Genomic DNA, 115,033 nt, shown 5'->3' with positions numbered 1-115,033 from the left:
TCAAACCCCATCTCCGATATCTGATCCCACTTGGCATTGAATGTCTCGTACCAGCGTCGCAGGGTCAGATCGTAGCTTTTGCCAAACTCTTTTGAGCGTACAACGGTCAACCCCGCCTGATCGATCTGATCTCTAAGGATTGACGGTGCGGGCAGCATCCCACCGGGAAAGATGTATTTCTGAATGAAATCAACGCCGTTCTTGTAAATGTCCCAGCGATGATCCGCGACCGTGATGATCTGCAAAGTGGCATGGGCGCCAGGCTTCAACCGATCACGGACCGTGTTGAAATATGCGGGCCAGTATTTCTGACCGACTGCCTCGAACATCTCGATCGAGGCAATTCCATCATATTGACCCTGCTCATCGCGGTAGTCCTGTAGCTTGAACTCCACGAGATCAGAAAGTCCCGCTTTTTCAATTCGCTCTCTAGCAAACTTCAACTGCTCTTGGCTAATGGTCAGCCCGGTGACGCGCAGCCCACGCTCTTTCGCGGCATATTCGGCGAACCCACCCCAGCCGCACCCGATCTCTAGGATATGATCCCCCGGTTTGGCCCCCATTTCATCCACCAGGCTGGCATATTTCGCAGTTTGCGCCTTTTCGAGGCTTTCCTGACCCGTTTCAAATATGGCGCTGGAATAGGTCATCGTGTCATCCAGCCACAGGCCATAGAAGTCATTGCCGAGATCATAGTGATACGAGATGTTCTTTTTCGCCTGTGACCGATTGTTACGATGCAACCAGAACCGCAGTCTTTCATAGGCTCGCACAAGAAACTGTCCGGTAAAATCATCGTAAACCGTCTCAGTTCCCAGATGCACGAGGTCCATGAAACTGCGTAGGTCCGGTGTGCTCCAATCGCCTTCAAGGTAGCCGTCCGAGAAGCCCAGCTCTCCCTCGCGCACCAGCCGGGAAAAGACGTCCGGGTCGTGGATGTCCACATGTGCCACGGGGCCTGGTTGTGGCGCATCCGCGCGGAAAATGCGTCCGTCGGGCAGCGCGATGTCAAGTCGGCCGCGCTCCATCCTCTTCAGCATCTTGAAGACTTGTGTAAAATATCTCGGCAGGTTTTCCTGCCCTTCGGTGCTCGTCAGGAACATCCGCTCTCCCCTCTGCGGTTGCGGGTCAAAGCTAGGACGGGATTCGGTTTCTGGCAAGTTTTCAGTTCCTTACTGGTCTTTTCCGGCATTATACGCGCCCAACGCACGGGCGCGGCCTTCCTTCAGCCCCACCACCGGTGCGGGATACATCTGGTCAGGAGAAAGCCCCCATGATCGCGGCACGGCATCAAAATAGGCTAGCGCGTTCGATGGCGGCTCGGATTGGCCCTCGGCAATCCAGCGACGCACAAAACCTGAGTTTGGATCAAACCGCTCGCGCTGTGTGTCGGGATTGAAGATACGGAAATACGGTGCGGCATCAGGGCCGCAACCGGCCACCCATTGCCATCCCATCGCATTTGCAGCTGGGTCCCAGTCGATCAGGCAATCCCCGAACCAGTCTGCGCCGATTTTCCAATGCGTCATCAGATGCTTTGTCAGATAACTCGCGACAATCATCCGAGCCCGATTGTGCATGCGTCCGGTGACATACATTTGTCTTAGACCGGCATCGACAAGCGGAATTCCGGTTCTTGCCTGACGCCACGCGCGCACTTCGGGCGTGTCGGGATCTGTATTCCAAGGGAATGCGTCCCATTCAGGCTTCCAATTGGCACTCAGAAGATGCGGCCAGTGGTACATTAAGTGATATGCGAACTCACGCCACACAAGCTGACGCAGATAGCCTTCACCACCATGCGCCCCGGTTTGGTCGGCGATTTGCACCCGATGCCAGATTGTACGCGGCCCGATCTCGCCCAGTGCAAGGTATTCTGAAAGATCAGAGGTTCCAGATTGATCCAGTTGATCCCGCTGTTCGCGATACTGATCAATACGTTCTAGAAACACATCCAACTGGTCCAGCGCCGCATTTTCGCCCGGGTGGACAAACGGGCGGACCACTGCGGCCCCGCGCTGCATATCCCGATCCAGTCGCCAATCAGACAATTGATCGGACGCAGGCCAGGTTTTCGGCGTCATAAGCCGCGTGGGCGCGGGCTCGGGCAAAGAGACTTCGCGCCCCTGCACTGATCGCCACATCGGAGTGAAGACCCGAAACGGCTGGCCGGTTTTGGTGGCGATCGTCCAAGGCTCAAACAAAAGCAGGCCAGCAAAAGACTGTGCCTGGATACCCTGTTCGGTCAAAGCAGCCTTGATCTGGGTATCCCTGTTGATCGCCTCTGGATCATAAGCCCGCGTCCAGAATACGGAGCCTGCCCCAGTTTCTCTGACCAGTTCACAAAGAACATCCAGTGCTTGACCCTGGCGCAGTATCAACTTGCTGCCAAGCTGCTCAAGCCTGCCGGCAAAAGCGTCAAGGCCCAGACCAAGGCGCCATTTCGGCGCGGCACCCAAAGTCTGAACCTGATGATCTAGAACAAATACGGGCACGATGGGTCGACCTGATTGCACCGCCGCGCTCAGCGCCGGATGATCTCCTAACCGAAGATCGCGCCTGAACCACAAAATGATCGGAGAATGATCAAAATCCATGTCCGCCCCATGTTTTCTTCGAACTACGAAGCGCCGCAGAAACTGGATCACAAAACGCGGTCAAGCGCCTCCAAAAGCTGATCAATTTCCTGTCGACTGGTGTAGTGTGTAAAGCTAAGGCGCAAGACCCCTTGTTCTGCGTCAACGCCCATCGCTTGCAACGGGCGATGTGCGTAGAAATCACCGCCACCCGTCATGATACCGTGTTTGGAAAGCTCGGCAGCAACAGGCTCGGCCTTCTTATTCAGACTTAACGCTACCGTCGGTGCGCGCCGACTGGCATCAGACGGTCCGATCAGGCGCAGAGCGTTCCGGTCTTTGACCGCGTCCAGTAGAGGTTGCAATAAAGCGACCTCGTGTTCCCGCATCAGATCATGCACAAAGGACCCCCTTGCCGAAGCTCCTGTTTCCGGTCCTCCATGATGGGCACAAAGCAGGTCCACATAGTCCGCCATGCCTGCGCTGGCCGCGATCTGAGCATGGTCAGGCCCGGCTGGTGTGAACCGCTTGAAAAGAGTGTCGCCGTTAAAATAATGCGCTTGGTTGGGCAGCAATTCACCCAAAGCTCGTCGAATAACCATGCAACCCTGATGCGGGCCATAGGTTTTGTAGGCGGAAAACAGATAGATATCTGGGCCCAGATCACCGACATTGGGGAGCCCGTGCGGTGCGTAAGAAACCCCGTCGACACAGGCAAAAGCACCCGCAGCATGGGCGATCGCGGTGATTTCGGTGACCGGGTTGATTTCCCCAACGACATTCGAGCAATGCGGAAAGCACACCAGCCGCACTTTCTCGTCCAGCAAATTCTCCAAATCTTGCGGGTTCAAAGACCCACTCTCCGGATCAATCTTCCATTCCCGAATTTCGATCCCCTCATCGGCCAATCGCCGCCAGGGCCCCGAGTTTGCTTCGTGGTCCTGATTGGTCACGACAATCGCTTCGCCCGGCTGCATCCACTGCCGGAATGCCTGAGCCAGTACATAGGTGTTCTGCGTCGTCGAAGGGCCAAAGCTCAGCTCATCTGTTTCCACCCCCAATATCGCGGCAAGTCGCGCTCGTGCTTCGTCCATTTCCGCGCCACCCGCACGGCTCGCCTCATAGGGCGCGTAGGGCTGAACCTTTCGCTGGGTGTAGAACCGGCTCAACCGATCAAGCACAGGTTTGCAGGTATAGGATCCACCTGCATTCTCAAAAAAGGCCTGTCCCTGAAGGCTGGGTTCCGAAAAGGCCGGGAACTGTGCCCGAACGAATTCAATATCAAGAGCGCCCATCGCATCTCTCTCCCTTATCATGCACTACAGTCCGGGTCGTTGCCCGCGCAAAGTCCGGACATCCCCGAAAACAAGGCAGGTCTTCCAGCCCAGCCGCAGGTCCTTGGAACGGGTAAGGATCGACGGCAGCCCCCATGATGGCCCCATCACCACCAGCAGACCCGGCCAGATAGCCAGAGGTAGAAGGTTGGGTCAAGTGATTGCGTTAATGGTATTTTTTGCCGCCACGCAATGCGTGCACTGACGAAGTCATTGGCCCACGCGGGGCTTAGTTTCTTTTAGGTAGGAAAATGCCGGGCAGAGATGCCCGGCTCAGTGTTGCTCAAATCAGCATTAGCCCTGAACTTTGGTATAAGTCCCCTCACCCGCCAGGATGCCGCGGAACCCGCCGGGTTCATCCAGACCGAAAACGATCAGTGGCAGATTGTTGTCGCGCGCCAATGCAATGGCCGATGCGTCCATCACGCGCAGCCGCTTGGCCAAAACATCGTCATAGGAAACCTGATCATAGCGCACTGCATCCGAGTGTACCTTGGGGTCTTTGTCATAAACGCCATCCACACCGTTCTTGCCCATAAAGATCGCCTGACACGCCATTTCGTTAGCGCGCAGAGTCGCAGCGGTATCGGTGGTGAAATAGGGGTTCCCGGTTCCTGCGGCAAAGATGCAAACCCGCTTTTTCTCAAGGTGACGAACAGCACGGCGGCGAATGTAGGGCTCGCACACCTCATCCATCCGAATGGCCGAAATTACACGTGTAAAGACCCCTACCCCCTCCAGAGCGGATTGCATCGCCAGCGCGTTCATGACAGTCGCCAGCATACCCATGTAGTCGGCTGTCGTACGCTCCATCCCCTGCGCAGATCCAGACAGACCACGGAAGATATTGCCACCCCCGATGACCATGCAAATCTCAACACCAAGATCATGAACCGATTTGACCTCTTGCGCGATGCGCTGAACGGTGGGCGGATGCAGTCCGAATCCCTGATCTCCCATCAGCGCCTCGCCGGAAATCTTCAACATGACACGGTCATATGTTGTTTTTGGGGTCTCGGTGGTCTCGACGGAAGGGGAAAGGCTCATGTTGCGCTCCGGGCTGGCACGGGGTTATTTTCCGGCGCAAAATGAAGCAAAACCTCCGCAGGTTCAATGCGGATAGTCAGGAACGGGGCAACCAGTCATGGCCGACAACTCTGAGAACCGGCTTTTGGCGCAATTGCCGTCGATTCCCGATGACAAACCTGTATTGATCGCCGGGCCCACTGCCTCGGGTAAATCGGCGCTGGCGCTGTTGATCGCCGAGCGTTTCGGAGGCGTGATTGTCAACGCCGATGCCAGTCAAATCTATGACTGCTGGCGTATTATCTCGGCCCGACCCTCGCCCGAGGATGAGGCCCGCGCACAGCACCGTTTGTATGGGCATGTTGCCTATGACCAGACCTATTCGACTGGTCATTGGCTGCGAGAGGTCACGCCGATGCTGTCGCAACGCCCTCGTCCGATAATCGTCGGAGGGACCGGTCTGTATTTCACAGCTCTGACCGAGGGGATGGCCGATATCCCTGCAACCCCGCCGGAAATCCGGGAACACGCGGATAAGTTGCCGTTGCAAGAACTGATCGCGGGTTTGGACGGTCTGACCCTGCAGAGGATCGACACCCAAAATCGCGCGCGTGTTCAGCGCGCCTGGGAGGTTCAGAACGCAACCGGGCGATCCCTTTCGGATTGGCAGGCTGACACACCCGCCCCGATACTGGATATTCAAAACACGGTACCGATTGTTTTCGACGCCAGAAAAGACTGGCTTCTGGATCGCATCAACCGGCGGTTCGACCTGATGTTGGACCAAGGAGCTATAGAGGAAGTGGAGGCCATGCGCGATCGCTATGACCCCTCTTTTCCCTCCTGTAAAGCGATCGGCGTTCCGGAGCTAATGGGCTACCTGGACGGCCGCATGACACTGGATGAGGCGCGCGAAAAAGCGACGATCGCGACACGGCAGTTTGCCAAGCGCCAACGCACATGGTTCCGTGCGCGCATGAAGTTCTGGCATCACCTTGACGCTGCGTGTTGAAGGCTGCAGTCGCCGGAGACGATAAAGCCTAATATAACAACGCCTTAATCAGCACCATGGTGAGAGATAGATATATATCCATCTATCCGTCACAACGTGTCTCGTTTCCTTTCACATTGAAACTTTCCGAACCTCACTTTCTGCTCGGATGTCGTTTTTGTACCATCTATGACGATTTCCAACATTGACGCAGGGAAAAAACTGGTGCCGAATGCGGCTATGGGGATGTTGATAAATCGTAAATCCAAGCCCGTGGCCCTACCAACCGAGACCAAACGGTCCCTGTAGTGCCCGGCTCTATCAATCAGAAACACGAAATCTAAAAAAATTATGTGTCACAGGGAGACATCTATGGAAAACCAGACAATCAACGGAAAGCCGATGCATTGGGCGGCAGAGATGCACGCCAAGGAATATCGTGAGGGCAATCTGAGCCGTCGTGAATTTCTGGCCCGTGTAACCGCGCTGGGCGTTGCCGTACCGACGGCATATGGCATGATTGGCCTGCAGTCACCGGCAGCCGCTGCCGAACCTCAGCGTGGCGGCACCATCCGCTATCAAATGGAAGTGCGCGCACTGAAAGACCCGCGCACATATGACTGGACGCAGATCGCAACCTTCACGGCTGGCTGGCTGGAATATCTTGTCGAATACAATAATGACGGCTCGTTCAAACCCATGCTGCTGGAAAGCTGGGAAGCCAATGATGACGCCACTGAATACACGCTGAACGTCCGCAAAGGTGTGAAGTGGAACAATGGTGACGATTTCACTGCCGAAGACGTAGCTCGCAATATCGAAGGTTGGTGCGACGGGTCTCTGGAAGGGAACTCGATGGCCTCGCGCATGGCCTCACTGATGGATGAGAGCACTCAGAAAGCCGCAGATGGCGCCATCACCGTTGTCGACTCGCATACAGTCAAGCTGAAGTGCAACGCGCCGGATATCACGATCATCCCCGGCATGGCAGATTATCCGGGTGCAATCGTACACAGCAGCTTTGATGCAAATGATATGCTGTCCAACCCAGTTGGTACGGGTTTCATGATGCCCGAAAGCCATGAGGTCGGCGTGAAGGGCGTTCTGGTCCGCAACGAAGGCTTTGACTGGTGGGGCTACGAAGCTGGTAAAGGCGGCTATATCGACCGGATCGAATTCATCGATTATGGCACTGACCCTGCTGCTTTCTTGGCCGCCTATGAGGCCGAAGAGATCGATATGAACTGGGAATCGGTTGGTGAGTTTGTCGACATCTTTGACAGTATTGGCCTTGTCCGCTCGGAAATCCCATCGGGCTTTACCATTGTCATTCGCCCCAACCAGCTGGCTGAAGACGCCGATGGCAACAAAATCTATGGCGACAAGAGGGTCCGTCAGGCCCTTGCCATGGCAGTTGACAACGCCGTCTGCCTTGAACTTGGCATGTCCGGCTACGGCATCACTGCCGACAACTGTCATGTCGGCCCGATGCACCCCGAGTACGACTCGGCTGTGACGCGTATCCCTTACGATCCGGCAGGCGCAAAGGCGCTGATGGACGAAGCGGGTATGGGCGATTTCGAACACGAAGTGCAGTCGATCGACGATGACTGGCGTCGCAATACCACGGCTGCGGTAGTGGCTCAGTTGAACGATGCGGGCATCAAGGCAAAGCACACGGTTCTGCCTGGTTCGACATTCTGGAACGACTGGACCAAGTACCCGTATTCCTCGACCAACTGGAACCACCGCCCGCTGGGCACGCAGGTTCTGGCACTGGCGTATAAGTCGGGTGTCGCTTGGAATGAATCTGGTTTTGCCAACGAAGAGTTCGACAAGCTGCTGGCCGAGGCGAACTCGATCGCGGATGTCGATATGCGCCGCGAGGTGATGGCGAAACTGCAGGCGATCATGATCGACGAAGGCGTGGTCATCCAGCCGTATTGGCGGACCGCGATGCGTCACCACCGCGACAATATGGTCGGTGTCGAAAAGCACATTGCGGACCTGCCGCAGCTTTATAAGTTCGGCCTGACTTCCTAAGCCGAAACCTACAAGGGCCGCGCCAATCTGGCGCGGCCCTTCGTCCTCAATACGGCGACCAGAATAATAGCAATGCGTGGGGCGAAATGCCTGTCACGCCAGCCGATCAACAGGGGCTAACATGGGACTTTTTATTCTAAGGCGTGTGGGTATTATGCTGCTGACAGCATTGTGCCTGACATTCCTGGTCTTCTTCCTTACCAATCTCTACCCGAACCTGGAAAAGCTTGCGAAGACGCAGGGCAATTTCAGGATGTCTGATGAACAGGTCGAAAGCTATCTGGAGAAAAACGGCTACCTCCAGTCCACGCCGATCAAATACGGTGAATGGCTCGGTGTCCTGCCCTCGTTCCGACACACAAATGAGGACGGAACCGTTCAGGGTAGATGTATCCTGCCAGGCAAAACTGCCGAGGAATCTCCGAATTTCTGCGGTATCCTGCAGGGGTACTGGGGATATTCAACTGTCTTCAAGGAAGAGGTCTCTACCGTTGTTGGCAACCGGCTGGCACTGACCGGACGGCTGATGTTCTGGGTGATGCTGCTGATGGTCCCTTCGGCACTCATTCTGGGCATCCTGGCCGGGATGAAGGAAGGTTCGGCCACTGACCGGACGCTTTCAACCTTTGCCATCACGACGACGGCGACCCCAGAATACGTCTCGGGCGTTATCTTCATAGCGATCTTCACATCCTCCGCCGTCGGGTTGAAATGGTTCAAAGGCACCGCCACTCAGGCGATGGAGAACCCGACATTTGAGAATTTCTTCCTACCAGTGTTGACCATCGCGCTTTACGGGATGGGCTATATCGCCCGGATGACCCGCGCCTCAATGACCGAGGTGATGACGGCGCAATACATCAGGACGGCGCGTCTGAAAGGCGTGTCATTCCCGAATATCGTCATGAAACACGCGCTGCGCAACGCGCTTATCGCGCCCTTTACAGTCATTATGTTGCAGTTCCCATGGCTGCTGAATGGTGTCGTGATCGTCGAGACCCTGTTTAACTACAAGGGCTTTGGCTGGGCGCTTGTACAGGCAGCGGGCAACAATGACATCCAGCTGCTGCTGGCGATCTCGGTCGTGTCGGTCTTTGTGGTGCTGGTGACGCAGCTGATCTCGGATATCGGCTATGTCTACCTCAACCCGCGCATCCGCATTTCGTAAGGAGGGATAGATCATGGAACCACTTACCTGGACCGGCTCTATCGCCTTCCTGAACCCGCTGTTGATGCTTGCGTTGGGACTGATGCTTTTGTCCATCGTTGTCTGGATGCTGGCAAGTATCGTGCTGCCCGAAGATCAGATGATTGTGAATGCCGATGGGACGCTCAGTTCGAGCTCTGGCCTGAGAATCCTGATACAATCGGCGCTGCGCTATAGCTTTTTGGCAAGTGTGGGAATCGCGGTGGCGTACATTGTCCTTGGCATCCTGATGGGGACCAGTGCTGGCATCATCGGCGCTATCTCTCAGCAGTTTCTGCCCGTCTGGCTGTCGCTGATCATCCTTTATGCGATGTCGATTGCGTTCAAGCGCAAGCTGGGCCTATATGGCAAGCTGTTCGACAGCCCCATTGGTATGATCGGCTTTGGCCTTGTGATGTTCTGGGTGTTCACCGGCATATTTGGCGCACTCGATCTGATCGTAACCCACGATCCCCTGTCGCAGATCTCGGGTATGAAGAACAAAGTGCCGGGCACCCCGCTTCCCAATCTGGAGGACGGTCAATACGCTTGGTATTTGCTGGGTGGAGATAACCTCGCGCGCGACGTCTTTAGCCGTATGGTTAAAGGTGCCTGGATCGTCGTGCAGATCGCGCCGCTGGCGACGATGTTTGCCTTCATGGTCGGTATCACTCTGGGTTTACCCGCAGGCTACTATGGCGGGCGTCTGGATACGCTCCTGTCATTCCTCGCGAACCTGATCCTGGCCTTTCCCGTGATCTTGCTGTTCTACCTTTTGGTCACGCCCGAGATCGTAGCGACCGGCGTGCCGAACTATATGGCCGCGATCCTGTTCGTGTTCCCGATCATCTTCCTCGGCGTTCTACTGAATTCGCGTTTCTATACGCGTCCCAGTTTTCGAACGCCTTTGTTGATCGGGGTTCTGGGTGTTGCGCTCTGGCTCTACCTGTCGCTGATTTCGACCGGTGGCTACATCATCAACACCGACAGCTACCGCATCTGGGGTCTGCCGACCTACCTTGATCTGTTCGATATTCCAGGCGGTATTCTGGTGGTGTTCGTCTCGGTGGTCTTCGTGAACTCTCCGACCGTGTTCCGCATCGTACGCGGACTGGCGCTGGACATCAAAACTCGCGACTATGTGGCTGCGGCCCAAACGCGCGGCGAAGGTCCATGGTACATCATGCTGTGGGAAATCCTGCCCAACGCGCGTGGCCCGCTGATCGTCGATTTCTGCCTGCGCATCGGCTACACGACCATCCTACTTGGAACCTTGGGTTTCTTCGGGCTGGGGTTGCCACCGGAAAGCCCGGACTGGGGCTCGACGATCAACGAGGGGCGCAAGCTTCTGTCGATCTATCTACATCCCGCACTGCCGCCCGCGCTGGCATTGCTGTCGCTGGTTCTTGGCTTGAACCTGCTGGCGGATGGTCTGCGCGAAGAAAGTCTGAAGGACTGATTGTGATCGAGGCCGGGGGCTCTGCCCCCGGACCCCCGAGATATTTTTAGCCAGATGAAGGGGAACCCCCGGACTCTCGCGAGGAGTAATAAGATGAACAAACTGGCGGATTATGACGGGCCAATCCTGGAGATCGACAAGCTTTCGATTTCCTTCTTTACCCGCCTTCGTGAGATCCCTGCCGTGATGGATTTCTCGGTCAGTGTGCAACCCGGCGAAGCCGTCGGTCTGGTGGGTGAATCAGGTTGTGGGAAATCTACCGTGGCGTTGGGTGTCATGCAGGATTTGGGCAAGAATGGCCGCATCGTCGGTGGCTCGATCAAGTTCAAGGGGCGTGATCTGGGTGAAATGACCACTGAGGAGCTGCGCGACATTCGTGGCAATGAAATCGCGATGATCTATCAGGAGCCGATGGCCTCGCTGAACCCGGCGATGAAGATCGGCAAACAGCTGATGGAAGTGCCAATGATTCATGAGGGCGTTGGTGCCGAAGAGGCCTATGCTCGTGCGTTGGAAGTGGTCACCGATGTACGCCTGCCCGACCCTGAGCGGATGCTGAACTCGTTCCCGCATCAGCTGTCAGGCGGTCAGCAGCAGCGGATCGTGATTGCGATGGCGCTGATGTCGAAACCTGCCTTGTTGATCTTGGATGAGCCAACAACCGCTCTGGACGTGACGGTCGAGGCCGCCGTGGTCGAGTTGGTCAAGGATCTGGGCAAGAAATACGGCACCTCGATGCTGTTCATCTCGCACAATCTGGGTCTGGTGCTGGAAACCTGCGACCGGCTTTGCGTGATGTATTCAGGTGAGGCCGTCGAGCGTGGCTCGATCAAGGATGTATTCGACGAAATGCAGCACCCGTATACGCAAGCGCTGTTCCGCTCGATCCCGCTGCCGGGCGCCGACAAGAACTCGCGCCCGCTGGTGGCCATACCTGGGAACTTTCCCCTGCCCCATGAGCGGCCTCCGGGCTGTAACTTTGGTCCGCGCTGCGACTATTTCGAAGAAGGTCGCTGTGACGCCAAGGATATCCTGATGGAGGCGGTACCGGGCAACGACCGACACCACACGCGATGCTTGAAATTCCAGGAAATCGACTGGAACGCGCCAATCACCGTTGGTGAGCAGAAAGAGAAAGGCGAGATTGGCCGGACTGTTCTGAAAATGGATAACCTCAAGAAATACTATGAGGTGGCTGCGAATGCATTGTTCGGCGGTGGTGAGACCAAAGTGGTCAAGGCCAATGAGACGCTAAGCTTTGAAGCGCATGAATCCGAGACGCTTGCCATTGTCGGCGAATCCGGTTGCGGCAAATCCACTTTTGCGAAGGTCTTGATGGGGCTGGAAACGGCCACCGACGGGCAGATCCTGCTGGACAATCGCAATATCGAGGACGTGCCCATCGAAGAACGCGACGCCAAGACCGTTGGCGAAGTGCAGATGGTGTTTCAGAACCCGTTCGACACGCTGAACCCGTCGATGACCGTAGGCCGTCAAATTATCCGGGCGCTGGAAATCTTTGGTGTCGGTGACTCCGAGGCGGATCGCAAGAAGCGGATGCTGGAACTGCTGGATCTCGTGAAATTGCCCCGCGCCTTCGCGGACAGGATGCCACGCCAACTTTCAGGCGGTCAGAAGCAGCGCGTCGGTATCGCCCGCGCATTTGCCGGTGATGCACGGATCGTGGTTGCGGATGAACCGGTTTCGGCGCTGGACGTATCCGTACAAGCTGCCGTTACGGACCTGTTGATGGAGATTCAGCGCGAGCACAAAACCACGCTGCTGTTCATCAGTCACGACCTTTCAATCGTGCGCTATCTCAGTGACCGTGTAATGGTGATGTATCTGGGGCATGTGGTTGAACTGGGCACCACCGATCAGGTCTTTAGCCCACCCTATCATCCCTACACTGAGGCATTGCTAAGTGCGGTTCCAATCGCGGACACATCGATCGAAAAGCAGCACATCGTGCTTGAGGGCGATATCCCCTCGGCCATGAACCCGCCGCCGGGTTGCCCGTTCCAAACACGCTGTCGTTGGAAATCAGAAGTGCCGGATGGGCGATGCGAATCCCATGTGCCTCCGGTGCAAACACTTGCGGATGGTCATCAGGTGAAATGTCACCTTGCCGAAGACATTCTGGCCAAAATGGAGCCGGTTATCAAAATTGCGGCCGAATAAATCCGCGCAAACGAAAGAAAAGGGCCGGTCAAAGACCGGCCCTTTCAATTTGCGTCACGTTTAGTGGGGAGACAGGCGACGCAGGTCGTGGGTGAGTGGCAGTTTCTGATCGTAATCAGCCCGTCATCACGTTGTTGCCGAAGTGCATGAACTCCTGGTTCATACCCGCCACATCTCCGGCTTCCAGTTTGAGACTGGCGCTGTCGAGCATCTTGTAACTCTGCTGGCTTTTGACCCAATCGTCTGCGGCCTGCAGCGTCGTAAGCGTGTATGACGTAACCTCATTGAGGTAGTGCGTCGGGATGATGATCTTGGGCTTGAGCTTGGCGACAATATCGTTGCCCTGATCGAAGCTAAGGATGTGTTCCGATCCGTCGACGGGCAAAGTCAGCACGTCTACCTGTCCTATAGCATCCCAGAACTCCTGAGGCGGATTGTGGCGGTTGTCGCCCCAGATCAAGGTGCGAATGCCTCCGGTTTCGACAAGGTAGACCACCATATCCATATGTCCGACGTTGTTGGGCGGACAAGCTTCCGCGCCAAACTCGGCCAAGGCGTTGGTCCATTCGTACCAACCCGGCGCAACGCAGGCATGTTTGTCAGCAAAACCTGTGATCTTAAGATCAGCAAATTCAAAATTGCCCGCCATCCTGTCTAAAACCATTGTGGAACTTGGTCGCTCGATAGCGTCATGGTCAAAATGAGCATGAGTGGACATGGTGATATCAACTGGGATCTGCGGGAACTCGTTGCGGAACCACAGGCCCCATGCGCCGGAGGGATCATCGCGCCAAGGATCAAACAACACGGTCGCTCCGTTTGGAGAGGTGATTTTAATCGCGCAGTGACCGTAATAATCGATTCCAACCGCTCCCGTGCTTGCCTGACCAGTCGAGCCCTGTAGATCGATTACGTGGTTATTATTGCCAGGCTGCAGCCAGGCCTGCGATTGCGCCTCGGCCGGTTTGCTACCCAACAGTGAGGCCCCTGCACCGACGCCGGCGGCCCCGGCAGCCATAAAGAACGATCGACGCGACAGACCACTTGCCAATGTGTCGCGTTCTCCGTTTAGAATTGTGGGTTTCAGATCTTTGCGATCCATTTTTTATCCTCCCGAGTTGAAAAGGCACGGCTTGGTCCGCACCCTTGCGACCAGCCTAGCGCGCGTGGCACAGGTTGCTCAGATCAGAAAAATCGGGGGGGAATATGGGGGAAATCCCCATATTCAGAAATCACGAAATCGACAAAAGATGGCTTCGCAAGTTCTGATCACGGCCTTCGAGGCCAAGTTTTCGACGAATATTGTTACGATGAAAATCAATTGTAGAAGTTTCGCGCGACATCGCCCGGGCGATATCTTTCGTGGTTTTGCCCGACATGACCAGCTGAGCAATTTCGATCTCGGTCGGCGTCATGACCGAAAACGCATCCGAAAGCTTGTCGGAAATCATTGAAGTAATCTCTTGCAGATTACGCTCGGCCAGTTCCAGATAAACTTGCGAGGCGTCGCCTTCGGTCAATAGCCCGCGCAACTTGTCCAGATATGGCAACACCATCGTGCGAACCTGATCTACGATATCCTGATCCCGGTCTTTCCGATCGTCGTCCAAACTGGTCAACAGCACCCGTAGCGCCGTGTTTGTTTCCTGCAGCTCCCGCGTCCTCGCCGCAACGCGGTGCTCCAGTTGCGCCAGAGTTTCATTCAACTTCACTTCCAGCGCTCGGCGCAGGTAAACCTCTTGGATCAAAGCCAAATCCGATTCAACCATGCGCGCAAACTGTGCCAAACCTTCACGAAACAACAAGGCTCGGCGATTGCGGTGACGGTCCAAGACGCAGATTGTTCCGAATACCGAACCATCCGGCCACTTCAGCGGAAAACCGATATAGAAGGACATTCCATGCTCCATGTCCTCATTGTCGCTCCAAGCCGGGTCACAGGTTGCGTCCTCGACAACAAATTCGCCGTCGCGTTCCAGAACGCCCTGACAATAGAGCTTCGGGTTCAGTCGAAAATTCATGCCGACCGGGTATGGGTTTTCTGGATGATCCGATGTGATCAGAACCGCATGATCCGGCGCTTCGGTCTTCATGATCAAAGTGGCGGGCACATCGGCCAGCTGCGAAACAAGGTCGACCAAACGCTGCCAGTTCGCCATTGTCTCGGGCGGTATGTTGGGTCGATCTTTGATCATCGCAATTCGCACCAGTCCGAAAAGTTATCCAATCAGACTAGGACAGCGTTTGGCGGTAGATCAAGAAACAGACACGCTGCGGCGCAGCTAGCCCCCCCAGATCACTTTTACGTAGTTCTGGGTTTCCTTGTAGGGTGGAATTCCGCCGTGCTTTTCAACTGCTTTGGGCCCTGCATTGTAAGCTGCCAGTGCAAGGCGCCAGGACTTGAACTTGCGGTATTGCCAGGAAAGATAACGCGCACCACCCTCCAGATTCTGGATCGGATCGTGCGGATTGACACCCAGCAGCCGCGCTGTCTGAGGCATCAGTTGCGCAAGACCCAAGGCCCCTTTGTGGGATTTGGCATTCGGGTTCCACCCGCTTTCTTGTTGAACAAGTCGCAGGAAAAGTTCTTCCGGCACATTATGTTGCCGCGCTGCTTTTCTGGCATGATCGAGATACTGGCCCCGATAGTTACCAGTGTAACGCTTGACGAATTTCCCACGCTCGGTCTTGGGTTTAAGCCGTTCAGAGCCGCGATATTGCGTAGCGGCCCGATTATCCAAAACCTTGGATTGCTTGAGGAATATCGCCTTACGATTCTTGGTGGACAGCGTTTCTGCCTGCGTCGCAAACGACGTCAGACAAAGACCCAATACCGAGATACCGCCGACCAGAAAACGCATTAATGCCAATCCTGCACCCTCAACAACCAATCAGATTATAGTTAAATCAGCCGGAAATGAAAGCTTGGTTAAGACAGTCCTAATGTTTTCCTGCTCAGCGTTGCACGATCAATCATGTTTCAACCAAGTCGTAGCCCGTATAGGGTCAGCACCAGAATACAGCGCCAGATTCGGGCGCCATCCAGTCAGAGTAAAACGAGGGAATATATGGCGGGTTCAGTCAACAAGGTCATTCTGATCGGCAATCTCGGTGCCGACCCCGAGGTGCGGTCGTTCCAGAACGGTGGTAAGGTGTGCAACCTGCGCATCGCAACGTCAGAGACATGGAAAGACCGCAACACTGGTGAGCGTCGGGATCGAACCCAATGGCACACAGTCGCCATCTTCTCGGAACCTCTGGTTCGCGTTGCCGAGCAGTATTTGCGTAAAGGCAGCAAAGTCTATGTCGAGGGCCAGTTAGAGACCCGCAAGTGGCAGGATCAGTCGGGGCAGGATCGCTATTCGACTGAGGTTGTCCTGCGCCCTTACCGCAGCGAGCTGACTATGCTGGATGCCCGCGGTGAAGGCGGTGGCGGCGGTGGTGGCTATGGCGGTGGTCAGGCCGGAGGAGGCTATGGTGATCCCTATGGCGGTCAGTCCAGCGCCCCTGCCCCTGCATCCGGCGGCATCGATGACGACGAGATTCCGTTCTAAACCAAACGGAGAAACAACATGGCATGGTCCTTCTCACTTGGCCGATTGCTCGGCTCGGAACTGAGGGTCCATGTCACCTTCTTCCTGCTGCTCGCCTGGGTTGGTTTTGCAGCGTATTCCAGCGGCGGTTGGCCCGCTGCGCTCAACAACATCCTGTTCGTTCTGGCTTTGTTTGCCTGTGTCGTCGCGCATGAATTCGGTCACGCGCTCATGGCAAAGCGATACGGGATTCGCACCCCTGATATCACTTTGCTGCCAATCGGTGGACTGGCACGTCTTGAGCGGATGCCAGAAAAACCGATGCAGGAGGTTTGGGTCGCCTTAGCAGGCCCGGCCGTAAACGTCGTCATCTGGGCCATCCTCGTGGTTTTAGGCGCGGGGATACAACTTGGATCGCTGGCCCAGATCGACTCGGCAGGCACGAACCTATTGAGCCGTCTGGCCTATGTGAATCTGCTGCTGGCGGCCTTCAACATGATCCCGGCATTTCCGATGGACGGCGGGCGTGTATTCCGCGCTTTGCTATGTATGAAGATGGAACGTGCCAAGGCCACGCGGATCGCCGCCCTTGGCGGTCAGATCGTAGCGGTCGGGCTTGGTTTTCTGGGGCTGACCTCTGGCAACCCGATACTGGTTCTGATCGCCGTCTTTGTCTTCATTGCCGCGAATTCCGAAAACCAGGACGTTGCGCTACGTTCGGTTGCGCGGCGTGTTAAGGCCCGGGATGCGATGATCACCGAGTTCAAGGCGTTGTCGCCCGATGATACGTTGGCGACGGCGGCTCAAGCGGTCATTCATACGACCCAGCACGAGTTTCCGGTCTTGGCCGAGGATGGCAGCCTTTTGGGTTTTGTCACCCGTGACCGACTGTTCGCAGCGTTAGCAAGCGACCATCCCCGATCCGAGCCTGCAGCGTCGATTATGGATAAGAACATACCACAAGTCGCGCTCACCAGCGGTTTGGACCAAGTTCTGAATGGCCTGCATAAAGGTGCACCCGCAATTGCTGTATGCACCAAATCGGGACACATGGTTGGCTATATCACCCGCGAAAACATCGGCGAGCTGATGGTAATCCAGGGGCGCTGAATTTCAGCAGGCGGCCAGCGCATCATCAAGCACCGAGACCACTGTCTCGCGCGGCACTTCTGAAGTGACGAATGCCTGCCCGATGCCTCGTGCCATAATGAAACGCAACTGGCCATCCACGACCTTTTTGTCCTGCGCCATCAGATCGACCAGTGTTTCTGCATCCGGCAGTTCACCCGGAATATCGGCCAGATCAGTCTTCATGCCCATGGCGCGCAAATGCGCCCTGACACGGCTTGGATCTTCTTGCGGGCAAAGCCCCAACCGAGAAGAAGTTTCAAACGCCAGCGCACAGCCGATGGCGACACCTTCACCGTGCAGCAATCGATCAGAATAATCGGTTGCTGCCTCAAGCGCGTGGCAGAAAGTATGACCCAGATTGAGCAGCGCCCGGTCGCCCTGCTCGGTCTCGTCGCGTGCCACGATATCGGCCTTCATCTGAACCGAGCGTGTGACGGCCTGCACGCGCGCCGCCATGTCGCCGGATGCTAACAGAGGCCCGTTGTCTTCAAGCCACTCAAAGAACTGGGCATCGCCCAACAGTCCATATTTGACGACCTCGCCGTATCCGGCGAGAAAGTCCCGCGCCTGTAACGTGCCCAGCACGTCCGTGTCGGCCAACACCAGTGACGGCTGGTGAAACGCTCCAATCAGGTTCTTGCCCTGTGGCGCATTGATCCCGGTCTTGCCGCCAACCGAGCTGTCGACCTGTGCTAGCAGCGAGGTCGGTATCTGAACAAAGCGCACCCCGCGCCGCATCACTGCTGCAGCAAATCCCGCCAGATCACCGATCACACCCCCACCTAGCGCAACGACGATGTCGTTCCGTTCGACCTTCTCCGCCAGCAACCATTCTACCGCGCGCTCAAAATGCGGCCAGCTTTTGGTGGCCTCACCCGCTGGCAATGCCAGAGCATTCATCTCGATCCCGGCTGAGGCCAGGCCTTCACGCAGTGCATCCAGATGCAGGCCCGCGACAGTCTCATCCGTCAGAACCGCGACACGCTTACGCTTTATCAGTGGAGCAATCCGTTCCCCAGATTGCGCCAAAAGGCCGGGGCCGATCTCTACATCATAAGAACGCTCGGCCAGATCAACATGTACGGTTTGATGCATTAAATTCGTTCCAAAATATCAGGGCGCGTCACCAATGCAGCGATCACCCGATCCACCATATCTTCGATTGCGGTTTCGCCATCTGAGTCAGCCACCAGATCGGCCTGCTCATAGATCGGCACGCGCGCCTCGTACAAACCGCGCAACGTTGCATACGGGTCTGCCGTACGCAGCAACGGGCGCGTGTCTTTATGTTTGACGCGATTCCACAACACGTTCAGATCGGCCCGCAACCACACAGATGCACCGCGATCTGAGATCATTTTTCGATTGCCGTCTGCCAGAAACGCGCCGCCTCCAGTCGACAGGATGCCTTTTTCCTCGTCCAGAAGCCGCCCGATGATCTGACTTTCCTTGCTGCGAAAGAACGCCTCACCATCGCGGGCAAAGATCTCGGGGATGGTCATGTTGGCCGCCGATTCGATCTCGGAATCGCTATCGAGAAAGGGAACGCCGAGCCGAGCCGCCAGAGCCCGGCCCACCGCAGTCTTTCCAGCCCCCATCATTCCGACCAAAACGACGGTTTTGTGCAGTTGAAACTGCGCCGCTGTGTCGGAACGCACCGTGTTATGCTTAATTTCGCTCATTTCGTCGTGAATGACGTGATCTTAAGAAAAATGCTAGTTATAACTTGGGCAAAAGCAAAAATTGAGGCAGCGTTCACCCATGGGCCGTTTGATCAAGTTCCTGATTTACCTCATCTGCCTGTGCTTCATCGGGCTGGTTGGGTATGCCTATGTCGGGCCGTATTTTGGTGCGGACTTTTCCGCTCCTCAAAGTGAAGTCCGCGAACCGGTCATCTTGAATGCCGACTAAGACTTCTCTTCTGGCGCTTTTTCTGGCCGGAACTGCGCAGGCACAATCGACTGAGCCCTTGTCGATCATCGACTGGCTGACCGACCCGCCTGAGAATCTGCCGGGCACAGTGCTATTAGAGCCACCTGTCACCCAGACAGGGTTACAGCCGGACGTGCAGGTCACCCCGCTTGAGGCGCTGTCGCCTCCGTTGGGTTTGGTGGCCTCTTCCGTCACGGGTCTGCCGGTCAACTTGTGGCAGAACAGCGATGCGGATCGTCTGGCGGAACTGATCGGGCAGGTGCGGGTCAAGTCCAACCCCGCAATGCAACGGCTGCTGTTCACCCTGCTCCTTTCCGAGGCACGTCCCCCAAGCGGAGGACAGGCAGAAGACAAATTGCTTATGGCGCGACTGGACCGCCTTATGCAATTGGGCGCATCCGATCCGGTACAGTCTCTGGTTCAACTGGCCGGTCCGACCGATACGCAAGCTCGTTTCAAACGCTGGTTCGATGCGACGTTGCTGACGGGTGACGAAGACCGGAGTTGTACGGCGCTGATCGCGCAGCCGAATTTGTCTCGGGATTACGCAGCGCAAATATTCTGCAAGGCCCGTCGTGGAGATTGGGCGTCAGCTGCTCTGACACTCGAAGCCGCTCATGCGCTGCAGGTGCTGCCCGAAGACCAGCTTGCGTTGCTCGATCGCTTTCTCAGCCCGGAATTGTTCGAAGGGGCTGAGTATCTTCCTCAGCCCGACGACCCGAATCCGCTTACGTTCCGTCTGTTCGAAGCCATTGGTGAACGTTTGCCCACGGCTTCACTGCCACGGGCGTTCGCCAATGCCGATCTGCGCGATGTGGCGGGCTGGAAAGCCCAGGTCGAAGCTGCTGAACGATTGACGCGGATTGGGGCGCTGACACCCAATCAGTTGCTTGGCCTATATACCGAACGTTCGCCGGCTGCTTCGGGCGCCGTGTGGGATCGCGTGGCCGCCATCCAACGGTTCGAAACCGCATTGGAAACTGGAAATCCCGAGGCGGTTTCCAAAACTCTTGTTGAGGTCTGGGCTCAGATGAAAACCGTCGGGCTTGAGGTTCCGTTTGCCGAACTTTTTGCCCCGCGTCTGGCAGCAATGAAACTATCTGGTTCGGCCGCCGAGAATCTGCGGTGGCGTATTCTGCTGTTGTCCGAGCTTTATGAAGACGCGGCGCAAGATGTGCCCGAAGGTTCCGATGCGAATATGTTTCTGGCCGCCCTGGCACAGGGTGATCCGCAACGCGCGCCGTCGCCAACCCCTCTGGCGGATGCCATTTCGCAGGGCTTTGCCTGGTCCGCGCCCATCCCTTCGGATATCGACGGGCTGCTGAGTAACGATCAATTGGGCGAAGCGATTCTGGAAACGATGCAATTGTTCGCCCATGGCGCGCGCGGCAATCTGGTCGACCTGACCGCTGCAATCGCTGCGTTCCGCCGCGTGGGTCTTGAAGACACCGCACGTCGGGCCGCCTTGCAGTTGATGATCTTGAACGGGGCTTGAGCATGACCGCGCCCGCGTCTCAGGAGCTGTGGATTTCCACCTTCCTCGAAGCGCAAGCTGCTGAGCTTGGCGCCGCCACCAACACCCTGCTCGCCTATGGCCGGGATCTGAAAGATTTCTCTGATTGGTTGACGCGTCGGAAATCGGGCTTTTCCGAAGCGGATCGCGATCGGATCGAAGGTTACCTGATCGATTGCGATGCGCAGGGCCTGTCGCGCTCGACAAGGGCACGGCGGTTGTCGGCGATCAAACAATTGTATCGATTTGCTTTCGAAGAAGGCTGGCGCGAAAGCAACCCGGCCATCCAGATCAAGGGACCAGGGCGCCCCAAGCGATTGCCTAAGACACTGGACGTGCCCGAAGTTGACCGCCTGCTTGCAGCAGCGCGGCGCACGGGTCGTTCCGACGCAGACAAAATTCGCAACACGTGCCTGATGGAACTGCTCTATGCGACGGGGATGCGGGTGACAGAACTGGTATCGCTGCCGGTCAGTTCGGCCAGAGGTGATCCCCGCATGCTGCTGGTCCTCGGCAAAGGCGGGAAAGAGCGGATGGTTCCGCTGTCCCCCCCTGCCCGCGAGGCGTTGGCAGACTGGCTGCAAGCCCGCGATGCGGCCGAGGAAAAAGCCGTTTCCAAGGGAGGACAAGCGTCGCGTTTCCTGTTCCCGTCGCGCGGGAAATCCGGGCACCTGACGCGGCATCGCTTCTTTCTGCTGGTCAAGGAACTGGCCGTCGAAGGCGGTGTTTCGCCTGAAAAAGTCACACCTCACACGCTGCGTCATGCGTTTGCGACGCACCTGCTGGCCAATGGCGCGGATCTGCGCTCGATCCAGACGCTGTTGGGCCATGCAGATGTGGCGACGACCGAGATCTATACGCATGTTCTGGATGAACGCCTGTCGGAACTGGTGTTGGAACACCACCCGCTGGCCAAAGATGACACCACAGATCAGGGCTAACCCCTTGATTGGCCGGGCCCGCACCCCCATAACGAATGCAGCAACACGAACAACCTAGGACCAATGGAACCCACTCCTTCTCTGCTTGATGGCGCATTCTGGATCACGACAGGATCCATTCTTCTTCTCCTTGTCCTATCGGGCTTTTTCTCGGGCTCCGAAACTGCGCTGACCGCATCATCGCGTGGCAAGCTGAGAGCGCAGGCTGACAAAGGCTCGCGCGGGGCGAAAAAAGCGCTGGAAATCACCGATGATAACGAACGTCTGATCGGCTCGGTCCTTCTCGGCAACAACCTTGTCAACATCCTTGCCGCTTCGTTGGCAACCGCCCTGTTTACTCGCCTGTTCGGCGAAAGCGGTGTGGCGCTGGCGACGCTCGTGATGACCCTTCTGGTGCTGATCTTTGCCGAGGTGCTGCCCAAGACCTACGCGATTACCAACGCCGAAAAAGCCGCCGCCTTGGTGGCACCCGTTATCAGCGTCGTCGTAACGGTGTTCTCGCCGGTGGTGGCTGCCGTCCGACTGCTGGTGCGCGGTGTATTGCGCCTGTTCGGCGTACAGATCGACCCCGATAGCAACATCCTTGCGGTCCGTGAAGAAATCGCTGGCGCATTGCAACTGGGCCATTCCGAAGGTGTGGTCGAAAAAGAAGATCGCGACCGTATTCTGGGCGCGCTCGATCTTGGCGACCGCGCAGTGGAAGAGATCATGCTTCACCGCTCGAATATTGAGATGATCGATGCGGATGACGAACCCGAAGCGATCTTGAAACAATGTCTGGAAAGCCCGCACACCCGCCTGCCTGTGTTCCGTGAGGAACAGGAAAACATCGTGGGTGTGGTGCACGCCAAAGACCTGTTTCGCGCAATGTATGCGCAGGTAGGTGGCGCGGATGGTGACCCAGAGCGGCTTAAGAATTTCGACATCGCGAAGGTGGCCAACGATCCTTATTTCGTGCCCGAAACCACCACCCTGGACGACCAGATGCGTGAGTTTCTTAGGATGCACAGCCATTTTGCCTTGGTTGTCGACGAATACGGATCGCTGCGCGGACTGATCACGCTGGAAGATATTCTGGAAGAGATCGTGGGCGAGATCGCAGACGAGTTCGACATCGACGAAGATGTCCCCGTTACCCGATCTGACGACGGCCAGTATCTGGTCGAAGGCGCGATGACCATCCGCGACGCAAACCGCGCGCTTGACTGGTCGCTGCCGGATGAAGAAGCCAACACGCTGGCCGGTTTGGTGATCCACGAGGCTCAGATGATCCCCATTGTGGGCCAAGTATTCTCGTTCCACGGTTTCCGATTTGAGGTCACGGCCCGCGAAGGCAACAGGATCACCGCCCTCAAGGTTCGTCCTCTCTAAGCCCTACAGCGCGCGTATTCAGCAAACGACGCGCGGTGTCGCGAACGGAACAGTAATACGCCAGAGCCCTCGGCAGGCTCGGCCAAAAGCCGAGGGAGAAACATCGTGAAAACCACCACCCGTGTCGCAGTTATCGGAGGCGGCGTTGTCGGATGCTCGGTCCTCTATCACCTGACCAAGCTCGGTTGGTCGGATGTGATGCTGCTGGAACGGTCTGAGCTAACCAGCGGTTCGACCTGGCATGCGGCGGGCGGGTTTCACACCCTGAACGGTGACACAAACATGGCCGCCCTGCAGGGCTATACCATCCGGCTGTACAAAGAGCTGGAAGAGATCACGGGCATGTCGTGTGGACTGCACCACGTCGGCGGCGTCACGCTGGCCGACAATCAAGACCGGTTCGACATGTTGCTTGCCGAACGCGCCAAGCACCGATTCATGGGTCTTGAGACCGAGATCGTCGGGCCTGAGGAGATCAAAAAAATTGCTCCGATCACCAACACCGATGGCATCCTTGGTGCGCTGTATGATCCGCTGGACGGGCATCTTGATCCGTCGGGAACAACACACGCATACGCCAAGGCCGCGCGTATGGGCGGGGCTACGATCGAAACACATTGCATGGTGCGCGAGACCAACCAGCGCCCGGACGGAACTTGGGACGTGGTGACCGACAAGGGTACAATTCACGCCGAACATATCGTCAATGCGGGCGGATTGTGGGCGCGCGAGGTCGGTGCGATGGCCGGGATCTATTTCCCGTTGCATCCGATGGAGCATCAATATCTGGTCACCGATAACATACCCGAGATCGAGGCCATCATCGACGCAGGTGGCGAGCACCCGCATGTGATGGACCCCGCTGGCGAAAGCTATCTGCGGCAGGAAGGGCGTGGACTGTGCATCGGCTTCTACGAACAGCCCTGCAAGCCTTGGGCGGTCGACGGCACCCCGTGGGAGTTTGGCCATGAATTACTGCCCGATGACTTCGACAAGATCACCGATAGCATCGAATTCGCCTACAAACGTTTCCCTGTTCTCGCTGAGGCGGGTGTAAAATCCGTCATCCATGGGCCGTTTACCTTTGCCCCGGATGGCAACCCTCTGGTCGGTCCGGTGCCTGGCGTGCGGAACTACTGGTCAGCCTGCGGTGTCATGGCCGGTTTCAGCCAAGGCGGTGGTGTTGGCTTGACCCTTGCTCAATGGATGATCGAAGGCGAACCCGAACGCGATGTGTTTGCCATGGATGTGGCGCGGTTTGGCGATTGGATCAGCCCCGGCTATACGCGCCCCAAGGTGATCGAGAATTATCAAAAGCGGTTCAGCGTCGCTTATCCGAACGAGGAACTGCCTGCAGCGCGTCCCAACCGAACCACACCAATGTACGACATCTTCAGCGATCTCGGTGCCGTTTGGGGGCAGCAATACGGGCTGGAAGTACCAAACTACTTTGCCCAAGGCGATGAACCGGATTTCGAGACACCCTCGTTCCGCCGTTCCAACGCCTTTGAGGCCACCGGCCGCGAAGTTCGTGCCGTGCGTGGAGGTGTTGGGATCAACGAAGTCCACAATTTCGGAAAATACCGCATCACTGGCGCCGGTGCCCGTGCATGGCTGGATCGCATCATGGCGGGGCGCATACCCAAACCGGGGCGCGTCTCACTGACGCCAATGCTCTCGCACAAAGGTAAGCTGATCGGGGATTTCACCGTCTCCTGCTTGGGCGACGACCTTTTTCACCTGACCGCCTCATACGGCAGTCAGGCATTTCATATGCGTTGGTTCCTGAAAAACCAGGACCATGGCGTGGGCATCGAGAACATCAGCGACCGGTTGAATGGGTTTCAGATCGCAGGCCCCAAGGCCACCGAGGTTTTGTCTGCCTGCACCCGAGAAGCAGTCAACTCGCTCAGGTTCCTCGACGTGCGCGAGATGACAATTGGCATGACCGACTGCATCGTTCAGCGTGTCAGCTATACCGGCGATCTGGGTTATGAGATTTATTGCGACCAAATGGCCCAACGGCAACTATGGTGGAACCTGTGGCAAGCGGGTCAAGCCCATGACATGACCCCATTTGGCATGCGCGCAATGATGAGTCTGCGTCTGGACAAGTTCTTTGGCTCGTGGATGCGAGAATTTTCACCCGACTATACAGCGGCAGAAACCGGGTTGGATCGGTTCATCTCATTCTCCAAGAACAGTGATTTCATCGGCCGAGCAGCGGCCGAGGCCGAGCGCGCATCTGGCGTTGATCGCTGCTTGGTGGCTTTTGAGGTCGACGCGGCAGATGCGGATGTAAACGCGTACGAACCGATCTGGTTAGACGGCGCTGTTGTCGGCTTCTGTACATCTGGTGGGTATTCGCACTTTGCGGGCAAGTCGATTGCCATGGGGTTCCTCCCGACTGAACAGGCCACCGAGGGACGTGCGGTTGAAATTGAAATTCTAGGTCAGATGCACAAAGCGCGTGTCATCACGACCCCACTTTTCGATCCCGATGGCGCAAGAATGCGGGGATGACTTATTAATCCACCGACGGCATGCTTGCGAAATGACCCAGATTCCCATCATCCTGCTCGCTGCCGGGCAATCCAGCCGCATGGGTGGTGCTGATAAGTTAATGCAACCGATTGAAGGCGTGCCGCTTCTGCGCCGAGTGGCTCAGCGGGCGCTTGCCGCAGGTCACGTTATCATCGCCCTGCCCCCGGCCCCACATCCCCGATATACGGTGCTGGAGGGCCTCGGTGTTCAACTGGTCGAAATCCCAAATGCGCAAGAAGGCATGAATGCCAGTTTGAGAGGCGCAATGGCCTCCGTTCCAGCAAATGCACCTGCGGTCATGATCCTGTTATCGGACCTTCCGGACCTCACAACCCAAGACCTGAACAGTGTTCTCCGATCAGTCAAAACCCACCCTGACAATCTGATATGGCGTGGGGCTACTGACGAAGGCGCTCCCGGCCATCCTGTCGTGTTTGATCGTTCTCTATTTTCAGAGCTTTCGGAACTGAACGGTGACAGCGGCGCGCAGATTGTCGTGCAACGCTACAAGGGCAAGGTTCATCTGCATCGCCTGCCCGCCCAGAATGCGCTGCTTGATTTGGATACACCCGCCGATTGGACCCGTTGGAGTGCGGGCCGACCGCAAAAGCAGCCCCTCAAATAAACGCGACCCGGTCAATAATGACCGGGTCGCATGCCCAAAAACAGGACTACCACTTTCACCAATCTCTAAAGCGCGGTCAGATCGCCAATCAGGCTTCCCGACGTTGTGCTGCTGAACCTAAACAAGACCCCCTCGTTAACATGCCGCTCAGCGCTATGGAGACTGAGATGCGCCTTTGACACCCCCTAGTGCCTAAGGCCCCCCTCACTTGGGCAACTCCAATGTCGCTGATCCGATGCGTTCAAACAATGTAAAATTGGATGAAATGGTAAATTTCAGCGCAGGCGCACTGGCTTTTGAGCAACAATGCAACACTCTGGATTCTACCAATGGTTGCATCGACTTATACTTTTTCCAGAAGTTTCCGTCAGTTGCGCACTTAGAATACGGCTAACTTACCTATTTCAAAGGCATCGACGGGCGTGTTCGAAATCTGAACACTCCATCTCACGCAACTTTTAGGAGAAGTATTTTTGAGACCGCAAAAGCGTCGTTTCTTTGTTAACAAAAATGAATCAATTCAATGCTTTTTCGAAATTATTGACTTTATCGGCAACAATCCACCGATTCGCCACATAGCACCCAAGCTGATTCTTGCTACCCGAGCACGTTGAACGGAGTCATTAAAGCGGCGAAACGTGGCGAAATTAAGGTTTCTTAATATTTCTCTCAGGATATCCCAAGGTTGCCAGTGCATCTCCTCTCTCAATGCGCGGGATCAACCGCCGAAATAGACAGGAGTCAAAATGAGCATCCGTAAATCCTCACTGCTTATTCCACGCACATCCAGCTGGATGGGAGCTACCGCACTGGGCGCGGCCATGATGGCCACCACCGCCCTGCCCGCAATGGCAGACGAGGCTCTGGCCGATCTGGTCGAAACCGTCTCGCCTTCGGTGGTCACGATCACCGCCAGGCAAGATGCCAAACCACGCCCCACACAAGGTCAGGAGTTCGACCTCGAAAACCATCCCTTTGGCGAGTTCTTTAAACGGTTCGGCGGTCCTGAAGGATTTGACATGCCGCAGCGAGGCCCCAGCCAGGGTTTGGGATCAGGCTTTGTGCTGGATAAGGCAGGATACATCGTCACCAACCACCACGTTGTCGACAACGCCAGCGAAGTGACCGTACGTCTGAGCGATAACCGCACATTCGAAGCTGAAATCGTTGGTACAGATCCGCTTACGGACATCGCCGTGCTTAAAATCGACGCAGGAGAAGACCTGCAAGCCGTTCAAATGGGTGACAGCGATGTCATTCGCGTGGGCGAAGACGTCGTCGCCATCGGCAACCCGTTTGGCCTGAATGCAACCGTTACGACCGGTATTGTTTCCGCGAAGGGGCGCAATATTTCGGAAGGTCCCTACGCCGAATTCATCCAGACCGACGCTGCTATCAACAAAGGCAACTCGGGTGGTCCGCTATTCAACATGGATGGTGAGGTGATCGGTGTGAACTCGGCGATCTATTCGCCCAGCGGCGGCTCAGTCGGACTCGGCTTTGCGGTGACTTCGAATATTGTAGATCACATCACGGCTGATCTGCGCGATGACGGCGAGGTCAGCCGCGGTTGGTTGGGAGTGTCGATCCAGAATGTCAGCCCCGAACTGGCTGCTGCGATGGGTATCGATACGGCAACAGGTGCGCTGGTATCGGATGTTGTACCTGACAGCCCGGCCGATGGCGTACTGCAGCAAGGTGACGTGATCCTGACCTTCAATGACGAAGCCGTTGATTCCAGTAGCGATCTTCCGATCCTGGTTGGCACGACCAAGGTAGGTACTGATAGCACGCTGACTGTTCTTCGAAATGGCAAAGAAGAACAGATCGAACTGACAATCGGTCAGCATCAGTCAGCCTCGGCGGCTACCGATAGCGTGGTTGAAGACAAGTTCGAAGGTACGTCGCTGGGCGTAACCGTGGCACCGCTGACCGAAACCGCCCGCGCCGAGATTGGCGTGGCCGAGAACGTCGATGGTGTTGTTGTCACCGATCTGGAGCCCGAAAGCGCTGCGGCCAAGGCCGGATTGCAGCGTGGTGATGTGATCGTTCGACTGGGCAATCTGGATACAGTTACGCCAGACGCTTTGAAAGAAGCGCTGGAGAACGAAAAGACGGATCCAGCTCTGGTTTTGATCAATCGCGGTGGCAACCAGATCTTCGTCGCGGTCGAAATCGCCTAACCCTACACCTAAGCGCGCCACATGATGGGGAAATCTGGAGCGCTTATTCTGGCAGGCACGGATTGTCCACGTGCCGCCGGAACAGCCGGGTGCACCTTTGCACCCGGCATGTTTTTTTCAAAGAGTATGTGTGTTTAAATCCCATTGGGAAGGAGCCCTGACCATGAGCAGACGCTTGTTGATCGTTGAAGATGACCAAGACACACGGGACTTCATTGCCAAGGGATTTGGTGAAGAAGGCTATGTTGTCGAAGTCGCATCAGATGGCCGCGAAGGCCTGTACCACGCAACTGACGGCGGATTTGATGCGGTCGTACTGGACCGAATGCTTCCCGGGCTGGACGGGTTATCACTGATTAAGTCAATGCGTGCGGCTGGGTTGAAAACACCTGTTCTGATGTTAACCGCCATGAGTGCAGTGGACGAGCGAGTCAAAGGCCTCCGCGCGGGCGCAGACGATTATCTGGTCAAACCATTTTCATTCCAGGAACTTCATGCCCGGATCGAAGCCCTGTTGCGTCGACCGCAAGAAGCCGAAGAAACGCCGACCCTTGCCTGCCGCGATCTCGAAATGGATCTGTTGACCCGCAAGGTCACGCGCAACGGTCGTGAAATCACCCTGACCCCGCGCGAATTTCAAATTCTGGAGTTCTTTCTGCGCCGAAAAAACCGCGTCGTCTCGCGCACGATGTTGCTTGAAGGTGTGTGGGATTACCACTTTGACCCGAACACCAACGTGGTCGACGTCCATATTTCGAAACTGCGCCGCCAGCTTGATGAAGACGGAGCCGACCCGGTGATTGAAACAGTCCGAGGCGCCGGATACATGGTTTCGGATGGATAACCTGCGCCTGTCGCTGAAAAACTCTCGTACTCGCTTGGTTCTGGCCAGCATGGTGCTTAGCACTTTGCTGACGGCGACCGTTCTGACGATGGTGTATTTTACGGCCAATCGCACGATTTCAGGCGAGACGCGTTCGGTCGTTCAGGCCGAGCTTACGGGCCTGGCAGATGAATATGAACGGCGTGGCATGATCGGGTTGATCTCGGCCATCGACCGCCGCTTGCCGACAGCGGCTGAGCGGGATGCCTTGTACTTGCTGACAGGTCGGCAAGGCACGAAACTGGCGGGCAACCTGACGCATTGGCCGGAAGGGATAACTCCGGGTAGCGGCTGGGTCGACCTTCAGCTTCGCAAAGAAGATACGGATCAATATGTCCCGATCTCTGCCGCTTCGGTCCGGCTGCCGGGTGGCGAAAGGCTGCTTGTCGGGCGTGATTCATTGGCCAGACAGCAATTCGACCGGGTTCTGTTCCGGTCTGTTGCACTGGCACTTGCCACTGCATTGGCGCTGAGTTTGTTGACCGGCTGGCTGCTGACCCGGCTGGTGTTTTCACGACTGAAAGACATCGCCAATACAGCCGACAATATCGTTTCCGGCGATTTAGCTCTGCGCATGCCTCTACGTGGCACGGGCGATGAATTCGATCAGGTCGCAGGCACACTGAACAACATGCTGGATCGTATTGAAGAACTGATCAGCAACCTGCGCACAACCTCCAATTCGATTGCTCATGACCTGCGCTCTCCCTTGTCGCGGCTGCGGCAAAGGGTCGAATCCCTGGCTGAGCCCGGCAAAAGCGATCAAGATCGCGAGATCGACATGGCGCGCGCGACCGGAGAGATTGACCACCTGCTGCGCGTTCTCAGCCAACTGACCGAGATTTCGCGCGCCGAGGCCGGTCTGGGCCGCGAACAATTTGAACCGGTAAAGCTTTTGCAACTGGTCGGTGATGTGGTTGAGTTATACGAACCTGTCGCGTCTGATCAGAACATCCGACTCGAGGTCGTTGGAAACGCGAAACCCATCCAAGGCCACCGCCCTTTGCTGTCTCAAGCGCTGTCGAACCTTCTTGAAAACGCCATGCGCTACGCCCCGCCCGGCACAGCGATCACCATCGAAATTCAAGACGACGGCGACTATGCTTTACTCAGCGTTCGCGACCGGGGCCCTGGCGTACCAGAAAGCGATCTGCCTCGATTGCAGATGCCGTTTGTCACGCTTGATCCTGCAAGGACCGGGCGCAATGCCGGTCTTGGACTGGCGCTTGTGGCGGCAATTTCGCATATGCACGGCGGCACATTTCTTGCGCGTAACCGGAAGCCAGGGCTTGAGACAACTCTGAAGTTGTCACGCAATTCGTAATTACATGAAGAACATCTACTATAGCCTTGATAAAATTACATAACTGCAGGCAAGGAAGCGTATCCGTGAAAGCGAATGCGACCACCCTGCACCCGTTTTCCTTGAATCTGGTAATCGGGAAAACGATTCAACAACCGGCCCAATGCAACACGACCTTCAAGACGCGCCAAAGTCAGGCCAACGCAGACATGCGGCCCGCCTGCGAAAGCTAGGTGCCTGTTCGGCTTGCGTGTGATGTCAAACCGGGTCGGGTCGGTGAACACCTCGGGATCACGGTTCGCTGCCCCGATACATAGATGCAGGTTCGTTCCTTTGGCGATCTGATGTCCTCGGATTTCAACGTCCGACGTAGTTTCCCGGTTGCCAAATTGGTTGGGCGACCGAAAGCGCAAGACCTCTTCAACCGCCGGAGCAATCAATTCGCCATCTTCCAACAGTCTTTGGCGTTGTTCTGGATAGTCATGAAGCAGCGCCAGCCCATTGCCGATCAGATTGGTGGTCGTTTCGTGGCCCGCGTTCAGTATGAAGATGCAGTTTTGCAGAAGCTCAATCTCGCTCAGCATCTCATCCGCGCCTTCGCCACGGATCAGACGTGTCAGAACATCTGTTTCCGGATCTCCCGGTTTTGCGCGACGACGGGCGACGAGATCCCGAAGGTAAGTTTTGAAGTCGCGAACAGCAGTGTGACCCTTTTCCAGCTGAGCTTCCGTCAAAGCGGGTTCCAAAGCACCAAGGATAGCCAGAGACCAATCGCGCAGAGGCGCGCGTTCATCCATCGGTACATCCAGCAGATTGCCGATGATTTGGATTGGAATGGTCGAGGCAAAATCCGCAATCAGATCAACCCGTCCCCTGCCCGCCATATCATCCAGCAGCGTATCAACGGTTTCGATCAGACCCGGCTCCATCCGCGCGATTGCCCGGGGCGTCAGGGCTGAGGTCATGATCTTGCGCACCCGCGTGTGCAGCGGTGGATCGGAGAACACCAGTGAAGTTGTATGATGTTCGAATAACGGCGAGCCAACACCGAATTTAGGGCCGAACGCAGCCTCCTTATCCGAGGAATAAAGCGTCGTGTTGCGATAAATGGCATCCAGATCCGCATGGCGCGACAACAACATGGAACCGTCCGGCTGCCGCAATACAGGCGCATGCTTAAGCAGTGCATCATAAAAGGGGAACGGGTCGTCGACAAACCCCTCGGGCGGGTTCATCAGGTCCAAATTTTGCGCGACATTCTCTAGGCTTAGATCGTTCATGCTTGACCCCTCCAACGCTTGGGTAGCGGAAAGGGAAGCTGCAAACAACCTTGAGCGGGTGACAGGCCGTATCGGGCGGGATAAGACAAGGCATGTCTGATCCGATATCCTCCATCCGCAATCTTGGCCCGGCATTCGAGCAAGCCTGCGCGCGTGCGGGCATTATGACAGCTCAGGAATTGCGAGCGTTGGGAGCAGACGAGGCTTATACGCGCCTGCTACAGGCCGGAACGCGCCCTCATTTCATCGGCTATTATGTGCTGGTCATGGGCTTGCAAGGCCGTCCCTGGAATGACTGCAAGGGCGAGGAAAAGAAGGCCTTGCGCGAACGGTTCGATGCGATCAAAGCCGGAGTCAGCATAACGCCAAAGCATCAGATGATTGCCGATCTTGATGCTTTGGGCGTGCGAATATCAGCCAAGGATTTGTCGGCAGACTAGGCTTCGAGAGCCTCGATCATGTCGACCCGCATTGCGTGGCGACCACCTTCGAATTCGGATGTCAGGAAAGCAGCCGTGATTTCCAGTGCTTGCTTTTCATCGAGAATCCGCGCCCCCAGCGAGAGCATGTTTGCGTCATTGTGCTGACGGATCATCTGGGCCGAAAAGACATCACTGCAAACGCCACATCTGACGCCGTTGATTTTGTTCGCCGCCATCATGATACCCTGACCGGTGCCACACAAGATGATACCAAAGCGACAATCACCCGAAGCCACAAGGCGCGCTGCGGCAGCTCCGTGTTCGGGATAATGAGTGCTTTCCGATGTGGTCGGGCCGATATCTACGGCCTCCCAACCTTCGGCTTCAACGTAAGCAGAGATAGCCTGCCTGAGGTCGATTGCAGCGTGATCACTGGAAAGAACAATGCGTTTGTTTGTGCTCATGACGGCATTTCGCTCCTGTCGACTAAAGCAATGCGGACAAACACTCTTGAGCCCTGCCCTCATAAGAAAGGCCGCACCCGATATGGGGTACGGCCTAAAGCTGTGATCTGACGGCCGATTAGCCGACCAGTTCGATGCCCGAGAAGAAGTAGGCGATCTCAACCGCGGCAGTTTCCGGTGCGTCCGAACCGTGGACCGAGTTTTCACCGACCGATTCAGCGAACTCGGCGCGGATGGTGCCAGGTGCTGCGTCTGCAGGGTTGGTTGCGCCCATGACTTCGCGGTTCTTTGCAATGGCGCCTTCGCCTTCGAGAACCTGAACAACAACGGGGGCCGACGACATGAATTCGCACAGTTCGTCATAGAACGGACGCTCGGCGTGCACGTCATAGAACTTGCCAGCTTGAGCTTTGGTCATGTGAATGCGCTTTTGCGCGACGATGCGTAGGCCAGCTTCTTCGAACTTGGCATTGATCTTGCCAGTCAGGTTGCGGCGGGTTGCATCGGGTTTGATGATCGAGAATGTGCGTTCCAGTGCCATATTGGCCTCTCCTTGACTTAAGGGCGCGATACCCGCGCCGAAATCCATCGCGCGCCGCCTAACATGGTATTTGTCTCATGAAAAGCGTTATGATCGTTTATCACTCAGATCGCATCAGGCAGCGGGTCGGTACGATCCAACCGGCGGACATAGAGCACTGCCAAAAGACCCGCAAAGCTGCTGCCGCACATCATGCTCAGCACCAGATATGGCCCGTTTTCAGGGCTTACAAACGTCCCGGTCATCATGGTCAAGACAGCCCCCAGTGCCACGATCAAGGCGCCTGATAATCCAGCCGCACTGCCGGCCAGTTTCGGACGTACCGACATCAGCCCAGCCGAGGCATTTGCATTGGTCAAACCATTTCCGAAACCAACGCAGATGGCGGATCCAAAAAACACCCAGACCGAGCCCATATTGCCGATGAACAGCAGCAGCCCGCAAAATGGCCCAACCGAGGCCACGACCCGACCGAACAAGATCATTGTCGTCAGCTGGGTACGCTTTGCGATGCGCCCGGTAACAAAGTTGCCGACCAAAAACCCGCCCGTGATGATACCGATGCCCAGACCCAGCATTGCTGGGCTCAGGTCGAACCAGGCTGCGGCGACCAGAGGCGCGCCGGTGATAAAACTAAAAAAACCGCCGATGGAGAACGCGGCGCATAAGGCGTAACCCCAGAACCTACGCGCGCGGAACAAATGCGGGTATTCCCGCATCTGCGCCGCGAAAGTCGACGAGCGGTTGGTGTTGGTTTCACCCATGTCAGCCCAAAGCAGCAACAGCACCCCTGCCCCAAGCAGCGAATACAGCACGAACCCGGCCCGCCAACCAAAAAGCATATCCAGCGCGCCACCTAGCATTGGCCCAAGCATTGGTGCCAGTGCCATGGCCATTGCGACATAGCCCAGCTTGCTGGCGGCCTCGTTTGGTGGATATCGGTCGCGGATCGAAGCACTCGACAGCACCGGCCCGGCCACCACCGCCGCCTGAATCATCCGAAACGTCAAGAAAGCCCAGATCGACTCGGCCAACACGCAACCGATTGATGCGGCGACAAATATGACCATCGCGATCAACAAGACAGGTCTTCGCCCGTAGCGATCCGACAGCGGCCCGACGATCAACTGCAAGACCGCCGAGACAAATAGGTACCCTGCGACGGCCACGTTCATCAGGCCATAATCCACGTCGAAATCTTCGCTCATATGCGCCAGCGACGGCAGGAACATGTTCAGTGTCAGAACCGAGAGCGCCGTTGCAAAGATCAGCGTTATCAGGGTCGGAGGAGATTGAGCCGCACGCATATTGAAACCGTTTGGAAAACGAACCGGAACAGCGCTAACACATTGCTTCTGGCTTGAACATGGTGACCTCTGGCGGCGTCTTGGATGCTCTGATAAGAGCGCCTCATGCTACGGATCGAGAACATCACATACGCCGTTGAAGGCCGTCCTCTGTTCGACGAGGCCAGCGCGACCATTCCCGATGGCCACAAGGTCGGCCTTGTCGGGCGCAATGGTACCGGAAAGACGACGCTCTTTCGGTTGATCCGGGGCGAGCTGTCGCTGGAATCAGGCAATATATCCCTGCCCAAACGTGCGCGGATCGGGGGCGTGGCGCAGGAAGTGCCATCCTCGGATGTCTCGCTAATCAACACGGTTCTGGCCGCGGATGTGGAACGCAGCACATTGATGGCCGAAGCAGACAGCGCGACAGATCCGGACCGGATTGCTGAAATCCAGACACGGCTGGCTGATATTGATGCTTGGTCGGCTGAGGCTCGGGCAGCCTCGATCCTCAAAGGACTGGGCTTTGACGATGAGGATCAGCTGAAACCCTGTTCGGATTTCTCGGGCGGATGGCGCATGAGGGTAGCGCTGGCGGCCGTACTGTTTTCGCAGCCTGACCTGTTGCTGTTGGACGAACCGACCAATTATCTGGACCTTGAAGGTGCGTTGTGGCTTGAAAGCTATCTGACCAAATACCCTCACACCGTCATCATCATCAGCCACGACCGGGGGTTGTTGAACCGCGCCGTGGGATCAATTCTGCATCTCGAAGATCGCAAGCTGACTTATTACGCGGTTCCCTACGACAAATTTGCCGAACGTCGCGCTGAACGTCTGGCACAAGCAGAGTCGGAAAACGCCAAGGCCAAGGCCCGCATCGCACATCTGCAAAGTTTCGTGGATCGTTTCCGCTATAAGGCGTCAAAGGCCGTACAGGCCCAGTCTCGTTTGAAGATGATCGAGCGCATCCAACTGGTTTCAACTCCACAAGAGGCGGCTTTGCGCGCCTTTTCATTCCCCGAGCCAGAAGAGCTGTCGCCACCGATCATTGAGCTTGAAGGAGGCGTGACCGGTTATGGTGATACCGAGGTTCTGCGACGACTGAACCTGCGTATTGATCAGGATGATCGCATCGCTCTGCTGGGCAAGAATGGTCAGGGCAAGTCAACCCTTTCAAAACTGCTATCTGACCGCCTACCCCTGATGGCAGGTAAAATGACCCGAAGCTCCAAGCTGCGCATCGGCTATTTCGCGCAGCATCAGGTGGATGAGCTGCATGTTGACGAAACACCATTGGATCACCTGCGCCGCCTACGCCCCAATGAGGCGCCCGGCAAGTGGCGTTCGCGTCTGGCGGGGTTCGGATTGAACGCGGATCAGGCAGAAACGCTGGTCGGTCGCCTGTCGGGCGGACAAAAGGCGCGCTTGTCGCTACTGATCGCCACCATCGACGCGCCGCATATGCTGATCCTAGACGAGCCGACGAACCATCTGGACATCGAAAGCCGCGAAGCGCTGGTCGAGGCGCTGACTGCCTATTCCGGCGCGGTCATCTTGGTCAGCCACGACATGCATCTACTGTCGCTTGTCGCTGATTGGCTATGGCTGGTCTCGGATGGCACCGTGAAGCCATTCGATGGCGATCTTGAGGCCTATCGCGCTCTTTTGCTGGCCCGCGAGAAACCGGTCAAAGATAAACTACAGGCGCCCAAACCCAAACGTGCGTCACGCGAGACCGTATTGGCGCTGCGTGCGGATCTGCGCAAATGCGAAGACCGGGTCGAGAAACTGACCGATATGCACGACAAGCTTTCTGCCAAGCTGGCGGATCCGGCGCTTTATGAAGATGACCGGATCAACGATCTGGAAACCTGGAACCGCAAATTCGCCGAGGTGGTCGAAGCCATGCAAAAGGCTGAAGCCCTATGGGTCGCCGCCGCAGAACGGTTGGAACAGGCAGAGAGTGCAGCATGATCGACATGGCCTTTTTCATAACGGCTTTCACCACGATGTTCGTGGTGATCGACCCTTTCGGCACCACGCCAATTTTCGTTGCCTTGACGCAGGACATGGATGCGGCCACACGCCGTAAGATTGCTATTCGCAGCTGCCTGACCGCAGTTTTCATCCTGATCGCCTTTGCCGCTTTTGGTGAAGCGGTTCTTGGATTCGTCGGCATCTCGATGGAAGCCTTCCGCGTTGCAGGTGGCGCGCTTTTGTTTCTGACTGCGCTGGACATGCTGTTCGACCGCCGTACCAAACGCCGCGAGGACCGCGCCGAGGAAGAAGATCATTCTGACCCTTCGGTTTTCCCCCTGGCAATACCCCTGATCGCGGGCCCTGGATCGATCGCAACAATCATTCTTTTGGCCGGACAAAACCCGGGCGTCCCTGGGATCGCAGCGGCCTGCGCTGTTATGCTTGCCGTCATGTTGGTTGTATTTGTGTTCTTTCTGGCCGGAGGCATGATCGCCCGTATTCTAGGTAAGACCGGGCTGAACGTGCTGACACGGCTGCTGGGTATGCTGCTGGCTGCACTGTCGGTTCAGTTCATTCTTGATGGCCTCAAAGCCTTTGGTTTCGCCTCGTGAAACACCATATTGGTATGAGACAACTGATTTCGGGTGATTGAATGGACGGCTACGATATTGGGCGCTTGACCTATCTGGTTCTGCTGGGTGCGGCCCTGTTGATGTGGTTTATCACTCAGAACCGTCAGTCTTTGGGCAAAACCATGCAGCAGGTCGCGGCTTGGGTGTTTATCTTTATCGGTGTCATTGCCGTTGTCGGATTGTGGGATGACATCCGTTCAACCGTCAGCCCGACCCCGCAACTGACCGTGACCGATCAGCGGATTGAAGTGCCCCGCTCTTATGATGGACACTACTATTTACCAATGCTGGTGAATGGCACAGCGGTGACCTTTCTGGTCGATACCGGGGCCAGCAATATCGTCATCAGCCCGAAAGATGCCGAACGAATTGGAATCGATACGGATCAATTGAACTATCTCGGCCGCGCCTCGACGGCCAATGGCATTGTGCGTACAGCGCCGGTTCGGCTGGACAGCCTGTCTTTGGGCCCCATCACCGATCGCGATATCCTGGCCTCAGTCAATGAAGGCGATCTGGGTCAATCCTTGCTAGGGATGGCGTATCTGCACCGCTTTTCGAACATCCAGTTCGCAGATGGGCGTCTAATCCTGTCGCGTTGACCGCATTCCTCAATTGAGAACAAAATGAGAACATGCTAATTTGATCAGCATGTCCACCAATCTTCTTGGCCGCAAGCCCGCGCGCACCCCACCCGGGGTGGCCCTGCACCCACAGATCAGTCTGCAACTGGCCCGTGTACACGAAGCCTGCGGCCCTGCCCGGCGTAGCTTTGCTCTGTGGGTGGCGGCGCAGACTCAAGGGCCAGTGATGTGGATTGCCCCGGCTTGGGAGGTGGCGCAGCTGCATCCCGAGGGCATGCTGCCTTTTGCCGATCCGTCCCGGTTTCTGCTGATCCGCCCTGACAAACCCGAAGACCTGTTGTGGTGCATGGAAGAAGCCTTGCGCAGCGGTGCCGCCCCGTTGGTCATTGGCGATTTGCCCGGCCCGCCGGGTCTGACCCCGGTCCGGCGGATGCATCTGGCTGCCGAACAGGGCGGCATATCGGGACAGGCTCCGCTGGGGCTATTGCTGACGCCTGACGATGGTGGCGCACAGGGGATTGAGACGCGCTGGCATATGGCGCCCACTTATCGGGACGAGGCCTGCAGTTGGTGTCTGACCCGCCGCCGCGCCCGCGCCCTGCCCCCGGCCAGTTGGCACGTGACGCGGGCCGCTCCTCATTCCGGACTGCAGTTAAAGCAGATCAAATCCGAAGACGCCCCGATGATCACATAACTTGTGACTGGCCAAAACCGGACTTGCCCCCTAGCGTGCCGGCATGACACACCCGATCCATGACAGCCGATATTCCTGGCTTCGCCTGCTGATCACCCTGGCCATCGCAACCGTGGTCAATGTGGGCATGTGGGCTGTGATCGTCGTCATGCCCGCCATCGAGACCGAGTTTGGCGCAGACCGAGCCGCGGCGTCGATGCCCTATACGCTCGCCATGATCGGCTTTGCCTTCGGCAACATGTGGCTGGGCAAGCTGGTGGACCGACTGGGCGTGACAATGGCGTTGATCGGCGCCGCTGTGCTGAGCGCGGTAAGCTATCTGCTGGCAACCCTTGCGCCGAATATTGCGCTGCTGTCGGTTGCGCATCTTCTGCTGGGGCTCGGCACGTCAATCGGATTTGGACCACTGATCGCCGATATCTCGCATTGGTTCATGCGCAGGCGAGGGATTGCCGTGGCACTGGTGGCCAGTGGCAACTACCTGTCGGGCGCGATCTGGCCCACGCTGCTGTCGGGCATTCTGCAGCGCGACGGGTGGCAGCAGGTTTATCTGAGCCTCGCCGTCATCACCCTGGTCGCCGTCATTCCTCTGTCCCTGCTTTTGCGCAGACAGGTCCCCATCGAGGCGCACGGCACGGCAGCGGCGGCAGCACAGGTCAAAGCACAAAGCGTCGGCTTTTCACCCCGCGCCCTGCAGTACATCCTTGGGCTGGCTGGCATCGGCTGCTGCGTGGCCATGTCGATGCCCCAGGTCCATATTGTCTCCTATTGTGTGGGCTTGGGCTATGGCCCAGCCGTTGGGGCCGAGATGCTGTCTCTGATGCTGTTGGGCGGCGTGGTTAGCCGCATCATCTCGGGGCTTGTCGCGGACCGGTTGGGAGGGCTTTCAACACTGCTGATTGGCTCGGTCCTGCAATGTATCGCTCTGTTCCTGTTTCTCCCTTATGATGGCATGGTTTCGCTTTATGTCGTCAGCATGCTATTCGGGCTGGCCCAAGGTGGTATCGTCCCCAGCTACGCGCTGATTGTACGCGAATATATGCCCCCGCAAGAGGCCGGCGCGCGCGTGGGTTTTGTCATGATGATGACTATCCTCGGCATGGCTCTGGGTGGTTGGATGTCGGGCTGGATCTATGACGTGACTGGCAGTTATCAGCTTGCTTTCATCAATGGCATCCTTTGGAACGGGCTGAACATCGCAATCGTGCTGATGCTCATGAAACGCTCGCGCCCGCGTGGACGCACGGCGATGGCATGAGGAACCTTACCCGACGCAGCCTGATTGCAAGCCTTTGCGCGTTACCAATGGCACGGGCAGCGATGGCCGCCCTCACCCCATATGCGCTGGCAGCATCGCGCAGTTCCGTTGGCTTCACCTATGATTTGTCCGGCGCGCTTCAGACGGGTACGATGCCAGTACAGTCGGCCCAAATTCTGATTGATACCAATCGCTTGCAAAACAGCCGGGTCGATGTCGTGCTGGACGTGGCCCGGGCGCGGACGAACCTACCATTTGCCCGAGGTCCGATGTTGGGAAAAAGTGTGTTGAACGCTGCCCAATACCCCACCATCCGTTTCATCACGACCAAGATTCAGTTGGGACCCACTGGCCGTATCTCTGAAGGTGCAACCGTGACCGGCGATCTGACAGTGCGCGGTATCACGCGTCCGGTGACTTTGAGCGCCAACCTGTATCGGAGACCGGGAAGCACGGTGGATGATTTGGACACCCTGTCCATCCGGCTAGAGGGGGCGATCAATCGAAATGAGTTTGGCGCGTCTGGATATCCTGATCTTGTACAACCCACGATCGGCCTGGACATCCACGCCGAAATCATCCGGCAGGATTAACCACAAAAAGGCAAAAAACGACGTCAGGGCGTCGAATAGGCGCGCGCATTTCGTGGCGACAAGGTCAAGTTGCACCTATCATGCGTACGATCATTTCATTTGCCGCCCTCTTTCTTTCGGTCATTCTGCTGCAGCTCTCAACGGGCGGTGTTGGTCCGCTGGATGCAATCTCGGGGCTGACGCTTGATTTTTCGACCGAACAGATCGGTCTGCTGGGGTCATCGCACTTCATTGGGTTCTTTGTTGGTTGCTGGTGGGCTCCGCGGCTTATGGGCAGCGTCGGGCACTCGCGCGCATTTGCGGTCTGCACCGCTTTGGGCGCGATGGGGTTGCTGGGGCATACGCTGACTGAAAACCCTTATGTCTGGGCCGCGCTGCGTATCGCGTCGGGCACCTGTGTCGCCGGTTGTTACACCGTGATCGAGGCTTGGCTGAACGCCAAGGTCACCAACGAAACCCGTGGGCGCGCGATGGGTACGTATCGTATCGCCGATATGGGGGCCTCGCTTTGTGCACAGCTTATCATTGCTGTTCTGCCACCCGCCTCTTACGTTTCGTACAACCTGCTTGCGATCCTATGCTGTGCATCGATCTTGCCGCTGGCCCTAACTCGCGCCAGCCAACCCAAGACACCGGACACCCCGCGCCTGCGTCCCAAGCTGGCCTGGCACAGCTCACCACTGGCTGTGGCGGGCGTTATCGTGGCTGCGCTTAGCTCGGCATCATTGCGCATGGTCGGCCCGGTATACGGTCAGGAGGTCGGATTGGGCGTAGATCAGATTGCCTTCTTTCTGGCCTCTTTCGTTCTGGGCGGCGCACTGGCCCAGTACCCCTTGGGTTGGCTCGCAGATAAGTATGATCGACGCTGGGTGCTGATCTGGCTGTCCGTGGCAGCCGTGCTAAGCTGCGGTGTCACGATGTTGGCTAGCGGAACTGGAACGGTCGGCGTTATGCTGGCCGCCGGGTTCTTTGGCCTGACCACATTTCCGATTTTCTCGGTTTCCTCGGCCCATGCGAATGATTTTGCCACGACCGAACAACGCGTTGAATTGGCAGCGGCCTTGATGTTCTGGTACGCGCTGGGGGCGATTGCATCGCCCTACATCTCATCCACGTTGATCCAGCAATTCGGCCCTGGAGCCCTGTTTGCTTTTGTTGCATTGGGTCATGTGTTTCTTATTGTCTTTGGCCTCGCCCGTATGCGTTCGCGCCCGACGCCCGAGAAACGGACGAATTATGTCTATGCACCGCGCACATCCTTTACCATCGGCAGGCTGCTCAAGGGTTCTCGCGAAAAGCAATGAAAAAGGGCCGGGAAATCCCGGCCCTTCTGTTTTACTGCTGGACCGCTGGCCCGTGGTCCTCGACCGCGTCGACCACCTCATCTGGGTCCCCGGTGCTCTCAAGCGCACCGTTCACTACGCCCCCGACGCCGTTCTCCATGGACAAGCCAAGCTCTTCGCCCAGTTTCTTGAGCGCTGGCATCTGCACGGCCATTCGCATGATCGAATCCAACGCCTGATTGACGACCGGCTTTTCACCGCTTGAAACACCACCACCATTGGCAGCTCCGATCCCACCAACCTGATGGATTTTGATCGAGTCGATTTTTTCGGCCGGCTTGACCATTTCCGAGATGATCGAGGGCATGGTTTCAATGCGGGTCAAGTCGACCTTCATCCGGATCTGCTCAGGTGACAGGGCATTGTCCGCCTCTACGATCGCACGCTTACCTTCCGCCTCGGCCAGCATGTCGTTTTTCTTGGCCTCGGCGCGAATGTTCAGCGCGTCTGCTTCGGCCTGCGCTTCCTCGCGGCGGGCTTCGGCGCGGTCTGCGGCGGCCTCTTTCTCGGCCTGCGCTGACAAACGGATCGCGGTGGCCTGGCGTTCGGCCTCACGGGTGGCTTCAATCAGAACAATCTGCTTCTGACGCTCGGCCTCGGCCACTTCGCGCGCCGTAGCCACGGCTTCGGTTGCTTTGGTCGCCTCGGCTCGAGCCAGATCGGCGGATGCGCGCGCACGGCTTTCCTCTTCGGATTTCTGCGCGATGATGATCTGGCGTTCCTGTTCCGCGACTTCGATCTCACGCTCTTTGGCGATCTCGGCATCGCGGATTTTGCGCTCGCGCTCAATCTCGGCGGAACGAATGGCCTCTTCACGGGCAATCCGGGCGCGTTCGGTTTCGCGTACCGAGTCTTCAGTTCGCGCAGCGATCTCCGCCTCTTGCGCCACACGAAGAGTTTCCACCTTCTGCGCCTGCTCGATGCGCGCCTGCTGTTCGTCCTGTTCGATCAGCAACTTCTGACGCTCCGCTTCCATCGCCGCACGACGCACCTCAACCTCGGCCTCGGCGTCGATCTGCGCGCGTTCTTTTTTGGATATGGCGATCACCTCGGCCAGCTTACGCATACCCACGGCGTTAAAGGCGTTATTCTCGTCCAGAGCCTCGAACGGGGTCTGGTCCAGCGCGGTCAGCGAGACGGATTCTAGCGAAAGACCGTTCTTAAGCAGGTCCTCGGACACCGCATTCTGCACCTCTTGCACAAAGTCGGCGCGGTTTTCATGCAGACCGTCCATGGTCATCTGAGCGGCCACAGCGCGCAGACCGTCGATCAGCTTGCCTTCGATCATCTCACGCAGTTGCTCGACGTCAAAGGTGCGATCACCCAGCGTTTGCGCGGCGCGCGCGATGCCCTCTTCAGTCGCCATCACCGAGACGTAGAATTCGACACCCACGTCGACACGCATCCGGTCTTTGGTGATAAGCGCGGCCTCACCGCTGCGCTGCACCTCAAGGCGCAGAGTCTTCATGTTGACCGGGCTGACTTCGTGCAGCAACGGTACGATGATGACGCCGCCATCCATAATGACCTTTTTGCCACCCGCGCCGGTTTTTACGAGGCTGATCTCGCGCGTGGCGCGTCGATAAAGGCGGCCAAGTACAAGGCCTATGAACAAGAGTACGGCTAAAATAGTCACAACTGTAACGGCCAGGAATGATAGTTCCATGCAATATCCTCCGGATTGGGGTTAAGATTTTTTGGTTAAACTGACATGCGAACCAGAACGAACCGGTCGCGCCGTCGATCACGCAGAACAAGGACTTCTGTTCCCTGCTCCAGCGAATCTTTGTCCTGCAACGGCTCTGCGCGCAGGTAGTGCGTGTTGCCAAAGCGATCCATGACGCGGACTTCGGCTGGACGGCCTCGCGATGCGATACCCTGAGTGATCACGCCACGGCGGCGGGCCAGCATCCGTTCCGACATCGCTTCGGTTTCGGTTTTGGGCAGGAGGCGAGCGAAGACACCACCAAAGCCACGTGCGAACCATAGGCCGAATACTCCGGCCGGAATCGCGGCCAACCATGCAGGTAAGTCAAAGCCCAGCAGATCACGCAGCGCCAGTTGCAGGCCTATGCCACTCAGGCCGAAACCAGCCAGCAGCACAACGAGCCAGATCATGAATGGCATCTTGCCAATGCCCAACCAGCCAAACGGGCCGACGGGCGTAGCCGCAGGCACATCGGTTTCAATTTCGGCCAGTTCCAAGTCACTCAGATCGATGTCGGCGTCGATATCCAGATCAAAGTCGACGACGTCCAGATCGGGCGCGTCGACCATGTCCAGATCAACCTCGCCCTCGCCTGCCAGAAGACTTCCCCCGAAAACCAATGCGATCAGTTCAAGGCCCAGAAGACCGAACAGAAGCGCAAGCGCCAAGGTAAAGGGCACAAATGCGCCCTCTAGTAAAAAGTCAAACATCAGCAGATTGCCCTCGTTATTGTATACTTTTGTATACATTTTAAATGGGAAGTCATTGCTACAATTTCAAGAGGTTGTGATTCTGTGTTTCAACCTGAGGTTATTTACATCCAAATGTCAGTTACAATCTGCAACCATGACATTAAGCTCAATTTCTTTCGCCCGTGCGAAACGTATTACCTGTTCACACCTGCTGGAGTAATTCTCTAATCGGTGGGCTTTGGCGGTGGTGCCGGGATCATTTCATCCAGGATCGATCCCGCCTCATATCCCAGCAGGTCAACCCGCATCCGTTCAGGGTCCCCGAACACCCATGCACCAACATGCCTCTGCATTCGAACGTATCCGGCGTATCCGGCCAACGCGTCGTTCCCGTGTGCGTTCTCAGCGAACAGAACCTGCCCGGCAGCAACCTTTTCCGGCATCACGCGCTGTAGGTACAGTAGCACGACATTGACGTCTTTGACGCTGGAGCCGCCGTGATGCACCACATACATCTTGGCCCACTCCTCTTCGCTTATGGCTGCGCGTGCATCGGACACGGCGGTATGAAGTGCGTTCAACTCCGCACGTGCAGATTTCTCCATATTCTCTGCCCAGATGGGCCGCATGTCGTTGATCACCTGCGAAACCGTTTCACGTGTGATCTGATCCTTGTCGAGTACACCTTGAGCAAATGCCCGGGCTGTTTCGAGCATTTTGCGCTGGCTCGCCAAGTCGTCCTTGGCTATGTCCAGTTCGTCCAATGCCGCAAGAAATACATCTATCTCATTGATGATAATTGCAAACTCCGCCTTCCAGCGCTCATCATCGGTATTATCATCAGGCCATGGAGTCACCGCCCCGATCAATCCCAACACAACATGCGACGTGGACTTCAGATGTTGATAGGTTGGCGCATCCCTTGGATAGCTCGCCTCTCCGTCTTCGGTCATGACTGTGACATCACGTGCGATAATCATGACGGGCCGGGTTTCAGCCGTCAGCGCATCCTGGCCACGGTGAAAGATCGAGAGCATAGCGTGGTCAAAAGCATGCACCGGATCATCTGTGGCGCTCTGGTCGGCGATGGCGCTGGCGGTAAATACAATAGCTGCAACGGCGGCACAGCAGCCCATCCATAAACTCTGCATAATGAAATTCCCCCTAAGCTGGGTTCTCCTGATCATCATACACCATTGGTACGCACGGGGCGAAATCGCTGACGAACGCGACACAAACTCCCGGGAATGCACGAAGTCGCGTAGTAATACCCGTTAAATTCAAGCGGGTATGAATGCGGGCTTTTGCTTACTGGCCACATAAGGTAGACGGGCGCGCAGATAGATACGTGGAAGCGCATTATGGCCCGAATTCTCATCACCTCGGCGATCCCTTACATCAACGGGATCAAACATCTCGGCAACCTGATCGGCTCGCAATTGCCTGCCGATCTGTACGCTCGCTATCAGCGCGGCCGGGGCAATGAGGTCATGTTCCTGTGTGCAACCGACGAGCACGGCACCCCGGCCGAGCTGGCCGCCGCCAAAGCGGGCAAACCTGTGGCTGAATATTGCGCTGACATGTACGCAGTACAGGCCGATATCGCCAAGCGCTTTGGCCTGAGCTTTGATCACTTTGGCCGCTCGTCCAGCGATCAGAACCGTAAACTGACCCAGCATTTCGCTGGCAAACTGGATGAAGCCGGGCTGATCCGGGAAGTCAGCGAAAAGCAGGTTTATTCCAACGCCGATGGCCGTTTTCTGCCCGACCGCTATATCGAAGGCACTTGCCCCAATTGCGGTTACGAGCGCGCGCGCGGTGACCAGTGCGAAAATTGTACCAAGCAGCTAGACCCGACCGACCTGATCGAGCCCCGCAGCGCGATCAGCGGCTCGACCGATCTTGAGGTGCGTGAGACCAAGCACCTGTATTTGCGTCAATCCGCAATGAAAGATCAGTTGGACGCGTGGATTGACAGCAAGACAGACTGGCCGATCCTGACAACCTCGATCGCCAAGAAATGGCTGCATGATGGCGACGGCCTGCAGGATCGCGGCATTACCCGCGATCTGGATTGGGGTGTACCAGTCAAGAAAGGTGATCAAGATTGGCCCGGCATGGAAGGCAAAGTCTTCTATGTCTGGTTCGATGCCCCCATTGAGTACATCGCCTGCGCCAAGGAATGGGCCGACGCCAATGGTAAGTCTGATGCCGATTGGGAACGTTGGTGGCGCACCGACAAAGGCGCAGAAGATGTGCGTTACGTTCAGTTCATGGGCAAGGACAATGTGCCCTTCCACACCCTGTCTTTCCCGGCCACCATTCTGGGATCGGGCGAGCCCTGGAAGATGGTCGACCACCTGAAATCGTTCAACTACCTGAACTATGATGGCGGCCAGTTCTCGACCTCGCAGGGTCGTGGCGTGTTTATGGATCAGGCGCTGGACATTCTGCCCGCCGATTACTGGCGCTGGTGGCTGTTGAGCCATGCGCCAGAAAGCAGCGACAGCGAGTTCACATGGGAGAACTTCCAGCAGTCGGTGAACAAAGATCTTGCGGATGTTCTGGGTAACTTTGTCAGCCGGATCACTAAGTTCTGCCGCTCGAAATTCGGTGAAGCAGTGCCCGAAGGTGGTGCGTATGGCGAACGTGAACAGACCCTGATTGCTGAGCTTACTAGCAGAGTACGTGCCTACGAAGGCCACATGGAAGCGATGGAAGTGCGCAAATCCGCGCAAGAGCTGCGAGCGATCTGGGTCGCTGGCAACGAGTATCTGCAGGCTGCCGCACCATGGTCTACCTTTAAGGAAGATCCTGCGCAGGCTGCGGCGCAGGTGCGGCTGGGGCTGAACCTGATCCGCCTCTATGCAGTTCTGAGCGCGCCGTTCATTCCCGATGCGTCTGCAAAAATGCTTAGTGCGATGAACACACTCTATACCAGCTGGCCCGAAGATATCGATGCCGCGCTGCGCGCCCTGCCCGCTGGCCATGAATTTTCGGTTCCCGACGTGCTGTTTGCCAAAATCACGGACGAACAGCGCGAAGACTGGCAGAATCGGTTTGCGGGAACGCGTGAATAACAACAAAATTCGATTTATGAATGCCGCAGCAGAGCCCTGAAGCCTCTCCGCTGCTGGTTTTTGGCAGAGAAAATTCGCCCGCCCCAATTGTCATCGGGCAGATAAACGCCTGCGGATGCAGGCTAAGTCTGCAGATTGGAAAGAAATTTCGGGTCGATTCTTGCCAACGCACTACCTCAACACGCTTGAGAAACTGCGTCAAACCCGCCATCCTGCCTATAAAATCAATCGACTCATCCGGGGGTTTCTGTTGCCCGGTTGTGCAATCTTTACTTTGAACGAGGCGTCAACATGTCCCTTGCATTTAAGAAGCCAGCACTCCGCCCACGCGGCTATTTCAGGGCACTCGGCGTTTCTGCCGCTTTGTTTGCATGTTCCAGCCTGCCCCAGATAGCGGTCGCGCAGGATCAGGGCGATGCCCCTGCGCCCAAGGTGTCGATCGCCGCAGCTTATACCGAAGAGATCACCGATCAGGCCACCTTCATTGGACGGGCCGAGGCAATCGACAAGGTCGATATTATCGCGCGCGTCAGTGGTTTCCTGGACAGCCAGAACGTCGACGATGGCTCTCCGGTGAATGAGGATGACCTGCTGTTCACGATCGAACCGGATCTTTACGAAGCCACGCTTGAGGCACGTAAAGCCGATCTGGATCGGGCGCAGGCAAACCTTGAACTGGCCAAAGTCGATCTCGCCCGCAAGGAAGAGCTGTACAAGCGCGACGCTACACCGGAATCAGAACGTGACATTGCCCGAGCCAATGAACTGGTCGCCGAGGCCGAGGTCAAAGCCGCCAATGCAGCGATCCAACAGGCCGAGCTTGATCTGAGCTACACACAGATCCACGCCCCGTTTTCGGGCCGCATCGGCCGCGTGGAAACCAGTGTCGGTGATGTTGTGGGCCCCAACAATCCGCCGCTTGTCACCCTGGTCAGCGAAGCCCCCATCTATGTGAATTTTTCGTTGAATGAAAAGCAGTTCACGTCGGTTCTTGAACAATTTGGTGAAGACCCGGCCACGCTAGCTGAAAGCAGCCAAAGCCCGAATGTTCATGTGACTCTGCCGAACGGTACTGAGCTGGATGAAACCGGCGAAATCATTTTTGTCGACAACCGCATTGACCCGCTGACCGGCGCCATTACGATCACGGCTCAATTCGACAATGCCAAGCGTCTGCTCGTTGATGGTGCCTTCGTGAACGTTCAGATCGAAGCGCTTGAGCCGACGCTGCAGGTATTGATCCCTCAAGCAGCGCTGCAGCGTGATCAGCGCGGCGAATTCGTTCTGGTCGTCAATGACAAGCAGATGGTTGAACAACGCTACATCACAACCGGAGATACCGTGGATTCGGCGATTATCGTCACAGATGGCCTGCGCGAAGGCGAAAGCGTCATCGTCGAAGGCCTGCAACGCGTGCGCCCCGGCGTCGCCGTTGATGCAGTCGTTGCGTCCGAGCAGCCGGAGAATAACTGATGTTCTCAGCCCTGTTTATCAGCCGGCCCAAGCTGGCGCTTGTCATTTCGCTGGTCCTGACCATTTTGGGCGGGATCGGTTATCTGGTTCTGCCGGTTGCGCAGTTTCCCGATATCACTCCGCCGGTGGTCAGCGTAACGGCCACCTATACAGGTGCAAATGCCGAAACCGTGGAAAACACCGTGGCCGCCCCGATCGAGGCGCAGGTCAACGGTGTGGACGACATGATCTACATGACGTCGACCTCATCGGATAACGGCTCGTATTCGTTGAACGTTACGTTCGAGGTGGGCACCGACCCCGATATCGCCTCGGTCAACGTGCAGAACCGTGTGGCACAGGCGATGGCATCGCTGCCGTCCGAAGTGACTTCATCCGGTGTTGTCACGCAAAAAGCGTCAACCAACATGTTGTTGCTGGTCACGCTGACCTCGCCCAATGGCACATATGACAGTGTGTTCCTGTCGAACTATGCCTCAATCAACTTGAAAGACGCTCTGGCGCGGGTTCAGGGCGTGGGTAAAGCGGATGTTTTGACCAATCTGGAATACGCCATGCGGATCTGGATGGACCCGGACAAGATGGCCGCGCTGTCAATCACTCCGGGTGATGTGATCAATGCCATCCGCGAACAGAATATCGAGGTCTCTGCGGGCTCAATCGGGTCACCGCCTGTACCTGAAGGGCAGACCTTTCAGTATACGATCAAGACCAAAGGCCGCCTGACCTCGGCCGATGAATTCGGAGATATTGTAATCCGTACAGGCGAAGCCGGTGCGATTGTGCGCGTCAAAGACATTGCACGCGTCGAGTTAGGGGCGCAGTTCTATTCCGCCTCGGGCTATTTCGAAAGCGTTCCTGCGACCGTTATCGGCATCTATCAGGCCCCCGGCGCAAACGCCCTTGCGGTGTCCGAACGTGTTGAGGCCGAACTTGAACGCCTGTCACGGTCCTTTCCCACGGATGTCGAATACGATGTTCCATTCAATACGACTGACTTCGTGGAACAGTCGCTCAATGACGTGGTCTCGACCCTCATCCTGACATTCATATTGGTGATCACAGTTGTGTTCATCTTCCTTGGCAGTTGGCGGGCGACGATCATTCCAGCGGTGGCCATTCCGGTTTCATTGATTGGGACATTTGCATTCTTGCTGGCCTTTGGCATGTCGCTGAACACGATCTCGCTGTTCGCATTGGTGCTGGCCATCGGGATCGTTGTAGATGACGCCATCGTTGTGGTGGAAAACGTCGAACGTATAATCGCCGATGAAGGTCTGCCCCCTGCCGAGGCAACCCGCAAGGCCATGGGCCAGATCACCGGGCCCGTTATCGCGACCACCCTGGTGCTACTGGCCGTCTTCGTGCCGGTGACTTTCATGCCCGGCATATCCGGACGATTGTATTCCCAGTTTGCGGTAACGATCTCGACTGCTGTGGTAATCTCGTCGATCAACGCCTTGACCCTTTCACCGGCCTTGTGCGGGCTTGTGCTACAGGCGCGCTCGGGGCCGCCCAAAGGGTTGCTGGCTGTGTTCGAGAAATTTATCGGCGGAATGCGCAGCGGCTATGTCGCCATCGTGCGAAAGCTACTGATCCTGCCGGTCATTTCGCTGGGGATCATTGCAGCATTCGCAGCGGGTACTGGGACCATTATGGGCAACACGTCCAAAGGGTTCATTCCGCTGGAAGACAACGGATATCTGTTCGTTGATATCCAGCTTCCCGATGCGGCGACGCTTGAACGGACCGAGGCGGTTTCTGCGCGGATCGATGAACAGATTCAACAGATCTCCGGCGTATCCAGTACCGTTCTGGTCAATGGGTTCTCGCTGTTGAACGGGACCACTACCAATGGCGCAGCCATCTTTGTCAACCTGACCAACTGGGAAGAGCGGCAGGAACCCGAGCTCAGCGCGGATGCGATCCTAAACCAGGTTCTGGCGATTGCATATGGTGAATCTGCGGCGTCAATTGTTGCGTTCAACCCGCCACCCATTCAGGGCCTTGGTATGTCCGCAGGGGTAGAGATGGAGGTGCAGCAGACCGGTGGCGGCTCGCCGCAGGATCTGGCCTCGGCCGTTGGGTCTTATGTCTATGCCGCAAACCAGCGGCCTGAGATTGCGCAAGCCTATACCACTTTCCGCGCGAACGTGCCGCAATTGTTTGTCGATCTGGATCGGGAAAAGGCCAAAACCCTGCAAGTCTCGGTGGCCGAGATTTTCCAGACCATGCAGGCGCAGCTTGGCTCGTATTACGTGAATGACTTCAACCTGTTTGGTCGTGTCTATCGCGTAATGATCCAGGCCGAAGGCTCGTACCGGAATAAAGTCGACGATATCTCAGAGCTATACGTGCGTTCCAACAAGGGTGAGATGGTACCGCTGGGCACGCTGATCGATATCGAGAACGTGCTGGGTCCGGTCCTGCTAAAGCGGCATAACCTGTTCCGCTCGGCCACTGTGACAGCGGTTCCGGCACCGGGGCTCTCCACCGGGGACGCCATCAATGTCATGACCGAGGAGTCGGCGACCGCCCTGCCCCCCGGCTATGCCTATGAATGGACCGGAACGGCGCAGCAGCAGCTGGCCTCGGGTGGCCTGGTCGTGGTGATCCTTGGGTTGGCGATCCTGTTTGGGTACCTGTTCCTTGTCGGCCAATATGAAAGTTGGACGATGCCCGTTTCGATCCTAATGTCGGTGACCGTGGCCTTGTTCGGTGCCGTCGCAGCGGTGGCGATCGTTGGCAGCGACATCAACCTCTACACGCAGATCGGGATGATCATGCTTGTCGGGCTTGCGTCAAAGAACGGGATTCTGATCGTCGAATTCGCGATGGAGCAAAGGGCCAATGGGCTGTCAATCAAGGAGGCCGCGGCCGAAGCCGCATATCAGCGTTTCCGCGCTGTGATGATGACCGCCCTGTCCTTCCTTTTGGGCGTGGTTCCCCTGCTGGCCGCGAACGGGGCCGGAGCTGCCAGCCAGAAGGCCATCGGCGTCGCCGTGTTCGGCGGCATGCTGGCTGCGACGCTGTTCGGGGTCATTCTGGTTCCCGTGCTCTACGCCGTGATGCAGAGCCTGCGCGAGTGGGTCAAAGGCAGCAAGAACGATCCGGAACCGTCAGAGGAAGCTGCGTAGGGCCGGCATTGAAATCGAAATACGCCCCGCACATCTGCGGGGCGTTTCTTTTTTTTGCACGGATCAACCGATCCGCGCGCTAGTCAGTTAACCGTTTGGCCATCCAGTCGTCTATCCGGCCGATCTGCTCGAGGCTGAGCCTTAGACCCAGCTTATTGCGCCGCCACACGACATCCTGAGCGGTGCGCGCGTATTCCTTGTCCATCAGCCAAACCAGTTCCGCCTCGGTCAACGTCGCGCCAAAATCGTCACCCAGATCGCTCTGATCCTTTGCCGGACCCAGAAGGTCCCAGGTCTCGGTGCCATAGGCCCGGATCAATCGACGGGCCCAAAAATCGGTCAGGAACGGGTACTCCGCTATCAGTTTTCCGATCAAATCCTGCACGCCGTCGACCGGAAAATCCCCGCCGGGTAATGGGACGCCTGCGGTCCATGGTCCGCCAATATCCGGGAAATGCTCTCCAATCTTCTCCAGCGCGCTTTCCGCGAGGCGTCTGTAGGTGGTGATTTTACCACCAAAGACATTCAACACCGGAGCCCCGCTCTCGGCATCAACTTTCAGCGTGTAATCGCGGGTAGCCGCCGTGGCACTGCTTGCGCCGTCATCATATAGCGGACGGACGCCTGAATAGGTCCAGACAATATCTTCACGGGTAACGGGCTTCGCGAAGTAATTCGATGCGAAAGCGCACAGATACTCCTGCTCGGCCTCGGTACAAACCGGAGGCTCGGAGGGGTCAGAATGATCCTGATCCGTGGTTCCGATCAAGGTAAAATCCTGCTCGTACGGGATCGCAAAGATGATGCGCCCGTCTTCGCCCTGAAAGAAATAGCACTTGTCATGGTCAAACAGCTTGGGTGTCACGATATGACTGCCACGCACCAGACGGACGCCTTCTCGGGAATTGACCCGGATCTTGGTCTGGATGATGTCACCTACCCAAGGTCCGCCCGCATTGATCAACATCTTCGCAAGGACGGTTTCGGTCTTGCCGCTATCCCGATCCCGGATCGTGACTTGCCACACTTGATCGATCCGCTCAGCCGAAAGAACCTCGGTCCTGACCATGATCTTGGCCCCGCGTGCCTCGGCATCGCGGGCGTTCAGGACCACCAGCCGCGAATCCTCGACCCAGCAGTCCGAGTATTCATAGGCGGTTTCAAATTTGTCTTGCAGCGGAGCCCCCTCGGGTGCCGCGCGCAGGTTCAGCGAACGTGTGCCCGGCAGGATTTTACGACCGCCCAGATTGTCGTACAGAAACAGGCCAAGCCGGATCAGCCAGGCCGGACGCCGCCCGCGCATCCAAGGCATCACAGTACTAAGCAACCGTGAGGTCGGTGTTTCAGAGTCAAAACGCATATCAGCGTGATAAGGCAGAACGAAACGCATGGGCCAGCTGATATGGGGTATCGCGCGCAGTAAGGTCTCGCGTTCGACCAGCGCTTCACGCACCAAACGAAATTCAAAAAATTCCAGGTACCGTAGCCCGCCATGAAACAGTTTGGTCGAGGCTGACGACGTCGCCGAGGCCAGATCGTTCATTTCAGCCAAGGTGACCGATAGGCCCCGACCTGCCGCATCACGTGCGATACCGCACCCATTTATACCCCCGCCGATCACAAAAAGATCGGTAACTTGGCTGCTGTCCGATGACATATCCAATTGATTCCCCAACGTGGCAGTTTCAAGCGCATTAGCAGCATGATGGTTCGTATCGTCAACTTTATTTTTCGATAATGTTCGTTTTAGCTGAAACAACGAATATTAATAAATGCAACTAACGAATTCCCTTGCTTAACCGCAAAATTAGAACAAAAACGAAAACTCCGGAACTCAGGACCGCCCATGTCACTATCATTTCGCCAATCGGACATTCTTTTAGTCGCCGAGCAAGAGGGCCGCGTTACTGTCGAAGGGCTGGCCGAGCGTTTTCACGTGACGGTCCAGACCATTCGCCGTGACCTGACTGAACTGTCAGAAGCTGGTAAGTTGGATCGGGTTCACGGGGGTGCCGTTCTGCGTTCTGGCGTGTCTAATATTGGATACGAAGACCGGCGCGCCCTGAACCATGAAGCCAAGACACGCATCGCTGAACGCTGCGCGGCCGACATCCCCGAGGGCAGCTCGATCTTTATGAACATAGGCACCTCGACTGAGGCCGTTGCCCGCCAATTGCTGAAACACAAAAACCTAATGGTCGTGACCAACAATATGAACGTTGCCAATATACTGGCCGATAACCCCGATTGCCAGATCGTCGTTGCAGGCGGTGTGCTGCGCAGATCAGATAGTGGGTTGGTCGGGAATCTTGCGGTCTCGACCATCCGCCAGTTCAAATTCGATCACGCGATTATCGGCTGTTCCGCATTGGATGCGGATGGGGATCTAATGGATTTCGATCTCCAAGAAGTACTGGTCAGTCAAACTATCATTGAACAAGCCCGGCAGATCAGCCTAGTTGCGGATGCTTCAAAGTTTCAGCGCACCGCGCCCGCACGCATCGCCTCATTATCCGATGTTGATATGGTTTATACTGATCTACCGCTGCCCGGCGACCTCCATCAGAAGTGCATAGACTGGAACACCAAAATTATTGAATGCTGATGCATCCTTCCGATCAGCCAGAAAGTGATTGATTAGCTGGACAACAGCGCCCGAGGATGGAACAGTTTCCAACAACAGGAGGCGCGAGCATGGGACTTTTGGGGCAGCCGCTGGGCTACTATGACTATCTGACATTTGTTGCACTTATCTTGCTGCTGGCAGCGGTGATGGCGTTGTTTCTATTCATAATGGGTCTGCCCGGACGTATCGCGATCAAACGCAATCACCCCCATGCCGAAGCGGTCAAGATCATGGGATGGATGGGATTTTTGGCGATTGTCCCTTGGGTGCATGCCTTTATCTGGGCGTTTCACGACGGCGTCACCGTCGACATGCGCCGCGGCCCTGATGAAGAACGCAAGGCCATAAGGGATGAAATCAAGCGTCTGGGAGGCACCGTCAAACCGGAATACCAGGACCCACTTGATACCGACGAAACAAAGCAAGCCTAAGGCCAAAGGAATTCAGCACTCATGTTCGTCGCCCTAGGCATCACGCTTTTCTACATTATTTTTGTCTGGTTCATCTTCTTCAAGGTGCAATGGCTGAAATTCAACATCATGTGGGGGATCGTCTCATTCTGGATCGGCGCTCATCTGCTGCTGATCTTTTTGGTCGCGCTGCGCTTCTTTCAGCCCTTTTCCGTCGACAGCCACGTCGTGCGCTCCACCATCCAGATCGTCCCGCGTCTGACTCAGCCCACAATCCTGTCCGAGGTTTTGGTCGAGCCCAACACCTGGGTCACTAAGGGCGATCCGCTGTATAAGTTCGACGACACGGTGTTTTCGCTGGCCGTGGACAAGGCGAATGCACAGCTGGTGGCGGCGCAGCAAAACGCAAAGATCCTTGAACAGGACGTTATCGCGGCGGGAGAAGCAGTCGAACGCGCGAACGCGCAGCTGGCCTATGCGCTGACCGAACAAGCGCGATACGAGAACCTCGTTCCCGCCGGGGGCGCCCGCCAGGATGAACTAGACCGCTGGAACGAACAGGTCGCGGAAGATCAGGCGAAGATTAAGGAAGCTCAGGCCAATTTGGAAAAGGCCAACCTTGCGCTGGATTCACAGATCGACGGCGTGAATACGGGCATTATTGAGGCTGAGGCGCAGCTGGCCGAGGCCGAGTATTTTCTCGACAACACAACGATCTATGCCCCCGAAAATGGCATGATCGTTTCGCAACAGGCCCGCCCGGGGATGGTTGTGGGGGAAATTCGTCTGGGTGCCATTGCCAGCTTTGTCACCGAAGAAGACCCCTATATTCTAGCCACCTTCCGCCAGCAGAACCTGAAATTTGTCGAGGTCGGCCAACCAGTCGAAGTTGCTCTGGACCTCTATCCCGGAGAAATTCTGACCGGCAAGGTTGAGGCGGTCTGGTGGGCTACACGTCAGGGCCAATACTTGCCCTCAGGCCGCCTGCCCGGCTTTGAGCTGCCAAAACTGCCCGGTCGGATCGCTGTTCAGATCTCGGTCGATGTGCCTGAGGGGCATACTTTTCCTGCAGGTGGCCACGCTGCGGTGGCGATTTACACCGGCATGGGAAAAAGCTTTGAATTTCTGAGGCGCATCAACATTCGCCTCTATTCCTTCGCCAACTTCATCCGGCCACTGGATATCTGAGGATGCGTACGATGACACTCCGCCGGTTGTTAGGCACTGCCCTTTGCGCTGCCACCCTCACCGCCTGTACACCGGTGGGGCCTGATTTCGTGCGCCCAAACTCTCCGGTCGTGAAGCAATGGATGGAGGTCAACAACCCCAGCGCGGGCCAGAGCGGCCTGACCTCACGCAGCGCTCCGGTTGTGCGCTGGTGGGAGACATTCAATGATCCGACGCTGAACAAGCTGATCGCCGAAGCCTATGCGCAGAACCTGACCTTACAGGTCGCAGGTGCCCGCGTACTTCAGGCCCGCGCGCAGCTTGGTATCGCATTCGGAGAGCTCTACCCGCAATCGCAGGCCGTGGGCGGTTCGCTCCAACGCCGACAGATCAGCGACAATCTTGGGCCGATTTCGGATATCCGGCGGATCATCCCTTTGGACACCGAATTCTCGACCTCGCAGGTTGGGTTTGATGCGCAATGGGAACTGGACGTATGGGGCCAGCAACGTCGCGGCGTACAGGCCGCGCGATCGAACCTGGCACTGCAGGTTGCTAATTATGACGACGCACTGGTCACGCTGACCGGGGACGTAGCGGCGCTTTATATCAACATCCGTTCGTTGCAAGAGGCTCTGCGCATCGCGCGGGAAAACATCACGATTCAGCAGGCATCGGCAGACCTCACTCAGCTGCGCTTTAACAACGGCGTTACAACCGAGTTGGATGTGCAGGAATCGACTGCCCTGCTCAACAACACCAAGGCACTCGTGCCCGAGTTGGAAAGCGATATCCAACAAGCCAAGAACGCACTGGCGGTTCTGTTAGGAAAAACGCCGTCTCAGATGGCGGGCTTGATCGGAAACTCGGGTCGCATTCCAACAGGGCGCAGCAACGTGGCCGTTGGTGTGCCCGCCGAATTGCTGCGGCGACGGCCTGACGTCCGCGCCGCCGAATTGGCGGCAGCCACCCAATCGGCGCAGGTGGGGATCGCGCTGGCTGATCTCTATCCACAATTCATCCTGTCCGGATCGATCGGATTGCAGGCCTCGGGTGGGCGCGATCTGTTCAGCACCAACAGCGCCACAGGATTGGCTAGCGCAGGCGTTGTCTGGAACGTCCTGAATTACGGCCGCATCAAGAACAATGTCCGCGCGCAGGATGCCGCCTATCAAGCGTTGATCGCCAACTATCAGAATACCGTTCTGACCGCGTATTCCGAGGTCGAAAGCGCGATGGTTGCTTACGCGCAGGCGCGCAAACAGGTCACCTTTTATCAGCGCAGCGTCGAAGCTTCGCGCAAGGCGGCTGAAATCGCGGTCGATCAGTACCGAGACGGCATCGCCAGCTATTCGCGTATCCTGAACACGCAGACCGCGCTATTACGATCGCAGGCGAACCTGATCGAGGCCCGGCAGGAGGTCTCTTCGAATCTGGTCGCGATCTACAAAGGTCTGGGTGGTGGTTGGCAGATTCGGCAGAATCAGGAATTCCTACCCGAGACGGTGCTGGCCGAGATGGCCTATCGCACCGATTGGGGTGATCTGTTGGAGAAAACGCCAACACGCGCCAGCTTGAACTAAGGCCTAATTCGTCAACCCGCGCAGGCCACCCGAGATCAGGATGTTAACTTCGTAGAGGATACGTGGCGCGGCCAACCCGCCGGGGCTGGCTAGATAGTTGGGGCTCCATTCCGGATCGAATTTCTGCTTGAAGGCGCGCAGGCCTTCGAAGTGGTAGAATTGTTCGCCATGTTCATAAACGAACCCACCGATCCGATTCCAAAGCGAGGCCAACTGCCGGTTTTCGATCCCTGAAAATGGCGCTGCGCCCAGTGAGAACCAGTGGAATCCCTGCTCGGACCCCCAGACCATCATCTCAGCAAACAGCGCATCCATGACAAAGCTTGGGCTGTCCGGTTCATAACGCATCAAATCCAGAGACAGTTCGGATTTGTTTCCGCCTTGAAACAGGTTCGCAAAGGCCATGATCTTGCCCGTCTCATCCCGCAGAACCGCATGGTCGAAATAAGAAAGGTAGGCATCATCAAAGCCGCCCAAGGCAAAACCCTTTTCCTCACCTGCCTTTTGCGCCAACCAATCGTCCGAGATCTGACGAAGTTCGGGCAACACCGGTGCAAGCTGTTCTTTGGGGATAATTTCGAACTTGTACCCCTCACGCTCGGCCCTGTTCTTCGCCTGCCGGAACCGTTTGCGCGATTTTCCGTCCAGCGAAAAATTCTGCAGCGGTACGCGGGCCACTTCTCCGATCTTCAGGATCGATAGGCCGAGGTCCAGGAATGTCGGCAGATATTTGGTCGATACACTGTAAAACGCACAAAGCTTGCCTTCGCGATCGGCCATTTCTCGCAATTGCCAGATCAGTTGCTGCCCCGCTTGCTCATCACCCACAGGCTCTCCTTTGGTGATCAGCGCATTGCCAGTATCGGCATAGGCAAGGAATGCGGTTTCGTCAGGCGAGATCAGGAATTGCTTATCACCCGTCAGTGAAATCTGAGATTCGGTGTCTTCGCACTCCATCACCAGCCGTTCGACAACTTCGGGGATTTCAGTCCTAACCGGCGCGGGGATTTCACGGCCGAACAGCGAGTTCACCGCCACGATGCCAACGATCACGGCCACCACGAGGCTGGACCGCAGGAATCGCGAGGCGTCTCCACTCCAGGCAAAGTCCCACCACAGCGCGTTTTGATATTCGACATGAGAATAAGCGAACAATCCGATCCAGAAAATCACCGCCAGCAACGCGACGACGCTGACCAGCCAAGGGATATTTAGCCGAAAGATAGATGCACCGCTTACCCGGTAAAACGCACCCCGAAACATCGCCAAAAGGCCAATCGTGAACAGCAATGAAAGGGCTTCATGCGTATCAAGCCCTTTGGCGAGCGAGGCGAAGAAACCTGCCACCATCAAAAGCATGGCAACAACCCATGCCCGATAGAGCTTGCGGAATAGGCCACGTGAGACAAGTAGCAGTAGGACACCCACGGCGCTGCCTGCAAGATGAGATGCCTCGACAAATGACAAAGGCAAAACCTCTCGCAGTACGCCAAGGTTCTGCGTACTGGAAGGCAAAGCCCCTGAAACCAACAGGATAACTCCTGCCACAGCCGCGACGCCGGCAGCCACCATCGGGACAATGGGGCGAATTGCGCGATAGACCCAAGTGACCGCGCCCCCGATGCGATGGCGCTGTGTCAGCACCGACGCGACCGCGATCGACAGGCTGGCGATGGCAAACGGAAGGAACGTATAGACCAGTCGGTAGAGCAGAAGCGCAGCGATCACATCAGACCGGCCCGACGCCCCTAGACCAGCGATCAGAGTGGCTTCGAACACACCGATTCCACCCGGTGCATGGCTAAGGATACCCACCGCTATTGCGCCTATATAGACCGCGAAGAAATACGGGTAGCCAACCCCCAGATCGTCCGGCATGAGCACATACAGCGCCATTGAAGCGCCGAACAGATCGCCTACCGCCGCGATTGTCAGCAGACTTGCCAGCTTGCCGCCCGGCAGGTTGAACCCAAACCCGCCATAGGCCAATCGCCGCCCTCCGCTTGAAAGCCAGACAAACAAGACCGCAAGCCCCGCCAACATGCTCAGACCGATCACAGTTTCCGTCGTTTCACTGATCGGCAGGACCTTGGAAATGCCATCCGGGTGTATTGTAAGCAACAGGCCCAAAAGCAGGATCAGTCCCATCCAGAACGCCACCCAAGAGGTCGCGATCACCCCGGCCACGCGGCCAAGATCAAGCCCCAGCGACGCATAGATACGGTATCGGATCGCGGTGCCGGTGATATAGGAGAATCCCAGGCAGTTCGATACCGCATAGCCGCTTGCTCCGGCCATCCCTGCGACGGGCAAAGGCACTTTTCCATCGGCGACGCTCTGCACGGCAAGCACATCGTAGAACGAAAGCGACAGAAAACTGAAAGCCGTCCAGCACATCGCAAAAAACATGAATTTCCATGGTTTCGCTGCGATATCGCTTTGGATATCTGACCATTTCACATGCGCAGAGAGGTCATGCAGAACCGCAAGCGCGATTCCTGTAATCAGCAACGGAACCGCAATCTTGACCAGCGGCTTTTCCAACAGCCCTGTCACATACTCGGCCAGACGTACGGCGCGTGTCTCTTCCGTTGTCGGCTGTGTCGTCATTCCGTTCGCCCCTGCCCCGCGATCCTCAGATCAGTGTCAATTCAAAGCTTTGCACGAATTTTCCATCCGGCAAAGGGCCTTGGCCAACGCGTCACGAGCGTCCCTTGCGTGTCGAGAGCAACAGATTGGTCTCAGATCGTGTAACGCCCTCCATCCGACGGATCTGGAACAGGACTTCATCAAGCTCATCCAGTGTATCGGTTCCGATCTCTGCGATCAGATCCCAACTTCCATTGGTTGAGTGCACCGCCCGAACCTGACGCATCGCAGCGATCCGCGATCTGATCCGCTCGGTCCCGCGGCCTGCGATCTCAAGCATCATCAATCCACGAACAGGGCTTTCCGATACGCCCTGCCGTGTCACAACGGTAAAGCCGACGATTTCGCCAGACTGCTGAAGCCGCTTTAGTCGGCTGCGCACGGTTGTTCGGGTCACTCCGAGCAGTTCAGCCAGCTCCGACAACGATGCCCGAGCGTCCCTGTGCAGTGCGTTCAATAAGCGATTGTCCAGTTCGTCCATGCGTGATTACCAAATCGGAATTAGCCAATTCAATTTGACCAATTTGATCTCTTTTCTCAACTCATATCGTATCGATAGATAGACTTATGAGCAAAATGAACATCATACTCGCCGGAGCGCCGATGGATGCCGGCAAACACCGCCAAGGCTGTCGGATGGGTCCAGATGCCTATCGGGTCGCGGGTCTCGCCCAAGCGCTGTCAGATCTCGGGCATTCTGTGTCGGACATCGGTGACACGCGACCAGATGCCGTCGACATTTCGGAAGACACCCATCTGTTCTCTTTACCGGAATGCGTGGGCTGGACACAGGCGCTAAGCCGCACGGCACAAGAGGCCGCGCTTGAAGGTCTTCCTATCTTCATGGGCGGTGATCACGCCCTGTCGATGGGCACAGTGGCAGGAATGGCGGCACATGCGGACCGTATCGGGCGCCCTCTATTTGTGCTCTGGTTAGATGCACATAGTGATTTCCATACGCCCAGCAGTACGGCCAGCGGTAATTTGCATGGAACGCCGGTCGCTTATTTCACTGGCCAGTCAGGCTTTGACGCCTTTCCACCGCTGATATCGCCGATCCCAACGGATCGCGTCGGTATGATCGGTCTGCGCTCGGTCGATCCCGCCGAACGTGCGGCGTTGGAAAAAGATCACGCGATGCTGGCCGATATGCGTAGCATCGACGAGCACGGGATCAAGGCACCCCTATTGGCCTTCCTTGATAAAGTACGCGCAGCAAACGGCATCCTGCATGTCTCGCTGGATGTGGACTTCCTTGATCCCTCGATTGCGCCTGCGGTTGGAACCACTGTCCCCGGCGGTGCCACCGAACGTGAGGCCCATCTGGTCATGGAATTGCTGCATGAAAGCGGTCTCGTTTGTTCGCTGGATCTAGTTGAACTGAACCCATTCCTGGATGAGCGCGGCCGAACCGCAAAACTGATGGTCGATCTTGCAGCCTCGCTGATGGGTCGTCGCATCTTCGATCGCCCAACCCGGAGCTTCTGATGATTTCTCTTCAATCTCCTTCTGCTGTCGTGATGGTGCGCCCGCACGCATTTGCGTCGAATCCTGAAACCCGCGACGACAATGCATTTCAAACACTGGCAAATCGATCTGCTGCGGCGACGTCTGCTGCCGCGCGGGATGAGCATGACAAAGCAGTAGAACAGCTTCGCTCTGCTGGTGTGACCGTTCATGTGTTTGACGACGAAGGCGAGCGCGACACACCCGACAGCGTGTTCCCAAACAACTGGTTTTCGACCCATCCGGGCGGTCATGTCGCCGTATATCCGATGTTCGTACCTTCGCGTCGACGCGAAAGACGCTCAGATGTAATCGAGTTGCTGAAGCGGGAATATCGAGTGCAAGACGTCATCGATTATTCCGGCCTCGAACAAGACGACCTCGCGCTTGAGGGAACAGGGGCAATGGTTCTGGATCACGTCGGCCGTATTGCCTACACCGTTCGATCCAACCGCGCCGATCCGGTGTTGTTGGAGCGTTTCTGTACGCATTTCAACTATGAGCCGATTGCCTTTGATGCAAAGGACGCTGAAGGCCGTGATGTCTATCACACCAATGTCCTGATGGGGATCGGCACGCACTACGCCCTTATCTGTTTGGACATGATTTCCAACCCAGAACGTCGGGCAACAGTTCGGGCACGGCTTGAGGAATCTGGCCGTACTGTCATCGATCTGTCCCATGAGCAGATTGCAGATTTTGCAGGAAACGCGATTGAGCTTAGTGGCAATGATGGTCTTGTCCTGGCGTTGTCTAGCCGAGCGCTACAGGCTCTTACACCTGCTCAAGTCGCGATCATCGAAGCCAGTGCAACTCCGCTGCCGCTCTCGGTTCCCACAATTGAAACAGCCGGTGGATCCGTACGTTGTATGATCGCTGGTATCCATCTTTCCCGCCGATAGGAGTCTTTGATGCAACCTTCTGATAAGGCCCTCGTGCCATTTGTGTCCGTCGACAACATGATGCGTCTGGCCCACCACATCGGGGTCGAACAGATGATCACGCAGATTGCCGCGCAGATCGAATCCGATTTTAAACGCTGGGAGAGCTTTGACAAAACGCCCCGCATCCCTGCCCACTCACCACATGGGGTGATCGAACTGATGCCAACCTCGGATGGTGAGGCATACGGGTTCAAATACGTCAACGGGCATCCCAAAAATACGTCTGAGGGCCTGCAGACCGTGACCGCGTTTGGCCTGCTGGCTGATGTCTATACCGGTTACCCGACATTGTTGACCGAAATGACGATGTTGACTGCTTTGCGGACAGCGGCAACCTCTGCGCTGGTCGGCAAATATCTCGCGCCCAAATCCGCGACGACGATGGCGATGATTGGTAACGGCGCGCAATCCGAGTTCCAGTGCCTGGCCTTCAAAGCCATGTGCGGGATCGATACGGTCCGACTCTACGACACAGACCCGAACGCGACGGCGAAATGTGCAGCCAATCTGCAGGGCAAAGGGCTGACCGTCGTGCCATGTAAAACACCTGAGGACGCGATCGAAGGCGCTCAGATCATAACGACCTGCACTGCCGATAAGAAATACGCGACCATCCTGACCGACAACATGGTTGGCCCCGGCGTCCACATCAACGCGATCGGAGGGGATTGCCCCGGCAAGACCGAACTGCACCGCGACATTCTTTTGCGGTCGGAGATCTTTGTAGAGTACCCCGAACAAACGCGGATCGAAGGTGAAATTCAAGCTCTGGAGAATGATCACCCTGTCACCGAGATGTGGGAAGTTATGACCGGACAAGCCACAGGGCGCACCGATGATCGACAGATCACGTTGTTCGACAGTGTCGGCTTCGCAATCGAGGACTTCTCGGCACTACGTTACATCAAAAGCGCGATTGAAGGCACTGATTTCTATGAGCCATTGGACATGCTCGCAGACCCAGACGACCCGCGGGATCTGTTCGGGATGTTGATGCGGGCAGGATAAAGAACCCGCACTTCTAAAACTGTGCCCCGGCCTTTGGCCGGGGCTTTTTCTTATCCCGCAAGCGATGGCAGGTATAGAACAATCCCTGGAAAGGCCACCAGCAGTGCGATGGTAATTGCATCGGCAATGAAGAACGGCGTTACCCCTTTGAAGACATCCTGAACACTAAGATCAGGCCTCACGCCTGCGACAACAAAACAGTTTAGACCAATAGGAGGTGTGATCAGGCAAAACTCGGCCATTTTGACCACCAAGATTCCAAACCAGATCGCACACATCGGCCCGGACATACCAAAGGCGCTGTCTGCTGCGCTGACGGCCTCGCCTCCGTTCAGGGCCATTACGGCGGGATACACAACCGGAAGTGTCAAGAGCAGCATACCGATCGCATCCATGAACATGCCCAGCACGGCATAGGCCAGCAGGATGCAAATGAGGATCAACATAGGCGACATTTCGAGCGAAGTGATCCAGTCGGAAAACGCCCCCGGCAGATCTGCGAAACCAAGAAAGCGCACGTAGATCAAAACACCCCAAATAATCGCGAAAATCATGGCGGTCAGTTTGGCGGTTTCAAGCAAGGCCGATTTGAATTCAGGCCAGCGCATGCCGTGGATCAAGGCAAAGCAGAACACGATGAAGGCCCCGATGGCCCCGCCCTCGGTCGGAGTGCCCCAAGCCTTGTCGCCGAAAGGGTTATAGACAAAGCAGATTATGATGAGGATCACCGCCACAATGGGCAGTGCGCCCGGAAGAGCAGCAAATCGTTGTTTCCAAGTAAACCCGGTGACCGGCGGTCCGACGGACTTGAAGATCACGGCGATACCGACGATCAGCAAGCCATAGATCACCGCCGAAAACGCGCCGGGGATGAAGCCTGCGAGCAGCAGTTTTCCCACATCCTGCTCGACAATGATGGCGTAAATCACAAGGATCGCAGATGGGGGGATTAGCGAGGCCAAGGTCCCGCCAGCGGCAACCACACCGGCGGCGAAACGTTTGTTATACCCGACAGCCAGCATTTCAGGGATGGCGATACGCGCAAAGACGGCTGATGTAGCGACCGATGCACCTGATACGGCGGCGAAACCGGCGGTCGCAAAAATCGTTGAAACGGCCAACCCGCCAGGCACCCATGCCACCCAGCGTTTTGCCGCCTCAAACAAGGCGCGGGTCAGGCCAGCGTAGTAGGCTAGATAGCCGATCAGGATGAATGTTGGGATCAGGCTCAGCGTATGAGACGCCACCTTGGAATGTGGCACCTGGCCAGCCGTTTTGACGGCCACCGTCAGTGCCTTACCAAACCGCTCGGGATCATACCCAAACTTTGCCCAGAATATCCAAACAAGGCCAACCAACCCTGCCAGACCTGCAGCAAATGCCACCCGCATGCCAGTGACTACAAGAACCAACAGTCCGGCAGTGACCCAAAGGCCGATATCAATCGTGTCCATGGGTCAGTTACGTCCTTCGAATTGTTCGGCCTCGGCTGCAGCCTGTGCGGCGGCATCCTGTATCAGCGGTACGGCCACCGGGGTCTCGAGCCCCAGTATGAAGGCGCGTCCATAGCCCCAGACCTGCAAGATTAGCCGGGCGCACAGCACCGAAAAAGCAACGGGTGCCAGTAGCTTGGCTGGCCAAATAGGAATCCCGATATCAATCGAGCTGTCGCGACTCCACATCGGAGCGCCGAAGTCAAAGGACCGGTCAAAGTGGGACCAACTACCCCAAACCAGCGCCAGCATCAGCAGCAGTATCAACAGAACCGAGATCAGCTCGAACAACCACAGCGCCCGCCCTTTCAGACGCGAGATAACGATATCCATTCGGATGTGCCCGCCATCACGTTGCACAAACGAGATACCCAGAAACGCGATCAAGGGCATCGCCTGTTCAATCCAGTCAACATATCCGGGCAAAGGCGCGTTTAATGCGTTTCGGCCGCTGACTGACACAACAGCCAGCACCATCAGCCCGAAAACCGCGAATCCGCTGATCAACGCCATAAAACGCTCTAGACGTAACAAACGGTAATCCAACCGGCTTAGAAGACTGCCATCCTCAAGCACCGTGGCATGTCCTGCCATCTCAGCATTCCTTTGATTGAAGGAGATGCCGGGTGCCTAATGACACCCGGCTGTGGCGATCAGTTACCGCCGCGCTGCTGTCGCAGTGTCGATTGCACAAGATCATAAAGATCCTGCGCAGGCAGACCCTGGGCGGTCATGTCTTCGATCCACTTCGCGCGAATCGGATCAGCGGCTTTGGCGCGAAACTCCTCAAGCACGGCATCGTCAATCTCGACCTTTTCAACGCCTTTCTCTGCCAGCACGCCATCCCACTTTTCAAGCAGTCCACCGTAGTTGGCCAGATAGTGATCGATAGCCTCATCAATCGAGCTGTCCAGCGCTTCGCGATGTTCGGCTGGCAGCGCTTCATAAGCGTCGATATTCACCACCACCGGACAGTTTACCGTTCCAGGATTCAGATTGGCCGTCCACCAGTCAGCTTCGTTGATCGTCCCGAATGACAAATGCGCATGCTGAGCGAAGGCCACGGTATCGACCACGCCAGATTCCATCGCATTATAGGCTTCGGTCGCGGGCACGGACGTAGGTACGCCACCAACTGCTTCAAATGCTTGCCCCAAACCGCCAGTTGCGCGTACGCGCATACCGTCGAACTCGGCAAGCTCATCACGAGGGTCACCGGTGCCGACAAGGTTATATTGAGGCATCGGTGAAGTCATGATGATGCGCGCGTTCCACTGCGCCATCTCGTCCTTGACTGCTGGATGATCATAGACTGCGTGGCTGACGGCCACCTCTTCATCCAATGTGTTCACGCCAAGGAAGGGTAGTTCCAAAACGGTGATCGCGCGGTTCTTATCGCGGTGATAGCCCGCACAGAACTGCGCCATCTCGAACGCGCCAATCTCGATACCATCCAGGTTTTCCTTGGGCTTCGACAATCCGCCATAGCTAACATTGATGGTGAAATCGCCGCCGGTTTTTTCGTTCACCAGTTCAGCCAGTTTCTCAACATGCTCGGTAAATGCGCGGCGCTTACCCCAGACCGAGGCATTCCATTCGGTCGCGGCTGCTTCGGTGACAAACGCCACGCTCAGGGCGGCAAAAGCCGCACCGCTCAACATCTTTTTCATAGTGATATCTCCCTTAGTTGCGCCCCCTATCGGGATGCTTGATTGTGAAGCTAGCGCCAAGTCTAGAAGCTGCCAACCCCTGCGAGGAGAAGTGGTGTTATCGCCACCAGACTTCGAGATTAAAGTGAAGCTATCGGCCAAAGCCCCAGACACATGCCAATGAGCGCTGATGTCATTACAGCTATCTTACTGTTTTAAATTATATTTTACGCATAATTTCAGAGTTGTTTACAATATTAGTGCCGGAAATGAAATTTCTTTACAAAGAAATCCAAGGATTATGGTAATTTATTTATTTCTTTTCTGATCCCCGTATTATTCAACTTGGGGAGGAACCGGATCGACATTGCCTGATCGGCTGGCAAAATCGGTCCCATGTAATCCAGTCCAGAGGGAGGAGCCTCAAAGATGACTACCGCTGCCCAGGCAGATGCCAAGACATATCCGCCATCCGCAGAAACTGTCGCCCGTGCGCATGTCGACGCCGACAAATACGCAGATATGTACGCTGCGTCGATCGACAACCCCGAAGCATTCTGGGATGAGCAAGGCAAGCGCGTTGACTGGATCAAGCCTTATACTCAGGTCAAAGACGTCAGCTATGATTTTGGTTCGGTTGGTATCAACTGGTATGCGGACGGCACGCTAAACGTCTCGGCCAACTGTCTTGACCGTCATTTGAATACGCGCGGCGATCAGACCGCGATCATCTGGGAACCGGATGATCCAAACGACGAAGCTCAGCACATTACCTACGCCGAATTGCACCGTCGCACCTGTCGCATGGCCAATATTCTCGAATCGATGGGCGTGCGCAAAGGTGACCGCGTTGTGATCTATCTGCCGATGATCCCAGAAGCAGCCTATGCGATGCTGGCTTGTGCACGGATCGGAGCAATCCATTCGATTGTATTTGCTGGGTTTTCACCCGATGCGTTGGCAGCCCGAGTCAACGGATGTGATGCCAAGGTCGTCATCACTGCCGATGAGGCACCACGTGGTGGCCGCAAGACTCCGCTGAAGTCCAACGCAGACGCGGCCCTGCTGCACTGCAAAGACAGCGTGAAATGTCTGGTGGTCAAACGCACCGGTGGGCAGACCACTTGGATTGATGGCCGCGACTATGATTACAACGAAATGGCGCTTGAAGCGGATGACTATTGCGCACCCGCCGAGATGAATGCCGAAGATCCGCTGTTCATTCTCTATACTTCCGGTTCGACCGGTCAGCCCAAAGGTGTCGTCCATACGACCGGCGGTTATCTGGTCTATGCCGCGATGACGCATGAGATCACATTCGACTACCATGAAGGCGACGTCTACTGGTGCACCGCCGATGTCGGCTGGGTCACCGGCCACAGCTATATCGTCTACGGTCCACTGGCCAACGGCGCGACCACACTGATGTTCGAAGGCGTGCCGACCTATCCGGATGCATCACGCTTCTGGCAGGTGTGCGAAAAGCACAAGGTGAACCAGTTCTACACCGCTCCGACGGCAATTCGCGCTCTGATGGGTCAGGGTACCGAGTTCGTCGAGAAATGCGACCTGAGCGATCTCCGGACGCTGGGCACAGTCGGCGAGCCGATCAACCCGGAAGCCTGGAACTGGTACAATGAAGTTGTTGGCAAAGGTAAATGCCCGATTGTTGACACCTGGTGGCAGACCGAAACCGGCGGTCACCTGATGACCCCCCTGCCCGGTGCGCATGCGATGAAGCCCGGCTCGGCGATGAAACCGTTCTTCGGCATCCAGCCGGTGGTTCTGGACCCGCAATCCGGTGTTGAGATCGAGGGAAATGGCGTTGAGGGTGTTCTGTGCATCAAAGACAGCTGGCCCGGTCAAATGCGCACTGTTTGGGGCGATCATGAGCGGTTCGAGAAGACCTATTTCTCGGACTACAAAGGCTACTACTTCACCGGCGATGGCTGCCGTCGCGATGAGGATGGCGATTACTGGATCACTGGCCGCGTCGATGATGTAATCAACGTCTCCGGCCACCGGATGGGCACGGCCGAGGTGGAAAGCGCGCTGGTCGCCCATGCCGCCGTCGCCGAGGCCGCTGTGGTTGGTTACCCCCATGAAATCAAAGGGCAAGGCATCTATTGCTATGTCACTTTGATGAATGACCGCGAGCCGTCGGATGAGTTGCTGAAAGAGCTGCGCACCTGGGTCCGGACCGAGATCGGCCCGATTGCCTCGCCTGATGTGATCCAGTGGGCCCCCGGCCTGCCCAAGACTCGCTCGGGCAAGATCATGCGCCGAATTCTGCGCAAGATTGCCGAGAACGACTTTGGTTCGCTTGGCGATACGTCGACCCTGGCCGATCCGTCAGTGGTCGAAGACCTGATCGAAAACCGGGCAAACAAGTGAGGATGTGATGGACGCTGCCACGACCATATCCCCCGCTGTTCTGATCCTTCTCGGCCCTCCGGGCGCCGGGAAGGGTACGCAGGCTCGTATGCTTGAAGAGAAGTTCGGGCTTGTACAACTCAGCACCGGTGATCTGCTGCGTGACGCGGTCGCCGCAGGTACCGAGGCTGGTAATGCTGCCAAAGCGGTTATGGAGGCGGGCGATCTTGTCAGCGACGGCATCGTCATCGCGATCCTGCGCGACCGCATGGCAGAACCGGACTGCGCCAAGGGCGTCATACTAGATGGTTTCCCCCGGACCACAGTCCAGGCCGAGGCTCTTGATGGTCTGCTCGCGTCTTCAGATCAGAAGATCAACGCGGCCATCAGCCTTGAAGTTGAAGACGCCGAGATGGTGACGCGGATTTCGGGTCGCTACACCTGCGCTGGATGCGGTGAGGGCTATCACGACACGTACAAGCAGCCCGTCGAAGACGGCAAATGCGACAAGTGCGGACACACAGAATTCAAACGCCGCGCCGACGACAATGCCGAGACGGTCGCGTCGCGTCTGGCGGCCTATCACGCGCAGACCGCACCGCTGATTGACTACTATCAAGCCCAGGGCGTGCTGAAAGGCATCGATGCCATGGGCCAGATCGACGACATCGCACAAGACCTTCACGGGATTGTCGGCGAGGTCATGAAATAAGGGGAGGAGATAAGCCCTAGGGCTTTGATCCTAAAACAGAATACTTCAATGGACCCGCCTTGGCGGACCAGAGAAGTTATGCCTGACGTCACGGGGCGTTTGGCACAACCGAGAAGCGGCCCACCGCACTGGAGGAGTTGGGCAATGGGCCGCCAATGAGGGAAGCGAAGGAGGAACCCGCGATGGCGGATCATTCAACAAACTCCGCGCAGACTGCCGAAGCCGACAAGGGCTATTGGCAGGCCAACCTGCGCCTCATCTACATCAGCCTCGCGATTTGGGCGCTGGTGTCGTTTGGATTCGGCATTCTGCTGCGTCCGCTGCTGTCCGGCATCGCCGTTGGCGGTACAGATCTGGGCTTTTGGTTCGCTCAGCAAGGATCGATCCTGGTCTTTCTGGTGCTGATCTTCAACTACGCCTGGCGCATGAACAAGCTCGACGCTGAGCACGGCGTGGACGAGGAGTAATCGGCATGGATCAGTTTACCATCAACCTGCTGTTTGTGGGCGCGTCTTTTGCGCTTTACATCGGCATCGCGATCTGGGCTCGTGCGGGTTCCACATCGGAATTCTATGCCGCCGGTCGCGGCGTTCACCCGGTCACCAACGGTATGGCGACAGCAGCGGACTGGATGTCTGCGGCCTCGTTCATCTCGATGGCGGGCCTGATTGCCTTTACCGGCTATGACAACTCGACCTTCCTGATGGGTTGGACCGGTGGCTACGTGCTGCTGGCTCTGCTGCTTGCGCCCTACCTGCGTAAGTTCGGCAAGTTCACCGTGTCGGAATTCATCGGCGACCGTTTCTACAGCCAGACCGCACGTATCGTTGCTGTGATCTGTCTGATCGTTGCGTCGGTGACCTACGTGATCGGTCAGATGACCGGTGTTGGCGTGGCCTTTGGTCGCTTCCTCGAAGTGTCCAACACTACAGGTCTGCTGATCGGCGCCGGCGTTGTGTTTGCCTACGCAGTGTTTGGTGGGATGAAGGGCGTGACCTACACTCAGGTCGCTCAGTACTGCGTGCTGATCACCGCTTATACCATCCCGGCCATCTTTATCTCGCTGCAGCTGACCGGCACGCCTGTTCCGGCGCTGGGTCTGTTTGGTGACACCGCCAGCGGTGAACCCCTGCTGACCAAGCTGGACGCCATCGTGACCGAGCTGGGCTTTAACGACTACACGGCCCACCACTCGAATACGCTGAACATGGTGCTGTTCACCCTGTCGCTGATGATCGGTACTGCGGGTCTGCCGCACGTCATCATGCGCTTCTTCACCGTTCCCAAAGTGTCTGACGCACGTTGGTCGGCGGGCTGGGCGCTGGTCTTCATCGCTCTGCTGTACCTGACGGCTCCTGCTGTTGGTGCAATGGCGCGCCTGAACATCACCGACATGATGTGGCCCAATGGTGGCATCGAAGGTGGCGCTGTTTCGGTTGAGGAAATCGACAATGATCCGCGTTACGACTGGATGGCCACTTGGCAGAAAACCGGTCTGCTGGATTGGGAAGACAAGAACGGCGACGGCAAGATCCAGTACTACAACGACAAATCCGAGGCGATGACTGCAATCGCCGAAGAAAAAGGCTGGGTCGGTAACGAGCTGACCAAGTTCAACCGCGACATCCTGGTTCTGGCCAATCCTGAGATTGCCAACTTGCCAGGTTGGGTGATTGGTCTGGTCGCTGCTGGTGGTCTTGCGGCTGCTCTGTCAACCGCTGCGGGCCTGCTGCTGGCGATCTCGTCGGCTGTGTCCCATGACCTTGTCAAAGGTGCAATCAACCCGTCGATCTCTGAAAAGGGTGAACTTCTGGCGGCACGGATTGCAATGGCTGTAGCCATCGTTGTTGCAACCTACCTGGGTCTCAACCCTCCGGGCTTTGCGGCACAAACCGTGGCCTTGGCCTTCGGTCTGGCGGCTGCCTCGATCTTCCCGGCGCTGATGATGGGGATCTTCTCGACCCGCATCAACAACACCGGCGCGGTTGCAGGTATGCTGGCTGGTCTGACCGTAACCCTGGTCTACATCTTCCTGCATAAGGGCTGGCTGTTCATTCCGGGCACCAACTCGTTCACCGATGCTGATCCGCTTCTGGGTCCGATCAAGTCGACCTCGTTCGGCGCCATCGGTGCGATGATCAACTTCGGCGTCGCCTACGTCGTTGCCGGTATGACCAAAGAGACTCCGCAGGAGATCAAAGATATGGTCGAAAGCATTCGCATTCCCCGTGGTGCGGGCGCAGCTCAGGATCACTGAGTGTGATGCGGTCGGCGGCTCTTGTCTTCGATCGCATCTTTCGACTTACTGTTCCCGCCCGGCACACTACCGGGCGGGATTTTTTATTCGGAACTCCGGAGAGCGTAAATGCCCCTGTCCCATGACGAAATCACCCGGTTTCTGAAGTCTGTACACCCCTATGACTCGTTGCCCCATGATGCTTTGGACGATCTGGCCAAGCAGATCGAAGTGCGCGAAGTCGATGCCGATGGCAGCATTTACCAGTTGGGCAACGCTCTGCCCGGCGTCTTTGTGATCTATGAAGGACAGGTAGAAATTACCGATGAGAACGGCGCTGTCGTTTCGCATCTGGGATTGCGCAATTCTTTTGGTGAGCGCGGATTGCTGAAGGACGGCAAAGCCGCCACACATGCGCGCGCGCACACGCCGTCAGTGTTGATCGTGTTGCCGCCAGACCTTGTGAAAAACCTGATCGAAGGTCACGATGTGGTGTCCAAGTTCTTTAACCGTTCACGCGGTGGGCGGAGCGGACCGCAAAGCCTGGCTACCAGTGCAATTGATGTGCTGATGGCTCGTGACCCTGCCACCTGCCCGCCCTATACTCCGGTTCAAAACGCCGCGCAGATCATGCGCGACCGCCATATCTCATCGCTTTGCGTGACCGAAGGGGACAGATTGTTGGGTATCGCAACCCTCCGCGATATTTCCGGCAAATACGTCGCCGAGGCGATGCCCGCTGACACCGCGGTTTCGGCGATCATGACCGCCGATCCAATCATTCTTGCCCCGACAGATATCGGCTCGGACGTATTACACGTGATGATGGAACGTGGCATCGGTCATATTCCAATTTCCGAGGCCGGTAAGCTGGTCGGAATCGTAACCCAAACCGACCTCACCCGCTATCAGGCGGTCAATTCTGCCGAGTTGGTAGGACGAATTGCCCGCGCCGACAGCCCGCAAGAGATGGCTCAAGTCACCGCTGAGATACCACAACTGCTGGTCCAACTCGTCGCGGGTGGCAACCGGCACGAGATCGTTACACGGCTGATCACCGACATCGCAGACACTGCGACGCGGCGGTTGCTGGCACTGGCTGAGGCTGAACTGGGTGCGCCGCCAGTGCCCTACTTGTGGCTTGCTTGCGGCTCGCAAGGACGGCAGGAACAGACCGGAGTTTCTGATCAGGACAATTGCCTGATGCTAGATGACAGTGTGGCGGACGGTGATATGGCCTACTTCGCTGCGCTGGCCAAATTCGTCTCAGACGGGCTGGATACCTGCGGTTATTTCTATTGCCCCGGTGACATGATGGCGACCAACCCTCGCTGGTGCCAGCCCGTGCGTGTCTGGCGCGAGTATTTCAATGGCTGGATTGCCAAACCCAACCCCGAGGCGCAAATGCTGGCCTCGGTGATGTTTGACCTGCGGCCCATCGGAGGGTCCTTCGATCTGTTCACCGACCTGCAGGCCGATACGCTGGCGGCGGCCAATGCGAATTCGATCTTTGTCGCGCATATGATCTCGAACTCGCTCAAACACACCCCTCCTCTGGGCCTGCTGCGTGGATTCGCCACCATACGTTCGGGTGAGCATCGCAATACGCTCGACCTCAAGCACAATGGCGTGGTGCCTGTCGTGGATCTGGCACGCATCTACAGCCTACAGGGACAATTAACCGAAGCGAACACCCGCGCCCGTCTTGGCGCCGCCGAGGCTGCGGGTGTGCTCAGCGCGTCTGGCGCACGCGATTTACTGGACGCATATGACCTGATCGCTGAGACCCGATTGGAACATCAAGTGCGTCTGGTCAAATCCGGGGATGCACCGGACAATTACCTGCCACCCGCTGAATTGTCGGACTTTGAGCGAAGTCATCTCCGCGATGCCTTTGTCGTGGTAAAAACCATGCAATCAGCGGTTGGCCATGGCAAAGGAATGCTGGGTTAAGAAACTGGAAATGAACGGAGAAATCACATGTTTCTGGAACTGATCGGCACGATTTTTGCAGGCTTTGCCTTTGCGGGTGTCGTGATGGTGGTGAACAAGCTGACCGGGGGCCGCTTGCCCAAATGGGCCGCGCCGGTTGCGGCAGGTGCGGGGATGATCGGTATGACGATTACCAGCGAGTATTCTTGGTATGACCGTACGCGCGACCAACTGCCCGACAGCCTCACCATCGTGCAGGAGGTGGAAAGCCGCGCCTTTTATCGCCCTTGGACGTACGCCGTGCCCTTTGTCGACCGCTTTGCTGCGATCGACGCCACATCGGTACGCACCAATGCCAATTTGCCGGACGAGCGTCTGGTCGATCTTTACTTTTTTGGTCGCTGGGCACCGGTCTCGAAGATGCCGGTCGCTGTAAACTGCGCCGAAAACAGCCGCGCCAACTTGGCAGACGGGGCCGAATTCGCCGATGACGGACGTTTGCTGAACGCCAGCTGGATCAAGATCGACGCTGAAGATCCGGTAATCGAGGCAACCTGCGGGGTCTGACTATGTTGAACCATCTGAGCCTGCGCCTGAGGGTGTTCCTGTTCTTCCTATTACTTGCGGCAGGAGGGCTGATCATCAGCACCCTGGCTTTGTGGGTCGGTTATCAGAGGGCAAGTGATCCCGCTCTTATGGATGCGTTCATCTTCGCAGAGATACTGATCGCGTTTGGAATGTTGGCGCTAGTTGCCGGAGTCTGGCTTCTTTTTGATGATAACGTTGCAAAACCAATCGAGCGGCTCTCGGCCCAACTCCGGGCGCGCGCACACGCCGGGGTCAGCACGGATCTGGACCTTCAGGCGGCGCGCTATTTGGGCGATCTGGCCCCCGCCGCCGCTGGACTGGCCGAACAACTGGCTGCCAACGCCATGACCACGGCTGAGGCCGTGGCCGCGGAAACGGCCCATCTGGCCTCGGAAAAACAACGTCTAACGGCGCTGCTGACCGAGATTCCGGTTGCAATGCTTTTAGCCGGACCGAAGCATCAGATCGTTCTATATGACGCGCAGGCGGCTGAGGTGTTGGCACAGATCGCACATCCTCGGCTAAACGCCTCGCTTTTTGACTACCTCGAAGCGACGGGCCTGACGGATTCTTATGCGAAGCTGGTCAAGACCGGGAAAGACGTCCATTGCACGCTGACCAGTGTTGATGGGCGGCAATCCTATTCGGCCCGTATGAAACCCTTGGGCGATGCCCCTGGTTACATGCTGGTTTTCGATGACAGTGCTGCGCAGATCGACCCCGACGCGGCCCGCCCGCTGGTTTACGATTTCGAACTTCTCGACACACCCGGTGATGACGCGTTTGAAGTTAGACCTCTTTTGGACCTCTGCTTCGTGGTCTTTGACACCGAAACCACGGGCCTGCTCCCGCATAAGGATGAGATCGTACAGATCGGTGCGGTGCGCGTCGTAAAGGGTAAGATCGTCGAAGGCGAACGGCTTGATACCCTGGTCGACCCCGGCATCCCGATCCCCCCAGCTTCAACCAAAGTGCATAAGGTCAGCGACCGGATGGTTCAGGGTGCGCCTGATATTGCCGAGGCCGGCCGCAGCTTTCACCAATTCGCTCGTGATGCGGTCATTGTTGCCCACAATGCACCATTCGACATGGCTTTCCTGCGCCGCCATGCCGAGCGTATGGGGGTGGAATGGAGCCACCCCATTCTGGACACGGTCCTGCTGTCGGCGGTGCTGTTCGGGGCAAGCGAAACGCATACGCTGGACGCGGTCTGCGAACGGCTTGGCATAACAATTCCCGAAGCCCTGCGTCACACGGCCTTGGGTGATGCCGTCGCGACCGCCGAAGTGCTGGTTCGGATGCTACCGATGCTTACGGCCCGTAATTTGGTGACCTTTGGCGACGTCATCATCGAGACTCGCAAACACGGACGGTTGCTTGAAGACCTGAACTGACCAGAAATTGCTAAAACCACCGCAGCTTTCCGTAGACAATTCTGGCGTCGCGTGGCACCTGAGACAGGCCCATGTACGAGCGCGCGATGACTGAAAAGACCTTCATTCCCAGCCCCGAGCAAAGCCTTGCCTTTCGCGAGGCCCTGAGCTGTTTCGGCACCGGCGTCACCGTTGTGACCACAAATACCTCCGAGGGCCCTGCAGCAATCACGGTGAACTCATTTGCGTCTGTATCGCTGGACCCGCCGCTGGTCCTGTGGTGTCTTGATCGGGATTCGAACCGGTACGACGCGTTCCACAACTGCGAATATTACGCGATCCACGTAATGGCGCAGGACCAGCACGACCAAGCATTGCAATTCGCGCGAAACGGGTTCGATTTTTCCCATGCGGATTGGCAGGAGGATGACGCCGGGCGTCCCCGACTTGCGGAATGCCTCGCCCGCTTCGATTGCCGTCTTTCGGCCCGTCATGAGGCAGGTGACCACCTGATCCTTGTTGGTCATGTTGAACAGGTCATGCATCGCCCAGGTCAGGGGCTGATCTTCAAGCGTGGACAATTCGGCGGCTTCGCCGATCTGATCTAATCGTCCAGCGAGCCGTGGACGGCCAACGCTTCAAGTTGCGTCTCTTGCGGGGTGATCACGCGGAATGCCTCGTGTACCCCTGCACCCGTCAGCTCTCGGGCGACGGTCAGCAATGTGTTCGGGGCATGATCTTCGCACAGTTCGGACATATGTGAGATTTCGGCCTGCGCCACTTCTAACGCGGCTTCAACCGAAGGCGCGCCGTAGAATTGCACGAAATGCTCGGCGAGATATTGCGTGATCTGGTCAATCTCGGCTAGCTCGACCTGTGTGACGGCAACAAACGTAACGCGCCCGAAGGTTTCAAGCCCCAGCCATCCATTGGCAAAGGCCTGACGCGCCTTGCCTTCCAGATCAGCCTCACTCCAGTTCGAAAACTCGAATCCGCCCGAGATGCACCATTCACCGGTTCTTGCGGGTGAATGAAACACGTTTATATCGCTTTCATCAAAATGGATAGCACGGGCGAGTTTCATCTGGCGGTCTCCAATAATTCTGTCAGCGGGCGTAAATGTGTGTCCGCGCCGTCGCGGATCAGCATACCGAAGCGCTCGTCGGTGCCCAGAAAGACACCCCCTTCTCCAATAGGTTCTCCAACACCGCGCAGCAGCCCCATCCACTCAGCGTGAAGCGGCGCGTTACCGTCCTCGTTCCAGCGGTTCAACCAGGTCAACATGTGACGCGACCAGCTCTCGACCAACTGCGTCGCAGAAACCTCGGCGCATCCTTCATCATAGAGCGAGGTAACATCCGGTGTTTCCCCTGGTGCATCGCTGGTTTGAAGCAAGGCCAGCTCCCAACCAACGATCAGCCAATCGGGAACCTCATCCACCTCGGCAGACGACGCTGCAACTTTTATTGTCCCACATTTTGCACCGTTTACACAGATCAGCCCATCCCAACCCAAGTGCACCGCGACCTCGGGTGGGGCCAGCGCGCCCAGCGCATTCTGGAACCCGACAGCACAAAGCGGCAGCATCGCCATAGCATCCCGCAACGGAACCTCGGGCGCGAATACTATCGCAACGCGCAGACGATCCGCCTGAATATTGTGGACCACAGTTCCCGCGTCACAGCCCAGCGCTGCCATGGCCTGGGCCCGCTCGAACGGGTCTTCGCCGGCCTTGGCAGGTTGCCCTTTGAGCAATGGGGGAAAGACCGGCTGGGTCACGCGTTGCCCTTGGCAATCATGTCGCGGGCGATCTTGCGGAAGGCTTCGGCTTGCGGGCTGTCAGGTTTGCTGACCACGATGGGGGCACCCCCGTCGGCGGCAACTCGGATATCCAGATGCAGCGGAATTTCCCCCAGCAATGGCACGCCCAGCGCCTCAGCTTCTGAGGCAACACCGCCATGGCCAAAGACATGCTCTTCGTGTCCGCAATTCGAGCAAATGTGCGTCGACATGTTTTCGATCATCCCAACAATGGGCGTCTTGAGCTGGTTGAACATATCGATCCCCTTGCGGGCGTCGATCAAAGCAACATCCTGTGGGGTTGAGACGACAATGGCTCCATCCACTTGAAACTTTTGGCTCAGCGTCAGTTGCACATCGCCGGTTCCGGGGGGCAGATCAACGATCAACACATCCAATGCGCCCCATTGCACCTGACTCATCATCTGCTGCAAGGCGCCCATCAGCATGGGGCCGCGCCAGACAACCGCCTGCCCTTCGTTGGTCATTAACCCCATCGACATCATGGTGACACCGTGATTGCGCAGCGGCAGGATCGTCTTACCATCTGGGCTGGCCGGTCGCCCCGACACACCCAGCATCCGGGGTTGTGAAGGGCCATATACGTCTGCGTCCAACAGGCCTACGCGACGGCCTTCAGCAGCCAGCGCGCAGGCAAGGTTGGCCGACACGGTGGACTTGCCCACGCCACCCTTGCCCGACGCAATCGCGATGATCCGGTCCACACCGGGAACGGCCTGCGGTCCGGTTTGCGAGGGCTTTGGCTTGGGCTTCAAATCAGGCGGCGCCTTGTCCGAATGCGCGGTCAACATTGCCGAGACCTTGGAAACACCATCAACCATCTGCGCCGCCTGTTCGGCTGTGGCGCGTACGGGCTCCATCTCCTCGGCCTGTTTGGGATCGATCTCCAGCACAAACCGAACGGTATCGCCTTCAACATTCAATGCACGCACGATACCCGCGCTCACAATATCCTGACCAGAAACCGGATCGGTAATCTTCTTTAAGTTCGCTAGAACTGCATCACGGATGCTCATGCCGTCTTCCCCTTGATCCGCCCCACGCTGGGCGCCTTGCGTATCGACAGAATATAGTCGCCGCTCATTGCATGTGTCTCCGTCTCATTTTGTACATTTGACGCATCGGGTCAGCCACCGTTAGGCTTAACCATGCGCTTTGTCCTGTTGTGCCTGAGCCTGACGCTCACCGCCACCCCCTCTTGGTCGCAAGAGGCATTGGGCCTTGCCGCCCCGGATGAAGTGACAAACTCAGGTCTTTTGCAACATATTCTTCCGCGCTTTTCTCTCAAGACCGGTATACGTGTTGTTGCGGATGAAAGCGGCGTCATGTCACTGGCCCCAAGTTCGCCCGGCGATCCGGTCTTTGCCCGTGACGGGGTGGTCTATCATCTAAGAATCGACGACAGCGCCAAGCAGGTAAGGTTTCGTGAATGGCTACTTTCCGACATTGGCAGACGGACGGTTGAAAACTTCATCCCCGACGAGGGCACGCCCTTTAGCGCAAGTTTCGAAACTGCCACTGTTACCAAAGAGGTCGTGGTCGACGGAAACGCGCTGCTTGGCGAAGATCTGTCGATGACCCATTGTGGCCGGTGCCATGTGATTGGCCCACAGAATCGGATGAACGGGCTGGGTTCGACCCCGTCTTTCGCAGTGCTGCGCGCAATGCCCGACTGGTCGGAACGGTTTCAGGCGTTCTTTGCCCTGAACCCACACCCAGCTTTCACGCAGATCGAGGGCGTCACCGAACCTTTCCCGCCCGAGCGCCCCTCGCCGATCCATCCGGTCGAGATGAGCCTGGATGACCTCGAAGCAATTCTGGCTTTCGTGACCGCCATGCGCGCCGCCGATCTGGGCGCGCCACTGCAACTTCAGTGATCCTTGCGCTTTGAAAGGTAATCATCCGTTGTGACAACCCGAGGTCTGGGGGCGGATTGAAACGGATTGTCAGCGCTATGGAACTGGGCGTTCACCCGGCAATTGTCGCACATCTGGATCATCCGCGCCTGATCCGAGGTCGCGAACATCGGATGTGTGCCCGACAACTTTTCCATGATCCGCTCAACCGTTGATTTAACGCCAAACGCTGCGCCGCATTCGACGCATTCAAAGGGTTCCTCTTCATTCAGCACCTGTTGTGACAGCGCTTGGTCGCTCAGATCAAGCTGGGGCACTAGTGTGATCGCCTGTTCTGGGCAGATCGTTCGGCAAATCCCGCATTGCAGGCAGGCGTCCTGCTGGAAATTCAACTGCGGCTTGTCCGGGTTATCGATCAGCGCCCCCGATGGGCAAAGGGACACGCAACTCAGGCACAATGTACAGGTGTCGGTATTCACTGCAATCGCGCCATAAGGCGCGCCCTCGGGCAGGGCCAGCGGCACCTCGACCTCCGGGTTCAAAGCTTGCGCCGCCAGACGCGCTATTTGACGACGATTACCCAGTGGAAGCACCGGATCAGCCAATGGCTGCGGAACATTCTGCGCATAAAGCAGATCTGCCAGCGCATCCGGGTCGGTTTCATCAATCAGACTCAGCGCGTCGTGCACTGCGATAGCCCGAGCCAGCTCTAATTCACGATCAAGCGCGTCCCGTTCGGTCTTGGGGCTAATCAGGATATCGGCGCGCGCAAAGCCATGCGCCAGCGCTGCGAGCATCTCGGCATGTCCAAAGCCCGAAACCACATTCAGCTCAAGCGGAATGACATCCGCTGGCAGTCCCCGTCCAAACCGGGCCGCCATCCGGATCATCTGCGCCCCATGGGCGTCGTGCACCAGTAATCGCGGTGCAACGCCGCCCGCGCGCCGGAAGGTCCGGGCCAGTATGTGCATCCGCGACAATACCGCCGACACCGGAGGATCTTCATATGTAATGGCAGTCGACGGGCACAACGCCGAACACTCACCGCACCCAGCGCAAATCATCGGATCAATGGCTACATGATCGCCAGCCGGTGTGATCGCACCGGTCGGGCAGACGTCCAGACAGTTTGAACACCCCGTTTGTTCCGCTCGCGAATGGGCGCAAAGCGTCTCATCCAATCGGACATAGAGCGGTTTTTCAAAGGTCCCGGCCAGTTGCACCGCTTCAAAAGCAAGACGCGCGACGGCCACCGCATCGCGGGGATCAGCGCGCAAGTACCCCTCGCGCTTTTCGGGGGCATTAACCAAAGGTGCTGCTCCGATCAGATCAACAACAATGTCGCAGCGCGACGTTGCACCGTCACGGGGTGCGCTCCAACCAAATTCTCCGCGTCCACCGGGATCTAGTTGCTGCACTTCATCCAGATGCCAAACAAATCCGCCCAGCGCGCCGGTCAGTCTGCGTATTCGTGCGCGCGCAACGTCATAGTTGCGGCTTAGCGGTTCTGCATCGTCAACCAAAAGCACAGTCACGGCCAACACAGCGGACAGCTGTTCGGCCAACGGAAAGACAACCTCTCCGGGCCCCACAATACAGCAGGTACCTTCACTGATGACATCGAAACTTGGAGTCACTGGCTGCGGCAGTAATGCCTCAGCCGCGAGCGCAGCCATTTTGGGGGTTGCATCGGTCCCCTGTTCGGACCAGCCAGCTCGGTCGCGCAGATCGACAAATCCGGGGGCTTCAACACCCAGTTCCTCGGCAAGCTCGCTAAAAACTGCACTTTCCTGAGCGCAAGCAAACACCACCTGCTCATCGCCCGTCATCAACTCGGCGGCAGTTTGAGTCTGGCGCGTACAAAGGGCGGTATGCACCTTCGAGCACTCCGTATCGCAGGCTGCAGAAATACCATCTGCGTTCAGGGACTGCGTCCCTTCGCAATCACACAATATGAGCTTGCTGGCCATTTCCCCTCCCGACGCTGCGTTCTGCCCCATCAGCAGCTTAGACCCAATCCGCGCCGAGGCAATGCGAAGCATCAGAGAAAATCCCGATATGTGCATTATTTTTCATCACAAATCGCCATCAAAACCTGAAGTTGGAAATAAACTCTAACTGAATGTCTCATATTAGGCGAAACTAGACTTGGCAGGTCGCCAATTTATGTAACATAGTACATCAATGGAAGGCAGGGGAGAGCCTTCCGGGGAGGAGCCAGTGGCCAAGGCCGCAAGCCGGACTGAAATGACAATTGGCGTCGTCGTGCGCAGAACACCCGGGGTGACACGCTGGGCGCGTTGGAACTGGCGCGCGGTCGCTGTTTTGCCAGGTGCAGGGCCTGCCGACTGGCAAGAGTTGCGACGTGAAGGTGAGGCCATCGAATACCATGCAGCCACCCTGCCCCTCACCCTCTGGGCCGATGAAACCGAAGCCTACATGGTCAACCTGTCGGACGGTCAACCTTCGCTGTACCTGGTTTTGCGGGATGAGCTGAAAGGCGAAACACCCCTGAATGCCGTATTGATCACCGCCTCACCGTTCGAGGGGCAGGATTATGCGGATACCGGCGAAGAGATCGTTGAGAAGATTCCGATGACCGAAGGGTTGATTGCATGGCTCCGCGATTTCACCTTGCAGCATCATCAGGACGAGGTGTTCATAAAACGTAAACGGGATAAGAAACGCACCGATCTGGTGGAAGACGGCAAGGGCGATGCACGAATCCGGCAGGATTCAGATGTCTACCGGGCTCCGCGTCGGGTGCTGCAATGACCCAGACCCGCGATTTCTGGTCCCGCCGCAAGGCCGCCGTTCAGGCCGAGACCGAAGCAGAAGCTCTGGCCGCAGAGGAACAGATCATCACAACGCGGCAAGCTGAGCTGGAGGAAAAAAGCGACGCTGAAATTCTGGCCGAGTTTGATCTGCCCGATCCCGATACACTGGAAGCCGGCGATGATGTCTCGGGCTTCATGGCCAAAGCTGTACCTGACCGTCTGCGCCGCCGCGCCTTGCGGCGCCTATGGCGGTTGAATCCTGTTCTGGCCAATGTCGACGGGCTGGTCGATTACGGCGAGGATTATACCGATGCGGCCTGCGTGATTGAGAACATCCAGACCGCGTATCAGGTTGGCAAGGGTATGTTGGCGCATGTCGAAGCGCTCGCTGCCGAGGCAGAAGTGTCCGAAGCAGAAACAGAAGCTGACATGCCCGAGGCGATCGAGTCAGGTGAAGAACCGATCAACGCCGTCGAACCTGAACCGGAAGCCCCACAGATGGCTGAAATGGAAGAGCCAGAGGAGATCGAACTCCCCCCTGCTCCACGCCGTATGAAATTCGAATTCGAAGGATAACTCTATGACCGCAGACAACGCGCAAACATTGGATATCTCGACTGAGGATCGTCTGCGTGCGGATTTCTATAATTTTCTTGGCCTGCTATTGGCCGGTCCACCCGATCAGTTGCTTTTGGATCAGATGGCCGGGCTAAGCGGTGATGACTCGGATCTAGGTCAGGCCATTCAGGCAATGGCACGGGTGGCCAAGGTGACCAAGCCTGCCGCCGCAGAGCGCGAATTCAACGCACTGTTCATCGGATTGGGCCGAGGCGAACTGCTGCCTTATGCCTCTTTCTACCTGACGGGCTTTCTGAACGAAAAACCCCTAGCGCAGCTGCGCAATGACATGGCCGCGCGGGGCATCACCCGGGCGCAGAATGTTTATGAACCCGAAGACAACATCGCCTCGCTAATGGAAATGATGGCGGGCATGATCGTCGGTCGGTTCGGCGCGCCCGCCACGCTGGAAGATCAAAAGGCGTTCTGGAGCAAACATATCGGGCCCTGGGCCGCGCATTTCTATTCGGATTTGGAAGGTGCCGAGAACTCGATTCTCTACGCCTCGGTCGGCACGGCTGGTCGGGTGTTCATGGAGATCGAACGTGAAGCCTTTCGAATGACGGCGGCCTAGCCCGCCACTCGCCGGTGCCTTTAGGCACCAAACCGCAATTGGGACAGGAGGAGCCCATGAGCAAGACCAAGGAAGAAGGCGCAACGCGCCGCGACTTCCTGAAACTGGCCGGAACCGCAGCGCCCGCTGCTGTAGCCGCCGCCAGCCTGTCTGGGAAAGCCGAAGCAGCCGAACTGCCGACGGACGAAACCCGGATGCAGGACACCGCGCACACGCGCGCATACCTCGACAGCGCCCGGTTCTGACCCGGACGTAGTCATACCCGACTGACGGTTGCGATCGGCCCTGAAGTCGGTTTCGCGAAGTACCAAGCCAGCCATGGGTTACATGGCCAGCAAGGGAGGAAAGAAATGCTTAGGAAAAAGACCAACGGGGTTGCGAGACGCCCCCAGCGGACAAGTATCCTGTCCCAGGTCGGCGAGAAAACCGTCGATCGCCGCGCATTCTTGCGTGGCTCGGGCCTGACGATCGGCGGCCTTGCCGCGATCAGCGCCACGGGTGGAACCGTGACGCCCGCCAGTGCCCAGACAGCGGCAAACACCGCCGTTGAGAATATCAAATCCGTATGCACTCACTGCTCGGTCGGCTGCACGGTCGTTGCCGAGGTACAGAACGGAGTCTGGATCGGGCAAGAACCCGGCTGGGACAGCCCATTCAATCTGGGTGCACACTGCGCCAAGGGGGCCTCGGTCCGCGAGCACGCCCATGGCGAGCGCCGCCTGAAATATCCGATGAAAAAGGAAGGTGGCGAGTGGAAGCGCATCAGCTGGGAAGAGGCGATCAACGAGATCGGCGATGGCATGATGAGCATCCGCGAAGAATCCGGGCCGGACAGCGTGTACTGGCTGGGGTCTGCGAAGCACAATAACGAACAGGCCTATCTGTTCCGCAAGTTCGCCGCCTATTGGGGCACGAACAACGTGGACCATCAGGCGCGTATCTGCCACTCGACCACTGTTGCGGGTGTTGCGAATACATGGGGCTACGGCGCCATGACCAATTCGTACAACGACATGCACAACAGCCGGGCCATCTTCATCATCGGTGGTAACCCGGCCGAGGCGCACCCCGTCTCGCTGCTGCATATTCTGCGTGCGAAAGAGCAGAACAATGCGCCTTTAATCGTCTGCGACCCGCGCTTTACGCGCACCGCGGCCCATGCGGATGAATATGTCCGCTTCCGCCCCGGTACCGACGTCGCTCTGATCTGGGGTATCCTGTGGCACATCTTCGACAACGGCTGGGAGGACAAAGAGTTCATCCGCACCCGTGTCTGGGGGATGGACCAAATCCGTGAAGAGGTTGCCAAGTGGAACCCGGATGAGGTTGAACGTGTCACCGGCACGCCCGGCTCGCAGCTGCGCCGCGTCGCACGGACCATGGTGAACAACCGCCCCGGTACCGTTGTATGGTGCATGGGTGGTACGCAGCACACCAACGGCAACAACAACACTCGCGCCTACTGCGTGCTTCAGCTTGCGCTTGGCAACATGGGCACCTCGGGTGGTGGCACCAACATCTTCCGCGGCCATGACAACGTGCAAGGCGCGACAGACCTTGGTGTTCTGTCCCATACCCTGCCCGGCTACTATGGCTTGTCAAAAGGCGCATGGGGTCACTGGGCCCGTGTCTGGGGTGAAGAGCCCGAGTGGCTTGCAGGCCAGTTCGCCACGATTAAAGACAAGGAAGGCAAGGATAAACCGCTGCAGAATGAGCGCGGCATCCCGGTCTCCCGCTGGATCGACGGTGTTCTGGAAGACCCAGCTAACATGGATCAGGACAACAATGTCCGCGCCATGGTTCTGTGGGGCCACGCGCCCAACTCGCAGACCCGGATGACGGAAATGAAGACGGCGATGGAGAAGCTGGACATGCTGGTCGTGATCGACCCGTATCCCACCGTCTCGGCCGTGCTGCATGACCGCACCGATGGCGTCTATCTGCTGCCCGCCTGTACGCAGTTCGAAACCCGTGGCTCGGTCACGGCCTCGAACCGATCGCTGCAGTGGCGGGACCGCGTGGTCGAACCTCTGTTCGAAAGCCTGCCGGACGAGGTCATCATGGCCAAGTTCGCCAACAAGTTCGGCTGGGCGGATCGGTTCTTCCGCAATATCGAGATGGAAGATCCCGAAACCCCGAATGTTGAAAGCATCACGCGTGAGTTCAACAGCGGCCTTTGGACAATTGGCTATACCGGTCAGTCGCCGGAACGTCTGAAAAGCCATATGGCCAACCAGCACACGTTCGACAGAACCACGCTGCAAGCCATTGGTGGCCCCAACGACGGCGAGTATTACGGTCTGCCCTGGCCCTGCTGGGGAACGGCTGAGATGGGTCATACAGGGACACCAAACCTGTATGATATGTCCAAACCGGTGGCCGAAGGCGGCCTGACCTTCCGCGCCCGTTTCGGCGTGGAACGGGATGGTGACAACCTGCTGGCCGAAGGGGTCTATAGCGTTGGGTCGGAAATTCAGGATGGTTATCCGGAATTCACGATGCAGATGCTGATGGACCTTGGCTGGGACGGTGATCTGACGGCTGAGGAACGTGCGGCCATCGACGCCGTTGCGGGACCAGAGACCAACTGGAAAACCGACCTTAGCGGCGGTATCCAGCGGGTCGCGATTGCCCATGGCTGTGCGCCCTTCGGGAACGCAAAGGCACGCGCGGTCGTATGGACCTTCCCGGATCCGATCCCACTGCACCGCGAGCCGCTCTATACAAACCGGCGCGATCTGGTGGAGGACTATCCAACCTACGATGACCGTCAGGCCTATCGTCTACCTACCCTTTATGCGTCGATCCAAAAGAACGACTTTTCAAAGGATTACCCGATAATCCTCACGTCTGGTCGTCTGGTCGAGTATGAGGGTGGCGGCGATGAGACGCGGTCGAACCCGTGGCTGGCTGAGCTCCAGCAGGACATGTTCGTCGAGATCAATCCGCGCGATGCCAACAACCTTGGTATTCGGGACGGATCACAGGTCTGGGTCGAAGGTCCTGAGGGCGGCAAGGTCAAGGTGATGGCGATGCTGACTAACAGAGTCGGCGCCGGTGTCGCCTTCATGCCCTTCCACTTTGGCGGCCATTTCCAGGGCGAAGACCAGCGGCACAAGTATCCTGCCGGTGCAGACCCCTATGTGCTGGGTGAAAGTACCAACACCGCCCAGACCTATGGCTATGATTCAGTGACCCAGATGCAAGAGACCAAAGCGACTCTCTGCAAAATCTGGTCAGCGTAAGGAGGACGATAATGGCTAGAGCAAAGTTTCTCTGCGACGCTGAACGCTGCATCGAGTGTAATGCCTGCGTAACCGCGTGTAAGAACGAGCACGAGGTGCCGTGGGGCATCAACCGCCGCAGGGTGGTGACGATCAATGACGGCAATCCGGGTGAACGCTCGATCTCGGTGGCCTGTATGCATTGTTCGGATGCGCCCTGCATGGCGGTGTGCCCGGTCGACTGCTTCTATCAGAACGAAGAAGGGGTCGTCCTGCACTCCAAGGACCTGTGCATTGGCTGCGGCTATTGCTTCTATGCGTGCCCCTTCGGCGCGCCGCAATACCCGCAGGCGGGCAACTTCGGATCGCGCGGCAAGATGGACAAATGTACCTTCTGTGCTGGCGGCCCCGAGGAAACGCACTCGACCGCAGAGTTCGCCAAATACGGACGCAACCGGATCGCAGAGGGCAAATTGCCCATCTGCGCCGAGATGTGTTCTACCAAGGCCCTGCTCGCCGGCGATGGCGACGTGGTCTCGGCTATTTACCGTGAGCGTGTCGTCGCGCGCGGATTTGGTTCGGGCGCTTGGGGTTGGGGCACGGCCTACGATCAGAAAGACGGCTGACCCCGTCTACTAAAGCAAAACGGATGACCCGCAGATGTGGGTCATCCTGCATTGGATTTTTATTGAGGTTCCGATGTTGCGCTTATTCATCGCTTTCCTGCTTTCGCTAACGCTGACCCAAGTTGCGGGCGCTCAAACCAGTGAGGGGGCCGCCCCTGCGGATTCGACCGACCGGTCTACAACCGGCGGCGCGACCACGCTTGAGGACATTCTGGCCCGCCAGCGTGGCGAGAAGGTCGACAACAGCTACAGGTCTGAAAACACCGGTCAGGGCAATGTTGAAGGCCTGCTGGGACAGTTCGGCACCCGCGGTGTTGCCTCTGACAGTGACGTCTACCGCGCGCTGCGTTACGGATCTGCGGACGTCACCGTTTCATCCCAGGGACCTGCGGACAGCGTGCTGATACAAGACGGCGGCATGTGGTGGTTGAACTTCCGAACTGGCCCGTTGCGTGAATATGGAACCTACATTCTGGGCGGAATGCTTGCGATCATTGTGCTTTTCTTTCTGATCCGAGGAAAAATCCGCATCGACGGAGAAAAAACCGGCCGCACGGTCCTTCGTTTCAATAGTTTCGAACGTTTCGGTCACTGGCTCTTTGCCGGGTCGTTCCTTGTGCTCGGCATCACAGGCCTACTGACCCTTTATGGCCGCGATTTCTTGATCCCGGTCTTTGGCAAAGAAGGGTTCGCCACTATCGCGCAAGGGTGCAAGTGGCTTCACAACAACCTCGCATGGGCCTTCATGCTGGGACTGATAATCATCACCATAAATTGGATTGCCCATAACATCCCCAACAAGACCGACCTGAAATGGTTGGCCGCCGGAGGGGGCTTGTTCACCAAAGACAGCCACCCACCAGCCAAGAAATTCAATGCGGGTCAAAAGATAATCTTCTGGGCTTGCATTCTACTGGGTGTCTCTATCAGCCTGTCAGGCCTGTCGCTGCTATTCCCGTTCGAGCTGCCGATGTTCGCCAAAACCTTCTCAATCGCCAATTCGACAGGTATTCCGCAGGCGTTGGGTCTGAACCTGCCAGTGCAGATGTCACCGCAGGAAGAGATGCAATATGCCCAAGTTTGGCATGTCATGGTCGCCTACGTGTTCATCGCCATCATCATCGCCCATATCTACCTTGGCTCGGTGGGCATGGAGGGTGCGTTTGACGCCATGGGCACCGGTGAAGTCGAAGAACAATGGGCACGCGAGCACCACTCGCTGTGGCTGGAAGAGGTGCAAGAAAAAGAGGCCGGCAAGGCAGCGGCCTCGCCTGCAGAATAGATGCGCTGGCTCGCTCTTGCGCTTGTTTTGACCCCCCTGCCCGCCTGGTCCGAGTTTTTCACGCTCAAAGGCCATGGCGGGCCGATCATGGGGATCGCTTCGGCGCCGGATGGGCGCATCGCAACGGCCAGTTTCGACAATTCGGTCGGTCTCTGGACCGGACAGACACCGGAATGGCTGGAGGGGCACGAAGCGGCAGTGAACTCGGTCGTTTTCAATGGCACTGCAATCTATTCTGCCGGGGATGACTTTACCCTCCGCCGCTGGCCTGGAGGGGATGTTGTCGGGCAGCACGAAGGCAAGATTATCGGCATTGCAGCGTCGAAAACTCATATCGCGACGGCCAGCTGGGATGGCACCATCGGCCTGTGGCCGGTGGACGGGTCCGAGCCGACCCTGCTTGGGCCAATCGGCAGCGGGGTGAATGCAGTTGCTTTTACGCCGAACGGAAAGCAGCTTTATTCGGCAGGTGTCGACGGAGCGTTGCGTATCTGGGATGTCGCCAGCGGTCAGGAAACAAATCGCCTGATCGAGCATGGTTTTGGCATCAATGAATTGGTCCTGAACGCACAAGACAACTGGATCGCCTACGGTACCGTCGATGGAGTGACACGCATCCTGAGCCTCACCACCGAAGAAGAACATGACTTTACGTTGGATCGGCGCCCGATCCTCGCCATGGCATTGAGCCCCGATCGCAAGCTGTTGGCTGTCGGCGATGGTGAGGGCTTTATAATGGTCATCGACACGGCTGAATGGCGCATTGCACAAGATTTCCGTGCCACCTTGCGCGGTCCGGTTTGGGCGCTCGCTTTTTCTGCAGATGGTCAAAATCTTCACGCAGGCGGCATTGATGAGGCAATGTACAGCTGGCCCGTTTCAGCACTGGGCGATCGCGAACAGATGGCCGCTGCCGAACCCAGCTTTCTGAAAGACCCAAGCGAGATGGGCAACGGAGAACGGCAATTTGCGCGCAAATGTTCGATCTGTCACAGCCTGACGCCGGATGGGGGTCGACGTGCAGGCCCTACCTTGCACGACATCTTTGGGCGGAAAGCGGGCACATTGCCCGGTTATTTGTACTCGGATACGCTGCAAGACTCTGATATTATTTGGAATGAAGAGACAATAAATGCTCTTTTCGACGAAGGCCCGGACCACTACATTCCGGGGTCAAAGATGCCGATGCAGCGGATCACGCAAGCACAGGACCGGATAGACCTGGTCGCGTTCCTGCGCAGCGCCACCGCACCGCAGGATTGAGCCGGAGGAGAACATGAAAGCCTTTCTGACCGCCGTCGCCGCGATGGTCGTGATCACTGTCGCCGCTCCTTACACGCTGGATCAATTCGGTTTCAGCGCCGCCGACAAGACGTCCGGTTCGGCTGTACGCCTCGACTGAATGCCGCAATACCTGACCACCCGCGAATTGGCGGATCTGCTGCGCATTGGTGAGCGGAAGGCCTATGATCTGGCATCCTCGGGCGAGATCCCCTGTGTACGCGCCATGGGCAAGCTGTTGTTCCCAAAAGCCGAGATCATAGCGTGGCTCAACGCCTCACGCTCTGGCCCCGATGTCGTCGAACCACCCCTGCCGCCGATCGTGGCAGGTAGCCACGATCCCCTGCTGGACTGGGCTTTGCGGGAAAGCGGCTCTGGGCTTGCGACTTACTATGATGGGTCTTTCGACGGGCTGAATCGTCTCGCGGAGCGCAGCGCACAGGCGGCGGCCTTGCATATCCACGAACCGGACGGCTTCAACACTCAGACCCTGCGCGACACGATAGGCGAAGCACCTGTGATCCTCTATCAGATTGCCAACCGGCAGCGCGGCCTGTTGCTGGCACCCGGCACTTCGGACATCTCGGGGTTTCAGGATTTGAAAGGCAGACGGATCATTCTGCGGCAAGACAGCGCCGCCAGCCAGCGTCTGTTCGATGCACTGCTCAGCGCCCACGGTCTGGGTCGTGATGATCTGAACACCTTGCCTGTTTGCGCCCGCACCGAGGAAGAACTGGCCACCGCTCTGCGTGACGGCAAGGCAGAGGTTGGTTTTGGCCTCGGTGCACTGGCGCGCCCGTACGGGCTAAGTTTTGTGCCCACCCATTCCGAGCGTCTGGACCTTGCAATCTGGCGCCGCGCCTTCTTCGAGGTCCCCATGCAGACGCTGACCCAGTTTTTGAAATCCGAGCGTTTTACCGAACGCGCTGATGAAATAGGCGGCTATGACCTCGCAAATCTGGGTCGGATCCACCACAACGGCGCCAGTGGTTGATCTGTCGTCTATTCGCGGTTGCGCTAACCCAAGTCGAACTTACTGTGCGTTTGGAAAAAACAACTGCTCACCATCCAGCGTGTAAGACGCAATCGCCGCCTGTCCATCAGGGCCGATAAGCCAATCGATAAACCTTTGCCCGGCAGCGGCGCGAACGCCGGAGTGCTTTTCAGGGTTCACGAGGATTACACCATATTGGTTAAACAGGCGCGGATCGCCCTCGACCAAGACCTCCAGATTGCCCCGGTTTCCGAAAGACAACCAAGTCGCCCGGTCGGTCAGAGCATACGCGTCCATGCCGCTGGCCACGTTCAGCGTTGCCCCCATCCCCGATCCGGTCTCGCGATACCAAGTCCCCGAGGCCTCCGTCGGGTCAACCCCGGTCGCCTCCCAATAGCGCATCTCGGCTTTGTGAGTGCCGCTATCATCACCTCGCGAGGCAAAGGGTACCTTCGTTTCGGCCACAGCTGTCAAAGCGGTTGTAATGTCGTTGCCCCCGGCAATTCCGGCCGGATCAGATTTTGGGCCAACCAATACAAAATCATTGTACATGACATCGAACCGTTCGACACCCCAACCGTCTGCTACAAACTGCTCTTCAGCGGGCTTGGAGTGAACCAGAAGAACATCGCCATCGCCGTTGATTGCGTTCCGGATCGCCTGACCGGTCCCGACGGCCACAACCCGTACATCGATACCGGTTTCAGCCTCAAACCCTGGCAGGATATAGTCCAGCAGACCCGAGTTCTGCGTCGAGGTCGTGGATTGCACGACGATAAAGGGTTCTTCCGCCAAACCTGCGCCTGTGGTCAGTCCAAGCGCAACAATTGATGCCCGAACGAAATCAGGGATCATTCGAAGTCTCCATCTCTGTTCATCAGGTTACCAGACCGCCAGCCAGATACCGGCGCGACTCGTTGCTTTTTGGGGTTTCCAGCACCTGCTGTGCCCCCCCATGTTCAACCACATGCCCTGCCTGCATCATCACGATGTCAGATGCCAGGCGCCGCGCCTGCCCGATGTCATGCGTCACCATCACGATGCGCACACCCCGGGCCGAGGCACGCAGGACCATCCGCTCGATCATCTGCATGGCGCTTGGATCCAATGCGCTGGTGGGTTCGTCCAGAAACAAGGTCCTGGGGTCTAAGGCCAACGCGCGCAGGATCGCCAACCTTTGCGCCTCGCCACCAGACAGCGAACGCGCGGATTGACGTGCCTTGCCATCCAGTCCACCTTCGGCCAGCAAAGCTTCAATACGATGCCTGCGCAGGGCACGGGGCATCGATTTCCGCTTTAGCACAAAGTCCAGATTGGCCGCGACCGAGCGGCGCAGCAACACGGGGCTTTGAAACACCATCGCCTGCCGCGCTTTGTGGGCTGCATTCAACACAACACCGTCCTGACAGACACGCCCGCTGTCGGGTTGAATCAGACCATGCAGACAACGCAGCAACAGACTTTTGCCAGCGCCGTTTGGACCCAAGATCATGGTCGGACCCGGGCCATCCAGACACAAATGCGGGACATCGAGCAGCACCTTGCCTTCGCGCGCAATGTGCAACCCGTGAACCTCCAACATACCCGGCGCCTCGGTCACGACATCACGCATGGCGCAGCCCTTCCCGCTCGGCCCGCAGGGTCAACGCGCTGACCATCGCGTTTACCGCCACGGCCAAACCGATCAGGATCACACCCAAGGCCAGCGCCAGCGCCAAATTCCCCTTCGAGGTTTCGAGCGCAATCGTGGTCGTCATCACGCGCGTCACGTGATTGATATTGCCGCCGACAATAATCACCGCGCCTACCTCGGCGATTGCCCGGCCAAACCCGGCCAGTAATGCGGTGACCAGCGCCAGACGCGCGTCCCACAACAGCACCGGGATCGAAGCCAACCGCGATACGCCGAGCGAGCGGAGCTGTTCAGAATACTCCTCAGCCAGCATCTCGACTACCTGCCGGGTAAGTGCGGCCATGATCGGCGTCACCAGCACCACCTGCGCTATGATCATTGCGGTGGGGGTGTAGAGAAGTTCCAGCACCCCCAGAGGACCGGATCGGGACAACATCAGGTAGACCAGCAAACCGACGACGACTGGTGGGAACCCCATCAGAGCGTTCACAAGGATAATCAGCGCCCGCCGTCCCGGAAACCGCGCGACGGCCAAAGCTGCCCCAATAGGCATCCCGATGACCGCCGAAATCAGAACAGCAAAGATCGAAACACGCAGCGACAACAACACAATTGCCCACAGCTCTGCATCCCCTTCGAGGATCAGCGAGAGTGCCTGAGTGAATTCTGATGCAAATCCTTGCATATTTTACCATTCATGCCGTATGATGTGACAAAATGCTATAAATTACAGGGAAATACTAAAGGTTCTGGCCAGCAAGTACAGGCACAAATTCGACATTCAAAACTAAGAACGCGGCCCCGTCAGGGCCGCGTTTGATTGGCACGTCTTTTGCTGTAGCTGGTTCAGTTCAGCGCAGCGTCGGTGATCTGATGTGTCCATGCCCCTTCAGGCTTTTTGGTGATAACTGGATCAGATCCGCCCGCCAGCAGGGTATCAACCGTGCGGTCGAAATCGGCTGGATCCAGCGCCCCGTTCGACCCTGCGGTCAGCTTGGCAATCTCGCCCATCATGCGCTTTTGATGCTCTTCTGTCTGGGCACCGGTTGCATCGTTTTCGAGAACGATCTCGGCGGCTTCATCCGGGTTCTCTTCGGCGTATTTCCAACCCTTCATCGAGGCACGGACAAACCGTTCCATCTTATCGGTGAAGGCCGCATCGCTCAAATTTTCTTCAAGCACATATAGACCATCCTCAAGCGTGGCGACGCCCTGATCTTCGTATTTGAAGGTTACCAGTTCTTCAGGCGTGACACCGGCATCAATGACCTGCCAATACTCATTGTAGGTCATGGTGCTGATGCAATCGGCCTGACGCTGCAGCAGCGGGTCTACGTTAAAGCCTTGTTTCAGCACTTCGACACCGCTGTCGCTTTTGCCATCGGTACCGATTCCCAGCTGACTCATCCAGCTCATGAACGGGAATTCGTTGCCGAAGAACCAGACTCCCAGCGTGCGATTTTTGAGATCTTCGGGCGAGGCAATCCCCGCATCTTTCCAGCAGGTCAGCATCATGCCCGAGCTCTTGAAAGGCTGCGCGATGTTCACCAGAGGCAGACCCTTTTCGCGCGCAGCAAGTGCAGCCGGCATCCATTCCACCGTAACGTCTGCTCCGCCACCTGCGATCACCTGTGTAGGCGCAATATCAGGACCACCGGGCAGAATGGTGACGTCCAGCCCTTCTTCTTCGTAGAACCCTTTGTCTTTTGCCACATAATAGCCCGCAAACTGCGCTTGCGTGACCCACTTCAATTGCAGTGTCACCTCATCCGCAGCAAGTGTCGCACTGGCTGCCAGGCTAAAGGCCGCAACCGCCCCACTGAGTAGCTTCTTCATCTTCATATCTCCTAGTTGCTTATGTTTGCCCCGTTTATGGGGTCTGTTGAATTATTCCTTTATCCTCGCTGCGACGGATGCCAGAAGGTCACCGCCTTTTCGATCATCGCCACTACGCCATAGAAGGCCGTCCCCGCCAGCGCGGCCACTACAATCTCGGCCCACACCATATCCAGCGACAATTGCCCGACGCTGGTCGATATCCGAAAGCCCATGCCCAATGTGGGGGAGCCAAAGAACTCAGCCACGATAGCGCCGATCAGCGCCAGAGTGGTAGAAATCTTTAGCCCGTTGAAAATAAACGGCATCGCGGCGGGGAGGCGAAGTTTCAGGAAGCTCTGCCAATAGGTGGCGGCATAGGTCTCCATCAGATCGCGCTGCATCGTTGTGGCTTCGCGCAGCCCTGCCACCGTGTTCACCAGCATCGGGAAGAACACCATCACTACGACGACCGCCGCCTTGGAATGCCAGTCGAACCCGAACCACATCACTAGAATGGGTGCGGTGCCCACGATCGGCAGCGCTGCAACAAAGTTGCCGACGGGAAGAAGCCCGAGGCGCAGGAAATCCCATCTATCCACGGCAATTGCCATGAGAAAGGCCGAACCGCAGCCGATGATGTAGCCGCTGAGTGCTCCCTTGATGATCGTTTGAACAAAGTCAGCCCAAAGTGTCGGCAAACTGTCCCAGAAACGGTCCCAGATGACTGATGGCGCGGGCAGAATGACCAAGGGCACTTCTAGCCCACGCACCACCAGCTCCCAGATGCCAATCACGGTCAGACCGAAGATCAGGGGCGCAAGAAACCGCACCATCCGTGTGTCAGAATAGGGTCCGCTGGCCAGACGGCTGTTCAACCACCAGCCCAATAACCAGACAGCGATTGCACCAAGAATAGGTATCATTGTGCCATCCCCATTCGTTTCAGGACGGTCCGCTCGATCAGCCCCAGCAACCCGACGAGACAGGCGGCGAGAATGGCTGCAGCAAACAGCGCCGACCAGATCTGTACCGTCTGGCCATAGTAGCTACCGGCCAGCAGCCGTGCACCCAACCCGGCAACAGCCCCGGTCGGCAGTTCTCCAACAATGGCCCCGACCAGCGACGCAGCGACGCCAATTTTCAGCGATGTAAACAGATAGGGCATCGAGGCCGGCAGCCGCAGTTTCCAAAACCCTTGCGAACGGCTGGCATTGTAGGTTCGCAGCAAATCCAACTGCATAGCATCCGGGCTGCGCAGCCCTTTTACCATGCCTACGACGACGGGGAAGAAACTCAGATACGCCGAAATGATCGCCTTCGGAATGATCCCTTGAACCCCAACAGAATACAGAACAACAATGATCATCGGAGCCAACGCAATGATAGGAATGGTCTGGCTGACGATCGCCCAGGGCATCACCGACAGATCCATCACCCGACTGTGCACGATCCCGACCGCCAGTAGGATGCCCAACCCGGTTCCGATAGCGAAACCCAGCATCGTAGCGCTCAGCGTGACCCAGCCATGATAAATCAGAGAGCGTTTCGAGGTGATTTTTTTCTCAATCGTGGTTTCCCACAACTCAATCCCAACTTGATGGGGTGCAGGCAGACGGGGGCGGTCCTGCTCCCATGTGGCTGGAATTGCAAACGCGTTGTTCAAGGCCAGACCGATCTCCCCCATGTCCCGGCGATCCTTGGCTGAAGGTGGCTGGACTTCAGCACCCGCGCGCTCCTGTTCAGTCAGAACCCCTTTGATATTCATAGGAATACAGGCCGCGTACCAGACAACGACAATGGCGGCGATCACGGTGAGGACTGCAATGATCTGCTTCATGCGTGCCACTCCATCCGAATGACAGGCACTGTGTCAGGTGGCACCGGAGGCTCTCTTCCCGTCTCAACAAAGCCCTCGCGCCGATAAAACCGTTGCGCGTCGACATTTGGCACATGTGTGGTCAGCCAAAGATGGTCGCGCCCCTCCTTCGCCTTATCCAGCAATTGCTTGCCGATGCCCTGCCCAGTGCGCAAACAATACAGCGCACCAACCTTATGTTCGACCGGATCGACAGACATATAGCAATCAATCGGATCACCTGCGATCCAGATGTCCCTGTTCGGAAACGCCTCAAGGATCAGATCCGCCAGCTTTTCTTCTGGCAATTCCTCGGGTATCCAATCGGTCTGGGCGGCCCAGGTCGCGATGATGCGCGCGCAATCCCCCACATCTTCGCGGGATGCCCGTCTGATGCCTTTATCCGCCATCACACATCATCCCCATGACCCGCTCGCAATCCTTCTCGCACGCGGTGGGCGACTTCGATAAACTCGGGCGTATCACGGATATCCAAAGGCCGCTCTTTCGGCAGAGGGCTATCGATCACATCCGTGATCCGGCCGGGCCGAGGGCTCATTACCACGATTTTGGTGCTGAGATACACCGCTTCGGGGATCGAATGTGTCACGAAACCGATGGTCTTCTCGGTGCGCGCCCATAATGCCAGAAGCTGTTCGTTCAGATGGTCGCGCACGATCTCATCGAGCGCACCGAACGGCTCGTCCATCAGCAGAATATCCGCATCAAATGCCAAGGCCCGCGCGATACTGGCCCGCTGTTGCATCCCGCCCGAGAGCTGCCAGGGGAACTTACCGCCAAATCCATTAAGATCAACAAGTTCCAGAACCTTTCTAACGCGTTCCTCCTGCTCGGCGGAGGAATAGCCCATGATCTCAAGCGGCAGCTTGATGTTCTTTGCAATGGTCCGCCAAGGGTAGAGCCCGGCCGCCTGAAACACATACCCATAAGCGCGCTTTCGCCGTGCTTCGTCAGGCGTCATGCCATTCACGGTCAGGGTCCCGCCGGTCGGTGTTTCGAGCGCTGCGATACAGCGCAGGAACGTCGTCTTGCCGCAGCCCGAGGGGCCGATAAAACTAACGAACTCCCCCTTGCCAATCGACAAGTTCACATCTTTCAGCGCATGAATAGGCCCATCATTCGTCTGAAATGTAAGATCCAGCTGCCTTGCCTCAATAACGGGCTGAGTAGTATTTTCTGTATTCATTCCATTGCCTTGAAGAAGCTCAGACCCGGATCGCCGGAAAGGCGACCCAAGGGGTTTATACACCCGTTGCCGGAATACCCGTCCGCTCAACCGGTCGAGGCGCGGTCAGCTCTTTCCAGGTGCTCAGCGCCTTGTTCACATGGGTGTTGGCCTCGCGCGCAACGAACTTCCCGTGCCCTTCCTGAGTCTGAATCTCGCCATCATGTACAGCCACCGCACCGCGGGTCAGCGTGAACCGGGGCAGCCCTCGCACCTCTTTGCCCTCGAAGACGTTGTAGTCGATCGATGACTGCTGCGTATCAGCCGAGATCACCTTGGCCTTATCCGGATCCCAAACCACCAAATCTGCATCAGCGCCCACAAGAACCGCACCTTTTTTCGGATAACAATTCAATATCTTGGCGATGTTAGTTGAAGTAACAGCCACGAACTCATTCGGCGTCAATCGCCCGGTATTCACCCCATGGGTCCACAGCATCGGCATCCGGTCCTCCAACCCGCCGGTGCCGTTCGGGATCTTGGTGAAATCCCCAACGCCATAGCGTTTCTGCTCGGTCGTAAAGGCACAGTGATCCGTGGCCACCACACTCAGTGTTCCGGACTGCAAACCGTTCCACAAGCTATCCTGATGCTGTTTGTTCCGGAACGGAGGGCTCATGACCCGACGTGCCGCGTGCTCCCAATCGTGGTGGAAGTATTCACTCTCATCCAATGTCAGGTGTTGGATCAAAGGTTCGCCCCAAACCCGCTTGCCCTGCATCTTGGCGCGCCGGATGGCCTCGTGCGCCTCCTCACAGGAAGTATGCACCACATAGAGCGGCACACCCGCCATATCTGCAATCATGATCGCCCGGTTGGTTGCCTCACCTTCCACCTGCGGTGGGCGGGAATAAGCATGTGCCTCTGGTCCAGTATTGCCTTCGGCGAGCAGTTTCGCGCTCAGCTCAGCAACCACATCGCCGTTCTCGGCATGCACCATCGCAGTGCCGCCCAGCTCGGCCAAACGCTTGAACGAGGCAAAAAGCTCATCGTCGTTCACCATCAGTGCGCCTTTATAGGCCATGAAATGCTTGAACGTGTTGATGCCGCGCGTCTCGATGACGGTTTTGATGTCATCAAACACCTGCTCGCCCCACCAGGTCACCGCCATATGGAACGAATAATCACAATTCGCGCGCGTAGACTTGTTGTCCCAACGCTTCAGGGCGTCCAACAGGCTTTCGCCCGGATTAGGCAACGCGAAATCCACAACCATCGTGGTCCCGCCTGCCAGCGCTGCGCGCGTGCCGCTTTCGAAATCATCGCTGGAATAGGTTCCCATAAACGGCATTTCCAGATGCGTGTGCGGGTCGATCCCTCCGGGCATGACATAACAGCCCGATGCATCAAGTTCCTTATCACCTCGCAGGTCCGGCCCAATCTCAGTAATCACACCACCTTCGACCTTTACATCCGCCTTATAGGTCAGATCAGCGGTCACAACGGTTCCGTTCTTGATTACAGTGCTCATGTTAAACTCCCTGATGCGGTCTACGCCGCTTGCTTCATCTGGCTAAAAATATCCCGGGGGAGCCGCCCATCGGGCGACGGGGGCAGAGCCCCCTATTCCACAATCTCTGCTGTCTCAACGACCGCATGCAACAGAACATCCGCCCCAGCTGCAGCCCAATCCTTGCTGATCTCCTCAGCTTCATTATGGCTCAACCCATCAACGCATGGGCACATCACCATCGCTGTTGGCGCCACCCGGTTGATCCAGCAGGCATCATGACCGGCGCCCGAGATGATATCCGTATGCGAATACCCCAACCGCTCAGCCGCATCGCGCACAGCCGCCACGCAACCCTCATCAAACTTCACCGGATCAAAACCGCCCACTTTCTCGAATTCGATCTGCAGCCCCATCTCTTCGACGATATCTTCAGCTGCGACTCGCAGACGGTTCTCCATATCAGTGATAACGTCCAACTCGGGCGAGCGAAAATCGACCGTGAACACTGCCTTTCCGGGGATCACATTGCGTGAGTTCGGATAGACATCGATATGCCCCGCCGCACCCACGGCATGAGGTGCATGCGACCATGCAATCTCGTCGACTTTCTCAAGAATACGCGCCATCGCCAGCCCGGCATTCTTGCGCATCGGCATCGGCGTAGACCCAGTATGCGCATCCTTGCCGGTCACGGTAACCTGGGTCCAGCTCAAACCCTGACCATGGGTTACAACGCCAATATCCTTACCTTCAGCTTCCAGAATCGGGCCCTGTTCAATGTGCAGCTCAAAGAAAGCGTGCATCTTGCGCGCACCAACCTCTTCATCGCCGCGCCAACCGATGCGGTTCAGTTCATCCCCGAACTTCTTTCCTTCGGCATCCTCACGTGCATAAGCCCAGTCCTGAGTGTGCATTCCGGCAAACACCCCCGAAGACAACATCGCCGGGGCATATCGCGTCCCTTCTTCGTTGGTCCAATTGGTGGCCACAATAGGGTGCTTGGTCTTGATGCCTAGGTCATTCAGCGTGCGAATGATCTCCAGCCCACCAAGCACGCCAAGAACGCCATCATACTTGCCACCTGTGGGCTGCGTATCCAAATGCGACCCTACATAAACCGGCAGAGCCTCAGGGTCCGCTCCCTCTCGTCGGGCAAACATGTTGCCCATCTGGTCCAACCCCATCGAGCAACCGGCATCCTCGCACCATTTCTGAAACAGCGCGCGCCCGTCGGCGTCCTCGTCCGTTAGCGTCTGACGGTTGTTCCCACCCGCGACGCCTGGGCCGATCTTGGCCATCTCCATCAGGCTGTCCCATAACCTGTCGCCATTGATCCTGAGATTCTGCGCCGGAGCTGCCATCTTGTTCTTCCCTGTTGCTTGCGATTTGGCTCGCTTTTGGTGTCTTGATTTGACCATCTGGTCAAACTCACGCTATCACGGGTTCGACATCAGTCAAGAAATTGCAGTGGCCTGCCGGAATTTTCGACATAATTGACGCCCAACTGGCCGAAAAAAGGACAACAGGTGAACATGCCCAAAGACCGCGCCCCAACCCGGATTCAGCAAAAGAACCGAGCAGCGATTCTCGAGGCGGCCCTGAATGTGTTCTCAGCCCACGGTTTTCGCGGTGCAACCGTCGACCAAATTGCAGCTGAGGCGGGGCTAAGCAAGCCCAATCTGCTCTATTATTTTCCATCGAAAGAAGCGATCCATACAGCCCTGTTGTCGGGTCTGCTTGAAGTCTGGCTCGCTCCCCTGCACGCGTTGAATGAGGATGGCGACCCGCTGGAAGAAATACTGTCTTATATCCAACGCAAGCTTGAGATGAGCCGCGACCTGCCGCGCGAGAGCCGCCTCTTTGCCAATGAGCTTGTTCAGGGCGCGCCGCGCATTCATGAAGCTTTGTCCAGCGATCTCAAAAAACTGGTCGATGAAAAAACCACGATTCTGACAAGCTGGATGGCTCAGGGCAAAATTGCACGAGTCCATCCCTATCATCTGATTTTTTCGATCTGGGCGCTGACACAGCATTATGCGGATTTCGATGTTCAAGTCCGGGCAATTCTTGGGGAAGAAGACCCTTTCGAAGGCGCGGTTCCGTTCGTAGAAACGCTCTATCGAAAACTGCTTACACCTTAAGAAACGCTTAACCCTATTGAGAAATAGCTCGGGATATGAAGACGTATCGCCCAGATCCCGAGGCTTGGATCACCCAGCTTTTCTCGTCCGGATCTGCTCGAACGGGAGCTGTTGGGCGACGCTCAGTTGCTTGGGTCGAACGCGAGGTTGGTCACGCGGCTTTTCAGGCAGAAGTGAAACGGCGCGGATACCATTTGATCCGCACCGCCAATCAATATGTCATCATCTGCCACAACGGACCCATCGACATTCTGTTCTGAGTAAATTCGTCGAATTTTCTCCGCCAAGATTTTTCGACGAAAAATCTCTGACTACTCCGCCGCTTTCGCCATGGGGTTGTTGGGGTGTGTCGTCCAATTGGCATATTCAGGATCAACGACCTTGCCTGTGCGCGGATCAACCGCTCCGGCGGCCATCGGCTCCATGGAAATACACCCCTCTACAGGGCACACATCCACGCAAAGATTGCAGGCCACACATTCCTCGTCGATAACCTCGAACACCCGATCCGCCGACATCGAAATCGCCTGATGGCTGGTGTCTTCACAGGCTGCAAAACAGCGACCGCATTTGATGCACTGATCCTGATCGATCTTCGCTTTGGCGATGTAGTTGAGGTTCAGATATTGCCAATCCGTCACATTGGGCACTGCGCGTCCGATCACTTCGTCGATATTGGCATAGCCTTTCTCATCCATCCATTCCGACAGGCCGGCCGTCAATTCATCGATGATTTTGAACCCATAGGTCATCGCTGCAGTGCAGACCTGAACATTGCCGCAACCCAGCGAGATAAACTCTGCTGCATCGCGCCAAGTGGTGACGCCACCGATGCCTGAGATCGGCAGCCCATGCGTGGCTTCGGCCCGCGCAATCTCGGACACCATCGACAACGCGATTGGTTTCACCGCCGGTCCGCAGTAGCCACCATGGCTGCCTTTACCGTCAATCGAGGGTTCGGGGCTGAAGGTGTCCAGATTGACGCTGGTGATCGAGTTGATCGTATTAATCAGCGACACCGCATCCGCGCCCCCATTCTTCGCTGCCGCCGCAGGTTTGCGGATATCCGTAATGTTCGGCGTTAGCTTCACGATAACTGGGCGGTCGTAATACTGTTTGCACCAACGGGTCACCATTTCGATGTATTCCGGCACCTGCCCGACGGCAGACCCCATACCCCGTTCACTCATCCCGTGCGGACAGCCAAAATTCAGCTCGATCCCGTCCGCACCGGTTTCAGCAACACGCGGCAGAATGGCCTTCCAAGCAGCCTCCTCACAGGGCACCATGATCGAGGCGATCAGGGCGCGATCTGGATAATCCGCCTTTACGCGGGCCATTTCCTCAAGGTTCACCTCAAGCGGCCGATCTGTGATCAGTTCGATGTTGTTGAGTCCCAACAACCGGCGGTCCGCGCCATAAATCGCGCCATAGCGTGGGCCGTTCACATTCACGACCGGAGGCCCCTCGGCCCCCAAGGTCTTCCACACTACGCCGCCCCATCCGGCCTCGAAGGCGCGGCGAACATTGTACTCCTTATCCGTCGGTGGCGCGGAGGCCAGCCAATACGGGTTCGGGCTTGATATTCCAAGAAAATTTGATGTTAAATCAGCCATTTATCCGGCCTCCCTGATGCAGCTCTGCATCTTTGTCTTTGAGTTTCACGCGCTCAGTGCAGCGTGGATATCCATCGCGGCATCGCGACCTTCGGCTACGGCGGTCACGGTCAGGTCTTCGCCACCTGCCGCACAGTCTCCGCCAGCCCACACACCGGTCATTGAAGTGCGTCCCGCCCCGGTCACGGCAATCTTATTGCCATCCAGCGTTAGGCCTTCCGGCGCACCGTCAAGCGTCTGACCGATGGCCTTAAGAACCTGATCGGCCGGCACACGGACAGTTTCACCCGTTCCGGTCAGTTGACCATCATGGCTCGCAGTATACTCCAATTCGATCTCTGCTGCGGCACCATTTCCGTGAATGGCCACCGGCTGAACATTGCAGAGAATCCGAACACCATGCGACGCCGCCAAATCCTGTTCGTACCGGCTGGCACCCATCGCGTCGCGACCTCGGCGATAGGCGATGGTGACGTGCTCAGCGCCTAGCAGTTTCGATTTCACTGCCGCATCTACGGCAGTCATACCACCGCCAATCACAACGACATTGCGACCCACAGGTAGATCAACCAGATCGCTGGCCTGTCGCACATCCGAGATAAAGTCGACCGCCGGGCGCACCCCGTCTTTATCGACCCCATCAGCCCGCAGTGCGTTCACGCCCGCAAGTCCTATTGACAGGAAAACAGCGTCATAGTTCTCCTGCAACCCTTCCAGAGAAATCGTCTCTCCCAGAATCGAACCGGTCTCGATCGCGATCCCGCCTATTTTAAGCAGCCAATCGACCTCGGCCTGTGCAAAATCATTGGTAGATTTATACGCCGCAATCCCGTATTCGTTCAGACCGCCTGGCTTGGGCTTGCCTTCGTGGATCACCACATCGTGCCCCAGCATCGCCAGACGATGCGCACAGGCCAGACCGGCGGGCCCTGCCCCAACTACGGCAATTGTCTTGCCGGTTGCTGTGGCGCGCTCGAACGGATGCGCACCCGAGGCCATCACATCATCGGTTGCATAACGCTGCAGGCGTCCGATCTCGACCGGCTTGCCTTCGGCCGTCTCACGCACGCAAGCCTCTTCACACAAAGTTTCGGTCGGACAAACCCGGGCACACATGCCGCCCAGAATGTTCTGCTCCAGAATGGTCTGCCCTGCCGCTTGCGGCTGCCCGGCCTGAATCTGGCGAATGAACAACGGAATATCGATATCCGTAGGACATGCCGTCACACATGGCGCGTCATAGCAGAAATAGCATCGATCGGCGGCCACGGCGGCCTCGTGCGGGGCCAGTGGCGGATGCAGATCGGTGAAATTCGAGGTCAGCTCATCGCTGGAAAGCCGCCCGGAGACGATCCCGGGTGCCATCTGGCCCTGTGCCATCACTCTACTCCCTGTAGATATGTTTGTTATGGACCCCAGCTTGCCACAATCTGATTTTTTATCAATTGGTAAAATTTGCCAAATGGTCAAAAAATGAAAAATCCGGGCGGAATCGCCCGGATTCAGTCAGAAATTGCCTATTTTGTTGGCAGCGGTGGCTCAGACCATCCCGCCCAGGTGGCCGGATTTGATCCAAACACGGGCTCCGCCCTCTCCTGCTACAGCAGCAAAGCATGATCCAGGCGGCAAGCGCAACCAGTCCCAAGTGCCAAATTCTTCGCCCGCCTCGGCAAAGCCACCTTCGATAACAAAGACCTCAAATCCCTTATCGGCGTCCAATTCAATATGTTCGCCCGCGCCCCAGGTTTGCACCTGGACATCCTCATGCACGTCCTTGAACAAATCGATATCTCCGCCCCCGTTGATCGAGCGCCGAACCTCAGTGCGGTCATCGGGGTCGATCTGATGCAGTTTGACCAGAATAGTCGCGCCTTCGCTGGCCGAAGGTGTATGGGAGGACGTCGGGGGATTGCGTACATAGCTGCCGACAGGGAAATCTCCGGTTTCATCCTGGAACACCCCGTCCAGCACCAGATATTCCTCACCCCCGTCATGAGTATGCGACGAAAACGCGCTGCCGGGGGCAAAGCGCACGATGGTTGTGGCACGCGCCACTTCCTCGCCAATGCGGTCCAGCATCTTGCGTTCGACGCCAGCAGCCGGTGACGCGACCCATTCGGTCTGATCAAAGTGAACGGCGACCCGCTGTGTGAAATCTGCATTGACCCGCATATGCAATCCTCCTGCGTTGCTGTCACATTAGATGGTAGCACGAGCCGGATTTGCAAACCGGTCATGTTTGGGGTTTTGACGCCCTTCACAGCTTGTTGTACTTCCGATTGAGGCAGCGGCCGAATACCGGCCCGATCAGAAAGCGCAACACGATGCAGGCAAGCCCGGCGACATTCAACATCCTCATCATCGGGCAAAACAACCGGCTGCAATACGAGGCTCTTTTGTTCGCCGCCTCGCTGCGCCACAGCTCACCAGGGTTCAAAGGTCGGCTGTTCGTCGGGGTGCCACAGCCCGGCCCTCTTTGGCCTCAGAACCCCAGCATTCAGGATGCCGAAGTTCTTGAAGCCCTGCAGCATCTGGGTGCCGAGATTCTGCCTTTTGAATCTCATGCTTTTGGCTCGAGCTATCCCAATGGCAACAAGATCGAAGCTTTGCTGGCGATGCCAGAGGGCGAGCCCTTTGCCTTTTTCGACTCCGACACTCTGATCACCGGCGAAATTTCCGACGTCCCGTTCGATTTCGAACAGCCCGGCGCCTCACTTCGGGTCGAGGGAACATGGCCCAAACCCACGCTCTACGGCCCAGGATATGAGGGTATCTGGCGCGCACTGTATGACCGGTTCGGGCTAGATTTCGAAAGCTCTCTCGATCCCAGCCAGCCCGAGGGCTATTGGCGGCGCTACCTGTATTTTAACGCCGGTTATTTCTTCTACAAATGCCCCCGCCAATTTGGTGAGCGGTTTATGGGCTATGCCCGCACCATTCGCGACGAGGAAATCCCCGAACTGACCGGGCAAGTTCTGAACCCGTGGCTAGATCAGATCGCCTTGCCGCTGGTCATCCACTCCTTCGGTGGCGGACGGGATGCCCTGCCCGAGGGCCTGCTGGATGGGTCGGTCAGCTGCCACTATCGCCTGTTCCCGATGCTCTACGCCCGCGAAAGCGATCATGTGGTCGAGATATTGGAAACCGTCGTGGCCCCGAACAAGATCAAAAAAGTGCTCAAAGGCTATGATCCACTGAAGAAGCTGGTGATCCAACGCAAAGGTGCGAAGATCCGGGCCTTGTTTGATCGCGACAACTTGCCCGCGCGTGAACAGGTCATTCGAAAGAACATCAAGTCTAAGGGACTGTGGCTACGGTGACGCAGGCATTGTGCGCTGCGGGGCAATATCCTAGAGATTCAGCAACAATAGTTCCAACAGGAGATTTCAAAGATGTCTGACGGCCCGACCTACGGTTTTGACACACTGCAAATTCACGCCGGGGCCCGCCCTGACCCTGCCACCGGGGCGCGCCAGACGCCGATTTACCAGACCACTGCCTATGTGTTCCGCGATGCCGATCACGCCGCCGCGCTGTTCAATCTGCAGGAAGTGGGCTTCATCTATTCGCGCCTAACCAACCCCACTGTCGCAGTGTTGCAGGAACGTGTCGCCACGCTGGAGGGCGGTGTTGGCGCGGTTTGCTGTTCTTCGGGCCACGCAGCGCAGATCATGGCTCTGTTCCCGCTGATGGGTCCGGGCTGCAACGTTATTGCATCGACCCGTCTGTACGGCGGCACGGTCACCCAATTCAGCCAGACGATCAAACGCTTTGGATGGTCGGCCAAGTTCGTCGACACCGACGATCTGGACGCCGTCAAGGACGCGATCGATGAGAACACTCGCGCGGTATTCTGCGAATCCATCGCCAATCCAGGCGGCTATGTAACCGATATTCGCGCACTGGCTGATGTGGCCGATGCCGCAGGTGTTCCGCTGATCGTCGATAACACCTCGGCCACACCCTATCTCTGCCGTCCGATCGAACATGGCGCAACGCTGGTCGTGCATTCGACCACCAAGTACCTGACCGGAAACGGCACCGTGACCGGCGGCTGCATCGTGGATTCGGGCAAGTTCGACTGGTCGGCAAATGACAAGTTTCCTTCGCTCAGCGAACCCGAACCCGCCTATCACGGCCTGAAATTCCACGAGACCTTCGGTCCGCTCGCCTTTACTTTCCACGGCATCGCGATCGGTCTGCGCGATCTGGGCATGACGATGAACCCACAGGCGGCGCATTACACGCTGATGGGGATAGAAACGCTATCGCTACGGATGGAACGCCATGTCGAAAACGCGCAGAAAATAGCAGCGTGGCTCGAGGCAGACGACCGTGTGGATTACGTGACATATGCTGGCCTGCCATCCTCGCCTTATAGCGACAGGGTAAAAAAGCACTACCCGCGCGGCGCGGGCGCCCTGTTCACGTTTGCGGTCAAGGGCGGCTATGACGCCTGCGTAAAGCTGGTGAACGCGCTTGAGATCTTCAGCCACGTGGCCAACCTTGGCGACGCACGGTCGCTGATCATCCACTCGGCCTCGACCACACACCGTCAGTTGACGCCCGAGCAGCAGGAAGCTGCAGGCGCAGGCCCTGGAGTGGTGCGCGTGTCCATCGGGATCGAGGATGCAGACGATCTGATCGCTGATCTCGATCAGGCTCTGTCCAAAGCCAGCGCCTGATCCGATGACCGGGCACAACACAAATGAACTGGGTCAACCCATCGGTTTTTCGGTCACGGGCGAGTTCCCTCGCCCCACGCCACCTTACACACCGATGCAGGGCCGGTTCTGTTCCGTTGTGCCATTGGATGTAAACAGGCACGCGCCCGGCTTGTACCGGGCGTTTGCCAATGACATGGACGGCCACAATTGGACTTATCTGCCCTACGGCCCGTTCGACTCTGAGGCGGATTTCACCGCATGGGCGCAGTCAAACTGCATGGATGCGGACCCGATGTTCCATACGGTGCTCGACGCGGATGAGGTGCCCGTGGGGATGGCCTCATACCTTCGGGTCGAACCAGCAGCAGGTTCAATTGAAGTGGGTCACATCCATTTCTCTCCCTTGCTCCAGCGCAAACCGCAATCAACCGAAGTGATGTATCTGATGATGTGCCGGGTGTTCGATGAGCTTGGTTATCGCCGCTACGAATGGAAATGTGATGCGCTGAACGCGCCATCAAAGCGCGCGGCCGAGCGTTTGGGTTTCACATTCGAGGGCGTCTTCCGGCAGGCGACGCATTACAAAGGGCGCAACCGGGATACGGCGTGGTTTTCGATAATCGACAGCGAATGGCCGCGCATTCGGGCGGCCTTCGAGAACTGGCTTGCGCCGGGGAATTTCGATGCATCGGGCCAGCAGCGCCAACCGCTGCAAGCCCGCGCTGAATCCTAGCTTACTCCGCGATTTCGAACTCCATCGCGATATTGACCGACACGGAAATCTCTCCGCCTGCGACCGGCACGCCACCGGCGTCCGACATCGCCATCTCGCGCATCTGAGCCATCGGGCGAACACCTCCGCCGTGGTCGTTGATCGATAGGACGGGACCCAGGGTAACTCCGGACGCCTGCGCCAGTTGCTGCGCCTTCTCGGTCGCATCTGCCACAGCTTTGGCCCGTGCTTCAGCCTCAAGCGGTTTAGGCTCTTGCACGCCAAAGCTCAGACCGCCGAAATCATTGGCACCATCCTTGATGACCGCATCCATGATCTGGCCCAGATTATCCAGATCCCGTACGCGAACCGAAACGCGGTTGGACGCGGTGAACCCAGTGATCTTGGGTGGCTCATTGCTGGAATTGCTGCGCCCCGACCAGACCGGTGAAAGCGACAGATCGCGCGTCTGAACATCGCGCGCCTCCAATCCCATTTCGTCCAGTCGTTTGAGGATCTGCGTCACCGCATCCGAGGTCGCCTGCATCGCTACCGATGCCTGCGCATCCTGATTGGTCACGCCCAGCGTTATCGTTGCCATATCGGGTGCAACCAGAGCCGTACCGGTCCCGCTGACCGAGATGCGACGTTCTTCCGCATGGGCGGGCAGAGTCGCGGTGGCAGCGGCCATGGCGGCCAAAAAAGCAAGTGTCTTCAAGATGATCCCTCCTTGATGCTTGCCCTCAAGATGGGTGGTCAGGCCCGTACACGGCAAGGGGGAAACGTGCCTTTTTCTTTCCCTCGGCGAGTTCCTGCTCTAATCTCGGCGGGCAGACATCTAAGCGTTTGCATAAAAGCCGACAATTATGGTTCATCGCGATTATGAAACCCGCCTTTGCGCTGTCATTTTCTGAAAACGGCATTTCCTTGCATCATCAGTCGGATGGAGACTGGTACTGCATTGGAACCGTTCCGTTAGATGCGTCGGATTTCGCGGACCAGATGCAGGCCCTTCGGGATCAGGGATTCGCGCTGGAAAATGACCTGAGTTGCAAGCTTGTGATTCCATCCGATCAGGTGCGCCGCTTGGTTGTCGACACCGATGGTTTGGACACCGATGCAGCGGCGAAAAAGGTCAAGGATACGTTGGCCGCAGCCACGCCCTATGAGCTATCAGAGCTGGCTTATGTCGCGGGCGACGTGGGGATTGAGACCCCGGTTGCCGCTGTGGCCCAGCAAACGCTGGACGAAGCCAGCGCATTTGCCACCGATCATGGCTTTATCCCCGAGGCATTCTGGGTCAGCGCAACCGGCAACGATACTTTGGACGCGCCATTTCTGGAACTGCCGATCATTGTGGATGAGGACGCTGTGATTGCGGCCCCCAAACCCGTTGATACGCCGGACATACCGGTTCACGCCATCGCTGAAGATGCAGCCCCCCCTGCATTTGAGCCTGCTACCAAAGCACTGCCCTCGTCTGCCAAGACAGGAACGGATCTGAAACGCTTTGCAATTCCTGCGATCGCAGCGTCGGTTGTGGTTGGAATGTTGCTGGGTGTCTGGTCTTACAACAGCTCTGACCCCGAAATTGTCGAAGTGGCCGAGCCGTTAGAGCCCGAGCTGCAGCCAGAGCCAGAAATTGTGACGGCAGAACCGCAGGCACAACCCGAACCTCAGGAAACCGAGATCGCAAGCCTCCCACAAGAACCTGAAGTGGCAGAGGAAGAACCGGTGCTCACCCCCACGGACGAGGCCATTCTCGAGGCACTGAAGATTGAACCGGAGCCGGTCGAAGACATCGCTGATCTGCCAGAGAGCAGAACCGAGTTTCGTGAGTTTACCGGCACCGCCCCTGTTGAACCTTCAGATCTGGAGCCAGCGCCTGTGGCTGGCGTGGATAATCAATATCTCACATCGGTCGATCGCTCGGACCTGTCGACCGATTCCGTCGCACTACCCGAACTTGCCAGCCTGGACACAGATGCGTCTTTTGAGTCGATCTCTTTGCCAGGCCAAGCGGGGCAGCGGTTCAACCTGGATGAACGCGGACTTGTGACGCCAAGTGCCGAAGGCACGTTGAACCCGGCCGGTGTGATGGTTTATCTGGGTCGTCCCGCATCCGTGCCCCCCGAACCCCCAACCAGGTTCGAAACAGAACCCGTTGTCATAGAAGAGGTCGATGAGAGACTCGCGGCGTTTCGCCCGCGGCCACGCCCGGAAAATCTGGTGGATCAATTCGAACGCCAGCAACTTGGCGGTCGATCCCGGCAAGAACTGGCCTCGGTCCGGCCCAAGCTGCGGCCCGAGTCTCTGCAAACCCCTCCGCAGGTCGATGAAACCCCGACTGCGCTGGCTGTTGTACGGGTACCCCGTCCAAAAATCAGGCCTGCCAGCATCACGGCGCGCGCGACACGGCAACCTAGTTCTGGGAGTGCAGCGCTAGCCTCGACCGCAAATGTGGCCAGTAATGCCGATGAAGTTGGTTCGTTCCAGCCCAGAACGGTCAATCCCAAAATTCCGTCTTCCGCGTCAGTTGCGAGACAAGCAACCATCGACAACGCGATTAACCTGCGCAAGTTGAACCTAATCGGCGTGTACGGCACCCCGGCAAACCGCCGTGCTTTGGTCCGCCTGCCCAGCGGACGCTACAAAAAGCTGAAGGTGGGCGATCGCATCGACGGAGGTAATGTCATCGCCATCGGCGACAGCGAGTTGCGCTATCAGAAGCGCGGCAAGAACATCACGCTCAAGATGCCGCGCGGGTAAAGAAAATGCGCCATGTCGGTCAGACACGGCGCTCGGTTGATTTCATTGATTCATGTTTAGGCTGCCGAGATTTCACCCGACTCGATCTGCTCGCGTTCGATCGATTCAAACAGGGCTTTGAAATTGCCCTCACCAAACCCGTCATCCCCTTTACGCTGAATGAACTCAAAGAAGATCGGGCCAATGACTGTTTTCGAAAAGATCTGCAGCAGAATCTTGGTCTCACCGCCATCAACTACACCTTCGCCGTCGATCAGAATGCCGTGCTTCATCATCCGATGCTTGGGCTCATCATGGCCGGACACACGGTCGTAAGACATGTCATAATAGGCCTCGTTCGGACCGGGCATGAACTTCAGACCCTTCTCGGCAATGGCATCGGTCGAGGCGTAGATATCGTCGCTGCCCACCGCGATATGCTGGATGCCTTCGCCATTGTACTTCTTCAGGTAGGAGACGATCTGTCCGGTCTCTCCACGATCTTCATTGATCGGAATGCGGATGCGACCACAAGGTGAAGTCAACGCGCGACTGTAAAGCCCGGTGAACTTACCTTGAATGTCGAAAAAGCGGATTTCACGGAAGTTGAACAGGTCGCCATAGAATTTGAACCACTTGTCCATGTTGCCCTTGAACACGTTGTGGGTCAGGTGATCTAGATAGTAGAACCCATCGCCGCGCGGTTTTGACTGCTCCAGCCATTCAAATTCCTCGTTGTAGGGCGAGGTGTCATAATACTGATCGATGAAGTAGATCAGCGAACCACCAATGCCCTTGATCGCCGGAACATTCATGGTCTTGTCTGCGCCATCATAGGGCTCAGCCCCTTTGGCGATCGCGTGCTCATAAGCCTTCTGAGCATCAACAACGCGCCAGCCCATGGCAGGGGCGCAGGGGCCGTGCTCGGCCACGAATTTGGCTGCAAAACTATCAGGATCCGCGTTCAGGATGTAGGTTACATCACCCTGTTGCCAAAGCTCGACCTTGGGGGTGTTGCGGTGATAGCCGACATAGTCGAAGCCCATTCGCGCAAACAGGTCTCGCAGCTCTTGCGGCTCGGGGTGTGCGAATTCAACAAACTCAAACCCGTCGGTACCGGCTGGGTTTTCTTCGCTGATGACAGATTTCGGGGCGTTATGCGGGAAAGGACCCATGGCGCGTCTCCTCGGAAAACAGGAAGTTCTTTGCTGATTCAAAAATACGCCTTAATGAGTGCTGTTTCTGCGCATTGTTTTCGTATAAACTAAGTTTAGATGCGTACTTTCCGCATATTGATTGCAAATCTTGAGGAAACGCCGCACGTGCTGGATCGGATTGATATCGGAATACTCGCAGCTTTGCAGCGCGACGCGCATCTGACGTCGCAGCAATTGGGTGATGTGCTGAATCTATCCGCCAGTCAGGCGGGCCGTCGCCGACAGCGCCTTGAGGCCGAGGGTTACATCACTGGGTACACCGCACGACTGGACCCGCTGAGGCTGGGGCTACAGGTTCAGGGGTTCATTCAGGTGCATCTGGGCACTCATGGTCCCGAACAATCCGCAGGCTTCGCCCGCATGGTCAACACCCGCCCCGAGATCACCAGCGCCTGGACGATGACAGGTGAGGCAGATTATCTGCTTCACGTCTATTGTGACGACTTATCCGCACTCAATACCTTGCTTCACGAAGTGATCCTGCCGCATCCTGCAGTTGCACGGGTGCAAAGCCAGATCGTAATGGACCAATTGAAACGCGACGCGCCGCTCCCAACCTGAGCGGATTTAAGAGGACAATAATGAACGAGTTCCTTTATCAGGCATCGATCTATCTGGCAGCTGCGGTGATCGCGGTGCCGCTTTCCGCCCGTCTGGGTCTGGGATCGGTGCTGGGTTATCTGGCCGCAGGCATCGCGATTGGACCAATTCTGGGGCTAGTTGGCGCAGAGACCGAAAGCCTACAGCATGTGGCCGAATTCGGCGTCGTGATGATGCTGTTCCTGATCGGGCTCGAGCTTGAGCCCCGTGCCTTGTGGGATATGCGGGACAAATTGTTAGGCTTGGGCGGGCTGCAGGTCGGCCTGTCGACCGCCGCAATCGCAGCTGTGGCGTTCTATGCGGGTCATCAGTGGTCGGTGGCGCTGGCGGTTGGATTAACCTTGTCACTTTCTTCCACGGCAATCGTGCTGCAGACCCTGTCCGAAAAGGGCCTGATGCAAACCAACGGAGGTCGAGCGACCTTCTCGGTCCTGCTGACGCAGGACATTGCCGTAATCCCGATCCTAGCTTTCCTGCCGCTGCTTGCCCTGCCCGCAAGCATCCACATCGAAGATGACGGCTCCATCAGCCGCGGCGTAGGCATAGCCAAAGACGCGGATTATCACGCCAAACTCTCGCTGGTCGAAGGTCTGCCCGGCTGGGCCGTTACGCTTGTCACCATTGGCGCCGTCGCGTTTGTCGTATTGGCCGGCATCTACCTGACCCGCCCACTGTTCCGTTTCATCCACGCCACCCACCTGCGCGAAATGTATACGGCACTGGCGCTAATGATCGTGGTCGGCATCTCGTTCCTGATGACCCTTGTGGGCCTGTCGCCCGCTCTTGGCGCGTTTCTGGCCGGAGTGGTTCTGGCCAGTTCGGAGTTCCGACACGAAATGGAAAGCGACCTTGAGCCGTTCAAGGGGCTGTTGCTGGGCCTGTTCTTCATCACCGTGGGCGCTGGGATCGATATCGGGTATTTCTTCGCCGACCCGTTTGACCTGATCGGTTTGGCCTTACTGGTCATACTGGCCAAGGGGATCATCCTGTTCATCGTCGGGCGCGCCTTCAAGCTGCGCGGGCGCGATCACTGGCTGTTCACGCTGGGTTTGGCCCAGGCCGGCGAATTCGGCTTTGTCTTACTGGCGTTTTCTACGCAGCAGAACGTGATTCCGCCGGGCTTGTCGCAAAAACTGTTGATGATCATTGCGCTGACCATGTTGATCACACCGCTTCTGTTTATCGTCTACGACGTACTTTCGCGCTTTCTCGGCGAGAGCAATCCGCAGGTTGAACCCGATCAGATCGACGAAAAAGGCCCTGTCATCATCGCCGGGATCGGTCGCTTTGGGCAGATCGTCAACCGGCTGGTACAGGCAAGTGGGTTTAAAACAGTTGTTCTGGACCACGATATCGAAACGATCCAGCTGATGCGACGGTTCGGTGTCAAAGGCTTCCTTGGCGACCCCACTCGCCCCGAATTGCTGCGTGCTGCTGGAATCGAAAAGGCAGCGGTCCTTGTCGCGGCCATGGATGACTACAAACAGGTCACCCGTCTCGTCGGATATGCCCGCCGCCAGCGGCCCGATCTGCACATCATCGCCCGCGCCCGCGACCGCAACCATGTCTATGAACTGTATCAGGCCGGGGCCAACGACATTGTCCGCGAGATGTTCGACGGATCGCTACGCGCGGGCCGCTATGTTTTGGAGAATATCGGCCTCAGTGAATACGAGGCCGCACAGGCCGAGCAGACCTTCTATCACCACGACCGGGGATCGGTGCGCGAGCTTGCAGAACTGTGGATCCCCGGCATGCCGACAGCCGAAAACAAGAAATACATCGAGCGTGCGCGGCAACTGGAAAAAGATCTGGAAACCGCGCTGCTGGAACTGGCCGAGGAACACGCCAAGAAGTCGGCTTAACCGTCCGACACACCCGCTTCAGCGAATGTCGCCATGCCGGAATGGCAAGCAACCGCGCTTTTCAGAATGTTGATCGCCAACGCCCCGCCCGAGCCCTCGCCCAAGCGCAAACCTAGGCTCAGCAACGGCTCTTTGCCCAGCTTGTCCAGCATCGCGGCATGTGCGCCCTCGGCGCTTTGGTGGCCCGCGATGGTGTGATCAAGCGCTGTTTCCGAAATCTGCGCCAGACAGG

Annotated in this window: 103 protein-coding genes (2 of these 103 cut by a window edge); 61 read left to right on the top strand and 42 right to left on the bottom strand. The window is 57.2% G+C overall.

What is annotated here, in order from left to right; translation table 11 throughout:
• From ACR0AY_RS01385 to pyrH, 4 genes are all read right to left on the bottom strand, one after another.
• A protein-coding gene (locus ACR0AY_RS01385; protein WP_170393292.1) for an SAM-dependent methyltransferase crosses the window boundary here: on the bottom strand, window positions 1–1,103 show its 5' portion. The gene continues 106 nt to the left of window position 1, outside the view; the window shows 1,103 of its 1,209 coding nt (coding positions 1–1,103); its start codon is at window positions 1,101–1,103; the stop codon falls past the left edge of the window.
• 69 nt (window positions 1,104–1,172) lie between these two features.
• Window positions 1,173–2,597 (bottom strand): cryptochrome/photolyase family protein, encoded by a 1,425-nt coding sequence (locus tag ACR0AY_RS01380; RefSeq protein WP_170510317.1) that lies wholly within the window; start codon window positions 2,595–2,597, stop codon window positions 1,173–1,175.
• A 47-nt stretch (window positions 2,598–2,644) separates the two neighbouring features.
• The gene (locus ACR0AY_RS01375; protein ID WP_480453641.1) at window positions 2,645–3,871 is read right to left on the bottom strand and encodes an aminotransferase class V-fold PLP-dependent enzyme; all 1,227 of its coding nucleotides are present in this window, start codon (window positions 3,869–3,871) and stop codon (window positions 2,645–2,647) included.
• A gap of 333 nt (window positions 3,872–4,204) precedes the next feature.
• A complete protein-coding gene (gene pyrH, locus ACR0AY_RS01370; RefSeq protein WP_170405311.1) occupies window positions 4,205–4,957 on the bottom strand; it encodes a UMP kinase in 753 nt (250 codons plus the stop codon).
• A gap of 97 nt (window positions 4,958–5,054) precedes the next feature.
• Here pyrH and miaA point away from each other — a divergent pair, with 97 nt between their 5' ends.
• From miaA to ACR0AY_RS01345, 5 genes are all read left to right on the top strand, one after another.
• Entirely contained in the window at window positions 5,055–5,948 is an 894-nt protein-coding gene (gene miaA, locus ACR0AY_RS01365) for a tRNA (adenosine(37)-N6)-dimethylallyltransferase MiaA (RefSeq protein ID WP_170510322.1), read from the top strand.
• Window positions 5,949–6,299: 351 nt separating this feature from the next.
• Complete coding sequence (locus ACR0AY_RS01360) at window positions 6,300–7,970, top strand: ABC transporter substrate-binding protein (protein ID WP_170393298.1); 1,671 nt, start codon at window positions 6,300–6,302, stop codon at window positions 7,968–7,970.
• A gap of 121 nt (window positions 7,971–8,091) precedes the next feature.
• Window positions 8,092–9,138, top strand: coding sequence for an ABC transporter permease (locus ACR0AY_RS01355; protein ID WP_170393299.1), 1,047 nt, complete (start codon window positions 8,092–8,094; stop codon window positions 9,136–9,138).
• A 13-nt stretch (window positions 9,139–9,151) separates the two neighbouring features.
• Window positions 9,152–10,615 carry an ABC transporter permease subunit gene (locus ACR0AY_RS01350; protein WP_170510325.1) on the top strand — a complete coding sequence of 488 codons (1,464 nt, stop codon included), beginning with the start codon at window positions 9,152–9,154 and terminating at the stop codon, window positions 10,613–10,615.
• Window positions 10,616–10,708: 93 nt separating this feature from the next.
• Entirely contained in the window at window positions 10,709–12,796 is a 2,088-nt protein-coding gene (locus tag ACR0AY_RS01345; RefSeq protein WP_170393301.1) for a dipeptide ABC transporter ATP-binding protein, read from the top strand.
• A 115-nt stretch (window positions 12,797–12,911) separates the two neighbouring features.
• Here the strand turns inward: ACR0AY_RS01345 and ACR0AY_RS01340 are convergent, their stop codons facing one another.
• The 3 genes from ACR0AY_RS01340 to ACR0AY_RS01330 all read right to left on the bottom strand — a co-directional run bounded on the left by ACR0AY_RS01340 (window position 12,912) and on the right by ACR0AY_RS01330 (window position 15,657).
• A complete protein-coding gene (locus ACR0AY_RS01340) occupies window positions 12,912–13,898 on the bottom strand; it encodes an MBL fold metallo-hydrolase (RefSeq protein ID WP_170393302.1) in 987 nt (328 codons plus the stop codon).
• Between the two features lie 130 nt (window positions 13,899–14,028).
• The gene (locus tag ACR0AY_RS01335; RefSeq protein WP_170510328.1) at window positions 14,029–14,991 is read right to left on the bottom strand and encodes a LuxR C-terminal-related transcriptional regulator; all 963 of its coding nucleotides are present in this window, start codon (window positions 14,989–14,991) and stop codon (window positions 14,029–14,031) included.
• An 87-nt stretch (window positions 14,992–15,078) separates the two neighbouring features.
• Window positions 15,079–15,657, bottom strand: coding sequence for a lytic transglycosylase domain-containing protein (locus tag ACR0AY_RS01330; protein WP_170405293.1), 579 nt, complete (start codon window positions 15,655–15,657; stop codon window positions 15,079–15,081).
• Between the two features lie 207 nt (window positions 15,658–15,864).
• Between ACR0AY_RS01330 and ssb the strand changes: the two genes are divergently transcribed.
• Both ssb and ACR0AY_RS01320 read left to right on the top strand, forming a co-directional pair.
• Window positions 15,865–16,350, top strand: coding sequence for a single-stranded DNA-binding protein (ssb, locus tag ACR0AY_RS01325; protein WP_170393305.1), 486 nt, complete (start codon window positions 15,865–15,867; stop codon window positions 16,348–16,350).
• A gap of 18 nt (window positions 16,351–16,368) precedes the next feature.
• Window positions 16,369–17,439 (top strand): site-2 protease family protein, encoded by a 1,071-nt coding sequence (locus ACR0AY_RS01320; protein WP_170510331.1) that lies wholly within the window; start codon window positions 16,369–16,371, stop codon window positions 17,437–17,439.
• Between the two features lie 3 nt (window positions 17,440–17,442).
• Here ACR0AY_RS01320 and aroB read toward each other — a convergent pair whose 3' ends face one another.
• Window positions 17,443–18,555 carry a 3-dehydroquinate synthase gene (aroB, locus tag ACR0AY_RS01315; protein WP_170510334.1) on the bottom strand — a complete coding sequence of 371 codons (1,113 nt, stop codon included), beginning with the start codon at window positions 18,553–18,555 and terminating at the stop codon, window positions 17,443–17,445.
• Window positions 18,555–19,142: a shikimate kinase gene (locus ACR0AY_RS01310; protein WP_170510337.1), complete on the bottom strand. Its 588-nt coding sequence runs from the start codon at window positions 19,140–19,142 to the stop codon at window positions 18,555–18,557. The genes aroB and ACR0AY_RS01310 overlap by 1 nt, the downstream gene beginning before the upstream one ends.
• 79 nt (window positions 19,143–19,221) lie before the next feature.
• Between ACR0AY_RS01310 and ACR0AY_RS01305 the strand changes: the two genes are divergently transcribed.
• The 9 genes from ACR0AY_RS01305 (at window position 19,222) to ACR0AY_RS01265 (ending at window position 30,776) form a co-directional block, all read left to right on the top strand.
• A complete protein-coding gene (locus ACR0AY_RS01305; RefSeq protein ID WP_170510340.1) occupies window positions 19,222–19,371 on the top strand; it encodes a hypothetical protein in 150 nt (49 codons plus the stop codon).
• A complete protein-coding gene (locus tag ACR0AY_RS01300; protein WP_170510343.1) occupies window positions 19,361–20,887 on the top strand; it encodes a hypothetical protein in 1,527 nt (508 codons plus the stop codon). Before ACR0AY_RS01305 ends, ACR0AY_RS01300 begins: the two co-directional genes overlap by 11 nt.
• A gap of 2 nt (window positions 20,888–20,889) precedes the next feature.
• Window positions 20,890–21,846 carry a site-specific tyrosine recombinase XerD gene (locus ACR0AY_RS01295; protein ID WP_170510346.1) on the top strand — a complete coding sequence of 319 codons (957 nt, stop codon included), beginning with the start codon at window positions 20,890–20,892 and terminating at the stop codon, window positions 21,844–21,846.
• Window positions 21,847–21,909: 63 nt separating this feature from the next.
• Entirely contained in the window at window positions 21,910–23,217 is a 1,308-nt protein-coding gene (locus ACR0AY_RS01290) for an HlyC/CorC family transporter (protein WP_170393312.1), read from the top strand.
• Between the two features lie 105 nt (window positions 23,218–23,322).
• Window positions 23,323–25,740, top strand: a complete 2,418-nt coding sequence (locus ACR0AY_RS01285) for a GcvT family protein (RefSeq protein WP_480453638.1) — start codon at window positions 23,323–23,325, stop codon at window positions 25,738–25,740.
• Between the two features lie 31 nt (window positions 25,741–25,771).
• On the top strand, window positions 25,772–26,386 hold the full coding sequence (locus tag ACR0AY_RS01280; RefSeq protein WP_170510351.1) for a nucleotidyltransferase family protein: 615 nt from the start codon (window positions 25,772–25,774) through the stop codon (window positions 26,384–26,386).
• 746 nt (window positions 26,387–27,132) lie between these two features.
• A complete protein-coding gene (locus ACR0AY_RS01275; RefSeq protein ID WP_170510354.1) occupies window positions 27,133–28,569 on the top strand; it encodes a Do family serine endopeptidase in 1,437 nt (478 codons plus the stop codon).
• A 163-nt stretch (window positions 28,570–28,732) separates the two neighbouring features.
• On the top strand, window positions 28,733–29,413 hold the full coding sequence (locus ACR0AY_RS01270; protein WP_170393316.1) for a response regulator transcription factor: 681 nt from the start codon (window positions 28,733–28,735) through the stop codon (window positions 29,411–29,413).
• On the top strand, window positions 29,406–30,776 hold the full coding sequence (locus ACR0AY_RS01265) for a sensor histidine kinase (RefSeq protein ID WP_170510807.1): 1,371 nt from the start codon (window positions 29,406–29,408) through the stop codon (window positions 30,774–30,776). The genes ACR0AY_RS01270 and ACR0AY_RS01265 overlap by 8 nt, the downstream gene beginning before the upstream one ends.
• A 35-nt stretch (window positions 30,777–30,811) precedes the next feature.
• Here ACR0AY_RS01265 and ACR0AY_RS01260 read toward each other — a convergent pair whose 3' ends face one another.
• The gene (locus ACR0AY_RS01260) at window positions 30,812–32,035 is read right to left on the bottom strand and encodes a cytochrome P450 (protein ID WP_170510357.1); all 1,224 of its coding nucleotides are present in this window, start codon (window positions 32,033–32,035) and stop codon (window positions 30,812–30,814) included.
• 92 nt (window positions 32,036–32,127) lie between these two features.
• Between ACR0AY_RS01260 and ACR0AY_RS01255 the strand changes: the two genes are divergently transcribed.
• On the top strand, window positions 32,128–32,475 hold the full coding sequence (locus ACR0AY_RS01255) for a TfoX/Sxy family protein (RefSeq protein WP_170393319.1): 348 nt from the start codon (window positions 32,128–32,130) through the stop codon (window positions 32,473–32,475).
• On the opposite strand, the gene rpiB is transcribed toward ACR0AY_RS01255, so the two are convergent.
• The 3 genes from rpiB to ACR0AY_RS01240 form a co-directional block, all read right to left on the bottom strand.
• Window positions 32,472–32,921, bottom strand: a complete 450-nt coding sequence (gene rpiB, locus ACR0AY_RS01250) for a ribose 5-phosphate isomerase B (protein ID WP_170510358.1) — start codon at window positions 32,919–32,921, stop codon at window positions 32,472–32,474. The two genes, ACR0AY_RS01255 and rpiB, sit on opposite strands and share 4 nt — an antisense overlap.
• A 118-nt stretch (window positions 32,922–33,039) precedes the next feature.
• On the bottom strand, window positions 33,040–33,462 hold the full coding sequence (gene ndk, locus ACR0AY_RS01245) for a nucleoside-diphosphate kinase (protein WP_008757405.1): 423 nt from the start codon (window positions 33,460–33,462) through the stop codon (window positions 33,040–33,042).
• Window positions 33,463–33,566: 104 nt separating this feature from the next.
• Window positions 33,567–34,769, bottom strand: coding sequence for a multidrug effflux MFS transporter (locus ACR0AY_RS01240; RefSeq protein ID WP_170510361.1), 1,203 nt, complete (start codon window positions 34,767–34,769; stop codon window positions 33,567–33,569).
• 105 nt (window positions 34,770–34,874) lie between these two features.
• Here ACR0AY_RS01240 and ACR0AY_RS01235 point away from each other — a divergent pair, with 105 nt between their 5' ends.
• From ACR0AY_RS01235 to ACR0AY_RS01205, 7 genes are all read left to right on the top strand, one after another.
• Window positions 34,875–36,728, top strand: a complete 1,854-nt coding sequence (locus tag ACR0AY_RS01235; protein ID WP_170510364.1) for an ABC-F family ATP-binding cassette domain-containing protein — start codon at window positions 34,875–34,877, stop codon at window positions 36,726–36,728.
• Window positions 36,725–37,345 carry a MarC family protein gene (locus ACR0AY_RS01230; protein WP_170393323.1) on the top strand — a complete coding sequence of 207 codons (621 nt, stop codon included), beginning with the start codon at window positions 36,725–36,727 and terminating at the stop codon, window positions 37,343–37,345. Before ACR0AY_RS01235 ends, ACR0AY_RS01230 begins: the two co-directional genes overlap by 4 nt.
• A 41-nt stretch (window positions 37,346–37,386) precedes the next feature.
• Window positions 37,387–37,968 carry a TIGR02281 family clan AA aspartic protease gene (locus ACR0AY_RS01225; protein WP_170405245.1) on the top strand — a complete coding sequence of 194 codons (582 nt, stop codon included), beginning with the start codon at window positions 37,387–37,389 and terminating at the stop codon, window positions 37,966–37,968.
• Between the two features lie 49 nt (window positions 37,969–38,017).
• Window positions 38,018–38,644: a hypothetical protein gene (locus tag ACR0AY_RS01220; RefSeq protein ID WP_170405242.1), complete on the top strand. Its 627-nt coding sequence runs from the start codon at window positions 38,018–38,020 to the stop codon at window positions 38,642–38,644.
• Between the two features lie 43 nt (window positions 38,645–38,687).
• Entirely contained in the window at window positions 38,688–39,902 is a 1,215-nt protein-coding gene (locus ACR0AY_RS01215; RefSeq protein ID WP_170510367.1) for an MFS transporter, read from the top strand.
• A 47-nt stretch (window positions 39,903–39,949) separates the two neighbouring features.
• On the top strand, window positions 39,950–40,495 hold the full coding sequence (locus tag ACR0AY_RS01210; RefSeq protein ID WP_480453635.1) for a YceI family protein: 546 nt from the start codon (window positions 39,950–39,952) through the stop codon (window positions 40,493–40,495).
• Window positions 40,496–40,575: 80 nt separating this feature from the next.
• Entirely contained in the window at window positions 40,576–41,799 is a 1,224-nt protein-coding gene (locus ACR0AY_RS01205; protein ID WP_170393328.1) for an MFS transporter, read from the top strand.
• A 31-nt stretch (window positions 41,800–41,830) separates the two neighbouring features.
• On the opposite strand, the gene ACR0AY_RS01200 is transcribed toward ACR0AY_RS01205, so the two are convergent.
• The 3 genes from ACR0AY_RS01200 to ACR0AY_RS01190 all read right to left on the bottom strand — a co-directional run bounded on the left by ACR0AY_RS01200 (window position 41,831) and on the right by ACR0AY_RS01190 (window position 45,389).
• Window positions 41,831–43,504, bottom strand: coding sequence for a flotillin domain-containing protein (locus tag ACR0AY_RS01200; RefSeq protein ID WP_170510373.1), 1,674 nt, complete (start codon window positions 43,502–43,504; stop codon window positions 41,831–41,833).
• Between the two features lie 35 nt (window positions 43,505–43,539).
• Window positions 43,540–44,256 carry an OB-fold-containig protein gene (locus ACR0AY_RS01195; RefSeq protein ID WP_170510375.1) on the bottom strand — a complete coding sequence of 239 codons (717 nt, stop codon included), beginning with the start codon at window positions 44,254–44,256 and terminating at the stop codon, window positions 43,540–43,542.
• Window positions 44,257–44,462: 206 nt separating this feature from the next.
• Window positions 44,463–45,389: a hypothetical protein gene (locus ACR0AY_RS01190; RefSeq protein WP_170510378.1), complete on the bottom strand. Its 927-nt coding sequence runs from the start codon at window positions 45,387–45,389 to the stop codon at window positions 44,463–44,465.
• A gap of 210 nt (window positions 45,390–45,599) precedes the next feature.
• On the opposite strand from ACR0AY_RS01190, the gene metG reads away from it, so the two are divergent.
• From metG to ACR0AY_RS01175, 3 genes are all read left to right on the top strand, one after another.
• A complete protein-coding gene (gene metG / locus ACR0AY_RS01185) occupies window positions 45,600–47,318 on the top strand; it encodes a methionine--tRNA ligase (protein WP_170510381.1) in 1,719 nt (572 codons plus the stop codon).
• Window positions 47,319–47,609: 291 nt separating this feature from the next.
• Window positions 47,610–48,791: an efflux RND transporter periplasmic adaptor subunit gene (locus ACR0AY_RS01180; protein WP_170393332.1), complete on the top strand. Its 1,182-nt coding sequence runs from the start codon at window positions 47,610–47,612 to the stop codon at window positions 48,789–48,791.
• A complete protein-coding gene (locus tag ACR0AY_RS01175) occupies window positions 48,791–51,928 on the top strand; it encodes an efflux RND transporter permease subunit (protein WP_170510384.1) in 3,138 nt (1,045 codons plus the stop codon). The genes ACR0AY_RS01180 and ACR0AY_RS01175 overlap by 1 nt, the downstream gene beginning before the upstream one ends.
• Before the next feature lie 79 nt (window positions 51,929–52,007).
• On the opposite strand, the gene glpD is transcribed toward ACR0AY_RS01175, so the two are convergent.
• On the bottom strand, window positions 52,008–53,585 hold the full coding sequence (gene glpD / locus ACR0AY_RS01170) for a glycerol-3-phosphate dehydrogenase (protein WP_170510809.1): 1,578 nt from the start codon (window positions 53,583–53,585) through the stop codon (window positions 52,008–52,010).
• Window positions 53,586–53,774: 189 nt separating this feature from the next.
• Between glpD and ACR0AY_RS01165 the strand changes: the two genes are divergently transcribed.
• The 4 genes from ACR0AY_RS01165 (at window position 53,775) to ACR0AY_RS01150 (ending at window position 57,714) form a co-directional block, all read left to right on the top strand.
• Window positions 53,775–54,533 carry a DeoR/GlpR family DNA-binding transcription regulator gene (locus ACR0AY_RS01165; RefSeq protein ID WP_170510387.1) on the top strand — a complete coding sequence of 253 codons (759 nt, stop codon included), beginning with the start codon at window positions 53,775–53,777 and terminating at the stop codon, window positions 54,531–54,533.
• Between the two features lie 89 nt (window positions 54,534–54,622).
• Window positions 54,623–54,985, top strand: coding sequence for a DUF3302 domain-containing protein (locus ACR0AY_RS01160; protein ID WP_170393336.1), 363 nt, complete (start codon window positions 54,623–54,625; stop codon window positions 54,983–54,985).
• 21 nt (window positions 54,986–55,006) lie between these two features.
• Window positions 55,007–56,152, top strand: a complete 1,146-nt coding sequence (locus tag ACR0AY_RS01155) for an HlyD family secretion protein (RefSeq protein WP_170510390.1) — start codon at window positions 55,007–55,009, stop codon at window positions 56,150–56,152.
• Window positions 56,153–56,163: 11 nt separating this feature from the next.
• Window positions 56,164–57,714, top strand: a complete 1,551-nt coding sequence (locus tag ACR0AY_RS01150) for an efflux transporter outer membrane subunit (protein WP_480453632.1) — start codon at window positions 56,164–56,166, stop codon at window positions 57,712–57,714.
• A 3-nt stretch (window positions 57,715–57,717) separates the two neighbouring features.
• Here the strand turns inward: ACR0AY_RS01150 and mprF are convergent, their stop codons facing one another.
• Window positions 57,718–60,324 (bottom strand): bifunctional lysylphosphatidylglycerol flippase/synthetase MprF, encoded by a 2,607-nt coding sequence (mprF, locus tag ACR0AY_RS01145; protein WP_170510395.1) that lies wholly within the window; start codon window positions 60,322–60,324, stop codon window positions 57,718–57,720.
• Window positions 60,325–60,415: 91 nt separating this feature from the next.
• Entirely contained in the window at window positions 60,416–60,844 is a 429-nt protein-coding gene (locus ACR0AY_RS01140; RefSeq protein WP_170393340.1) for an Lrp/AsnC family transcriptional regulator, read from the bottom strand.
• 86 nt (window positions 60,845–60,930) lie between these two features.
• Between ACR0AY_RS01140 and rocF the strand changes: the two genes are divergently transcribed.
• The 3 genes from rocF to ACR0AY_RS01125 are packed head-to-tail and all read left to right on the top strand — an operon-like array spanning window position 60,931 to window position 63,821.
• Window positions 60,931–61,851 carry an arginase gene (gene rocF / locus ACR0AY_RS01135; RefSeq protein ID WP_170510398.1) on the top strand — a complete coding sequence of 307 codons (921 nt, stop codon included), beginning with the start codon at window positions 60,931–60,933 and terminating at the stop codon, window positions 61,849–61,851.
• A complete protein-coding gene (ctlX, locus tag ACR0AY_RS01130; protein WP_170510401.1) occupies window positions 61,851–62,771 on the top strand; it encodes a citrulline utilization hydrolase CtlX in 921 nt (306 codons plus the stop codon). The genes rocF and ctlX overlap by 1 nt, the downstream gene beginning before the upstream one ends.
• A gap of 6 nt (window positions 62,772–62,777) precedes the next feature.
• Window positions 62,778–63,821 carry an ornithine cyclodeaminase gene (locus ACR0AY_RS01125; RefSeq protein ID WP_170510404.1) on the top strand — a complete coding sequence of 348 codons (1,044 nt, stop codon included), beginning with the start codon at window positions 62,778–62,780 and terminating at the stop codon, window positions 63,819–63,821.
• 50 nt (window positions 63,822–63,871) lie between these two features.
• Here ACR0AY_RS01125 and ACR0AY_RS01120 read toward each other — a convergent pair whose 3' ends face one another.
• Genes ACR0AY_RS01120 through ACR0AY_RS01110 form a run of 3 tightly spaced genes read right to left on the bottom strand, consistent with a single transcriptional unit; the run spans window position 63,872 to window position 66,984 of the window.
• Window positions 63,872–65,275, bottom strand: coding sequence for a TRAP transporter large permease (locus tag ACR0AY_RS01120; RefSeq protein ID WP_170510407.1), 1,404 nt, complete (start codon window positions 65,273–65,275; stop codon window positions 63,872–63,874).
• 3 nt (window positions 65,276–65,278) lie between these two features.
• Window positions 65,279–65,908, bottom strand: coding sequence for a TRAP transporter small permease (locus ACR0AY_RS01115; protein WP_170510410.1), 630 nt, complete (start codon window positions 65,906–65,908; stop codon window positions 65,279–65,281).
• Window positions 65,909–65,967: 59 nt separating this feature from the next.
• Window positions 65,968–66,984, bottom strand: coding sequence for a C4-dicarboxylate TRAP transporter substrate-binding protein (locus ACR0AY_RS01110; RefSeq protein ID WP_170510413.1), 1,017 nt, complete (start codon window positions 66,982–66,984; stop codon window positions 65,968–65,970).
• 408 nt (window positions 66,985–67,392) lie between these two features.
• On the opposite strand from ACR0AY_RS01110, the gene acs reads away from it, so the two are divergent.
• From acs to ACR0AY_RS01070, 8 genes are all read left to right on the top strand, one after another.
• Window positions 67,393–69,357: an acetate--CoA ligase gene (acs, locus tag ACR0AY_RS01105; RefSeq protein ID WP_170510415.1), complete on the top strand. Its 1,965-nt coding sequence runs from the start codon at window positions 67,393–67,395 to the stop codon at window positions 69,355–69,357.
• A gap of 7 nt (window positions 69,358–69,364) precedes the next feature.
• Window positions 69,365–70,048: an adenylate kinase gene (locus tag ACR0AY_RS01100; protein WP_170510418.1), complete on the top strand. Its 684-nt coding sequence runs from the start codon at window positions 69,365–69,367 to the stop codon at window positions 70,046–70,048.
• Window positions 70,049–70,230: 182 nt separating this feature from the next.
• Window positions 70,231–70,515, top strand: coding sequence for a DUF4212 domain-containing protein (locus ACR0AY_RS01095; RefSeq protein ID WP_010439512.1), 285 nt, complete (start codon window positions 70,231–70,233; stop codon window positions 70,513–70,515).
• Window positions 70,516–70,520: 5 nt separating this feature from the next.
• Window positions 70,521–72,305, top strand: coding sequence for a sodium:solute symporter family protein (locus ACR0AY_RS01090; RefSeq protein ID WP_170393349.1), 1,785 nt, complete (start codon window positions 70,521–70,523; stop codon window positions 72,303–72,305).
• A 108-nt stretch (window positions 72,306–72,413) separates the two neighbouring features.
• Complete coding sequence (locus ACR0AY_RS01085; protein WP_170510421.1) at window positions 72,414–74,237, top strand: DUF294 nucleotidyltransferase-like domain-containing protein; 1,824 nt, start codon at window positions 72,414–72,416, stop codon at window positions 74,235–74,237.
• 27 nt (window positions 74,238–74,264) lie between these two features.
• Window positions 74,265–74,783, top strand: coding sequence for a hypothetical protein (locus ACR0AY_RS01080; protein ID WP_170393351.1), 519 nt, complete (start codon window positions 74,265–74,267; stop codon window positions 74,781–74,783).
• A 2-nt stretch (window positions 74,784–74,785) separates the two neighbouring features.
• Window positions 74,786–76,198, top strand: coding sequence for a 3'-5' exonuclease (locus ACR0AY_RS01075; protein WP_170510424.1), 1,413 nt, complete (start codon window positions 74,786–74,788; stop codon window positions 76,196–76,198).
• An 86-nt stretch (window positions 76,199–76,284) separates the two neighbouring features.
• Complete coding sequence (locus tag ACR0AY_RS01070; RefSeq protein WP_170405186.1) at window positions 76,285–76,785, top strand: flavin reductase family protein; 501 nt, start codon at window positions 76,285–76,287, stop codon at window positions 76,783–76,785.
• Here ACR0AY_RS01070 and ACR0AY_RS01065 read toward each other — a convergent pair.
• From ACR0AY_RS01065 to ACR0AY_RS01055, 3 genes are read right to left on the bottom strand one after another with little or no spacing between them, the layout of a single operon-like run.
• Window positions 76,782–77,261 (bottom strand): DUF6505 family protein, encoded by a 480-nt coding sequence (locus ACR0AY_RS01065; RefSeq protein WP_170510427.1) that lies wholly within the window; start codon window positions 77,259–77,261, stop codon window positions 76,782–76,784. The genes ACR0AY_RS01070 and ACR0AY_RS01065 overlap by 4 nt on opposite strands.
• Window positions 77,258–77,956, bottom strand: a complete 699-nt coding sequence (locus tag ACR0AY_RS01060; RefSeq protein WP_170510430.1) for a biotin/lipoate--protein ligase family protein — start codon at window positions 77,954–77,956, stop codon at window positions 77,258–77,260. Before ACR0AY_RS01060 ends, ACR0AY_RS01065 begins: the two co-directional genes overlap by 4 nt.
• Window positions 77,953–79,014 carry an Mrp/NBP35 family ATP-binding protein gene (locus tag ACR0AY_RS01055; protein ID WP_170510433.1) on the bottom strand — a complete coding sequence of 354 codons (1,062 nt, stop codon included), beginning with the start codon at window positions 79,012–79,014 and terminating at the stop codon, window positions 77,953–77,955. The genes ACR0AY_RS01060 and ACR0AY_RS01055 overlap by 4 nt, the downstream gene beginning before the upstream one ends.
• 132 nt (window positions 79,015–79,146) lie before the next feature.
• On the opposite strand from ACR0AY_RS01055, the gene ACR0AY_RS01050 reads away from it, so the two are divergent.
• Window positions 79,147–79,875 (top strand): cytochrome c family protein, encoded by a 729-nt coding sequence (locus tag ACR0AY_RS01050; protein ID WP_170510435.1) that lies wholly within the window; start codon window positions 79,147–79,149, stop codon window positions 79,873–79,875.
• Here the strand turns inward: ACR0AY_RS01050 and ACR0AY_RS01045 are convergent.
• Window positions 79,869–81,824, bottom strand: coding sequence for a 4Fe-4S binding protein (locus ACR0AY_RS01045; RefSeq protein ID WP_480453837.1), 1,956 nt, complete (start codon window positions 81,822–81,824; stop codon window positions 79,869–79,871). The genes ACR0AY_RS01050 and ACR0AY_RS01045 overlap by 7 nt on opposite strands.
• 250 nt (window positions 81,825–82,074) lie before the next feature.
• Here ACR0AY_RS01045 and ACR0AY_RS01040 point away from each other — a divergent pair, with 250 nt between their 5' ends.
• The 10 genes from ACR0AY_RS01040 (at window position 82,075) to ACR0AY_RS00995 (ending at window position 91,230) form a co-directional block, all read left to right on the top strand.
• Entirely contained in the window at window positions 82,075–82,629 is a 555-nt protein-coding gene (locus tag ACR0AY_RS01040; RefSeq protein ID WP_170510438.1) for a DUF3305 domain-containing protein, read from the top strand.
• On the top strand, window positions 82,626–83,207 hold the full coding sequence (locus tag ACR0AY_RS01035) for a DUF3306 domain-containing protein (RefSeq protein ID WP_170510441.1): 582 nt from the start codon (window positions 82,626–82,628) through the stop codon (window positions 83,205–83,207). Before ACR0AY_RS01040 ends, ACR0AY_RS01035 begins: the two co-directional genes overlap by 4 nt.
• A 4-nt stretch (window positions 83,208–83,211) precedes the next feature.
• On the top strand, window positions 83,212–83,823 hold the full coding sequence (locus ACR0AY_RS01030) for a molecular chaperone TorD family protein (protein ID WP_170510443.1): 612 nt from the start codon (window positions 83,212–83,214) through the stop codon (window positions 83,821–83,823).
• A 56-nt stretch (window positions 83,824–83,879) separates the two neighbouring features.
• Window positions 83,880–84,068, top strand: a complete 189-nt coding sequence (locus tag ACR0AY_RS01025) for a ubiquinol-cytochrome c reductase iron-sulfur subunit N-terminal domain-containing protein (RefSeq protein ID WP_170393361.1) — start codon at window positions 83,880–83,882, stop codon at window positions 84,066–84,068.
• 105 nt (window positions 84,069–84,173) lie between these two features.
• A complete protein-coding gene (locus ACR0AY_RS01020; RefSeq protein WP_170393362.1) occupies window positions 84,174–87,068 on the top strand; it encodes a formate dehydrogenase subunit alpha in 2,895 nt (964 codons plus the stop codon).
• Between the two features lie 11 nt (window positions 87,069–87,079).
• On the top strand, window positions 87,080–87,673 hold the full coding sequence (fdh3B, locus tag ACR0AY_RS01015) for a formate dehydrogenase FDH3 subunit beta (protein WP_037307340.1): 594 nt from the start codon (window positions 87,080–87,082) through the stop codon (window positions 87,671–87,673).
• Window positions 87,674–87,746: 73 nt separating this feature from the next.
• Window positions 87,747–88,955 carry a formate dehydrogenase subunit gamma gene (locus ACR0AY_RS01010; protein WP_170510449.1) on the top strand — a complete coding sequence of 403 codons (1,209 nt, stop codon included), beginning with the start codon at window positions 87,747–87,749 and terminating at the stop codon, window positions 88,953–88,955.
• Window positions 88,956–90,218: a c-type cytochrome gene (locus tag ACR0AY_RS01005; RefSeq protein WP_170510452.1), complete on the top strand. Its 1,263-nt coding sequence runs from the start codon at window positions 88,956–88,958 to the stop codon at window positions 90,216–90,218. It begins immediately after the preceding gene.
• Window positions 90,219–90,231: 13 nt separating this feature from the next.
• Window positions 90,232–90,357 (top strand): hypothetical protein, encoded by a 126-nt coding sequence (locus ACR0AY_RS01000; protein ID WP_255612119.1) that lies wholly within the window; start codon window positions 90,232–90,234, stop codon window positions 90,355–90,357.
• Window positions 90,358–91,230: a helix-turn-helix transcriptional regulator gene (locus tag ACR0AY_RS00995; protein ID WP_170510455.1), complete on the top strand. Its 873-nt coding sequence runs from the start codon at window positions 90,358–90,360 to the stop codon at window positions 91,228–91,230.
• Between the two features lie 39 nt (window positions 91,231–91,269).
• Here the strand turns inward: ACR0AY_RS00995 and ACR0AY_RS00990 are convergent, their stop codons facing one another.
• From ACR0AY_RS00990 to ACR0AY_RS00945, 10 genes are all read right to left on the bottom strand, one after another.
• Window positions 91,270–92,085 carry a substrate-binding domain-containing protein gene (locus ACR0AY_RS00990; protein ID WP_170510458.1) on the bottom strand — a complete coding sequence of 272 codons (816 nt, stop codon included), beginning with the start codon at window positions 92,083–92,085 and terminating at the stop codon, window positions 91,270–91,272.
• A 22-nt stretch (window positions 92,086–92,107) separates the two neighbouring features.
• Entirely contained in the window at window positions 92,108–92,842 is a 735-nt protein-coding gene (locus tag ACR0AY_RS00985) for an ATP-binding cassette domain-containing protein (protein ID WP_170510461.1), read from the bottom strand.
• Complete coding sequence (locus ACR0AY_RS00980) at window positions 92,835–93,548, bottom strand: ABC transporter permease (protein WP_170421167.1); 714 nt, start codon at window positions 93,546–93,548, stop codon at window positions 92,835–92,837. The genes ACR0AY_RS00985 and ACR0AY_RS00980 overlap by 8 nt, the downstream gene beginning before the upstream one ends.
• 161 nt (window positions 93,549–93,709) lie before the next feature.
• A complete protein-coding gene (locus tag ACR0AY_RS00975; RefSeq protein ID WP_170393369.1) occupies window positions 93,710–94,699 on the bottom strand; it encodes an ABC transporter substrate-binding protein in 990 nt (329 codons plus the stop codon).
• Between the two features lie 59 nt (window positions 94,700–94,758).
• Window positions 94,759–95,604: an ABC transporter permease gene (locus tag ACR0AY_RS00970; protein ID WP_170421165.1), complete on the bottom strand. Its 846-nt coding sequence runs from the start codon at window positions 95,602–95,604 to the stop codon at window positions 94,759–94,761.
• Complete coding sequence (locus tag ACR0AY_RS00965) at window positions 95,601–96,518, bottom strand: ABC transporter permease (RefSeq protein ID WP_170405143.1); 918 nt, start codon at window positions 96,516–96,518, stop codon at window positions 95,601–95,603. The genes ACR0AY_RS00970 and ACR0AY_RS00965 overlap by 4 nt, the downstream gene beginning before the upstream one ends.
• A complete protein-coding gene (locus ACR0AY_RS00960; protein WP_170393374.1) occupies window positions 96,515–96,946 on the bottom strand; it encodes a GNAT family N-acetyltransferase in 432 nt (143 codons plus the stop codon). The genes ACR0AY_RS00965 and ACR0AY_RS00960 overlap by 4 nt, the downstream gene beginning before the upstream one ends.
• Window positions 96,946–97,743, bottom strand: a complete 798-nt coding sequence (locus ACR0AY_RS00955; RefSeq protein ID WP_170510463.1) for an ABC transporter ATP-binding protein — start codon at window positions 97,741–97,743, stop codon at window positions 96,946–96,948. The genes ACR0AY_RS00960 and ACR0AY_RS00955 overlap by 1 nt, the downstream gene beginning before the upstream one ends.
• A 55-nt stretch (window positions 97,744–97,798) precedes the next feature.
• Complete coding sequence (gene hydA, locus ACR0AY_RS00950) at window positions 97,799–99,253, bottom strand: dihydropyrimidinase (protein ID WP_170393377.1); 1,455 nt, start codon at window positions 99,251–99,253, stop codon at window positions 97,799–97,801.
• 92 nt (window positions 99,254–99,345) lie between these two features.
• Window positions 99,346–100,596 (bottom strand): Zn-dependent hydrolase, encoded by a 1,251-nt coding sequence (locus tag ACR0AY_RS00945; protein WP_170510466.1) that lies wholly within the window; start codon window positions 100,594–100,596, stop codon window positions 99,346–99,348.
• A 171-nt stretch (window positions 100,597–100,767) separates the two neighbouring features.
• On the opposite strand from ACR0AY_RS00945, the gene ACR0AY_RS00940 reads away from it, so the two are divergent.
• Window positions 100,768–101,376, top strand: a complete 609-nt coding sequence (locus ACR0AY_RS00940) for a TetR family transcriptional regulator C-terminal domain-containing protein (RefSeq protein WP_170393378.1) — start codon at window positions 100,768–100,770, stop codon at window positions 101,374–101,376.
• A gap of 35 nt (window positions 101,377–101,411) precedes the next feature.
• Window positions 101,412–101,636 carry an N-(5'-phosphoribosyl)anthranilate isomerase gene (locus tag ACR0AY_RS00935; protein WP_170510469.1) on the top strand — a complete coding sequence of 75 codons (225 nt, stop codon included), beginning with the start codon at window positions 101,412–101,414 and terminating at the stop codon, window positions 101,634–101,636.
• Window positions 101,637–101,687: 51 nt separating this feature from the next.
• Here the strand turns inward: ACR0AY_RS00935 and preA are convergent, their stop codons facing one another.
• The 3 genes from preA to ACR0AY_RS00920 form a co-directional block, all read right to left on the bottom strand.
• On the bottom strand, window positions 101,688–102,992 hold the full coding sequence (gene preA, locus ACR0AY_RS00930) for an NAD-dependent dihydropyrimidine dehydrogenase subunit PreA (RefSeq protein WP_170393380.1): 1,305 nt from the start codon (window positions 102,990–102,992) through the stop codon (window positions 101,688–101,690).
• A gap of 45 nt (window positions 102,993–103,037) precedes the next feature.
• Window positions 103,038–104,372: an NAD(P)-dependent oxidoreductase gene (locus ACR0AY_RS00925; RefSeq protein WP_170510472.1), complete on the bottom strand. Its 1,335-nt coding sequence runs from the start codon at window positions 104,370–104,372 to the stop codon at window positions 103,038–103,040.
• Between the two features lie 159 nt (window positions 104,373–104,531).
• On the bottom strand, window positions 104,532–105,164 hold the full coding sequence (locus ACR0AY_RS00920; RefSeq protein WP_480453625.1) for a cupin domain-containing protein: 633 nt from the start codon (window positions 105,162–105,164) through the stop codon (window positions 104,532–104,534).
• Between the two features lie 152 nt (window positions 105,165–105,316).
• Here ACR0AY_RS00920 and ACR0AY_RS00915 point away from each other — a divergent pair, with 152 nt between their 5' ends.
• The 3 genes from ACR0AY_RS00915 (at window position 105,317) to ACR0AY_RS00905 (ending at window position 108,392) form a co-directional block, all read left to right on the top strand.
• Window positions 105,317–106,312, top strand: a complete 996-nt coding sequence (locus ACR0AY_RS00915; protein ID WP_170510478.1) for a hypothetical protein — start codon at window positions 105,317–105,319, stop codon at window positions 106,310–106,312.
• A gap of 72 nt (window positions 106,313–106,384) precedes the next feature.
• Window positions 106,385–107,677 (top strand): O-acetylhomoserine aminocarboxypropyltransferase/cysteine synthase family protein, encoded by a 1,293-nt coding sequence (locus ACR0AY_RS00910; RefSeq protein WP_170510481.1) that lies wholly within the window; start codon window positions 106,385–106,387, stop codon window positions 107,675–107,677.
• A gap of 4 nt (window positions 107,678–107,681) precedes the next feature.
• Complete coding sequence (locus ACR0AY_RS00905; RefSeq protein WP_170510484.1) at window positions 107,682–108,392, top strand: GNAT family N-acetyltransferase; 711 nt, start codon at window positions 107,682–107,684, stop codon at window positions 108,390–108,392.
• 1 nt (window position 108,393) lies between these two features.
• On the opposite strand, the gene ACR0AY_RS00900 is transcribed toward ACR0AY_RS00905, so the two are convergent.
• Complete coding sequence (locus tag ACR0AY_RS00900) at window positions 108,394–109,089, bottom strand: SIMPL domain-containing protein (protein ID WP_170421149.1); 696 nt, start codon at window positions 109,087–109,089, stop codon at window positions 108,394–108,396.
• A gap of 164 nt (window positions 109,090–109,253) precedes the next feature.
• Here ACR0AY_RS00900 and ACR0AY_RS00895 point away from each other — a divergent pair, with 164 nt between their 5' ends.
• Complete coding sequence (locus ACR0AY_RS00895; protein WP_170510487.1) at window positions 109,254–111,140, top strand: hypothetical protein; 1,887 nt, start codon at window positions 109,254–109,256, stop codon at window positions 111,138–111,140.
• A 56-nt stretch (window positions 111,141–111,196) separates the two neighbouring features.
• On the opposite strand, the gene hppD is transcribed toward ACR0AY_RS00895, so the two are convergent.
• Window positions 111,197–112,294 carry a 4-hydroxyphenylpyruvate dioxygenase gene (hppD, locus tag ACR0AY_RS00890; RefSeq protein WP_170393394.1) on the bottom strand — a complete coding sequence of 366 codons (1,098 nt, stop codon included), beginning with the start codon at window positions 112,292–112,294 and terminating at the stop codon, window positions 111,197–111,199.
• A 99-nt stretch (window positions 112,295–112,393) separates the two neighbouring features.
• Here hppD and ACR0AY_RS00885 point away from each other — a divergent pair, with 99 nt between their 5' ends.
• Both ACR0AY_RS00885 and ACR0AY_RS00880 read left to right on the top strand, forming a co-directional pair.
• A complete protein-coding gene (locus ACR0AY_RS00885; protein ID WP_370644441.1) occupies window positions 112,394–112,897 on the top strand; it encodes an Lrp/AsnC family transcriptional regulator in 504 nt (167 codons plus the stop codon).
• A 20-nt stretch (window positions 112,898–112,917) separates the two neighbouring features.
• A complete protein-coding gene (locus tag ACR0AY_RS00880) occupies window positions 112,918–114,801 on the top strand; it encodes a monovalent cation:proton antiporter-2 (CPA2) family protein (RefSeq protein WP_170393396.1) in 1,884 nt (627 codons plus the stop codon).
• Here the strand turns inward: ACR0AY_RS00880 and cobT are convergent.
• Window positions 114,798–115,033 carry the end of a nicotinate-nucleotide--dimethylbenzimidazole phosphoribosyltransferase gene (gene cobT, locus ACR0AY_RS00875; RefSeq protein WP_170510490.1) on the bottom strand. The gene runs 775 nt beyond the window's last position, so 236 of the gene's 1,011 nt are visible here — the last part of the coding sequence; its start codon lies off the right edge, out of view — the gene reads right to left on this strand; it ends in the stop codon at window positions 114,798–114,800. The genes ACR0AY_RS00880 and cobT overlap by 4 nt on opposite strands.

This window comes from Ruegeria sp. A5 (assembly GCF_056543005.1).
The sequence above is the reverse complement of the archived record's forward strand: the minus strand, read 5'-3'. Positions and strand labels throughout refer to the sequence as shown.

What these genes read in the sequence shown, in the direction of transcription:
- ACR0AY_RS01380 (WP_170510317.1), bottom strand. Translation starts at nt 2,597, where the DNA reads ATGGATTTTGATCATTCTCCGATCATTTTGTGGTTCAGGCGCGATCTT.
- ACR0AY_RS01375 (WP_480453641.1), bottom strand. Translation starts at nt 3,871, where the DNA reads ATGGGCGCTCTTGATATTGAATTCGTTCGGGCACAGTTCCCGGCCTTT.
- pyrH (WP_170405311.1), bottom strand. Translation starts at nt 4,957, where the DNA reads ATGAGCCTTTCCCCTTCCGTCGAGACCACCGAGACCCCAAAAACAACA.
- miaA (WP_170510322.1), top strand. Translation starts at nt 5,055, where the DNA reads ATGGCCGACAACTCTGAGAACCGGCTTTTGGCGCAATTGCCGTCGATT.
- ACR0AY_RS01360 (WP_170393298.1), top strand. Translation starts at nt 6,300, where the DNA reads ATGGAAAACCAGACAATCAACGGAAAGCCGATGCATTGGGCGGCAGAG.
- ACR0AY_RS01355 (WP_170393299.1), top strand. Translation starts at nt 8,092, where the DNA reads ATGGGACTTTTTATTCTAAGGCGTGTGGGTATTATGCTGCTGACAGCA.
- ACR0AY_RS01350 (WP_170510325.1), top strand. Translation starts at nt 9,152, where the DNA reads ATGGAACCACTTACCTGGACCGGCTCTATCGCCTTCCTGAACCCGCTG.
- ACR0AY_RS01345 (WP_170393301.1), top strand. Translation starts at nt 10,709, where the DNA reads ATGAACAAACTGGCGGATTATGACGGGCCAATCCTGGAGATCGACAAG.
- ACR0AY_RS01340 (WP_170393302.1), bottom strand. Translation starts at nt 13,898, where the DNA reads ATGGATCGCAAAGATCTGAAACCCACAATTCTAAACGGAGAACGCGAC.
- ACR0AY_RS01335 (WP_170510328.1), bottom strand. Translation starts at nt 14,991, where the DNA reads ATGATCAAAGATCGACCCAACATACCGCCCGAGACAATGGCGAACTGG.
- ACR0AY_RS01330 (WP_170405293.1), bottom strand. Translation starts at nt 15,657, where the DNA reads ATGCGTTTTCTGGTCGGCGGTATCTCGGTATTGGGTCTTTGTCTGACG.
- ssb (WP_170393305.1), top strand. Translation starts at nt 15,865, where the DNA reads ATGGCGGGTTCAGTCAACAAGGTCATTCTGATCGGCAATCTCGGTGCC.
- ACR0AY_RS01320 (WP_170510331.1), top strand. Translation starts at nt 16,369, where the DNA reads ATGGCATGGTCCTTCTCACTTGGCCGATTGCTCGGCTCGGAACTGAGG.
- aroB (WP_170510334.1), bottom strand. Translation starts at nt 18,555, where the DNA reads ATGCATCAAACCGTACATGTTGATCTGGCCGAGCGTTCTTATGATGTA.
- ACR0AY_RS01310 (WP_170510337.1), bottom strand. Translation starts at nt 19,142, where the DNA reads ATGAGCGAAATTAAGCATAACACGGTGCGTTCCGACACAGCGGCGCAG.
- ACR0AY_RS01305 (WP_170510340.1), top strand. Translation starts at nt 19,222, where the DNA reads ATGGGCCGTTTGATCAAGTTCCTGATTTACCTCATCTGCCTGTGCTTC.
- ACR0AY_RS01300 (WP_170510343.1), top strand. Translation starts at nt 19,361, where the DNA reads ATGCCGACTAAGACTTCTCTTCTGGCGCTTTTTCTGGCCGGAACTGCG.
- ACR0AY_RS01295 (WP_170510346.1), top strand. Translation starts at nt 20,890, where the DNA reads ATGACCGCGCCCGCGTCTCAGGAGCTGTGGATTTCCACCTTCCTCGAA.
- ACR0AY_RS01290 (WP_170393312.1), top strand. Translation starts at nt 21,910, where the DNA reads ATGGAACCCACTCCTTCTCTGCTTGATGGCGCATTCTGGATCACGACA.
- ACR0AY_RS01280 (WP_170510351.1), top strand. Translation starts at nt 25,772, where the DNA reads ATGACCCAGATTCCCATCATCCTGCTCGCTGCCGGGCAATCCAGCCGC.
- ACR0AY_RS01275 (WP_170510354.1), top strand. Translation starts at nt 27,133, where the DNA reads ATGAGCATCCGTAAATCCTCACTGCTTATTCCACGCACATCCAGCTGG.
- ACR0AY_RS01270 (WP_170393316.1), top strand. Translation starts at nt 28,733, where the DNA reads ATGAGCAGACGCTTGTTGATCGTTGAAGATGACCAAGACACACGGGAC.
- ACR0AY_RS01265 (WP_170510807.1), top strand. Translation starts at nt 29,406, where the DNA reads ATGGATAACCTGCGCCTGTCGCTGAAAAACTCTCGTACTCGCTTGGTT.
- ACR0AY_RS01260 (WP_170510357.1), bottom strand. Translation starts at nt 32,035, where the DNA reads ATGAACGATCTAAGCCTAGAGAATGTCGCGCAAAATTTGGACCTGATG.
- ACR0AY_RS01255 (WP_170393319.1), top strand. Translation starts at nt 32,128, where the DNA reads ATGTCTGATCCGATATCCTCCATCCGCAATCTTGGCCCGGCATTCGAG.
- rpiB (WP_170510358.1), bottom strand. Translation starts at nt 32,921, where the DNA reads ATGAGCACAAACAAACGCATTGTTCTTTCCAGTGATCACGCTGCAATC.
- ndk (WP_008757405.1), bottom strand. Translation starts at nt 33,462, where the DNA reads ATGGCACTGGAACGCACATTCTCGATCATCAAACCCGATGCAACCCGC.
- ACR0AY_RS01240 (WP_170510361.1), bottom strand. Translation starts at nt 34,769, where the DNA reads ATGCGTGCGGCTCAATCTCCTCCGACCCTGATAACGCTGATCTTTGCA.
- ACR0AY_RS01235 (WP_170510364.1), top strand. Translation starts at nt 34,875, where the DNA reads ATGCTACGGATCGAGAACATCACATACGCCGTTGAAGGCCGTCCTCTG.
- ACR0AY_RS01230 (WP_170393323.1), top strand. Translation starts at nt 36,725, where the DNA reads ATGATCGACATGGCCTTTTTCATAACGGCTTTCACCACGATGTTCGTG.
- ACR0AY_RS01225 (WP_170405245.1), top strand. Translation starts at nt 37,387, where the DNA reads ATGGACGGCTACGATATTGGGCGCTTGACCTATCTGGTTCTGCTGGGT.
- ACR0AY_RS01220 (WP_170405242.1), top strand. Translation starts at nt 38,018, where the DNA reads ATGTCCACCAATCTTCTTGGCCGCAAGCCCGCGCGCACCCCACCCGGG.
- ACR0AY_RS01215 (WP_170510367.1), top strand. Translation starts at nt 38,688, where the DNA reads ATGACACACCCGATCCATGACAGCCGATATTCCTGGCTTCGCCTGCTG.
- ACR0AY_RS01210 (WP_480453635.1), top strand. Translation starts at nt 39,950, where the DNA reads ATGGCACGGGCAGCGATGGCCGCCCTCACCCCATATGCGCTGGCAGCA.
- ACR0AY_RS01205 (WP_170393328.1), top strand. Translation starts at nt 40,576, where the DNA reads ATGCGTACGATCATTTCATTTGCCGCCCTCTTTCTTTCGGTCATTCTG.
- ACR0AY_RS01200 (WP_170510373.1), bottom strand. Translation starts at nt 43,504, where the DNA reads ATGGAACTATCATTCCTGGCCGTTACAGTTGTGACTATTTTAGCCGTA.
- ACR0AY_RS01195 (WP_170510375.1), bottom strand. Translation starts at nt 44,256, where the DNA reads ATGTTTGACTTTTTACTAGAGGGCGCATTTGTGCCCTTTACCTTGGCG.
- ACR0AY_RS01190 (WP_170510378.1), bottom strand. Translation starts at nt 45,389, where the DNA reads ATGCAGAGTTTATGGATGGGCTGCTGTGCCGCCGTTGCAGCTATTGTA.
- metG (WP_170510381.1), top strand. Translation starts at nt 45,600, where the DNA reads ATGGCCCGAATTCTCATCACCTCGGCGATCCCTTACATCAACGGGATC.
- ACR0AY_RS01180 (WP_170393332.1), top strand. Translation starts at nt 47,610, where the DNA reads ATGTCCCTTGCATTTAAGAAGCCAGCACTCCGCCCACGCGGCTATTTC.
- ACR0AY_RS01175 (WP_170510384.1), top strand. Translation starts at nt 48,791, where the DNA reads ATGTTCTCAGCCCTGTTTATCAGCCGGCCCAAGCTGGCGCTTGTCATT.
- glpD (WP_170510809.1), bottom strand. Translation starts at nt 53,585, where the DNA reads ATGTCATCGGACAGCAGCCAAGTTACCGATCTTTTTGTGATCGGCGGG.
- ACR0AY_RS01165 (WP_170510387.1), top strand. Translation starts at nt 53,775, where the DNA reads ATGTCACTATCATTTCGCCAATCGGACATTCTTTTAGTCGCCGAGCAA.
- ACR0AY_RS01160 (WP_170393336.1), top strand. Translation starts at nt 54,623, where the DNA reads ATGGGACTTTTGGGGCAGCCGCTGGGCTACTATGACTATCTGACATTT.
- ACR0AY_RS01155 (WP_170510390.1), top strand. Translation starts at nt 55,007, where the DNA reads ATGTTCGTCGCCCTAGGCATCACGCTTTTCTACATTATTTTTGTCTGG.
- ACR0AY_RS01150 (WP_480453632.1), top strand. Translation starts at nt 56,164, where the DNA reads ATGACACTCCGCCGGTTGTTAGGCACTGCCCTTTGCGCTGCCACCCTC.
- mprF (WP_170510395.1), bottom strand. Translation starts at nt 60,324, where the DNA reads ATGACGACACAGCCGACAACGGAAGAGACACGCGCCGTACGTCTGGCC.
- ACR0AY_RS01140 (WP_170393340.1), bottom strand. Translation starts at nt 60,844, where the DNA reads ATGGACGAACTGGACAATCGCTTATTGAACGCACTGCACAGGGACGCT.
- rocF (WP_170510398.1), top strand. Translation starts at nt 60,931, where the DNA reads ATGAGCAAAATGAACATCATACTCGCCGGAGCGCCGATGGATGCCGGC.
- ctlX (WP_170510401.1), top strand. Translation starts at nt 61,851, where the DNA reads ATGATTTCTCTTCAATCTCCTTCTGCTGTCGTGATGGTGCGCCCGCAC.
- ACR0AY_RS01120 (WP_170510407.1), bottom strand. Translation starts at nt 65,275, where the DNA reads ATGGACACGATTGATATCGGCCTTTGGGTCACTGCCGGACTGTTGGTT.
- ACR0AY_RS01115 (WP_170510410.1), bottom strand. Translation starts at nt 65,908, where the DNA reads ATGGCAGGACATGCCACGGTGCTTGAGGATGGCAGTCTTCTAAGCCGG.
- ACR0AY_RS01110 (WP_170510413.1), bottom strand. Translation starts at nt 66,984, where the DNA reads ATGAAAAAGATGTTGAGCGGTGCGGCTTTTGCCGCCCTGAGCGTGGCG.
- acs (WP_170510415.1), top strand. Translation starts at nt 67,393, where the DNA reads ATGACTACCGCTGCCCAGGCAGATGCCAAGACATATCCGCCATCCGCA.
- ACR0AY_RS01100 (WP_170510418.1), top strand. Translation starts at nt 69,365, where the DNA reads ATGGACGCTGCCACGACCATATCCCCCGCTGTTCTGATCCTTCTCGGC.
- ACR0AY_RS01095 (WP_010439512.1), top strand. Translation starts at nt 70,231, where the DNA reads ATGGCGGATCATTCAACAAACTCCGCGCAGACTGCCGAAGCCGACAAG.
- ACR0AY_RS01090 (WP_170393349.1), top strand. Translation starts at nt 70,521, where the DNA reads ATGGATCAGTTTACCATCAACCTGCTGTTTGTGGGCGCGTCTTTTGCG.
- ACR0AY_RS01085 (WP_170510421.1), top strand. Translation starts at nt 72,414, where the DNA reads ATGCCCCTGTCCCATGACGAAATCACCCGGTTTCTGAAGTCTGTACAC.
- ACR0AY_RS01080 (WP_170393351.1), top strand. Translation starts at nt 74,265, where the DNA reads ATGTTTCTGGAACTGATCGGCACGATTTTTGCAGGCTTTGCCTTTGCG.
- ACR0AY_RS01075 (WP_170510424.1), top strand. Translation starts at nt 74,786, where the DNA reads ATGTTGAACCATCTGAGCCTGCGCCTGAGGGTGTTCCTGTTCTTCCTA.
- ACR0AY_RS01070 (WP_170405186.1), top strand. Translation starts at nt 76,285, where the DNA reads ATGACTGAAAAGACCTTCATTCCCAGCCCCGAGCAAAGCCTTGCCTTT.
- ACR0AY_RS01065 (WP_170510427.1), bottom strand. Translation starts at nt 77,261, where the DNA reads ATGAAACTCGCCCGTGCTATCCATTTTGATGAAAGCGATATAAACGTG.
- ACR0AY_RS01055 (WP_170510433.1), bottom strand. Translation starts at nt 79,014, where the DNA reads ATGAGCATCCGTGATGCAGTTCTAGCGAACTTAAAGAAGATTACCGAT.
- ACR0AY_RS01050 (WP_170510435.1), top strand. Translation starts at nt 79,147, where the DNA reads ATGCGCTTTGTCCTGTTGTGCCTGAGCCTGACGCTCACCGCCACCCCC.
- ACR0AY_RS01045 (WP_480453837.1), bottom strand. Translation starts at nt 81,824, where the DNA reads ATGGCCAGCAAGCTCATATTGTGTGATTGCGAAGGGACGCAGTCCCTG.
- ACR0AY_RS01035 (WP_170510441.1), top strand. Translation starts at nt 82,626, where the DNA reads ATGACCCAGACCCGCGATTTCTGGTCCCGCCGCAAGGCCGCCGTTCAG.
- ACR0AY_RS01030 (WP_170510443.1), top strand. Translation starts at nt 83,212, where the DNA reads ATGACCGCAGACAACGCGCAAACATTGGATATCTCGACTGAGGATCGT.
- ACR0AY_RS01025 (WP_170393361.1), top strand. Translation starts at nt 83,880, where the DNA reads ATGAGCAAGACCAAGGAAGAAGGCGCAACGCGCCGCGACTTCCTGAAA.
- ACR0AY_RS01020 (WP_170393362.1), top strand. Translation starts at nt 84,174, where the DNA reads ATGCTTAGGAAAAAGACCAACGGGGTTGCGAGACGCCCCCAGCGGACA.
- fdh3B (WP_037307340.1), top strand. Translation starts at nt 87,080, where the DNA reads ATGGCTAGAGCAAAGTTTCTCTGCGACGCTGAACGCTGCATCGAGTGT.
- ACR0AY_RS01010 (WP_170510449.1), top strand. Translation starts at nt 87,747, where the DNA reads ATGTTGCGCTTATTCATCGCTTTCCTGCTTTCGCTAACGCTGACCCAA.
- ACR0AY_RS01005 (WP_170510452.1), top strand. Translation starts at nt 88,956, where the DNA reads ATGCGCTGGCTCGCTCTTGCGCTTGTTTTGACCCCCCTGCCCGCCTGG.
- ACR0AY_RS01000 (WP_255612119.1), top strand. Translation starts at nt 90,232, where the DNA reads ATGAAAGCCTTTCTGACCGCCGTCGCCGCGATGGTCGTGATCACTGTC.
- ACR0AY_RS00995 (WP_170510455.1), top strand. Translation starts at nt 90,358, where the DNA reads ATGCCGCAATACCTGACCACCCGCGAATTGGCGGATCTGCTGCGCATT.
- ACR0AY_RS00990 (WP_170510458.1), bottom strand. Translation starts at nt 92,085, where the DNA reads ATGATCCCTGATTTCGTTCGGGCATCAATTGTTGCGCTTGGACTGACC.
- ACR0AY_RS00985 (WP_170510461.1), bottom strand. Translation starts at nt 92,842, where the DNA reads ATGCGTGATGTCGTGACCGAGGCGCCGGGTATGTTGGAGGTTCACGGG.
- ACR0AY_RS00980 (WP_170421167.1), bottom strand. Translation starts at nt 93,548, where the DNA reads ATGCAAGGATTTGCATCAGAATTCACTCAGGCACTCTCGCTGATCCTC.
- ACR0AY_RS00975 (WP_170393369.1), bottom strand. Translation starts at nt 94,699, where the DNA reads ATGAAGAAGCTACTCAGTGGGGCGGTTGCGGCCTTTAGCCTGGCAGCC.
- ACR0AY_RS00970 (WP_170421165.1), bottom strand. Translation starts at nt 95,604, where the DNA reads ATGATACCTATTCTTGGTGCAATCGCTGTCTGGTTATTGGGCTGGTGG.
- ACR0AY_RS00965 (WP_170405143.1), bottom strand. Translation starts at nt 96,518, where the DNA reads ATGAAGCAGATCATTGCAGTCCTCACCGTGATCGCCGCCATTGTCGTT.
- ACR0AY_RS00960 (WP_170393374.1), bottom strand. Translation starts at nt 96,946, where the DNA reads ATGGCGGATAAAGGCATCAGACGGGCATCCCGCGAAGATGTGGGGGAT.
- ACR0AY_RS00955 (WP_170510463.1), bottom strand. Translation starts at nt 97,743, where the DNA reads ATGAATACAGAAAATACTACTCAGCCCGTTATTGAGGCAAGGCAGCTG.
- hydA (WP_170393377.1), bottom strand. Translation starts at nt 99,253, where the DNA reads ATGAGCACTGTAATCAAGAACGGAACCGTTGTGACCGCTGATCTGACC.
- ACR0AY_RS00945 (WP_170510466.1), bottom strand. Translation starts at nt 100,596, where the DNA reads ATGGCAGCTCCGGCGCAGAATCTCAGGATCAATGGCGACAGGTTATGG.
- ACR0AY_RS00940 (WP_170393378.1), top strand. Translation starts at nt 100,768, where the DNA reads ATGCCCAAAGACCGCGCCCCAACCCGGATTCAGCAAAAGAACCGAGCA.
- ACR0AY_RS00935 (WP_170510469.1), top strand. Translation starts at nt 101,412, where the DNA reads ATGAAGACGTATCGCCCAGATCCCGAGGCTTGGATCACCCAGCTTTTC.
- preA (WP_170393380.1), bottom strand. Translation starts at nt 102,992, where the DNA reads ATGGCTGATTTAACATCAAATTTTCTTGGAATATCAAGCCCGAACCCG.
- ACR0AY_RS00925 (WP_170510472.1), bottom strand. Translation starts at nt 104,372, where the DNA reads ATGGCACAGGGCCAGATGGCACCCGGGATCGTCTCCGGGCGGCTTTCC.
- ACR0AY_RS00920 (WP_480453625.1), bottom strand. Translation starts at nt 105,164, where the DNA reads ATGCGGGTCAATGCAGATTTCACACAGCGGGTCGCCGTTCACTTTGAT.
- ACR0AY_RS00915 (WP_170510478.1), top strand. Translation starts at nt 105,317, where the DNA reads ATGCAGGCAAGCCCGGCGACATTCAACATCCTCATCATCGGGCAAAAC.
- ACR0AY_RS00910 (WP_170510481.1), top strand. Translation starts at nt 106,385, where the DNA reads ATGTCTGACGGCCCGACCTACGGTTTTGACACACTGCAAATTCACGCC.
- ACR0AY_RS00905 (WP_170510484.1), top strand. Translation starts at nt 107,682, where the DNA reads ATGACCGGGCACAACACAAATGAACTGGGTCAACCCATCGGTTTTTCG.
- ACR0AY_RS00895 (WP_170510487.1), top strand. Translation starts at nt 109,254, where the DNA reads ATGAAACCCGCCTTTGCGCTGTCATTTTCTGAAAACGGCATTTCCTTG.
- hppD (WP_170393394.1), bottom strand. Translation starts at nt 112,294, where the DNA reads ATGGGTCCTTTCCCGCATAACGCCCCGAAATCTGTCATCAGCGAAGAA.
- ACR0AY_RS00885 (WP_370644441.1), top strand. Translation starts at nt 112,394, where the DNA reads ATGCGTACTTTCCGCATATTGATTGCAAATCTTGAGGAAACGCCGCAC.
- ACR0AY_RS00880 (WP_170393396.1), top strand. Translation starts at nt 112,918, where the DNA reads ATGAACGAGTTCCTTTATCAGGCATCGATCTATCTGGCAGCTGCGGTG.